The organism is Halobacteriovorax sp. DA5 (genome assembly GCF_002903145.1).
Taxonomy (GTDB): domain Bacteria; phylum Bdellovibrionota; class Bacteriovoracia; order Bacteriovoracales; family Bacteriovoracaceae; genus Halobacteriovorax_A.
On sequence record NZ_PPDJ01000007.1, the window covers coordinates 115,344 to 230,686 of the forward strand.

The 115,343-nt window shown below is 36.3% G+C and carries 119 protein-coding genes (2 of these 119 cut by a window edge); 36 read left to right on the forward strand and 83 right to left on the reverse strand.

The features are described from left to right. Positions 1-763: the 5' portion of a type III polyketide synthase gene (locus C0Z22_RS09780; protein ID WP_103218186.1), read on the reverse strand. 296 nt of this gene lie to the left of the window's left edge; only the first 763 of its 1,059 coding nucleotides appear in the window; its start codon is at positions 761-763; the stop codon falls past the left edge of the window. Positions 764-893: 130 nt separating this feature from the next. Here C0Z22_RS09780 and C0Z22_RS09785 point away from each other — a divergent pair, with 130 nt between their 5' ends. Continuing rightward, positions 894-1,409, forward strand: a complete 516-nt coding sequence (locus C0Z22_RS09785) for a LuxR C-terminal-related transcriptional regulator (protein WP_103218187.1) — start codon at positions 894-896, stop codon at positions 1,407-1,409. Positions 1,410-1,442: 33 nt separating this feature from the next. After that, positions 1,443-2,081 (forward strand): hypothetical protein, encoded by a 639-nt coding sequence (locus tag C0Z22_RS09790; RefSeq protein WP_103218188.1) that lies wholly within the window; start codon positions 1,443-1,445, stop codon positions 2,079-2,081. A gap of 15 nt (positions 2,082-2,096) precedes the next feature. Here C0Z22_RS09790 and C0Z22_RS09795 read toward each other — a convergent pair whose 3' ends face one another. The 4 genes from C0Z22_RS09795 to C0Z22_RS09810 form a co-directional block, all read right to left on the reverse strand. After that, positions 2,097-2,591 (reverse strand): Hsp20/alpha crystallin family protein, encoded by a 495-nt coding sequence (locus C0Z22_RS09795; protein WP_103218189.1) that lies wholly within the window; start codon positions 2,589-2,591, stop codon positions 2,097-2,099. Between the two features lie 78 nt (positions 2,592-2,669). Beyond that, positions 2,670-4,019, reverse strand: a complete 1,350-nt coding sequence (locus tag C0Z22_RS09800; RefSeq protein ID WP_103218190.1) for an NAD(P)H-binding protein — start codon at positions 4,017-4,019, stop codon at positions 2,670-2,672. Between the two features lie 15 nt (positions 4,020-4,034). After that, a complete protein-coding gene (locus tag C0Z22_RS09805; RefSeq protein WP_103218191.1) occupies positions 4,035-4,502 on the reverse strand; it encodes a DUF4442 domain-containing protein in 468 nt (155 codons plus the stop codon). A gap of 38 nt (positions 4,503-4,540) precedes the next feature. Next, a complete protein-coding gene (locus C0Z22_RS09810; RefSeq protein WP_103218192.1) occupies positions 4,541-5,836 on the reverse strand; it encodes a sensor histidine kinase KdpD in 1,296 nt (431 codons plus the stop codon). A gap of 225 nt (positions 5,837-6,061) precedes the next feature. Here C0Z22_RS09810 and C0Z22_RS09815 point away from each other — a divergent pair, with 225 nt between their 5' ends. Further along, on the forward strand, positions 6,062-7,075 hold the full coding sequence (locus tag C0Z22_RS09815; protein ID WP_103218193.1) for a hypothetical protein: 1,014 nt from the start codon (positions 6,062-6,064) through the stop codon (positions 7,073-7,075). Between the two features lie 71 nt (positions 7,076-7,146). Here C0Z22_RS09815 and C0Z22_RS09820 read toward each other — a convergent pair whose 3' ends face one another. Together C0Z22_RS09820 and C0Z22_RS09825 are read right to left on the reverse strand one after the other, a co-directional pair. Next, positions 7,147-8,193 carry a hypothetical protein gene (locus tag C0Z22_RS09820; protein ID WP_103218194.1) on the reverse strand — a complete coding sequence of 349 codons (1,047 nt, stop codon included), beginning with the start codon at positions 8,191-8,193 and terminating at the stop codon, positions 7,147-7,149. A gap of 138 nt (positions 8,194-8,331) precedes the next feature. Further along, on the reverse strand, positions 8,332-8,757 hold the full coding sequence (locus C0Z22_RS09825; protein WP_103218195.1) for an OsmC family protein: 426 nt from the start codon (positions 8,755-8,757) through the stop codon (positions 8,332-8,334). Between the two features lie 220 nt (positions 8,758-8,977). Between C0Z22_RS09825 and hemN the strand changes: the two genes are divergently transcribed. Continuing rightward, positions 8,978-10,312 (forward strand): oxygen-independent coproporphyrinogen III oxidase, encoded by a 1,335-nt coding sequence (gene hemN / locus C0Z22_RS09830; RefSeq protein ID WP_103218196.1) that lies wholly within the window; start codon positions 8,978-8,980, stop codon positions 10,310-10,312. Here hemN and C0Z22_RS09835 read toward each other — a convergent pair. Both C0Z22_RS09835 and C0Z22_RS15910 read right to left on the reverse strand, forming a co-directional pair. Beyond that, on the reverse strand, positions 10,307-10,540 hold the full coding sequence (locus C0Z22_RS09835) for a ZIP family metal transporter (RefSeq protein WP_103218197.1): 234 nt from the start codon (positions 10,538-10,540) through the stop codon (positions 10,307-10,309). The genes hemN and C0Z22_RS09835 overlap by 6 nt on opposite strands. Then, on the reverse strand, positions 10,479-10,862 hold the full coding sequence (locus C0Z22_RS15910) for a ZIP family metal transporter (RefSeq protein ID WP_146037860.1): 384 nt from the start codon (positions 10,860-10,862) through the stop codon (positions 10,479-10,481). The genes C0Z22_RS09835 and C0Z22_RS15910 overlap by 62 nt, the downstream gene beginning before the upstream one ends. A gap of 190 nt (positions 10,863-11,052) precedes the next feature. Between C0Z22_RS15910 and C0Z22_RS09840 the strand changes: the two genes are divergently transcribed. Next, the gene (locus tag C0Z22_RS09840) at positions 11,053-11,238 is read left to right on the forward strand and encodes a hypothetical protein (protein WP_021268045.1); all 186 of its coding nucleotides are present in this window, start codon (positions 11,053-11,055) and stop codon (positions 11,236-11,238) included. Positions 11,239-11,249: 11 nt separating this feature from the next. Here the strand turns inward: C0Z22_RS09840 and C0Z22_RS09845 are convergent, their stop codons facing one another. Further along, entirely contained in the window at positions 11,250-12,212 is a 963-nt protein-coding gene (locus C0Z22_RS09845; protein ID WP_103218198.1) for an alpha/beta hydrolase fold domain-containing protein, read from the reverse strand. Between the two features lie 236 nt (positions 12,213-12,448). Here C0Z22_RS09845 and C0Z22_RS09850 point away from each other — a divergent pair, with 236 nt between their 5' ends. After that, on the forward strand, positions 12,449-12,976 hold the full coding sequence (locus C0Z22_RS09850; protein ID WP_103218199.1) for a hypothetical protein: 528 nt from the start codon (positions 12,449-12,451) through the stop codon (positions 12,974-12,976). 100 nt (positions 12,977-13,076) lie between these two features. Here C0Z22_RS09850 and ahpF read toward each other — a convergent pair whose 3' ends face one another. From ahpF to C0Z22_RS09870, 4 genes are all read right to left on the reverse strand, one after another. Next, positions 13,077-14,627: an alkyl hydroperoxide reductase subunit F gene (ahpF, locus tag C0Z22_RS09855; RefSeq protein WP_103218200.1), complete on the reverse strand. Its 1,551-nt coding sequence runs from the start codon at positions 14,625-14,627 to the stop codon at positions 13,077-13,079. A gap of 73 nt (positions 14,628-14,700) precedes the next feature. Beyond that, complete coding sequence (ahpC, locus tag C0Z22_RS09860) at positions 14,701-15,267, reverse strand: alkyl hydroperoxide reductase subunit C (RefSeq protein WP_103218201.1); 567 nt, start codon at positions 15,265-15,267, stop codon at positions 14,701-14,703. A gap of 170 nt (positions 15,268-15,437) precedes the next feature. Next, entirely contained in the window at positions 15,438-16,064 is a 627-nt protein-coding gene (locus C0Z22_RS09865; RefSeq protein WP_103218202.1) for a carbonic anhydrase, read from the reverse strand. A gap of 57 nt (positions 16,065-16,121) precedes the next feature. Further along, positions 16,122-16,691 carry a manganese efflux pump gene (locus C0Z22_RS09870; protein ID WP_199177548.1) on the reverse strand — a complete coding sequence of 190 codons (570 nt, stop codon included), beginning with the start codon at positions 16,689-16,691 and terminating at the stop codon, positions 16,122-16,124. Positions 16,692-16,775: 84 nt separating this feature from the next. Here C0Z22_RS09870 and C0Z22_RS09875 point away from each other — a divergent pair, with 84 nt between their 5' ends. Further along, positions 16,776-17,762 carry a hypothetical protein gene (locus C0Z22_RS09875; RefSeq protein WP_103218203.1) on the forward strand — a complete coding sequence of 329 codons (987 nt, stop codon included), beginning with the start codon at positions 16,776-16,778 and terminating at the stop codon, positions 17,760-17,762. A 102-nt stretch (positions 17,763-17,864) separates the two neighbouring features. Here the strand turns inward: C0Z22_RS09875 and C0Z22_RS09880 are convergent, their stop codons facing one another. From C0Z22_RS09880 to C0Z22_RS09895, 4 genes are all read right to left on the reverse strand, one after another. Continuing rightward, positions 17,865-19,274, reverse strand: coding sequence for a PQQ-binding-like beta-propeller repeat protein (locus C0Z22_RS09880; RefSeq protein ID WP_103218204.1), 1,410 nt, complete (start codon positions 19,272-19,274; stop codon positions 17,865-17,867). After that, a complete protein-coding gene (locus C0Z22_RS09885) occupies positions 19,228-21,519 on the reverse strand; it encodes a PEP/pyruvate-binding domain-containing protein (protein ID WP_103218205.1) in 2,292 nt (763 codons plus the stop codon). The genes C0Z22_RS09880 and C0Z22_RS09885 overlap by 47 nt, the downstream gene beginning before the upstream one ends. A 91-nt stretch (positions 21,520-21,610) precedes the next feature. Next, positions 21,611-22,447 carry an S-methyl-5'-thioadenosine phosphorylase gene (gene mtnP, locus C0Z22_RS09890; protein WP_103218206.1) on the reverse strand — a complete coding sequence of 279 codons (837 nt, stop codon included), beginning with the start codon at positions 22,445-22,447 and terminating at the stop codon, positions 21,611-21,613. Positions 22,448-22,452: 5 nt separating this feature from the next. Next, positions 22,453-23,046, reverse strand: coding sequence for a class I SAM-dependent methyltransferase (locus C0Z22_RS09895; RefSeq protein ID WP_103218207.1), 594 nt, complete (start codon positions 23,044-23,046; stop codon positions 22,453-22,455). Positions 23,047-23,164: 118 nt separating this feature from the next. On the opposite strand from C0Z22_RS09895, the gene C0Z22_RS09900 reads away from it, so the two are divergent. Next, complete coding sequence (locus C0Z22_RS09900) at positions 23,165-26,149, forward strand: hypothetical protein (protein ID WP_233189717.1); 2,985 nt, start codon at positions 23,165-23,167, stop codon at positions 26,147-26,149. On the opposite strand, the gene C0Z22_RS09905 is transcribed toward C0Z22_RS09900, so the two are convergent. From C0Z22_RS09905 to C0Z22_RS09935, 7 genes are read right to left on the reverse strand one after another with little or no spacing between them, the layout of a single operon-like run. Beyond that, positions 26,150-26,617: a chalcone isomerase family protein gene (locus C0Z22_RS09905; RefSeq protein ID WP_103218209.1), complete on the reverse strand. Its 468-nt coding sequence runs from the start codon at positions 26,615-26,617 to the stop codon at positions 26,150-26,152. Further along, positions 26,610-27,302, reverse strand: coding sequence for a fatty acid desaturase (locus C0Z22_RS09910; RefSeq protein ID WP_103218210.1), 693 nt, complete (start codon positions 27,300-27,302; stop codon positions 26,610-26,612). The genes C0Z22_RS09905 and C0Z22_RS09910 overlap by 8 nt, the downstream gene beginning before the upstream one ends. A 21-nt stretch (positions 27,303-27,323) precedes the next feature. After that, positions 27,324-28,343, reverse strand: coding sequence for a cyclopropane-fatty-acyl-phospholipid synthase family protein (locus C0Z22_RS09915; RefSeq protein ID WP_103218211.1), 1,020 nt, complete (start codon positions 28,341-28,343; stop codon positions 27,324-27,326). Between the two features lie 9 nt (positions 28,344-28,352). After that, positions 28,353-29,609, reverse strand: coding sequence for a cyclopropane-fatty-acyl-phospholipid synthase family protein (locus C0Z22_RS09920; protein WP_103218212.1), 1,257 nt, complete (start codon positions 29,607-29,609; stop codon positions 28,353-28,355). A 2-nt stretch (positions 29,610-29,611) separates the two neighbouring features. Continuing rightward, on the reverse strand, positions 29,612-30,397 hold the full coding sequence (locus C0Z22_RS09925; RefSeq protein ID WP_103218213.1) for a DUF1365 domain-containing protein: 786 nt from the start codon (positions 30,395-30,397) through the stop codon (positions 29,612-29,614). Further along, positions 30,394-31,632, reverse strand: coding sequence for an NAD(P)/FAD-dependent oxidoreductase (locus C0Z22_RS09930; RefSeq protein WP_103218214.1), 1,239 nt, complete (start codon positions 31,630-31,632; stop codon positions 30,394-30,396). The genes C0Z22_RS09925 and C0Z22_RS09930 overlap by 4 nt, the downstream gene beginning before the upstream one ends. Beyond that, complete coding sequence (locus C0Z22_RS09935; RefSeq protein WP_103218215.1) at positions 31,632-32,915, reverse strand: DUF1295 domain-containing protein; 1,284 nt, start codon at positions 32,913-32,915, stop codon at positions 31,632-31,634. The genes C0Z22_RS09930 and C0Z22_RS09935 overlap by 1 nt, the downstream gene beginning before the upstream one ends. A 285-nt stretch (positions 32,916-33,200) precedes the next feature. Between C0Z22_RS09935 and C0Z22_RS09940 the strand changes: the two genes are divergently transcribed. The 3 genes from C0Z22_RS09940 (at position 33,201) to C0Z22_RS09950 (ending at position 35,122) form a co-directional block, all read left to right on the forward strand. After that, complete coding sequence (locus C0Z22_RS09940) at positions 33,201-33,731, forward strand: sigma-70 family RNA polymerase sigma factor (protein WP_158246884.1); 531 nt, start codon at positions 33,201-33,203, stop codon at positions 33,729-33,731. Continuing rightward, on the forward strand, positions 33,728-34,417 hold the full coding sequence (locus C0Z22_RS09945; RefSeq protein ID WP_103218217.1) for a cupin domain-containing protein: 690 nt from the start codon (positions 33,728-33,730) through the stop codon (positions 34,415-34,417). The genes C0Z22_RS09940 and C0Z22_RS09945 overlap by 4 nt, the downstream gene beginning before the upstream one ends. A 69-nt stretch (positions 34,418-34,486) precedes the next feature. Then, positions 34,487-35,122, forward strand: a complete 636-nt coding sequence (locus C0Z22_RS09950) for a TetR/AcrR family transcriptional regulator (RefSeq protein WP_103218218.1) — start codon at positions 34,487-34,489, stop codon at positions 35,120-35,122. Here the strand turns inward: C0Z22_RS09950 and C0Z22_RS09955 are convergent. The 6 genes from C0Z22_RS09955 to rimK all read right to left on the reverse strand — a co-directional run bounded on the left by C0Z22_RS09955 (position 35,119) and on the right by rimK (position 41,620). Next, positions 35,119-36,636 carry a chemotaxis protein CheW gene (locus C0Z22_RS09955; protein WP_103218219.1) on the reverse strand — a complete coding sequence of 506 codons (1,518 nt, stop codon included), beginning with the start codon at positions 36,634-36,636 and terminating at the stop codon, positions 35,119-35,121. The genes C0Z22_RS09950 and C0Z22_RS09955 overlap by 4 nt on opposite strands. Beyond that, complete coding sequence (locus C0Z22_RS09960; protein ID WP_103218220.1) at positions 36,633-37,130, reverse strand: chemotaxis protein CheD; 498 nt, start codon at positions 37,128-37,130, stop codon at positions 36,633-36,635. Before C0Z22_RS09960 ends, C0Z22_RS09955 begins: the two co-directional genes overlap by 4 nt. 3 nt (positions 37,131-37,133) lie before the next feature. After that, a complete protein-coding gene (locus C0Z22_RS09965; protein WP_103218221.1) occupies positions 37,134-37,946 on the reverse strand; it encodes a protein-glutamate O-methyltransferase CheR in 813 nt (270 codons plus the stop codon). A 16-nt stretch (positions 37,947-37,962) separates the two neighbouring features. Continuing rightward, positions 37,963-39,471 carry a methyl-accepting chemotaxis protein gene (locus C0Z22_RS09970; protein WP_103218222.1) on the reverse strand — a complete coding sequence of 503 codons (1,509 nt, stop codon included), beginning with the start codon at positions 39,469-39,471 and terminating at the stop codon, positions 37,963-37,965. Positions 39,472-39,700: 229 nt separating this feature from the next. Further along, complete coding sequence (locus tag C0Z22_RS09975; RefSeq protein WP_103218223.1) at positions 39,701-40,726, reverse strand: succinylglutamate desuccinylase/aspartoacylase family protein; 1,026 nt, start codon at positions 40,724-40,726, stop codon at positions 39,701-39,703. Beyond that, positions 40,727-41,620 (reverse strand): 30S ribosomal protein S6--L-glutamate ligase, encoded by an 894-nt coding sequence (rimK, locus tag C0Z22_RS09980; protein ID WP_103218224.1) that lies wholly within the window; start codon positions 41,618-41,620, stop codon positions 40,727-40,729. A gap of 178 nt (positions 41,621-41,798) precedes the next feature. Between rimK and C0Z22_RS09985 the strand changes: the two genes are divergently transcribed. Next, positions 41,799-42,143 carry a zinc ribbon domain-containing protein YjdM gene (locus tag C0Z22_RS09985; protein WP_103218225.1) on the forward strand — a complete coding sequence of 115 codons (345 nt, stop codon included), beginning with the start codon at positions 41,799-41,801 and terminating at the stop codon, positions 42,141-42,143. Positions 42,144-42,150: 7 nt separating this feature from the next. Here the strand turns inward: C0Z22_RS09985 and egtD are convergent, their stop codons facing one another. Together egtD and egtB are read right to left on the reverse strand one after the other, a co-directional pair. Continuing rightward, complete coding sequence (gene egtD / locus C0Z22_RS09990; protein ID WP_103218226.1) at positions 42,151-43,143, reverse strand: L-histidine N(alpha)-methyltransferase; 993 nt, start codon at positions 43,141-43,143, stop codon at positions 42,151-42,153. Beyond that, positions 43,143-44,309 (reverse strand): ergothioneine biosynthesis protein EgtB, encoded by a 1,167-nt coding sequence (gene egtB / locus C0Z22_RS09995; RefSeq protein ID WP_103218227.1) that lies wholly within the window; start codon positions 44,307-44,309, stop codon positions 43,143-43,145. Before egtB ends, egtD begins: the two co-directional genes overlap by 1 nt. Before the next feature lie 192 nt (positions 44,310-44,501). Between egtB and C0Z22_RS10000 the strand changes: the two genes are divergently transcribed. Then, positions 44,502-45,281, forward strand: a complete 780-nt coding sequence (locus tag C0Z22_RS10000) for a hypothetical protein (RefSeq protein ID WP_103218228.1) — start codon at positions 44,502-44,504, stop codon at positions 45,279-45,281. A gap of 16 nt (positions 45,282-45,297) precedes the next feature. Here the strand turns inward: C0Z22_RS10000 and C0Z22_RS10005 are convergent, their stop codons facing one another. Then, positions 45,298-48,507 carry a hypothetical protein gene (locus C0Z22_RS10005; protein ID WP_103218229.1) on the reverse strand — a complete coding sequence of 1,070 codons (3,210 nt, stop codon included), beginning with the start codon at positions 48,505-48,507 and terminating at the stop codon, positions 45,298-45,300. A 207-nt stretch (positions 48,508-48,714) separates the two neighbouring features. Here C0Z22_RS10005 and C0Z22_RS10010 point away from each other — a divergent pair, with 207 nt between their 5' ends. Further along, positions 48,715-49,773 carry a hypothetical protein gene (locus C0Z22_RS10010; protein ID WP_103218230.1) on the forward strand — a complete coding sequence of 353 codons (1,059 nt, stop codon included), beginning with the start codon at positions 48,715-48,717 and terminating at the stop codon, positions 49,771-49,773. Here the strand turns inward: C0Z22_RS10010 and yghU are convergent. Then, on the reverse strand, positions 49,770-50,627 hold the full coding sequence (gene yghU / locus C0Z22_RS10015) for a glutathione-dependent disulfide-bond oxidoreductase (protein WP_103218231.1): 858 nt from the start codon (positions 50,625-50,627) through the stop codon (positions 49,770-49,772). The genes C0Z22_RS10010 and yghU overlap by 4 nt on opposite strands. A 107-nt stretch (positions 50,628-50,734) precedes the next feature. Between yghU and C0Z22_RS10020 the strand changes: the two genes are divergently transcribed. Together C0Z22_RS10020 and C0Z22_RS10025 are read left to right on the forward strand one after the other, a co-directional pair. Beyond that, a complete protein-coding gene (locus C0Z22_RS10020; protein ID WP_103218232.1) occupies positions 50,735-51,247 on the forward strand; it encodes a DUF3365 domain-containing protein in 513 nt (170 codons plus the stop codon). A gap of 12 nt (positions 51,248-51,259) precedes the next feature. Next, the gene (locus C0Z22_RS10025) at positions 51,260-52,441 is read left to right on the forward strand and encodes an FAD/NAD(P)-binding oxidoreductase (RefSeq protein WP_103218233.1); all 1,182 of its coding nucleotides are present in this window, start codon (positions 51,260-51,262) and stop codon (positions 52,439-52,441) included. Position 52,442: 1 nt separating this feature from the next. Here the strand turns inward: C0Z22_RS10025 and C0Z22_RS10030 are convergent, their stop codons facing one another. From C0Z22_RS10030 to C0Z22_RS10060, 7 genes are all read right to left on the reverse strand, one after another. Beyond that, positions 52,443-52,877: an OsmC family protein gene (locus tag C0Z22_RS10030; RefSeq protein ID WP_103218234.1), complete on the reverse strand. Its 435-nt coding sequence runs from the start codon at positions 52,875-52,877 to the stop codon at positions 52,443-52,445. 12 nt (positions 52,878-52,889) lie between these two features. Further along, positions 52,890-54,545, reverse strand: a complete 1,656-nt coding sequence (locus C0Z22_RS10035; RefSeq protein WP_103218235.1) for a Na/Pi cotransporter family protein — start codon at positions 54,543-54,545, stop codon at positions 52,890-52,892. Between the two features lie 20 nt (positions 54,546-54,565). Then, complete coding sequence (locus tag C0Z22_RS10040; RefSeq protein WP_103218236.1) at positions 54,566-55,630, reverse strand: AI-2E family transporter; 1,065 nt, start codon at positions 55,628-55,630, stop codon at positions 54,566-54,568. Between the two features lie 46 nt (positions 55,631-55,676). Further along, positions 55,677-56,144, reverse strand: coding sequence for a hypothetical protein (locus C0Z22_RS10045; protein WP_103218237.1), 468 nt, complete (start codon positions 56,142-56,144; stop codon positions 55,677-55,679). A 131-nt stretch (positions 56,145-56,275) separates the two neighbouring features. Then, complete coding sequence (locus tag C0Z22_RS10050; protein WP_103218238.1) at positions 56,276-56,788, reverse strand: hypothetical protein; 513 nt, start codon at positions 56,786-56,788, stop codon at positions 56,276-56,278. An 80-nt stretch (positions 56,789-56,868) separates the two neighbouring features. After that, entirely contained in the window at positions 56,869-58,065 is a 1,197-nt protein-coding gene (locus C0Z22_RS10055) for a hypothetical protein (RefSeq protein ID WP_103218239.1), read from the reverse strand. Then, on the reverse strand, positions 58,046-59,236 hold the full coding sequence (locus C0Z22_RS10060) for a hypothetical protein (protein ID WP_103218240.1): 1,191 nt from the start codon (positions 59,234-59,236) through the stop codon (positions 58,046-58,048). The genes C0Z22_RS10055 and C0Z22_RS10060 overlap by 20 nt, the downstream gene beginning before the upstream one ends. A 207-nt stretch (positions 59,237-59,443) precedes the next feature. Between C0Z22_RS10060 and C0Z22_RS10065 the strand changes: the two genes are divergently transcribed. Beyond that, positions 59,444-60,652 (forward strand): PAS domain-containing protein, encoded by a 1,209-nt coding sequence (locus C0Z22_RS10065; protein WP_103218241.1) that lies wholly within the window; start codon positions 59,444-59,446, stop codon positions 60,650-60,652. Here C0Z22_RS10065 and C0Z22_RS10070 read toward each other — a convergent pair. The 3 genes from C0Z22_RS10070 to C0Z22_RS10080 are packed head-to-tail and all read right to left on the reverse strand — an operon-like array spanning position 60,649 to position 62,850. Next, complete coding sequence (locus tag C0Z22_RS10070) at positions 60,649-61,515, reverse strand: SDR family oxidoreductase (RefSeq protein ID WP_103218242.1); 867 nt, start codon at positions 61,513-61,515, stop codon at positions 60,649-60,651. The two genes, C0Z22_RS10065 and C0Z22_RS10070, sit on opposite strands and share 4 nt — an antisense overlap. A 13-nt stretch (positions 61,516-61,528) precedes the next feature. Continuing rightward, on the reverse strand, positions 61,529-62,308 hold the full coding sequence (gene ygiD, locus C0Z22_RS10075) for a 4,5-DOPA dioxygenase extradiol (RefSeq protein WP_103218243.1): 780 nt from the start codon (positions 62,306-62,308) through the stop codon (positions 61,529-61,531). A gap of 14 nt (positions 62,309-62,322) precedes the next feature. Then, positions 62,323-62,850 carry a YceI family protein gene (locus C0Z22_RS10080; protein WP_103218244.1) on the reverse strand — a complete coding sequence of 176 codons (528 nt, stop codon included), beginning with the start codon at positions 62,848-62,850 and terminating at the stop codon, positions 62,323-62,325. 105 nt (positions 62,851-62,955) lie between these two features. Between C0Z22_RS10080 and C0Z22_RS10085 the strand changes: the two genes are divergently transcribed. Then, positions 62,956-63,831, forward strand: coding sequence for a LysR family transcriptional regulator (locus C0Z22_RS10085; RefSeq protein WP_158246886.1), 876 nt, complete (start codon positions 62,956-62,958; stop codon positions 63,829-63,831). Here the strand turns inward: C0Z22_RS10085 and C0Z22_RS10090 are convergent. From C0Z22_RS10090 to C0Z22_RS10100, 3 genes are all read right to left on the reverse strand, one after another. Next, positions 63,828-64,187: a hypothetical protein gene (locus C0Z22_RS10090; protein WP_103218246.1), complete on the reverse strand. Its 360-nt coding sequence runs from the start codon at positions 64,185-64,187 to the stop codon at positions 63,828-63,830. The genes C0Z22_RS10085 and C0Z22_RS10090 overlap by 4 nt on opposite strands. Then, on the reverse strand, positions 64,184-65,761 hold the full coding sequence (locus C0Z22_RS10095; protein WP_103218247.1) for a Na/Pi cotransporter family protein: 1,578 nt from the start codon (positions 65,759-65,761) through the stop codon (positions 64,184-64,186). The genes C0Z22_RS10090 and C0Z22_RS10095 overlap by 4 nt, the downstream gene beginning before the upstream one ends. Positions 65,762-65,849: 88 nt before the next feature. Beyond that, positions 65,850-66,497, reverse strand: a complete 648-nt coding sequence (locus C0Z22_RS10100) for a hypothetical protein (RefSeq protein ID WP_103218248.1) — start codon at positions 66,495-66,497, stop codon at positions 65,850-65,852. 261 nt (positions 66,498-66,758) lie between these two features. On the opposite strand from C0Z22_RS10100, the gene C0Z22_RS10105 reads away from it, so the two are divergent. Next, positions 66,759-68,462, forward strand: coding sequence for a transglutaminase-like domain-containing protein (locus tag C0Z22_RS10105; RefSeq protein WP_158246887.1), 1,704 nt, complete (start codon positions 66,759-66,761; stop codon positions 68,460-68,462). 19 nt (positions 68,463-68,481) lie between these two features. On the opposite strand, the gene C0Z22_RS10110 is transcribed toward C0Z22_RS10105, so the two are convergent. The 11 genes from C0Z22_RS10110 to C0Z22_RS16265 form a co-directional block, all read right to left on the reverse strand. Next, positions 68,482-69,075 (reverse strand): hypothetical protein, encoded by a 594-nt coding sequence (locus C0Z22_RS10110; RefSeq protein ID WP_103218250.1) that lies wholly within the window; start codon positions 69,073-69,075, stop codon positions 68,482-68,484. A gap of 53 nt (positions 69,076-69,128) precedes the next feature. Further along, positions 69,129-69,854, reverse strand: a complete 726-nt coding sequence (locus C0Z22_RS10115) for a pirin family protein (RefSeq protein ID WP_103218251.1) — start codon at positions 69,852-69,854, stop codon at positions 69,129-69,131. Between the two features lie 56 nt (positions 69,855-69,910). Continuing rightward, positions 69,911-70,249: a hypothetical protein gene (locus tag C0Z22_RS10120; protein ID WP_146037861.1), complete on the reverse strand. Its 339-nt coding sequence runs from the start codon at positions 70,247-70,249 to the stop codon at positions 69,911-69,913. After that, positions 70,218-71,870 (reverse strand): AMP-binding protein, encoded by a 1,653-nt coding sequence (locus tag C0Z22_RS10125; RefSeq protein WP_103218253.1) that lies wholly within the window; start codon positions 71,868-71,870, stop codon positions 70,218-70,220. The genes C0Z22_RS10120 and C0Z22_RS10125 overlap by 32 nt, the downstream gene beginning before the upstream one ends. Before the next feature lie 17 nt (positions 71,871-71,887). Further along, positions 71,888-72,409, reverse strand: coding sequence for a GNAT family N-acetyltransferase (locus tag C0Z22_RS10130; RefSeq protein WP_146037862.1), 522 nt, complete (start codon positions 72,407-72,409; stop codon positions 71,888-71,890). Between the two features lie 20 nt (positions 72,410-72,429). After that, complete coding sequence (locus tag C0Z22_RS10135; RefSeq protein WP_103218255.1) at positions 72,430-73,017, reverse strand: TetR/AcrR family transcriptional regulator; 588 nt, start codon at positions 73,015-73,017, stop codon at positions 72,430-72,432. 125 nt (positions 73,018-73,142) lie between these two features. Continuing rightward, positions 73,143-73,343 (reverse strand): hypothetical protein, encoded by a 201-nt coding sequence (locus C0Z22_RS10140; RefSeq protein WP_103218256.1) that lies wholly within the window; start codon positions 73,341-73,343, stop codon positions 73,143-73,145. Then, complete coding sequence (locus C0Z22_RS10145) at positions 73,344-74,171, reverse strand: endonuclease (protein ID WP_158246888.1); 828 nt, start codon at positions 74,169-74,171, stop codon at positions 73,344-73,346. Between the two features lie 166 nt (positions 74,172-74,337). Then, a complete protein-coding gene (locus tag C0Z22_RS10150) occupies positions 74,338-74,535 on the reverse strand; it encodes a cold-shock protein (RefSeq protein ID WP_103218258.1) in 198 nt (65 codons plus the stop codon). 2 nt (positions 74,536-74,537) lie between these two features. Continuing rightward, positions 74,538-75,290 (reverse strand): class I SAM-dependent methyltransferase, encoded by a 753-nt coding sequence (locus tag C0Z22_RS10155; protein WP_103218259.1) that lies wholly within the window; start codon positions 75,288-75,290, stop codon positions 74,538-74,540. Positions 75,291-75,441: 151 nt separating this feature from the next. After that, on the reverse strand, positions 75,442-75,744 hold the full coding sequence (locus C0Z22_RS16265; protein WP_103218260.1) for a helix-turn-helix transcriptional regulator: 303 nt from the start codon (positions 75,742-75,744) through the stop codon (positions 75,442-75,444). An 85-nt stretch (positions 75,745-75,829) separates the two neighbouring features. Between C0Z22_RS16265 and C0Z22_RS10165 the strand changes: the two genes are divergently transcribed. Beyond that, positions 75,830-76,891 (forward strand): alkene reductase, encoded by a 1,062-nt coding sequence (locus tag C0Z22_RS10165; protein WP_103218261.1) that lies wholly within the window; start codon positions 75,830-75,832, stop codon positions 76,889-76,891. Beyond that, positions 76,891-77,877: an LLM class flavin-dependent oxidoreductase gene (locus tag C0Z22_RS10170; RefSeq protein ID WP_103218262.1), complete on the forward strand. Its 987-nt coding sequence runs from the start codon at positions 76,891-76,893 to the stop codon at positions 77,875-77,877. Before C0Z22_RS10165 ends, C0Z22_RS10170 begins: the two co-directional genes overlap by 1 nt. On the opposite strand, the gene sugE is transcribed toward C0Z22_RS10170, so the two are convergent. Both sugE and C0Z22_RS10180 read right to left on the reverse strand, forming a co-directional pair. Then, complete coding sequence (gene sugE / locus C0Z22_RS10175; protein ID WP_103218263.1) at positions 77,867-78,196, reverse strand: quaternary ammonium compound efflux SMR transporter SugE; 330 nt, start codon at positions 78,194-78,196, stop codon at positions 77,867-77,869. The genes C0Z22_RS10170 and sugE overlap by 11 nt on opposite strands. A gap of 8 nt (positions 78,197-78,204) precedes the next feature. Next, positions 78,205-78,840 (reverse strand): LysE/ArgO family amino acid transporter, encoded by a 636-nt coding sequence (locus C0Z22_RS10180; RefSeq protein ID WP_103218264.1) that lies wholly within the window; start codon positions 78,838-78,840, stop codon positions 78,205-78,207. 95 nt (positions 78,841-78,935) lie between these two features. Between C0Z22_RS10180 and C0Z22_RS10185 the strand changes: the two genes are divergently transcribed. After that, on the forward strand, positions 78,936-79,808 hold the full coding sequence (locus tag C0Z22_RS10185; RefSeq protein WP_103218265.1) for an ArgP/LysG family DNA-binding transcriptional regulator: 873 nt from the start codon (positions 78,936-78,938) through the stop codon (positions 79,806-79,808). A 4-nt stretch (positions 79,809-79,812) separates the two neighbouring features. Here C0Z22_RS10185 and C0Z22_RS10190 read toward each other — a convergent pair whose 3' ends face one another. Further along, positions 79,813-87,378, reverse strand: a complete 7,566-nt coding sequence (locus tag C0Z22_RS10190; RefSeq protein ID WP_103218266.1) for a BspA family leucine-rich repeat surface protein — start codon at positions 87,376-87,378, stop codon at positions 79,813-79,815. Positions 87,379-87,692: 314 nt separating this feature from the next. Then, the gene (locus C0Z22_RS10195; protein ID WP_158246890.1) at positions 87,693-88,958 is read right to left on the reverse strand and encodes an AarF/ABC1/UbiB kinase family protein; all 1,266 of its coding nucleotides are present in this window, start codon (positions 88,956-88,958) and stop codon (positions 87,693-87,695) included. A 37-nt stretch (positions 88,959-88,995) separates the two neighbouring features. Here C0Z22_RS10195 and C0Z22_RS10200 point away from each other — a divergent pair, with 37 nt between their 5' ends. From C0Z22_RS10200 to C0Z22_RS10210, 3 genes are all read left to right on the forward strand, one after another. Further along, positions 88,996-89,751, forward strand: a complete 756-nt coding sequence (locus C0Z22_RS10200) for an SDR family NAD(P)-dependent oxidoreductase (RefSeq protein WP_158246891.1) — start codon at positions 88,996-88,998, stop codon at positions 89,749-89,751. Continuing rightward, complete coding sequence (locus C0Z22_RS10205) at positions 89,745-90,383, forward strand: flavin reductase family protein (protein WP_103218269.1); 639 nt, start codon at positions 89,745-89,747, stop codon at positions 90,381-90,383. The genes C0Z22_RS10200 and C0Z22_RS10205 overlap by 7 nt, the downstream gene beginning before the upstream one ends. Positions 90,384-90,519: 136 nt before the next feature. After that, positions 90,520-90,873: a hypothetical protein gene (locus tag C0Z22_RS10210; RefSeq protein WP_103218270.1), complete on the forward strand. Its 354-nt coding sequence runs from the start codon at positions 90,520-90,522 to the stop codon at positions 90,871-90,873. A gap of 66 nt (positions 90,874-90,939) precedes the next feature. On the opposite strand, the gene C0Z22_RS10215 is transcribed toward C0Z22_RS10210, so the two are convergent. Further along, positions 90,940-91,233 carry a DUF6172 family protein gene (locus C0Z22_RS10215; protein WP_103218271.1) on the reverse strand — a complete coding sequence of 98 codons (294 nt, stop codon included), beginning with the start codon at positions 91,231-91,233 and terminating at the stop codon, positions 90,940-90,942. 118 nt (positions 91,234-91,351) lie between these two features. Between C0Z22_RS10215 and C0Z22_RS10220 the strand changes: the two genes are divergently transcribed. Beyond that, complete coding sequence (locus C0Z22_RS10220; RefSeq protein WP_103218272.1) at positions 91,352-91,792, forward strand: methylglyoxal synthase; 441 nt, start codon at positions 91,352-91,354, stop codon at positions 91,790-91,792. On the opposite strand, the gene C0Z22_RS10225 is transcribed toward C0Z22_RS10220, so the two are convergent. Both C0Z22_RS10225 and C0Z22_RS10230 read right to left on the reverse strand, forming a co-directional pair. Continuing rightward, complete coding sequence (locus C0Z22_RS10225) at positions 91,785-92,615, reverse strand: hypothetical protein (protein WP_103218273.1); 831 nt, start codon at positions 92,613-92,615, stop codon at positions 91,785-91,787. The two genes, C0Z22_RS10220 and C0Z22_RS10225, sit on opposite strands and share 8 nt — an antisense overlap. A gap of 13 nt (positions 92,616-92,628) precedes the next feature. After that, positions 92,629-93,087 carry a hypothetical protein gene (locus C0Z22_RS10230; RefSeq protein WP_103218274.1) on the reverse strand — a complete coding sequence of 153 codons (459 nt, stop codon included), beginning with the start codon at positions 93,085-93,087 and terminating at the stop codon, positions 92,629-92,631. An 81-nt stretch (positions 93,088-93,168) separates the two neighbouring features. Between C0Z22_RS10230 and C0Z22_RS10235 the strand changes: the two genes are divergently transcribed. Then, the gene (locus C0Z22_RS10235) at positions 93,169-93,954 is read left to right on the forward strand and encodes a TrkA C-terminal domain-containing protein (RefSeq protein WP_103218275.1); all 786 of its coding nucleotides are present in this window, start codon (positions 93,169-93,171) and stop codon (positions 93,952-93,954) included. On the opposite strand, the gene C0Z22_RS10240 is transcribed toward C0Z22_RS10235, so the two are convergent. Next, complete coding sequence (locus tag C0Z22_RS10240) at positions 93,951-95,111, reverse strand: NnrS family protein (RefSeq protein ID WP_103218276.1); 1,161 nt, start codon at positions 95,109-95,111, stop codon at positions 93,951-93,953. The two genes, C0Z22_RS10235 and C0Z22_RS10240, sit on opposite strands and share 4 nt — an antisense overlap. Before the next feature lie 12 nt (positions 95,112-95,123). Then, a complete protein-coding gene (locus tag C0Z22_RS10245) occupies positions 95,124-95,489 on the reverse strand; it encodes a group 1 truncated hemoglobin (RefSeq protein ID WP_103218277.1) in 366 nt (121 codons plus the stop codon). A 38-nt stretch (positions 95,490-95,527) separates the two neighbouring features. On the opposite strand from C0Z22_RS10245, the gene C0Z22_RS10250 reads away from it, so the two are divergent. Continuing rightward, on the forward strand, positions 95,528-96,004 hold the full coding sequence (locus C0Z22_RS10250; protein WP_199177549.1) for an Rrf2 family transcriptional regulator: 477 nt from the start codon (positions 95,528-95,530) through the stop codon (positions 96,002-96,004). On the opposite strand, the gene C0Z22_RS10255 is transcribed toward C0Z22_RS10250, so the two are convergent. Next, on the reverse strand, positions 95,988-96,329 hold the full coding sequence (locus C0Z22_RS10255; RefSeq protein ID WP_103218279.1) for a MerR family transcriptional regulator: 342 nt from the start codon (positions 96,327-96,329) through the stop codon (positions 95,988-95,990). The genes C0Z22_RS10250 and C0Z22_RS10255 overlap by 17 nt on opposite strands. A gap of 78 nt (positions 96,330-96,407) precedes the next feature. On the opposite strand from C0Z22_RS10255, the gene C0Z22_RS10260 reads away from it, so the two are divergent. Further along, entirely contained in the window at positions 96,408-97,250 is an 843-nt protein-coding gene (locus C0Z22_RS10260) for an MBL fold metallo-hydrolase (RefSeq protein WP_103218280.1), read from the forward strand. A gap of 1 nt (position 97,251) precedes the next feature. Here the strand turns inward: C0Z22_RS10260 and C0Z22_RS10265 are convergent, their stop codons facing one another. Further along, the gene (locus C0Z22_RS10265) at positions 97,252-97,857 is read right to left on the reverse strand and encodes a trimeric intracellular cation channel family protein (RefSeq protein ID WP_103218281.1); all 606 of its coding nucleotides are present in this window, start codon (positions 97,855-97,857) and stop codon (positions 97,252-97,254) included. Positions 97,858-97,977: 120 nt separating this feature from the next. On the opposite strand from C0Z22_RS10265, the gene C0Z22_RS10270 reads away from it, so the two are divergent. Further along, the gene (locus C0Z22_RS10270) at positions 97,978-99,450 is read left to right on the forward strand and encodes a carbon starvation protein A (protein ID WP_103218282.1); all 1,473 of its coding nucleotides are present in this window, start codon (positions 97,978-97,980) and stop codon (positions 99,448-99,450) included. Positions 99,451-99,480: 30 nt separating this feature from the next. Here the strand turns inward: C0Z22_RS10270 and C0Z22_RS10275 are convergent, their stop codons facing one another. The 3 genes from C0Z22_RS10275 to C0Z22_RS10280 form a co-directional block, all read right to left on the reverse strand. After that, positions 99,481-100,431 (reverse strand): carbon-nitrogen hydrolase family protein, encoded by a 951-nt coding sequence (locus C0Z22_RS10275; protein ID WP_103218283.1) that lies wholly within the window; start codon positions 100,429-100,431, stop codon positions 99,481-99,483. A gap of 98 nt (positions 100,432-100,529) precedes the next feature. Next, positions 100,530-100,703, reverse strand: coding sequence for a hypothetical protein (locus C0Z22_RS16030; protein WP_158246892.1), 174 nt, complete (start codon positions 100,701-100,703; stop codon positions 100,530-100,532). Between the two features lie 208 nt (positions 100,704-100,911). Then, positions 100,912-101,340, reverse strand: coding sequence for a host attachment protein (locus tag C0Z22_RS10280; RefSeq protein ID WP_103218284.1), 429 nt, complete (start codon positions 101,338-101,340; stop codon positions 100,912-100,914). Between the two features lie 163 nt (positions 101,341-101,503). On the opposite strand from C0Z22_RS10280, the gene rlmF reads away from it, so the two are divergent. Then, positions 101,504-102,418, forward strand: a complete 915-nt coding sequence (gene rlmF, locus C0Z22_RS10285) for a 23S rRNA (adenine(1618)-N(6))-methyltransferase RlmF (RefSeq protein WP_103218285.1) — start codon at positions 101,504-101,506, stop codon at positions 102,416-102,418. 46 nt (positions 102,419-102,464) lie between these two features. Here the strand turns inward: rlmF and C0Z22_RS10290 are convergent, their stop codons facing one another. Continuing rightward, a complete protein-coding gene (locus tag C0Z22_RS10290) occupies positions 102,465-102,956 on the reverse strand; it encodes a hypothetical protein (protein WP_103218286.1) in 492 nt (163 codons plus the stop codon). Positions 102,957-103,180: 224 nt separating this feature from the next. Between C0Z22_RS10290 and C0Z22_RS10295 the strand changes: the two genes are divergently transcribed. Beyond that, a complete protein-coding gene (locus C0Z22_RS10295) occupies positions 103,181-103,969 on the forward strand; it encodes a hypothetical protein (protein WP_103218287.1) in 789 nt (262 codons plus the stop codon). Beyond that, entirely contained in the window at positions 103,966-104,406 is a 441-nt protein-coding gene (locus C0Z22_RS10300; RefSeq protein ID WP_103218288.1) for a hypothetical protein, read from the forward strand. The genes C0Z22_RS10295 and C0Z22_RS10300 overlap by 4 nt, the downstream gene beginning before the upstream one ends. Before the next feature lie 8 nt (positions 104,407-104,414). Here C0Z22_RS10300 and C0Z22_RS10305 read toward each other — a convergent pair whose 3' ends face one another. Continuing rightward, positions 104,415-104,774 carry a nucleotide pyrophosphohydrolase gene (locus tag C0Z22_RS10305; protein ID WP_199177551.1) on the reverse strand — a complete coding sequence of 120 codons (360 nt, stop codon included), beginning with the start codon at positions 104,772-104,774 and terminating at the stop codon, positions 104,415-104,417. A 22-nt stretch (positions 104,775-104,796) separates the two neighbouring features. Further along, entirely contained in the window at positions 104,797-105,129 is a 333-nt protein-coding gene (locus C0Z22_RS10310; protein WP_103218289.1) for a hypothetical protein, read from the reverse strand. Positions 105,130-105,339: 210 nt separating this feature from the next. Between C0Z22_RS10310 and C0Z22_RS10315 the strand changes: the two genes are divergently transcribed. Further along, entirely contained in the window at positions 105,340-106,968 is a 1,629-nt protein-coding gene (locus tag C0Z22_RS10315; RefSeq protein ID WP_103218290.1) for an AMP-binding protein, read from the forward strand. Here C0Z22_RS10315 and C0Z22_RS10320 read toward each other — a convergent pair. After that, entirely contained in the window at positions 106,965-108,131 is a 1,167-nt protein-coding gene (locus C0Z22_RS10320; protein ID WP_103218291.1) for a hypothetical protein, read from the reverse strand. The genes C0Z22_RS10315 and C0Z22_RS10320 overlap by 4 nt on opposite strands. A 119-nt stretch (positions 108,132-108,250) precedes the next feature. On the opposite strand from C0Z22_RS10320, the gene rluF reads away from it, so the two are divergent. Further along, positions 108,251-109,138 (forward strand): 23S rRNA pseudouridine(2604) synthase RluF, encoded by an 888-nt coding sequence (rluF, locus tag C0Z22_RS10325; protein ID WP_103218292.1) that lies wholly within the window; start codon positions 108,251-108,253, stop codon positions 109,136-109,138. Positions 109,139-109,160: 22 nt separating this feature from the next. On the opposite strand, the gene C0Z22_RS10330 is transcribed toward rluF, so the two are convergent. The 5 genes from C0Z22_RS10330 to C0Z22_RS10350 all read right to left on the reverse strand — a co-directional run bounded on the left by C0Z22_RS10330 (position 109,161) and on the right by C0Z22_RS10350 (position 113,360). Then, positions 109,161-109,991, reverse strand: a complete 831-nt coding sequence (locus C0Z22_RS10330) for a hypothetical protein (RefSeq protein ID WP_103218293.1) — start codon at positions 109,989-109,991, stop codon at positions 109,161-109,163. Positions 109,992-110,186: 195 nt separating this feature from the next. Then, on the reverse strand, positions 110,187-110,726 hold the full coding sequence (locus C0Z22_RS10335) for a hypothetical protein (RefSeq protein WP_103218294.1): 540 nt from the start codon (positions 110,724-110,726) through the stop codon (positions 110,187-110,189). A gap of 31 nt (positions 110,727-110,757) precedes the next feature. Then, positions 110,758-111,444 carry a hypothetical protein gene (locus tag C0Z22_RS10340; RefSeq protein ID WP_233189719.1) on the reverse strand — a complete coding sequence of 229 codons (687 nt, stop codon included), beginning with the start codon at positions 111,442-111,444 and terminating at the stop codon, positions 110,758-110,760. 19 nt (positions 111,445-111,463) lie between these two features. Beyond that, on the reverse strand, positions 111,464-112,792 hold the full coding sequence (locus C0Z22_RS10345) for a M23 family metallopeptidase (RefSeq protein ID WP_146037865.1): 1,329 nt from the start codon (positions 112,790-112,792) through the stop codon (positions 111,464-111,466). 64 nt (positions 112,793-112,856) lie between these two features. Next, the gene (locus C0Z22_RS10350) at positions 112,857-113,360 is read right to left on the reverse strand and encodes a GrpB family protein (RefSeq protein ID WP_103218297.1); all 504 of its coding nucleotides are present in this window, start codon (positions 113,358-113,360) and stop codon (positions 112,857-112,859) included. Positions 113,361-113,405: 45 nt separating this feature from the next. Between C0Z22_RS10350 and C0Z22_RS10355 the strand changes: the two genes are divergently transcribed. Further along, the gene (locus C0Z22_RS10355) at positions 113,406-114,371 is read left to right on the forward strand and encodes a YeiH family protein (protein WP_103218298.1); all 966 of its coding nucleotides are present in this window, start codon (positions 113,406-113,408) and stop codon (positions 114,369-114,371) included. A gap of 10 nt (positions 114,372-114,381) precedes the next feature. On the opposite strand, the gene C0Z22_RS10360 is transcribed toward C0Z22_RS10355, so the two are convergent. After that, positions 114,382-115,343 carry the 3' portion of an SAM-dependent methyltransferase gene (locus C0Z22_RS10360; protein ID WP_103218299.1) on the reverse strand. 16 nt of this gene lie beyond the right edge of the window, so only the last 962 of its 978 coding nucleotides appear in the window; the start codon falls outside the window, past its right edge; its stop codon occupies positions 114,382-114,384.

Here is a 115,343-nt window from a genome sequence, read left to right on the forward strand (position 1 = left end):
AGAAAATATTTTCAAAATTTCCTTCAATTGCACTTGGTACATCTTTATCTAAAACAATTTTAAGTCCTGAGTTAATTAGCTCAAATCCCATCAGGTATTCACCATGAGAAAAGTTATACATATCTGTATCGATAATATGAGCACCTTTACCTTCGCCACCTTTTAAAACAGCACAAGCAAAACCGTCAGAGAAAATTGCTGTTGAAACAAGATTGGCAGCATCAAGATCATTAAGTTGGAAAGTGATACTTGGTATTTCCATTGTTAAAACAAGTGCTGTTTTATCAGGATTGGCCTTTAAGAATTCATCTGCATAAATTAATGCCGACGTTCCTCCTGCGCATCCCATCTCTGTTACTGGCAAACGAACGACATCTTTTCGTAAACCAAATTCATTGACGAGATAAGCATCAACTGAAGGAATCATAAAACCTGTACAACTAGTTGTGATGATATAGTCAACTTCACTTGGGTCGATATTAGACTTTTCAAACGTTTGCTTTAGTAACCTCTTACCGTACTCAACCATTTTGCCCTTGTAGATATTATTCTTCTCTTCAAAACTTAAGTCTGAAAATACAGTCTCAAGATCGACAACCGCACTACGCTGATCTATTTTGGAGCCCTTAAATATTTTCAGGGCCTTACGTTTTGTCATTTCATCAACATTCTTCAGCCACAGGCGTTGGGCAGCTTCAATGATCTCTTCTGTTTTGTAAGTGTAATCTGGTTTATAAGTTTCCATGTGAACAATACGAGTCATTTGTTCCTCCTTTCGTAGAGAAAGAATCGTTCAAAACCTTAAATTTTGTAACTGGACGAAAGTCCTAATTCCAAATAAAATGTGTATTATCAGATAGATACAATATTTATACGACTAAGGTCCTAGAACTATGCTTAATAAACGTGAACGCCTAATTACTGGATTACTCTTCCTCTTTATCTCTCTTTTTCTTATTTATGATATTTATGAGGACATCAGTGATGGCTCGACATATGAGCACGTTATCGAAGAAGGCATCATAATGTTCATAGGTCTCATCGGAACTGGTGTTCTATGGTTCAAGTGGCTATTTACAAAAAAAGAAAACTTAAGAATTAATTCAGACGTTACAAAGTTAAAATCTGACCTAGAAAGTTATAAACGAAAAACTCAAGATCTTTCACGCGGTCTCTCTGAAAAAATTAATGATCAATTAAATGAATGGGCATTAACAAAATCAGAGAAAGACATCTCACTTTTATTGTTAAAAGGCCTAACAATAAAAGAGATTGCTGATATTAGATCCACATCAGAGAAAACAATTAAGCAACACTGCACTAATATCTATAGTAAATCAAACCTCAGTGGACGTAGTGAATTATCGGCATTCTTTTTAGAGGATATTTTAGTCATTGATAGGTTATAATCTCTATAGAAAAATAATCAAGAACAAGTGATCATGAATCTTACAGAGTTTAATGAAGAATTAGCAAAAACGAATAAATTAGTAATTATTGGACCAATGGCCCTAACATTGCCCTATATTATTAATTCTCCAATCATTTACGTTGATGGTGGCCTAAATCATAGGCCAAGTGACGATCATCCTTACCTTTCAGTTGGTGATAATGATTCAAATACAACTAGCGATAATCTTGATATAACGTTGGATGAAAACAAAGACTTTTCAGATCTAACTTACGCATTAACTCTTATCCCTGATAATATTACCGAAATAAAGCTCTTTGGATTTTTAGGAGGAAGACTAGATCATCAAATGGTGACTTTAGGCTCGATCCACCACTTTCTAAAAGAAAGAAAACACCAAACAAGGTGCCATTTTGAAAAGAAAATTATCGCAAACTCAAGCGGTAACTTCTCTTTTACACATGAAGGTATTTTTTCAATTCTTAGTCTTGAAGAACAAGAAATAACAATAAGTGGTGCTTGTGATTATCCCCTCAATGGCGATAAAGGAGTAAAAACTCTTAGTTGCCTTACTCTTTCGAATAAAGCCTACGGTGAAATACATATAACATCTAAACACCCTATTTTTGTCTACTTACTAGATAAAGAAGTGCCAGACAACAATGCCTAGCACTTTCATTTTTTTTTAATGAGATGATTTCTCTTTTTCATCAGCAAATAGCTTAACAAAATTTTCTGTCGCATCGGAAACTTCAATTTTATGCGCCTTTTTCTCAGCACTTTTTGGTAGAGCGAGATAAAGAATTCCGTCTTGAAGTTGCGCCTGAACTTCACTTCGATTAATGAAATGAGGTACAGTTAAACTGCGCGAAATACGACGAGTCTCTCCACCACCATCTTCGAATAGTGTCTTACGTTCGGCTTCAATAGTAACTAGGCCATCATCGACTTGAATATTCAGGTCTTCTTTTTTTACACCAGGCATATCAATGCTGAGTAAGTAAGCACTTTCAGTTTCCTTCATCTCTCCAAAGGCATTAGAATTTCCATTTCCTCGACCTTGCCAAATATCTTCAAGGCCAGAGATGATATCTCTAAACTCATTGTCAAAATTAGCACTACCGAAGAAATCAGAATTAAATACTGAGTTTTTTCGTGGGACAATCGAACGTCTAATCATGGTAATCTCCTTTAAGTTTCGTGTGTATCTTCTCTTATAGATGAGCCAATTTTATCACTGTAAAGGAGTCGGATAAACTTAAGATATTTTTAAATGCTTCAAATGAGAACTAAAGGACTTCATAACAATAAGATGAATAGGAGCTTGTGTGTAACAATAAATATACCAAGGAAGAGACGGTCGGAAATCATTGATTGAGACAAGCGTAAACTTACCATTGGCCACACTTCTAAATTCAAGCCATCCTGTATTAGTAGATGCACTTAACAATCCCCCAATAATATGAAACTTGGCCCTTCTTAAATTAGATTTATTCTCAATGTATTTAAGTGTTAACAATGGGGCCCTAATGCAAATAATATTAAAAGTAATATTTCCCCTATCTTCGTGAACATAGATAATGAATCTAATAAAACGCGGAAGCCACTTTATATAGGTACTTGCTAACTCTTTCATTTCAAGGTGACTAGGATTATCAAGACGTTGAATTGAACGAACAGTCCTCTCTTCTTTACGTCGTGCTACACGAGGTTTTCTCTTTGTCTTTTCAATTCTTACTAGATCAAGCATTTGATCATATGTTCGAATCTTTATTAAATTATCGATGTCACTGTCAATTTCAACTTTAGGTAGATGACATTTTAAACTATCAACCAATGGAGAAACTAATTCAATTTCTGATTCACCAAAAACACTAACCCACCACTTAGATAATTTTAAGTAATTAATCGGTACAGGAATCATTGGACAGAATTTTCTGAAACGCTTTGAAGTTTTTCGAATTAATTGTTCATAGGTTACATCTTCACCATTAACAATATTTATAATACGATTATAAAATCTGTCATCGCCAATAAGCTGAGTGATAACTCTTAATAAGTCATCGATAAATACCACTTGGGTGCGACTCTTAGTCCACTTTGGTAAAATCATAGCAGGTAAATTAATCACAAGATTTTTTAGAATTTCAAATGATGAGCCACCATCGCCAACGATCATACCTGCTCGTAAGAGCGTATAGGGAATTCCTGTCGACTTGAAAACTTCTTCAACTTCAAGACGACTTTTAAGATGTTCACTACTCTCACCCGTAGGTACTAAACCACCGAGATAGATAATATGTTTCACATTATTATGTAGGCATGCCTTTGCAAAATTATCTGCCAAGAGCAGATCTGTATCTCGAAAGCTTCCTTGAAATAACCTTGAAGAAGGCAGCATTGAATGAACGAGATAAATGGCGATATCGATATCTTTTAAAGCTTCTTTTGTACTATGATAAGAGAATAGATCCGTCTTAGAGAATTCAACTTTATCATCAGAATAAACTTCACTACGGCCTAAGGCCCTTACGAGATGCTTATTTTTAATCTTTTGAATGAGATTCCTACCAATAAATCCATTGGCCCCGGCAATTGCTATTTTCATAATGAACAACTATTTTCAATCATTTCTCTTTCGTCGTACGTAGAGTGTTTTCTTTACTCTGGCCACTTTCTTATTATCTTTGTCGTAAATAAAAGTTTCAAAAACAGGAAGAACCTTTCTGGCTTCGCTTGCCTCTTGCTTAATCCTGTTCACTTCTTCCATCTTTATCTCGAACTCGGCCTTGACGATATCTTTGCCTGGACTTAAGAATTCGATTTCAGCAGCTTTATCCCAAATAATATGATCTTTACCAAGGTGAAAACTTAGTAAGAGCATATAGAATGGATCACACATAGAGTATAAGCTTCCGCCGAAGTGAACTCCAACATAATTAGTATTAAGAAATGTTTGTTTCATTTGAACACTGATCTTCGTGCGTTCATCGTTGATTGATAGAACTTTAATTCCTGCACCAAGGTAAGGAGGCCAGTAATTTAATAATTTAATGGCCTTTTCTGGAGGTATTTTTTGCCAAAAACTCATGCCACACCTTAAAATTCAACTAAATAATAAAGTACTTATTATATCATTGGAAATTTTAAAGTCACGCGTGAGCCACTATTTGGCATATTTTCGATAAAGAGAGCTGCGCCATGCTTTTTAAGAAAAGAATGAACAAGTTTTAAACCTACGCCTGTACCTTTCTCACCTTTTGTTCCAGTCTTTACATGAAATGTTTGGCCACTTTGAATTCCATCAATAACAATATCAGGAACCCCTTCTCCTTCGTCACAAATCTCGATAGCATAACCATCTTTAACTGCACCCTTAACAACAATCCTCTTTCCCTCAGGAGAGAACTTAATTGCATTTGAGATAATATTGCGCACACAAGTTTCAATCATATTACTATCGTGATCAAAGATATAATCCTCTAAATCAACCTCGATTACAAGATCCTTGGTCTGGGCCAATTCATAAGCAAATTCGACAGCACTTGTAATTGTATCTTTTATATTTAACTCTTTCGGACTATATCCCAGACTCTCATTACTTGTGAGTGCCCATGCCAGTAAATCTTTAAGTAGCGCATCTGTCTTTTTGGCCGACTTAATAATACGATCTTGATAGAGCTTAATTCTCTCAACAGATAACTCTTCATTTCTTTTAGAAACAAGAGATGCTGAAGAAAGAATTACTTGTAATGGACTTTTTAAATCATGAGCAATTGTTGAGATTACATCATCTTTTGTTTTATTAAGTTCTTCAAGACGACGATTCGAAATATAAAATAATCTCCAAGCTCTATTAAACATAGAGCGAAATGCGAAGAGAACGATATTAAGAGAAAGAAGAATAAAGATTTTGTAGAAATGTTTATTTAATTCAACTGATTCATTTAAAATAGGTACGATGACAAATAAAGCAAAGAGAATTACACAATTAATAATAATACCATTTAATCTTCCCGGTAGCATAACATAGAAAGAGGTTGTCATAATCATAATACCAGCAAGAAGTGTGGTACTTGTCCCCATAATCATAAAAGTCATTAAAGCGACAATCACTACAGAAGCTAATTTTATAAAGAATAAGTGTACTTCAATTTTGTCATTATAATCACTCTTTCTAAAAGCGATGAAGAACCCTAATCCGTATACAACAAGTAAGGCCCTAAAGAATGTGAGAATATTTGCTGATCCAAAAGTATAGATACGTTGATAGTCCGCAAGAATTCCTGCAAATAACAGCAGAATACAGCAAACTAAATACGACAATAACGTGTATGTTCTATCCTTGGGCCAAGACGTTTGAAGATAATTTCTCTCTTCAACACGAGACTTAAATTCCCCAAAGGAATTGATTAGGGTTTCCAATAGTTAATCCTTTAAATTTCAATACGTAAACAATTAGTCTTTACTACATTTATACAAGAGATTCGAGAAAAAAGATTGTGCTGTAAAAATTTACAGGCTTGTTATTCTCATAAAAACAGATACTTAGACTACATTAAACAAATGATTATTTTGTTCGACATTTAGTCGGCCAGGGAAATCTTTCAATTGGGATAAGAAGCTGAATTTAGCGTGTTATTCATAAATATGAAGAAAATTACACCTATAATCATTGCACCTCTATTAACCCTTAATGTCTTTGCAATTGATATTAAGTCAAAGCTACTAGACTTTCACCAAATACAAGAAGAGTTGAAATGCGAAAGTGACTTCACTTATATATCTTCTGCATTTAAGGTGAAAAAATCGGACTCCATCAACTGTTCAGATGTAGAGTGGGCCAATAATGCTATAGCTAAAGTCGCAAAACTTAGAGAAGACTCTCCTGTCGTAAACTTAGAACTTCTCTCCCGCGATAATGGAGCCTCATTTGATATAGGAGAAACAATTCGTATCCCACTTCATCTAACCTTTACTAACCAATGGGGACAAATCTTTAATTCTTATAGCATTGGTACTGATGCAATTTTATATCACGAGTATTCTCACGCAATCTTTGGCGAAAGAATTGGAAAAAAGTTTTATCCTAAACTAAAGGCACTAGCAGAAAGACTATCTCGCTTCAAAGTGAATCGCCATAAGGCATATGCTGAGGGAAATCCTCGAAATGTTGTCCAATACTATACAAAGCAAATTGAAGTCATTGAAGAGAGAATTAAAAATCATAGTGAACTTGAAAAATACCACCTTTCTTCTTCTTATAACGAGTTATTTGCTGATTTAGTGGCCGTGCTTGTAACAAATAATCGCAATGCAATTTTCAATGCTCTTTATTATGATGAAATGACAGACGATGCCTACCAACTAACAAAACTGAGATCTTTTGAAGACCAAAATACAAAGTATGATAACCGTGGACTATACGAAGAACACGGTGAATTAGCACTAGTTCGCCAGTATATTGGTGAAAAAATACTTCCAAATATTTTCAAGAAAGAAAATGAAGAACAACTAAAGAAAGATTTGCTAGAAATCGTTCTAGAATCTATTGAGTCACAAATGGATGAGCGAATTCGTAAGTCCGCCTACAAAATTTCACCGATGCAAAGTAATACCGCCTTAATTGAAGAAATTAAAGAGCGATACCAAACAACAAAATAGCTACCCATTTCATTTATTAAATTCAAAAGTACAGCTTTATCATAAAGCTGTACTTATCTTAATTATTTGTATTAGTTTTCAAGAATTGATGTGAGATAGATTAAATCATAATAAGTAGCTAAGAATAAGTCAGGATCACGATCTGCAAGACCTTTATAATATTCAAATGTGTCTTCTTTTCCATCCTCAAAGTACTTTACGAGAGCACGAAAGCTACGTGAATTAATTGAATGATGTCCTACAATCGTTGCCGATAACTTCAGAGTCTCATTAAGATCATATTTCAAAACATTTTTATTATAATTTTCAATCTCTCTTTGCGCAGCTATTAACACAGGTGAAAGCAGATAAACTCCACCTCCCTGTTTTACTATTTCACCAGCAAAAGGACTCACCTTATCACTTGCCAAGTAAGGCCCCATATACTGACTATATGTTTTTCTCAAAAGCGCTCTATTCATTCCAATTCGCTTTAATCCTTTCTTTTGGGCCAAAAGAAATAATGCATTAACCTCAGCAAAGGACTCAGACTCATGGACACCATGTCCACTTGGAGGCGATTGATAATTTATTGGAAGATAAATATCATCTAAGCAATGTGAAAGCTCATGATAGAGAGAAAAATAATATAGTTCTTCAAGGGAGAATAGTCGCTCAATTTTTGAGAAGTCAAAGTCTTTATAAACATCAACTCTGTCATCATGCCCAAGAGATCTTCTCACTTCACTTGGCAAATCATTAATTATTCCATTTGGAAGAACTGCACAAAATTTAAATTCCCTACTCCATCCTCCTTTCATAAAAGGTAGAGCTGAAGCAGAGCCATTTAATACGCCAAAATATGGGATGAGATTGATGGCCTCATTTCTTTCCAGTTCAATACCAAACTTTTGAATCATATATTCGCTAAGAAGCTTAATTTGTTGCTCCTCAGAATGACCCTTAAGAATTGGTACGACTTCACTCTTATCAAAAATAACGATTGGATAGTTTTTAACATTTCCATATTCCGCATTTAAAACTTTAATTTCATTTGAAAGAGTTAATTCGAGATTGGAGGCAAACACTCCGCTTGCCAGCAAGGTGACTGCTAGGAACTTATTAAATAATTTATTCATATTTTGGCCTTGTTATTTTTTTTGCATTTAACCATATTTCAATAACCTACTTAGGCTAAATGGCTTTATTTACATGGCCGTTCAAGATTTAGACATCCTATAAGTGGGGAATATTCCCCACTTATCGATACTGCGAGGTTAAGCTACTTTGATTTTTGGATTTAAAGTAAATTTACAATTCATTGAATTAGTTACCAAGCATTTGTGCTGAGTTTCTTCCAATAACTTTAAGTAATCATCTACATTTTCCTTACCGCGAACAACAAGGTGTGGTTGAATTTCAACTGTTGTGAATGTAAGCTTCCCATCTTTTCTTTCGAGCTTGGCATCTGCTTTTACATCGAGGGTATCCCAATCCATTTTTCGCGCCTGGGCCAGGGCCTTAAAGCTTAAGAGGTAGCAACTTGAAATACTTGCTGAAAATAAATCTTCAGGAGACCACTCTCCTTCTGGTCCTTTAAATTCAGGAGGAGCTGTCGCTTCCAAATTCTGTTTACCTTTAGAAGAAATCTTCATTCTTCCATCATTTCTCTCACCGTGGGTGTTGGTACTGTAAATACTCATATATACTCCAATGTTCTCGTTATCTTGCTATCTTAAAGTCTTTTGGGAAGCAGTGGCCTTAAAGAATTCCTTATTTTTGTTTAACAACTAAACAAGGCCATAATCTTTGAAGCTTGAAAGAATTGAAAACAGATTCAACTTGCACTACAAGCAAAAACCTAAGCTACATCATCTTTTTTTTGCTCATATTCTTCTAATATTGCCCTTAGGAGTAAAAAATATGATTAAAGACAGTCTTGTTCAAAAATATAATGTACCAGTTCCACGCTATACAAGCTTTCCAGCCGTGCCCTATTGGACGGGAGCACCATCTCAGGAGATGTGGTTTGAACACCTCAAAGAAGGTTACGATAAGTCTCAAGGAGTAGAACTCTATATCCATGTCCCATTTTGTGAAAAACTTTGTTACTACTGCGGTTGCCATCGAGTTATTTCTAAGAATAAAAATCGCGGTATTGAATATGTTGATTTTCTCTTAAGAGAATGGGAACTCTATCTCGAACAAATGGGTGATATTAATATCTCTTCAATTCATCTTGGTGGCGGAACACCTAATTTCTTAAATGAAGAAGCATTTTCTACTTTATTAGATAAATTAAAGGAGTCGATTGATGCTAAAGAGTTTAAAGGCTCAATTGAGATAGACCCACGTACTTGTTCAAAATCGCAACTAGACCTTTATAAGAAGCTTGGATTTAGTCGATTATCAATGGGAATACAAGATTTTGATCCAGTTGTTCAAGAGGCAATTGGGCGTATCCAACCTTTTGAAAAAGTAAAAGAGCTTGTGGACTATTGTCGTGAAATTGGAATTGATGACATAAACTTTGATTTAATCTACGGCCTTCCTTATCAGACACTCGATACAGTTGAAGCAACAATCGAGAAGGTCATTTCACTTAAGCCGTTACAAATTGCATTCTATAGCTATGCCCACCTTCCATCTAAGATTAAAAATCAAAAGTTAATCCCAGAGGAGGCTCTTCCAGAAGGAGCACTTAAGCGAGCTCTTTATGAACATGGCAAAGGTCTACTTGAAAATCATTCTTACAAAGAGATTGGGCTAGATCACTTTGCAAAATCAAATTCACAGCTTTATCAAGCAAAGCAGAAAGGAAAACTAAGAAGAAACTTTATGGGTCATACTCATAAAAGTTCACCAATAATTATTGGCCTTGGTTGCTCTTCAATATCTTCTTCAGCAAAAAGCTTTGTACAAAATGAGAAGAACGTAAAAACTTATTTCGAATCAATAAGTAAGAGAAGGCTTGCCATTTCCACAGGACATATCCACACGCAAGAAGATATCGTTGTAGAAGAGATCTTACAAAATTTCTTTGCGACAAATAGCGTTTCAAAGAAAGACTGGCAAAGCCTCAAGAATGCTTCACACATTAATAGTAAAATTTGCGAACTAGAAGAAGATGGCCTGATTACAAATAGTGATAAAATAATTGTCACTGATGATGGCAGACCATTTATGAGAAATATTGCGAGTATCTTTGATCATCATTTGATGAGATCAAAACAAAATAGTGGTTCACGTGCACTATAGATAGAAATCTATCGTAAGCATTGTCATCACACCAATAATTACGCCAAGAGTTGCATTTCTCTCATGCCCTTGCCTAAAAAGCTCGGGTAGCATCTCTTGGCAAATTACAAACAACATTGTCCCTGCAGCAAAACCTAGTGCAATCGGAAGACTTTGAGTTGATATACTAGTTGCTAAAAAACCAACACCTGCAGCAACTGGTTCTACAAGGCCAGAAAGTAAGGCCACCAAGCTCCATATCGCTTTTCTTATTAATATGTTTATGGGGTATTAGATCATGAACAAAAATGATGAAGACATAGCCTAAGAATAGGCTTAATAGAAAAATAGGCATTGCCATTGAAGCAGAATAGAGTTTCTTTGCCTCTTCCAAACCAGGGGTTATCAGTGAAACAAATGATGCAACTAGCATGACTCCTGCACTAAAGCCCATTGCGATATCAAGTATTTCTTTTGAATAATGCTTCTTCAAATAGATAGGTAATGCACCTATTCCTGTTGCAAGGCCCGCAACTAATACTCCAGAGATGGCCATATAATTTGCACTCATAAACTCTCCTCTTCCCCTCTGTTTAAAGGAGAATATATTAATTTTACGGAAATTCTGCGCCAGACAATATTCGATTAAACTAAAGCTTTGATAGTTATTAACTATCAACTATAAGCTCTTGATAATTTGCATATTTTAACAATCTAATGGATAATTTAAGTCACACAACACACATCGACAGGGAGCACACATGAGTCAATTGACGCCACAACAAAAAGAAGAATTACTAGCGGAAATCACACTTCTAGAAGGACAACTTACTGGAAATATGATGGAAGATATGGATATTCGTGGCAGAATTCACAATATTAAAATGAAGCTTGATGGCGTAAAACCACCAGAAAGTTTTATCGATTGTATCGGTTGTGGTTCATAAAAAAACTTAACCTAACGATCAAACTCACTTTTTAATAAAGATATAATCTGATTAATAGCGAATCTGGACTCCCTAAGATGAGGCATTTCAATAAATCCGTGCATCATCTTAGGGTATTCGAAATAGCGGTATGGCCTATTTTCTTCTTTTAGACGATTCTTTAATTCCTTGGCATCTGGGTAAAGAATATCGTGAGTACCTGTAAAAATATTTATCTCAGGCAGATCATCTAACTCCCCTCGAAGTGGACTAATACGATAATCATCCTCTGCAAGATCTTCAGCGAAGATATGACCTAATTCTCTTATCCCCTTTCGATCCAATACCATTTCATGCTCATTAATATCCTCAATTTCAGGATTACTCATACTAATATCAAGCCAAGGAGAAAGTAATATGATCGAAGATGGAAGAGGATTACCTTCATTTCTCATTTGCTCACAAAGTGCAAGTGCAAGACAGCCTCCTGCCGCATCTCCCATGACAATAATATTTTCGGCCCCTACTCTTTGTGCTGTTTTCTCAAAAGACTCCCTAATCATCGACAGAGCGTCTAAAACACTGCCATGAGGAACGAGCGGGTAATCAGGCACGATGATTTCGATATCAATATTTCTCATCAATTGAGTTAACAAATGAAATTGGCCGACATTCATATTGTAGATAAATGCTCCACCGTGAATATAGAAAACTGTTTTTAGGCATTCTTTTTTTATTGGACGAAATTGAAAGAGATTTCTATTTTGAATTTGCATACAATGAATATCAAACTCGTGATAAAAAGCACGAGGTATGCTTGCTTCATTTGGTATTGGGTCTTCTTTTTTCTTTTCAATAATTTTAGAAAAAATTTTTCTTAACTGTAGAATTCGAAGACTACCTTTTGAAACAAAGGAACCAAAACTTTCATCCTCTTGGTAACGAAACTCTGTATCGATTGGATAGTGATCTTTTTTTAATGCCTTATTTCCCATAAGTTTAATATCGGTGAGATACCCATGGGGCCACAGATAAGAATGGCCAAATTCTCTTTAACCCAGAATTAAGACTCGCTGCAACACGACTCACAGAACCTCACAAAACACTAATATTTCAAAAATATTGTCCTAAAACTAAGTAAATTGTATCTAGTGTCACAACTTACAAAACACAATGTTTTGTCAATTTTAACCCGCTGTACTATGTAGAGTAGTAACTTAGGAGCTTATCTATGAAAACTTTATCGCTAATTGTTTTATCAATGTTAATTCCTGCTTTTGCTAGCGCAAATGCTCCAGAGCTAAAGAGCTACTTTAATGATCTAAGAAATGACTACAAATTATTCAAAGACTGTAACCTATATGACATTTACAGTAATCAAGATCTAAGCGCTGGTGATGAAGCACAAAAATGTTATGAATTCAAAATCACGAAAATAACATTTAAAGTTGCTGAGATCCTAGGCGGAGAACTTGAGCTAATTAATATCCATGATGATACAAGCTTTGATATGAAGTTCACTTTGGCAAAGGCACTTCGCTCAAAAGACTATATGGGTGGACGCTATACTTCACCAGATGGTGAGTACGGATCGTCAACAGGTTTTAAAAATGCATATAAAGTTGGCGACCTCTACCTTTTTCAATACGAGTCGACAGGTGGAGAATGGGATAATATGCACATAACAACGAAGTACTTTCTACTTAATAAAGCGGGTGAATTACTTGGAAGATATAGCGTAAGTGCTTCAATCGATTAATGAATCTAAAATTTAAAAAGCCCCTCACGCATGAGTAGAAGATGAGGGGCCCCCTAGATTTCTCTAGATTATTTATGTAACGCAGAGAGAGTTATTGCGTTTACACAAGCATTAAATCTTCAAAGGCAGAAAGACCTGCTTTGGCCCCTTCTCCCATTGCGATAATAATTTGTTTATAAGGTACGATTGTTACATCTCCGGCCGCATAAATACCTTTCTGACTTGTACGACACTTATCAGTTACAACAATTTCCCCAAACTTATTCTTTTCAACAAGATCCCCAAGGAAGCTACTATTTGGCACAAGTCCGATCTGAACAAAGACACCATCAAGGTCAACTTTTTTCATCTCACCTGTTGCACGATCTTCATACTCTAGACCAATTACTTTTTCCCCGTCCCCTACAACTCTTTCTGTACGAGCATTTTTAACAATCGTAACATTTGATAGAGATTCTAATTTCTTTATAAGAACAGAGTCAGCTTTAAGCTCAGGTGCAAATTCAAAAAGAGTAACAGACTTTACAATACCAGCAAGATCAATGGCAGCTTCAACCCCTGAGTTACCACCACCGATAACGCTAATGTCTTTGCCTTTGTAGTAAGGCCCATCACAGTGTGGGCAATAAGCAACACCGCGACCGATATATTCTTTTTCACCGTCAACACCAAGCTCACGCCATTTAGCACCTGTTGCAATAATAAGTGCTTTAGTTTGAACAGTTTCTCCACTATTTAGAAATAATGTTTTCACATCACCATTTTCAATATTATCAACGCGGCGATGCTCAAGTGTTTTAATATCATACTGTGACATATGTTCATTAAGGGCCGCAGATAAGTGCGGACCTTCTGTATATGGAATTGAAATAAAGTTTTCGATACCTTTAGTATCTTGCATCTGACCACCAATGCGATCAGTAATAACGGCCGTTTTAAGCCCTTTACGAGATGAGTAGATTGCAGATGAAACTCCAGCAGGGCCTCCTCCAATAACGATAACATCGTATAGGCCAAGATCTTTCGCTTCACTTGAAATAGATGCTTCTTCTTTACCAAAGCGTGCTTCTAGCTTTTCAAGTAAATCAACAAGTGATGACTTTCCAGAGTGTACGAGATCATCGCCATCAATAACACTTGGAACACCTTGTATCTTAAGTCTTGCAATCTCATCTTGCTCAAACTCTCCATCAACCATTTCGTGAGAGAAGTCCTCTTTAAAGATGGCCATTAGATTTAGCGCCTGAACGATATCAGGACAATTTTCACAAGATAGTGAAATATATGTTTTAAGGCTTATCTCACCTTTAAGTGCTTTAATTCGATTAATAATCATCTCATCAGGAAGCTTTCCTTTAAGATCACTATTTAAGATAGCAAGGATAAGTGAAGTAAACTCATGCCCACCTGGAATTCCTGAAAACTTAATTCCATTTGCCTTGCCGTTCACATGAATTTCAAAATGTGGATAGTCGTAATTTTGTCCACTAGACTTTGCCACAACCTTTGGAGAAGTAGTCGCAATACTCTCTAGCATCTCAACAAGCTCTTGTTGTTTAGCATGTGCTGACTCATTGTAGACAAGACCAATCTCACTCTCTAGCTGAGCATAGACTGACTTTAATTGTTCAATGATTCCACTATCTAACATAATTACTCCAATCAAATTTTAGGACAGGCCCAAGCAATAAAGCCTGGGCCCAAAATATCGTTGAGAAAAAATCTTAGATTTTTCCTACAAGGTCTAAACCTGGCTTAAGTGTTTCAGCACCTGGCTTCCACTTAGCTGGACATACTTCATCAGGGTGAGCTGCGATGAACTGAGCAGCTTGCACCTTTCTCATTAGTTCGTCAGCATTACGTCCAATTCCATTGTCGTGAATTTCAGCAAGTTTGATTTCACCTGCTGGGTTGATTAGGAAAGTCCCTCTGTAAGCAAGACCTTCTTCTTCGATATGAACACCAAATGCTCTTGTAAGCTTACCTGTTGGGTCAGCTAGCATTGGATACTTAATTTTCTTGATTGTATCTGAAGTGTCATGCCAAGCTTTGTGTGTGAAGTGAGTATCAGTTGATACAGAGTAAACCTCTACACCCATTTTTTGGAATTCTTCATACTTATCTGCCATATCACCAAGTTCAGTTGGGCATACAAATGTAAAGTCTGCTGGATAGAAGAAAAGGATTGACCATTTTCCTTCTAAATCATTAGCAGTAACAGTTTTGAACTCTTCATTGTGGTAAGCTTGTACACTGAAATCTTGTACTTTTGTGTTAATTAAAGTTTGCACTATTCATCTCCTTTAGAAGTTTTAATAAGTGATAATCTACTTATAAGATTCTTCCATCAGAGGTGATTTTTATCTAATATTAATTATCTAATGCTTGATAGATGACACCTATGAAGCCATGCGGCATCACAGGTGCATATGTAATTGTAATCGTTTAAAACTTAATTAGTTTAATCTAGATGATAGATTTCCATGATATTTTCTAGAGTTTTTTCAAAGTCGATATTTAAATCTTTAAGCTCTCCCGAGTGAACATCAAAGACCCAGCCATAAACTTTTAGGCCTCTTTCACGGTTCGCTTTTTGTACGGCAGCCGTTTTAATAGCATTGATACATTGCTCTTGAACATTAAGCTCAACTAGACGCTCATAGCGCTTGTCTTCATCTTCAATTGCATTAAGTTCATTTTTATGAGTACGATAAACATCGCGAATATTTCTAAGCCATGGATTTAGAATTCCAAGGTCTTGGCTTTCCATTGCGGCCTTAACACCACCACAACCGTAGTGCCCACAAACAATGATATGATCAACTTTTAAGTGATCAACAGCATAGTTTAGAACACTCATTACATTTAAGTCGATACTAATAACCATATTGGCGATATTTCTGTGAACAAAAATTTCACCAGGCCCTGCACCCATAACTTCTTCTGCTGTTACACGAGAGTCTGAGCATCCGATATAAAGAAAATTAGGGTTTTGTCCTGCACCTAATTTATCGAAGTATTTTTCGTCTTGTTTTAATTTAGACTGAACCCATTCTTTGTTATTTTCAAAAATCTTTTTGATATCCATATAACTCACCTATTTCTTTTTTTGCAAAATCATAAGAGAATAAATTGGATTTGCCAATTATAGCCCTTCTAGCAGGAATTTCACTGCAAGGCTTTGTAAAATTATCGCTGCAATGATGCTAAAAACTGGCCCTAACTTATCAGAAGCACGTTTAGCAATGCTCATTCCCACGATTGTCGAACAAAATGCCCAAACTCCAATTGAAGTAATATACGGAGTTAAAACTTTACCCGATGCGCCAATTGTCACACCTACCGCAAATGCGTCAAGGCTTGTGGCAAATGAAACAAGGATCACTTTTAATAAGCTATGAAATTGTTTTGGCTTCTCTTCTTCATCATCATGCTTGCCGCTTAGTTCTTCATAGCCTTCATAGGCCATGTGAATGGCCACAGCTGTTAAGAGACCAAATGAAATCCAGTGATCGATATAGTCAAATTGGGCAATAACTTTCGCGCCAGCGATTGCGCCTAAAAATGCAACAAGCGCTTCTGCACCACCTGAAGAAAAGGCAAACTTAAGAGTATCACTAAATTTGTGAGGCCTGGCGCCCATTGCTACTGCAGCAGAAAATGAGTCAGCACACAAAACTAGTCCAATTACAACAACTTCAAAATAATTAATCATAAGACATTTATAATACGTAGAGCTATTACAGGCAATTATTAAAATACTATTCGATTTGTTAAATATTTACTATTGTCCTTATAGATGAAAATATTAATAGCACTGCTTATCTCAACCTTCTCGTTCGCAACAAATTCTTTTGTTGATGAAGTTGATACTTACTTTCAAAGTAATGAATTAACTAAAGTTCGAAATCAGTCTGAGTTTCAAATCGATAAGTGTCACACTCAATTAGAAAACCAAAACTCCTTTGGTGAGACTCTCCACTATTTCATAAAGGACTTATCATCAAAGAGAACAACGTTTCTTCACGTAAGCAGTATTTATAAGATGCCTACAAAGATGGAAGATCAAGAACGAGTCGGACTTTTAAGTCATCCACTATGTCCCGTAACAAAAGAATCTCTATCAAAGACAATTAAGAATATACCAGATGAGATGACGATTGAATTGGCCAATCGTTTTGCTCGTGAACATAATGAGCTTAGAGAGCAAGAAGAACACGAAGAGCTTCAACAGCTATGGGGAAAATTCTTTGGCTGCCTTGCTTACACTGAAAGTTTAACGACAGCGGACTTCGCTGCGAGTGAGAAACTCGCAAAGAAATATGCTCCAAAAAATTACAAAAGACCTCAAGGGGTAAAATTCTATTACGATAAATGGCAGCCAAAAGTGAGTCGTTTAAATATTGGCCTCTATCAATTCACGCCAAACTATGGTGGAAATATAAAACCTTGTGTAGATTCATGGAATCATTATTATTCAAATGAAAATTGTCAGATAAAGAATAAAAAGAAAGATGCGTTGATTAATGCTTTCGGTTCCACTACTCAGCATTTCAATGCTTATTGTGGAGTTCATAAAGTCATTGAAGCATTTTCAGTACAATTAAATACTTCAGAAAAAAGATTCACTCATCCACAAAATCAAGAAGGTGGAAAACTTAAGGGCGCAAGTGAAAGATGTGTCACTCCTCACTTCTATGCAGGTTGGTCATACAATCATTTTGGGCCACTACAGAACTCGACAAAGAATAATCTAAAGAAGCTTATGTCTTGTCTCTACAATTAAACACCAGTACAGAAAATCAATTTGCAATAAAGTATTTAGAATTTTCAAAAAATCGATTCCAAAATGTGAGATCAAATAAAAAAGGGCCTCTAAGGCCCTCTTCTAATTAACTGTATTCTTATAATATTTAATACTACCCTTCATTCCAAAGATTAAATGACCTTGGTCGAGAATCAGAGAATCCGCAAAAACACTTTCATCCCCAAACTCGATGGAATTAATCACTTTCCCGTCATTTAGGCCAAGATAAGAAATTTTACCCTTGCGATCAGAGAAAATAAGCTTTTCACCGTCATACTTAACTGACGAATAGTTGTAGCCAATTTTCTTCTCACGACTGGCGTACTTCCACTCTAGTTTAGAAGTAATGCTATTCCACGCATAGACTCTTCCATCAAAGTCATTAAAGACAATAAGGTCATCAAAAACAATTGGCTTACCAATGACAGGAGAATCGATACTGATAGAACTAACTTGTTGGCCAATAGAATTTAAACAGACAAGTCCACCTAGTTCAGACTTAACGTGAAGCTCCCCCTGAATAAAACAGATATTATCTCTTGTGGCCACTGGCCCATACCAACTTGAAAGTGGTAGTTCTTCTTTCCATAAAAGCTTTCCAGACTTTACATCTAGTTTGTAAGCATAAGGTCTTGCTTTACCAATATCCTCTTCAGGAACTCCACTTGCTACATAGACTGCATTATCCTTCACAAGAACAAAGGCATCCATGTGTCCACCTTTGTATTGCCAGATTAGCTCCATTGAATTTGGATCAATTGCATAAAGACCGTCACCACCAGCAGATTGAAAGAGGTAATCCTTCCCATCAATTTCTGTAATAACAGGAAAAATTTCAGTGTGACCTTTAGTTTGAAAAGAACCCACTACTTTCTTAGCAATAGGATCAAATTTATAAACCCTCATATGATGAGAAGCGTGAAGACCTTCTCCAAAATATAGGTATCCTTTATAATAGACTGGAGTTGGAGACAGAAACTTCCCAAAGAAAATCTTATTTTTAATAGCACCAGAATTAATATCAATGACAAAGAGATTTCCCTCTTTTGAGCCAACAAATAACTCATCACCAACCACAACACCAGAAGCAAAAATTCCTTCTTCGACACTTTGTTGCCAAATCATTCCTTCCTGTGCTTTTAAAGGAGCTTTTGAAAAACTAGTATCTTTATTCACCAACTCCTGCACAAAAAGAGGCACAGGGCCATGCTTTAAGTATTGATATGCTTCCATCCCACCATAAATAAGAACGTTAAAGATCATAGCAGAGATTAGAATCTTTGGTTTTAGTAAGACCTCAAGTAACTTCTTAGGGCCCTCGGCCTTTAACTTAATACCAAAAAGACCTGCAATAAATGTTGCAACGACAGTGATACCAGTACTTAGGAAAGCAAGAGGTAATAAAACAGTAGGAACAATTGAGTAACTAAAGTCGCTACATAAACTATTGCATGAGTTTAATTGATCCAGTATTTCCATCAACGAAAACATCTTCTCCACCTTTAAATTTTAAATGACACTGTTTAATTCCACTAACCGCAGGAATCCCCATCTCTCTGGCAACAATTGCACAATGAGATAAAACTCCTCCACGCTCAACTATTATTCCACTGGCCTTAGTAAAAACAGGAGTCCAGCCTGGGTCTGTTGACTGGGCCACAACAATTGCATTTTGAGGCCAATCAATTTCTTTCCAACTTGCAGGGTTACTAACCACCACGATCTTTCCTCTAACAACACCAGAAGAGAGCCCCTCACCAATGAGATCATTTGAGCTACTATCTTCTTTGCCATCAATGACGGCCTTAATTTCTTGCAAAGAAGTAACAGTTGAAAAATTAAAGTTCTTAAATAATGCTGCTCGCTCTTTTCTTTCTTTAATTAGCTCAAGCATTGATGATTCAAAACTTAATATTTCTTCTTTAGTAAGAAAGAAAATATCATTTTCATCTTCTAAATTAATCCTTCTTGCCTTTTCAAGAGCAAGAAAGCGTATATGAGCATAAGGTCTTAGAATGGCCATCTTCCACTTCTCTCTAAGCTCAAGTAATTGCTTTAAAATTTTCCATTCTTCTAAGATAAGTGTCTTCTTAAAAGACCTCATCCCCATAATTTCTTCTTCAACATCAATAAAGGAGTGAGAGTTTTTATCCTGTACATATTTTTCTAAGGGATAATCATAAAATGCATCATCACCTATTTCTGACCAGCGCTTAGCACTTAAATCTAATTCACCTGGTCCACGATGGCCGTAGCGAGCAAGAAAAAGGGGTCTGACATTAGGCTTTGCACAAGCTTTTTTGAAGTAAAGCCCCATATTGTATGTTTCAGAATTGATTCCCGCTCCAGACCACTTCTTAATCATTTGATCTGCTTCTTGCTCAGAATAAATACTTTTAAGAAGAGAAATCAATGTTTGAATTGTTGTTTCAGTTAGCGATATTAAAATGTACGGCCACTCTAAAGTTCGATTACTGAAAATTGTAATCTCTTTAGAAAGACGGCCATTAATATCTTCCTCACTCCAGTCTTTATAGATTGAAGGATCATTCGGTCGCTTTGAAATTGTTGTAATCTCCAGCAGCTCTTTTGAAGCTTGATCAATAACTTCCTGACGATGAGTATTAATCGAGAGTCCAACCTTAAGCATACGCCACATTGTTTGTGGTGTGCTAAAAAGAACCTTTGGAGTTATTTTTGAGAAATGAAACTTTAAGTGTGGCCTTGGCATTGGTTCAATCGAATAAGGAATAGGTCCAAAGTACATCTGCCCAAGTTTGCTCAGATTGATATAATTTCGTCCAAAGACTTCATCCATAATGGATTCATTACCTTTAAAGCCAACATAGCCTAATTTACGAAGGGCCTTATCAAAGGCTTGATCTTTTTTAAATGACTCTGACCATATCTGAGTAGTTAAAGTCGTAGGAGAAACAGTCCATTCTGCAAAAGTTTGTCCATCCCATACTGTATCATCAGAAAATGAGTGAGATAGTCTTTCAAGTTCATCATGGGCCAGTTTTTTAAGATTTGTAATTGAAGCCTTGGCAGTAATTGGCCTCGCTTGCAAAAGATAAACCTTACCTGCTTTATCAATTGCCCATTCAATATCAAAGTCATCTTGATATTTATCTTCCACAAGATTAGCGAAAGCAACAATCTCTTTTACTTGATCTTGAGTGATATGTTCACTCTGTGAATCTTCTTCACTTAGAATAATTGGAGTACGTTTACCAGAAACGAGGTCCTCACCGACTCCATCAATATATTCAAGCATCCAAGTTTTATACTTACCTCTTGGATCTTTAGAAAAGTAGACACCTGAATATGAAGGGTCAATCATACGCTGAACAACAACATTCATAGGAACTTCTTTATCAGATCCTAAAAAATGTTTTCGATAAGCTTTTGAGGACTCTTTATGAATAGAATTGAAACAATTTTCAATTGCGTGCTCAAGATCTGTATCGTTATTCACATATAAGAAAGTTGAGTTTTGACCTGCAAAACTATTCTCTTTTGAATCTTCACCTGTTGCTGAACTTCTGACAGCAAGTGAGTATTCTCCATCGCGAGCAAAGCTAAAAATTTCAGCTAATTCTTCTTTAGTTGGTAGAGCGTCTAAGATAATCCCATTAGGAACAACAATCCCCATTTGGGCCATCATTGCTAGCATATAGGCCTTGCCGCCAACTTCTTTCTTCTCTTCAGGGAGATCCTTAAAATAATACAACATAAACGCCTTCCTCTTCTTGATAAATTTATATCGTTTACGAGACAGTCATTACATGACAATCGTCACCTTTTGTCACATAAAATGCCAAAAATCAGGAAATTAGCGTCTTAATTATATCTGTTGAATCCTTAGGCCAAAAAGACGGTTCAGTTACGATGGCATTCTCATTGGATCTCTCAAACTTAACTTCATCATTAACTAAGCTCGGTATTAAATGAATTAACAATTCTTTAACATTCGAGACATTCTTATTAATGACATTTGTGATCTCCTCAAGAGAACATGCCTCATCTTTCCAGCAATCATAGTCCGTCACAAGAGCAACTGTTGCGTACGCCATCCCTGCTTCCTTTGCAAGATAGCTTTCAGGAACATTCGTCATGCCGATAACACTTGCACCAAAGCTGCGAAAAAGCTCAGACTCTGCTCGTGATGAATATTGTGGCCCTTCAATACAAATATAGCTTCCACCAAAGTGAAATTTTGTTTCGATCTTATCTGCTAATGTTTTAATTCGCTCAACAAGCCCCATTTCAATTGGCCCAGCAACAGAAACATGCCCCACAATACCATTTTCAAAGAAAGACCTTTTACGTAGTCCTTTAGTCCAATCAATGAATTGATCAGGAAGAAAGAAGTCACCAGGAGCAACTTCTTCTTTTAAAGAACCTACTGCAGATATAGAAATAACATGTGTAACGCCAAGTGATTTTAGCGCGTAAATATTTGCACGATAATTAATATCAGAAGGACTAATATGATGTCCTTTCCCATGGCGTGTAATAAAGTAGAATTCACTCCCATTGATTCTCAAATGATCAACATGACTACTTGGCATGCCAAAAGGAGTTTCAATATTTAATGATTCGACTTGTTCCATAAGGTCAAGATCATAAACACCACTTCCACCAATTACACCTATTTTCATATTACCTACTTATAAAACACTGCTAAGAATTGATTGTACTCACGACCGTTCTTTGTACGTGAATTAATTGTTTCGATCTTTACATTTAGATTTGCTTTATCTGCCCATGAAACGATTTCATCATTAGAAAATCCGAAATGTTTGACACCCATCCCTTTAGGGTCTGGATGAAAGCTTCCATCTTCTGATTCAAGATCAACGATGGCCATCTGACCACCTTCATTTAACATGGCAGCAAGTTTTGCAGTCATTTTTGCTGGCGAATCGAGATGATGAAATGTCATTGAGCTAATAATTAGATCAAATTTTTTATCAAGCTCTTGATTTTCTAAATCAATATTAATCGAATTAATATGATCAAAGTCACTCGATTTTTTATCAAATACCTCTAACATTCCTGTCGAAGTATCAACACCTGTAATACTTTTTGCATCATCAATGAACTCAAGACCAAAGAGACCAGTTCCACAACCAAAGTCAAGAAGGTCAACTTTTTGAGTCAGTTTCAGACGTTCTCTAGTTTTCTCTGCAAGTGTTTGCATTAGGGCAATCTTATCTTCAGAGTCCCAAGTGTTGGCCGCATGATTAAAATGTGACATATTTTTTCTCCATAAATGACTAATTTCTAAACGTTATAATATCTAATCAAAAAACATGTTAAAAGTCATATTTTTTCATCCTGTTCACCTTAAGATAAAGCTAAGAAAAAAAACATAAATGGTCGATAATATGGACATGAGGATGAGGCTCTTACTGCTATTTACAGGTATTATTTCAATAAATACTTCAGTGCAAAGTAGCTCGTCCATAGAGTCTCACCAAGAATATGAAATAGCGGCCTGCCAAAGAATCACTTCAAATAATCATAACGATGAATACTATATTGGATGCGAAAATGGACGTATCAATTACTTTGATAATTTAACCTCACTGTCTAAGACTGCAAGTGCAATAGAAAGAAGTATTTATGAAGACAACATTCTAAGTGAACTTAAAGAATATACCATTAGTGAGCTAAAGAGAAACAAATCATACTTAGAGAAACTAAGAGAATGCTTACATAATTCTCGTCCGGAATGTCTTAAAATTAGAGAGACAATACTTAAGACAATTAGAACGGAAATTCCAAAACTAAGAGCAACCATGTCCATGATGGTTCCACCACCTAATTATCAAGGGATGATGCCAACACTTTATAATGCTTCAATAAAGCATAAGTTTCAAAATAAAGATTTGAAATCTCTTACTAAAGACGAGAAATTAAAAATTGAAGAAGAAGCAAACGCGATAAAATATCACTTTACACAAAGCTGGTTCAAAGAAAATGCTGATAAGAATAAGTGTATTGAACAAATATCTCCTACTTCATATCGCTTTATCCCCTCAAAGGGGCGATACACTTGTGAGTCCTTTCATCAAAATAAACTCACTAAAGCAGTGAAAAATAAAATGTCAAAGTACCGTGATCAGTTAAAAAGTGAATATCACGAAAAATTAGCAAAAAACCCAATACTCGCACATATCGATCTTAGAGGTAACGAAGACAACAAAGAGATACTTAATGAAGTTACAAAAGTAATTTCAAAGTTGAGTGAGCAAACGAAACAATCAATTGATAAGCTTACACAACAAGATAAAGAGGATGATGTAACGTTAATTCGAAATGATAATATCCTAAACTCATTTATAAAAAATCGTGGTGCGACGAAAGTTTTGTGCGATATTTCGCAAGACTTGAAGGATCAAGAAGACTTCAATGAGATAAAAACAGACCTTGCTCTTGCTGGTGCTGCCTTAATAGGCGGTGGAATTTGTGCCTTCACGGCCGGTGTTGGATGTATTATTGGAGTTGGTATTGCTTCCGAAACGATTGGGATAAGTATTGCGCAAAATCGTTATGAAGATGCGGCATTAGCATTCAATTCAGGTTTAACAACCGCCAGACAATATGAAGATCGAAAATTTGAAAGAGATTTCACCCTTCTACTTGCCCCTCTTTCAGTAACAGGAGAACTCGTAGGTAGCGGCGTAAAAGTTGCAACAAAAGCAATTCGCTACACTCCTTCAGGCACAGGTATCGATTATGACTTAAATGGAATAAGGAAAAGAGACCTCTATCGTCAGTCTGTATTTAATGACCCAAGTTATAAAATAACATCTAAGACAGACTTTATCACAAAGTATGAAAACTATGTCCTTACAGGAGTAGAGCTGAACGGACGTTGGATTAAAAATGCCAGCGCAACAAATGCATCTCTCTATTTAGATATTGAAAATTCAGCACTTAAAAGACTTAATGATACGATTGGAGATAAAAGTCTTGTCACAGCTCTAACAAATGCACATAAAACTATTGTTGCAACTAAAATAAATGAGCTTTTAAAGAAGTACCCAAATATTGATATTGAAGTATATTCGGACTTCAAGTCGATGCGTTTTGCATTTGCACCAAAAGAACTATCAAGTGATATTAAAGCACAACTAACTAAAGAATTAAATAGCGTCTACCAAGAAGCAAATAGTGAATTTGCCAACATGGTAAAGACAATGGAAGGAATACCAGCAAATGAAAATATAAGGGGTTGGTTTCAGGCCGGCATTGGAGAAACTGCAGACGAAGCAGGACAGGCAGCAAAGAGAAGTCGCTCAATAGATCGTTCAGGACAGATTGCAAATTTTCAAAAAGTAAAATTCACAATAGAGGAAGAAGTTAAGAATATCACTAAGTACAATACTAAACTCAATACAAACCATCCACTATCTAGAGTAGGACTTATTGAGAAGGTTGGGCAATCACAAAACTATATTCCAACACTTGAAGTATTTGAGGTTGCAAGAAAAATAACTGGTCCACTAAATGGCCATGGCGAAACACTGGCAAATGAACTCAATCGTCGCTTTGGAAGCAAGCTATCAATCCAAGATGGCCAAGATCTTATGAATTACATCAGAAATCTCGATTCTTTAACTCCTGGACTTTGGTTAAAGCAACGAGTAAACGCAAACCTTAACACAGCAAATTTTGGTGGCATGTCAGGTGATATCACAGGAATGGGTGCAAGAAATATACGTCAAGTTGCACTTGATATATTGAGAACTGAAAACCAATCCCCTAGGGATATCATTAAAGCAACGAGAGCAGGTGAACAACAGGTTACAGCTACATTTGATCAGATTAAAACTAAATTTAACCAAATCGTAAAAGATGTCTTAGATGAAAGACAAATTGAATATTTTGACGCTTGCAGTGGTGACGATTGTGTCATGATACCTTCAAAACAACTAACAGCTAAGGATGAGATTGCACTTGTTAGTCGGTTTTCTGCCCAAGAAAATCCATCGCAATATCGACTAAGCTTTATTCCATCAGGTGTAAAACAAAGTGAACGTACAAATTTGGCCGTCCACGGTGAATTAGTTGAAAAGCATCTTAGAAAGATTTTAACAGGTATTGGAGATGGAAAAATTCCTCACTCAAAGCTTAAGAACCTTACGATAGCTACTAAAATGCCATCTCAAATCAATAAGGGAAAAATAGATCTTATTATAGGTGTAAAAGAGCGACTTGAATTTACAAGACAAGAACAACTCCTCATCCAAAAAGCATTGAACGACTCTGTTGAGAAGGTAAATAAAGACCTAGATAGAGAAACACAGAAGAATACGAGTAACTATAGTGCAGGTGCCTTGGCCTGGATATAATTACTTTAGGAGGTCTCTCTTTAAATCTGAATCCACAGGATATTCACCAATCCATGGAGCGTGGGCCAATGAATAAAGTTTCTTATCATCTTTTTTCTCTAGAATAACTTTTTCATTTTTTTTAATAATTACATCGTCACCATTAATCTTATAGATAGATATAATATCCCCTTCTGTTACATCGACACTACTTTCGACAAGATCCTTAAGTTGCTTATCAACATCTTTGTAGTTCTTTAAAGATTCTCTCCACCCCTTTTGAGATAAAGACTTATCAATGTCTCGCAAATACTTAATCTTTATTAGCTCTACCTTTTTATCAACACTTGTTAAATAAGACACCTCATAGACATCCCAAACAAAATAGGAAAGTACGCCTTTCCCAACTAAGCGTAAATCATTACTGACAGCACTTGCATACAAGGAAAGAGCTCCAAGCAATAAAAGTTTACTAATTAATCTATTCATAGCTCACCACCTTTGCCTTTTTCAAAAACTTAAGAGCAATAAAAGTGAAATCAAACTCAAATTTCTTATCTGCAAAATTCAAGCTATGCTCGTTTGCATGATGATTATTTTGATACAGCTCCCCCATCATAAGAAAATCAATTATAAGTGTATTCTTTGAATGATCATCGAGATCATGATTACGATACCCATATTTATGACCACACCAGTTCACAATAGCACCATGAATAGGACCTAAAAAGCTATGGATAGGAACAAGTAATAGATACCAATATGAATCAGTGAATAATAAATACATGAGCGCATATAACACGACAAAGAGCAACCTGACGAATACGGAATCGGCAATAGCAACAACACTAGGATACCTCTCTTCTTGTGTCTCTGCGCTCATGTACTCTCTATAAGTTTGTAACATCATAGAGATAATATTTTTACTAACAACAGGAGAATGCGGGTCTCCAACTACATCTGAATGCTTGTGATGATTTAAATGCAATGTACGGTAATGCTGTGGACGAAGAAAGCTTGGACCTTGCGAGAGAATCGTCAAGATTAAGAAAAACTTATCCCATGCAGGAGTTAGCTTACAAAGGCCATGCGAAATATAGCGATGTAAATAGAAAGACTGACAAAACAGCGATAAGTACCAATGTATAACTAAAAAGCTTATTGCAAAAACCATTACTTTCTCCGTCGAATTCGACTACTTCTTTTCAAATAGGAAGTGTCCTACAAACCACTCTTCACCATTGTCATAACCAAAAAGCTCCGCGCATGAAGCAAAGAAAATTTTCCAACGATGAAACCAAATATTTGCCTGATCTTCACCGTATGTATTGGCCATGACTTTCATAATTTCACTGCGCTTTTTTTCCATATTCAGAAACCACTGCTCAGAAGTTTCTTGATAATTAGCGCCATTAACTTTCCATTTTTCAACTAATTTAAAGCTATCCTGAACCTTTTCAAAAAGATCAAAACTTGGCATAACACCACCAGTAAAGAAGTAGCGGCCCATCCAATTGTCTTCACCTTGTGTTTCAAAGAAATAAGAAGCATCTTTATGACAGAAGATATGGATAAATAATCTTCCGTCATCTTTTAGCCAAGACGCGACTTTCTTAAATAACGAATTATAATTTCTCATATGTTCGAACATTTCAATTGAGACAATTCGATCAAACTTATTTTCGATATTAAAATCATTTATGTCGCAAGTTTTAATCTCTAAATTATTTAATGAACGCTCTTTAATACGCTCTTCAATAAACTCTCTTTGTCCATTTGAATTTGAGATAGCTGTAATTTTTGAGTTTGGGAATTTTCTTGCAAGAAAAAGACTCAGAGAACCCCACCCACAACCAAGCTCCAGAATGTCCATTCCATCGACAATTTGCGCTCTTTCACAATACTTTTCAAGCATCGCACTCTCTGCCTCATCAAGTGATGTTATTCCATTATCAAATAATGCACTTGAGTACTTAAGATTAGCACCTAGAACTAATTTAAAAAATTCAGGAGGTAGCTCATAATGTTGTTCATTTGCTTTATCAACGTCCTCGGCAATTAGTGATTTATTAAAGTCATTTATAATTCCAGACTTGTGAAATTCTAAATTTTTATTAATCTCATCCTTTCTTTGCTTAATGAGCTTTCTAATCCCCATTCTAATTAATGGATCAGGTATATAACCTCTTTCTGCGGCATTCATTAATATAGACATCTTATCCTCCTAAGATCTGTATAGTGGTTTTCCAAATACTAAGTGAGAAACACCAATGGCCCTTTCACTAAATCCGCCAATGCAATATGAAAAATAAAAGTTCCAAAGTCTTTTAAATTGTTCATCCTCACCGAGCTTTGGAATTTTATAAGTTTCGTGATTAAAACGATTTTGCCATTCTTCAAGTGTTCGTACATAATCCTGAGCAAAGTCAATTTGAGAGTATAAACGTAAATCAGTTACTTTCTTTGCAGAACCTAAGACCGCATGAATTGAAGGTATAAAGCTTCCAGGAAAAATAAATTTCTTAATAAAATCTAATTCTTTCACTGCACGATCATATTCTTGGTCATTAATCGTAATAATTTGTAAAAGGGCAAGACCATCTTCCTTTAATACATCTGATATTTTTTGAATATAAGTGTTCAAGAACTTCTCACCAACTGCTTCAATCATCTCAATAGAAACAACTCGATCATACTTACCTTCTAAGAGACGATAATCCTTTTTTAATAGTGTAATTCGATCCTCAAGACCTGCTGCTTTAATCCTTCTTTCTGCTTCAATATATTGATTTTCCGAAATCGTTGTTGTTGTTACATGGCAGTCATATGCTTGGGCCAGATGAATGGCAAGTGCACCCCAACCCGTACCAATTTCAAGAATATGATCACCTGCTCTAATATTGAGTCTTTCACCGATAGTTTTAAGCTTATACTGCTGGGCCTCTTCTAGCGTTGAATTTTCATTTGCAAAAATTGCACTTGAATACATCATCGAGTCATCGAGAAAGTGCTTAAATAATTCGTCAGGTAAATCATAATGGGCCTCAATATTCTTTTTTGAACCATCAATTGTATTTCTGTTTTGCCAATACTCAATAAAACGAGCAGGCTTTAAAAGGTTTACAAACCCTGCATCCATTTCACTTAAAAGTGTCTTATTAATAGCAAAAGCTCTCATGACATTACTTAAATTCGGTGTATCCCACTTCTTTAAGATATAGGATTCTGCTGCTCCAATTGAGCCTTTGATAAAAATATCTGTGAAGAAAGTTTGGTCATGAATGATCATTTCAGCACTAATTCGTTGCTCTCCTCGACCTAGGATATGTTTTTCATCGCCAACATATATCGTTAGACGAACATTTTCTAGTAAGGCCAATTTCTTTATAATCCCATCTCGAAGAGTTCTAAGAAGAATACCTGGCCTTTGATCCTTATTGAGCAATTGTGATTTCTCTATTGTTTTTATATCTGGTTTCATAACTACTCCTTTATATTCGCTTGTGAAAATAGACTTCTTCGACTATCTGGATTTGGGTGATCATAAAAAGGAATTCCTTTTACCCACAACTTGAATGCTTGAAAATATATTCCTAAAACTACCTTCACTGTCATAAATGGAAATTTTAGTAACATTCTATTGAGAGATTTTTTTGATGCCTGTACTTTCTTAAGATTCATGCTTGCGAAGAAAACACTTTCATCCTTATCAAATGTATCCATTTTGATTTTCAAAACTTCACTAGGAAGAGAAAAACTCCACTGATATGCAAGAGACATTGGAAAAAATGGTGAGACATGAAATTCTTTCTTGAAAGCAGCTTCAATGTCATTTACGGAAAGACTTTTTCTTGCATCCACAACATAGCAAAACCTTTCACCCCATGGAGTATTTTCAATCTCGGCCATGATCGCTTCAATCTCATTGTTCTTATTAAAGCAGTAGTAGAATGTTACAGGATTAAAGCAATGGCCAAAGTACCTTAGGCTAGTCAACATTCTAACTGGGCCATCAGTGTTGCGCCCTAGATGTTTTGCAACAGTATTTAATACTTCGTCCTTAAGGTCCTTACTTGTATCACCGTGATAGTCACTTCTTTTAAAATAGCAAAGGTTACGTTTAAGATATGACCAAAAGCGTGACATAGAAAAAAAGTTTTCAATCTCATCTAGATCTAAATAAACGAGAAAAAGATTATATTTAAAGTAATGTTTCTTTGGTAAGGAGCGAGAATGCACGACACTGCCTTGATAAAGACATGAGTTCATAACTCCTCCAATTTCTCGATAACTCTTAATGCACTAAAGACACCATCTTCATGGAATCCATTTCTCCAATAGGCACCACAATAATATGTGCGATTATGCCCACTAATCTCGTGCCATTTGGCCTGCGCCCTCATCCCGTCGAGAGTAAATAAGGGGTGCATATAATTTAGTTCTTTTAGAATTGCTTCATTCTTAATTGGTCGATATGGATTTAAGGTAACATTGAAATTCTTATGAAAATTTATTCCTTGTAGAATATTCATATTGTAAGTCACAGTGGAGCCAACAGACTTTTCAACAGGTAATTGATAGTTCCATGCCGCTACTGCAAGAGATCTCTTAGGTAGAAAACTGTCGTCAGTATGCAAGAATGTTGGATTCGCAACATAAGGAATTGCAGAAAGTAACTCAGCTTCTTTCTCTGAAGGATCAGCTAATAACTTTAATGCTGTATCAGAATGTGTTGCAATGATAACTTGATCGAAGCTTTCACGTCCTATATTGGTTTCAATAATTACTTGACCTTGCTCACGAGTAATACTTTTCACTGGAGTGTTTAGCCTTACTGAATCCTTAAAATGGGCCAGCATTTTCTTTATATAAGAATTTGAGCCACCATCAATGACATACCATTGAGGTCTATCATCAACTTCTAAAAAACCATGGTTTTCAAAGAAACGTAAAACAAATTTTGCAGGAAAGCGCCAAACATCAATAGGGTCAGTCGACCACACGGCGGCCATCATTGGTACGATATAATATTCAATGACACTCTTCTTTACACCTCTTGTTTCAAAGAAATGAGAAAGGGAAATATCGCCAGAATCATTAGACAAGAATTCCTTGGCCTTCTTATTAAAGTCAATAATTCCATTAATCATCGAATAAAACCAAGGTCTGAAGAGATTTCTTCTTTGAGCAAATAAAGTATTTAGTGTCGTTCCATTATATTCCAGCCCAGTCCTGTCGCAATGAACACTAAAGCTCATGGTTGTAGGCTTATAAGCGACATCAAGCTCTTCCATTAGGCGCAAGAAATTAGGATAAGTCTTCTTATTAAAAACAATAAAGCCGGTATCTATTCTAAACTCTTCTCCTTCATAATCAATTTCATGTGTATGAGTGTGACCACCAAGATAATCATTGGCCTCAAATAGCGTAATATCGTGCTTTTTCGAAAGTTTATAGGCACATGTAAGCCCAGAGATACCAGAGCCAATAATTGCAATTCTCATTACTGCCCCTTTAGCCTATTTTTGATGTACTTTATAAGTGAACCTAGTACTGGTATATGCTGATAGATAAATTCACCCATATCAAAATAGTCTCGATGATAACTAACTAGTCCATCATCATTAAATTTAATAACAGAGTTTCCATGTAAGATAACTGGTTTACCAGAATTCAAATTAGGAGTAGTTAGAATCATCTTCCAAACTGCAACATGATGATTACCATTTGAAATAATTTCAGAAAATTCGAAACGAATGTCTTCAACTCCCTGATAAATTCCCTGATAGTAGGCCTTTACCTCTTTAAGCCCTCTATGTTCTCCTATTGGGTCAATGAAGAGAGTTTTTTGGTCATAAAAGCCATCAAGAATATCAATATTATCTGCTCTTAGCTCATTAAATACCTTTTCAATTCTCTGTGCTTGTTGATTTTGAGTATTTAGATATTGTGCTCTTAATTCCTTCACTGTAACTCCTCCAATTAAACAAACGATTAAGGCTACTTTTACGACTTTCTTTGGAAACCATATTAAGAAGCGATTTGTTCTTAATTGATAATCTCGATAACGTTCACCTTTAGTCTTTAATGACGACTCCTCCGCTGGAGGAACCCCTGTTACACAAGTAATTAGGTAGAGCATGATAATATATGGGACGAAGCCGACAAGAGAGATGGGGCGGCTCAGATCTAGTCCATAAATCCCATACGATAACCAGATTAATGTTTCAAAGAAGTAATTCGGATGACGAGAGTACTTCCATAATCCGATATCACAAACTTTACCTTTATTATCCTTATTGGATACAAAACGTTTAAGTTGGCCATCTGCTATTAGCTCTCCAATAAGAGCGCCAGCAAAAAGAAGTATTGCCACAAGATTAAAAATTGTAATCTCCCCTGGCCCTAAAAGAAACAGAGGAGCCGATAAGATCACTGTTAAAATGCCCTCTGCGACAAAGAGTCCATAGAGATAGACACCATACATGACCTTCCACTTTTTCTTTAAATTTGAATAGCGACTATCTTCCCCCGTTTTTCTAATTCTTTGAAATAAATGTGAACTTAAGCGAAGAGACCAAAATGTATAAAGTAGACATAGTATTAGAGCATTGGCCGATTCTGCTAATTGCGGTCGAGAAAATAATAGTGTGCCAACAACGATCAGAAAACTTGAGCTCCAGTAAAAGTCTAAATATGAGAATATTTTAATATTCAAAGAAATGAACCACCCTATCGTGAAATATAGAAGCACTAAAAATAGAATAAGCATGATTAGTTCAAACACGGTCGATCCTTTATTTGTCTTATGCTTATAGGTACGGCGGATCAAAGAGAATGGATCACTTCCTGAAAAAAAAAGTCATTTCTGCCACTATTATTAGCTACTTATAATTATTTTTTTTTTGCTGTGATCCAAATATGAGAGTTTGACGTATCAAGTAATATGAAGGCATTTAGTGCAGCAAATGACTTACTAAGTAACACGTGCATAAATTATGCTACAATAATTCCTATTATTGGGAGAGCAGAAAAAGTGCAGTTAAGTCTTATCGATATAGAGCATTTGCTTATGCAAATTGCGAATGAGAAATCAAAGGAAGCTTTTAAAAAGCTTTTTGATTTCTATTATCCAAAAATAATTGGATATGGAATTAAGGGAGGACTTTCTAAGGAGCAAGCTGCCGACATGGCCCAAGAGGTCATGCTTAAAATATGGAAGAATGCCCAACTTTACAATAATGAAAAAGGAAATATTAATACTTGGGTTTATGCGATTGTGAGAAATCAAAAGTACGATATGCTCAGAAAACAAAGTCGTGACCCCTTAAGTATTATTGGTGCTGATGATATTTTTGATGATGAACATCTTCTGCAGCAAGAAGATGAAGACTACAATAGTGAAGATATCTATCACCTAGCATATACAAAAGAAATGATAACTAAACTTTCAAGTGAACAACAGGAAGTCCTTAATGGAGTTTACCAACAAGGATTAACGCAAAAAGAATATGCCGATCAAGAGAAGCTCCCTCTAGGAACCGTTAAGTCCCGTATTCGCTTGGCCATTAAAAACTTAAAGATTATTTTGGAGGAAAAGTGAGAAAACTTTATCATCCAGGCATTGATTTAATAAAAAAATATGAATCTGGTGAACTAGATGCCGGACTAGGTCTTCTAGTAAAGACTCATTTAAATGGATGTGAAGCATGTCGTATGCAAGCAGCCTCTGAGCTTGAAAAACAAGCAGATGAATTCTTTCACTCAAGTTCACATGTCAAATTAACTCAAGAAGATAGTGATGACATTTTCAATAATTTATTTAACAGTATTGAAGCCTCTGAACCGAAGCTTAAGAAACCTGCACCAGGGCCTTCGAAGATAAGCTTTCACAATAAGGTCTTCACATTACCAGACACTCTCTCTTTTATTTCCGATAAGGAAATTCACTGGAAAGAGTTCGGACAAAATAGCGCCGTTGCACAAGTTACTTCAGGCAAGGCCGGTGGTCTATTCTTTATCTACCTTGGGCCAGGGGAAACAATTCCTAAACACGGTCACCATGGCAGAGAGTATAGCTATGTTCTTGACGGTTACTATAGCAGTGATGGCCACAAGCTTGATACTGGAGATTTCTCTACATTTGAAGAATCTGATACTCATGAACCATCGACAACAAGTGAAGATGGCTGCTTGGTAATATCTTGGGTTGAAAATCGTTTGAACTTTCTCCACGGAGTTTTTGCGCCGCTAAATCGACTTCTCTGGTGGTACTTAAAGCGTTCATAGTTGAACTAAACTAAAAATCACTAAACAGTTTTTATTTCAATATTGTTTTAGATAAAGTAGAATACTCTTATGACGAGTATGGAAGATAGACTAAATTCACAATATAAGCATGAGCAAGTTCGCACGGCCAATACCCATAACTGTATACTACAGGCTACAGACCTATTTTTGCAGCATAACCCAGCATGTAAGTTAACGACAAATAAGATTGCACGCATGGCCGGAGTTAGTATTGGAAGTGTCTACAATCACTTTAAAAATAAAGATGAAATCATTGTTGAGCTAATCAACAATCAGCTCGATCAAGACCTTCTTACCTATGGAAATTTCTTTAATGACGACTCAATAAGAGAGAATATTGAAGCAGAGTTTCATAAATTTTTAAAGCTTGTTTTAGATAATTATCGACGAAATCTTGAGCTAAGGAAACTTATCCTATTCTATAAAAGACATCCTAAAGTTGAGAAAAAATTCATATATGTAACTCGTGAAACTCAAACCCTTATTGAGAATCACTTTTATAAAAGCTCTGAGATTAAATCAGAAGTCCCCATCGATATCATCATTAGCTCTTTGAGAGGAGTGATAAGAAGCTATCTTGAGTTTAGCCCAGATAAGTTTCATAATTTTGAACTTGATAGAGAACTAGATATTCTTATCACATCATATATTAGAAATTCACTCCTTATTGAAAGACGCTACTAAACAGATGTTTCAATTCTTCTAATAATTGCTTCATGGTTTAAAATCACAACACCTGATCCGTTAGTATCACGGATAATTTCAGAAACATCCTGATCAAGTTGACCTGAGATTTTAGATAATATACTTGGCATCTTCATTTTGTTAAGCATATCGATTTTTACAATACTATCAATTTCATCTACTAAAAGAGCGTAATTCTCACCTCTCTCATCGGCCTCTAAAATAATAACCTTTTTAGACTTACTAACCTGCTCTTCACGATCTTCCTTAATTCCATACATACGACGAGCATCAATAATAGTAATTAGTTGATCACGTAAGTTATAGACTCCAATAACATGTGAAGGAGCACCTGGAGTTGTGAGAATATCTTGTGGTTTTTCAATAATTTCACGCACCTCACTTACGGCAAGTCCGAAATGATAACCAAAATCAAATGTAACAAATGATTCTAACTTCATTTCAACCTTCTTCATTTCTTCTTCCTCATGTGAGGCCTTATAAATCTCAGAATGGCTTTTTGTAATCTCTTTAATTTCACTGTTATTTAAAATTTCCATATGATCGATTAAGAAAGTCATTCCATTTTCACTAGTCTCAATTCCCCCAAGAAACATATTGGAGCGCTTTGACGAAAAAACAGGAACAGGCATGACTCCCTCATCATCATAGAAAGTAATCGCATCAAGAGAATCAACGACAAGACCAAAGTATTCACTATCGATTTTGATTATTAGGATTTTTTGATCAATTCCTTCTTTATCTGTCGACTCTAGACCTAGAATGCGAGAAAAACTTAACACAGGAATCGTCGTTCCTCTCAAATTTACTAATCCTAAACAGAGCTTCGATGCAAATGCCGAATGTTCAATATCTTGCATATTGATAATTTCATTAATAGAAGTAATTTCTATTGCCAAAGGAACTTCATTAACTCGAAATGAAATACATTTTTTATGTTGGCTTTGAACCTTAAGTCGTCGATCTACTTCTTGTCTGAATGAATCGTAGCTCCCAAGTCTGGCCAAATTTCTAATCTTAATAATCTGAGATGGTTCAAGAATTTGATAAATACGCTTTCCCATATCTCTTTTAATTGCACCTTTAACAACTTGAGTAATATCACTACTATCAGTAATTTCAAACATACTGATTTCTGACTTCTCAGCTCTTAAGATCTCTCCTGTCGAATCGAAAGAAACTCCAACACTAATGCCGTGGACATTAACAATTGCTACTTTAGAAGCTGTTAAGTCTTGCTGATTATCACCTGAAAGATTTAATAACTTGGATAAGCTTAAAATCGGGATAATCATCCCTCTTAAGTTAAATATCCCCTCTAGATAGTCTGGAGCAAGAGGCATTGGAAATAGAGACTCTGGATAATTGACAACTTCTTGAACTGCGGTAATATCAAGAACAAACTCATTACCCATTAAAGTAAATGAAGCAAATATATTTGATTCATATTTTTCAATTGTATCTAAAACTTCAACTTCTTTTAATTCATTCATATCTTCTTTTCCAACTTCTCGTTAATACGAATCATTTTTATTTCTAAGCTATCACAATCAATTATAATTTTACTGGCTAGCTCTTCCCCATCCATAATTTTTCGAATTGGAAGGTTTCTTTCTTTTAATACTTCGAGGGCCTTGGCCTTATTCAACTTTCCAATATGATCGACATTTCTTTGTTTAAGTTGGGCCATCATATTTCCACCACCCGCAAGATAGATATCAAAATCTGTTTCAGCTCTTTCATTTAGATGTAATCTATCTAAAAGGTATGGAATTGCATCTACAACGTACTTTCCAGGCTGGTGTTCAGGAGATGATTCTTCTCCTTGTGGCAAGAAACAATGAGCTAGACCACATGTTCTTTTAACCTTATCGATGATAGCGATCCCTAAACATGAACCCAAAGTAGCCTGTAAGATAGCTCCAGCTTTACCGAATTTTATTTCGCCGATACGTACATGAATATACTCTCGCTCATTTCTTCTCATACCCTACTTCTTTTTATAAGTTTGAGGATGCACATACTCAAATTCACTAGAAAGTCCGTTCAAGCTTTCTGATTCTCCAAGAATTAGAATTGCTCCAGGCTTCATTGCTCTTGAAATATTATTAATTACTTGTTTTTGATCTTCTTGCTTAAAATAAATCAAAACATTTCTTAAAAAGACAATATCAAATTGAGCAATATTACCTTTAGGAATTGAAAATAAATTGTGACTTGAGAAAGACGTATTCTTCTTCAACTCGGGAACAACTTCTGCAAACTCATCATCTTCATTGAAGTAAGTTTGAAAGAGTTTTGTATGTCGTTCCTTAAAATTATTAATATTTCGACCACTATATCTTGCATCTTGGGCATATTTTAAAACTTTTGTCGAAATATCTGTCCCAACGATTTCATATTGAAAGCTAGACTTAATCTTTTTATGCTCTTCACAAGACATCGCAATAGAATAAGCTTCTTCACCCGTAGAAGCTGCTGCTGACCAAATTTTTACTGGTAAAGAATTTTTCCAATTAATCAAAAATTCTTCTTGAAAGTATTTCCATACTTTCTCAGTTCTAAAAAATGTTGTCTCATTAGTCGTTATAATATTGATGAATTCTTGCTTTTCATTAATATCAGTTTGTAGATAAGCAATATAATCATCATAACTTTCTAACTCCAGTGCCTTAAGCCTCTGTCTAATTCGACCTTGCAGCATACTTTTTTTTGATGGAGAAATAGTAATTCCTGTATGGAAGTGAACGAGGTCAATAATCTTTTCCATTTGATTACTATTTAGCTCCATTAAGTAAATCATTCGCAAAACCTTTCTCTTAATCTTGGATTAAGTCACTAAGTCTTTTTGCACCATCAGCTAGACTGCGAGTGGCCATGGCAATTGACTCAGATGCCGCAGCTGAGTTTTCTGTTTCAGATGCAACTTGTTGTACGGCCTCACTTACCTCTTTTGCTGCAAGAAGTTGTTCTTGCGTGGCACTAGAAATTTCAGCAATTGAGTGATTCGTATTATTAACCCCGTCGACAATTTTTGAAAATGCCTCACCGGCCTTCTTAGAGATTTGACTCCCCTCAGAAATTTTCTTAACAGAATCATTAATAAGCTTTGAGATTTCTTTCGTTGCTTGTGAAGAGCGCTCTGCTAACTTTCTAACCTCATCTGCAACAACAGAGAAGCCAGCACCATGCTCTCCAGCTCTTGCCGCTTCAATAGCAGCATTGAATGCTAAAAGATTTGTTTGACTTGCGATTTCACGAATAACTTCTACAATCTCACTAATCTCTTCCGATGATCTTGTTATAATTTCCATTGCTTCAACAGCTTCATGTATTGACTTCGCTCCCTCTTGTGCTTCTGTAGAAGTAAGCTCGGCAATTTCATTAGCAGATTTAGCGTTTTGAGCGATCGAATTAATCGATGCAGTTAACTCTTCAACTGAAGCGTTCATCTCCTCAGTTGTTGCACCAAGAGATACAGCACCTTCAGCAACATTCGATGATTTTGTCGAAATATCCTCTGTGCTATCTTTCATTTCCTTGGCCAGTTCATTGATGGCCTTTTTAATTCTTTCATCTTCTGTAATAACATCCCAAGTAACCATTGCTCCCTGGTAAGTATTATTCATATCCATTACTGGACTTACTAATAAGTTTAATATTTCATCTCCAACATGAATTTTTGTTTCATGAGGAAGATTAGATGGATCAGATAACATTTTTCTTTGGTGTGCAGGATTCTTATGAAAAACATCGATACTACTTCCAACAATCTCAGAAACCTTAATTGGCAATAGTCCTTCAATTGAAGTAAGTGTTTGTCTCGATTTTGGATTAATATATGTGATATTAAAGTCTCGATCTGAAAGCATTACGTTGATTGGCATATTATCAAGCATTGAGCTGTATTGAGCATTGCGATTATCAGCAACTAACTTATCTGTAATGATATCCCATGTAACCATCGCACCTATGTAGTCATTACCATCCATAACAGCAACAACATTTAGTTCAAGTGATTCATCACCAATTCTAATTTGAGTCTTAATTGGTAAATTTTTAGGATTTGCTAAAAGCTTTTGTTGATGAATAGGATTCTCATGGAAGACATCGATTTTTGAACCAATAATTTCTGCAACAGGAATAGGCAGAAGAGATTCAATGGCCCTTAAACTCTCAAAACTTTTTGGATTAATGTATTTGATTACTAAATCAGTTCCGCAATACATAACATTAAACGGTAGCTTATCTAGCATATCGTAAATAGCTCCACTTCCTTCAAATACATTTCGACAATCAAGTTCTTGGTTTATTTTTGCCATGGTCATATAAGTCTCCTACATCCTCATAGAGAAAGTTATTTCTATTAAAGAAATTATATGACTCCATATATTTTAAACTACTCAGTTTTATCGAAATGTAAGTTGTTTATGTGACATGTGTAAAAACAATAAGTTAAGTATCTAAACTATAGAATTGCATAAGAAAATTATACCTGAGCAATTCACTTACTCATTTTCACATTTAATGGGAATTAAGAACGACGACTAATAATTTTTAAACTTCAAAATCAAAGTAGTCTGAAAGCTCACCATCACCTTCTTGAAGGTCGTCGATTTCTTCATGCGATTCTTCACCAAGGAAGCCAATATTGTAGAGAGCATCTCCGGCCATAACAACAGATGACTTGCTTATACCCAAAATAACTCCATCGTGCTCCATTGTGATTCGACTAATAAGCTCACCTGTAAGTTGGCGCAACTCCCCAACGATCTCGCCTTCTTTTACAATTTTTCCATGATGGGCCTTATTAATTAATAGTCCACCTTTGACCGCTCTCATCCACTTCGTTTTTCTGATAATGAATTTTTCTTCTTTAAAACTCATTTTAGTTCTAATCATGCCATAGTGACTAAGAATACTCTTAACGAGATTGACACCATACTTTGCAATTGTTTCATCAATGCGTAAGCCTTCTCCACCTTCAAAGACAATACAAGGCCTACCTAAATCATTAATGGCCTCTCTTAGAGAACCATCCCTAAGCGTGCTATTAACGACCAATGGAATACTAATATTGTTAACAAGCTCTAGCATTCCCTTTGTTTCTAAATCACAACGGATTTGTGGAATATTGAAACGGCCAGGACCTCCAGAATGGAGATCGACAAAGACATCACCATACTTCGTTATTTGCTTAAAGATAAAATTTGCAAAGCGAGCACCAAAGCTCCCCTTTGCTTTACCAGGAAAACAACGATTAAGATCCTTACGATCAGGAAGGTATCGTTGCTTATTCAAAAAGCCGTAAATATTTACAGCTGGAATGATTATTAAAGTCCCTTTTAAAAGTTTCAATTTACCTTTCATTAAAAGTTGGGCTGCTCTTAATCCATTGATTTCATCACCGTGCATACATGCAGTGACTACAACACAGGGAGAGATCTCCTTTGTTGCACGATAGATATAAATAGGAGCTTTTACTTTTTGAAGCCCGTAAAAAGAAGGGAAATTGACAAACTCAACGATTGGTCTGCCAATTTCAACTTCTTCAACTTTTAATTTAAATAATTGATCCGTCAATTAGTTATCCTTTATGACTTTTGTATAATTCTTCTCTACGTAATCGATGATTTGAACGGCAATATTCTTATTCGTACAACCTTCAATTCCCTCAAGCCCCGGAGAAGAATTAACCTCTAATATTTTAGGACCTGTACCAGAACGAATTATATCAACCCCGGCCATATTAAGCTTCATTGCCTTTGCGGCAGCAATAGCAACTTTTCTTTCTTCCGGTGTAATCTTCACAGGTGATCCAATTCCACCTCTATGAATATTTGAGCGGAACTCACCTTCTTTCGCTTGTCTCATCATTGTGCCAATAACCTTGCCTCCAACAACAAAACAACGAATATCTGCGCCATTTGCATCTTTAATAAATTCTTGAACAAGAAAATTTGCCTTTAAAATTCTAAAAGCATCAATCAAACTCTCTGCAGCTTTCTTCGTTTCGGCCAAAATAACACCTTTACCTTGAGAGCCTTCAATAAGTTTAACAACCATTGGCGCTCCACCAACAAGCTTGATTAAGCTCTCAGTTTGTTGAGTATTATTTGCCATTCCTGTCTTTGGAAGGGGTAGATGCTTTTGAGATAGGATTTGGAGTGAGCGTAATTTATCTCTTGAGCGTCCAATTGCATTGGACGAGTTCAAGCAGTACACTCCCATCATCTCAAACTGACGAACAATCGCCATACCATAGGCACTTACGCTGGCCCCAATTCTTGGAATAACAATATCAACCTTGTCTAATTTTCTCTTGCGGTAGTAAACCATTGGAGAACCAGTTGCCACATCCATATAACATTTGTCTGGACGAGCGACTTCGACATGGTGACCTCTAAGTTTGGCTTCTTCTACTAGTCTCTTTGTAGAGTAAAGATTCTTATTAGAAGATAAAATCAAAATATTCATTTATGCTCCATAAAAATAGCAAACTAATCTTGCACCTATATAATATAGTCCAGAATCACTGAACAGTGAGGATAAAAGTCAACATAATTCATAAATTTTTAATTAAATTTTAATAACTTTTTTATTGATGGGGATAAGTCATATTTACAATAAACATTCTAAGTATTACTCTTATGCCATGACAGAAGAAAATCAAACATGCCCAAAATGTAGCTCACCTTACGCCTATAGCGATGGCCAATTATGGATTTGCCCAGAATGCTTCAATGAATGGAGCCTGGATGCTAGCTCTGAAGAAGATAGTACTCCTCAATTTGTTGATGTTAACGGTGCACAATTACAAAATGGTGACTCAGTAACAGTTGTTAAAGACCTAAAGGCCGGAAAAGGTACGATTAAGTCAGGAACAAAAGTAAAAAATATCCGCCTACTAGAAGAGCCAGTAAATGGACACGACATTTCTTGTAAAGTCGATGGCCATGGTTCGATGTATCTTAAGTGCTCAGTTGTAAAAAAAGCTTAATATAAGACTATCTTTTTACAACTTGCCAAAGAGAATCGATAAATAACTCTTCTTTATCAATAAAGTGTTCTTTTAATTTGAAGCCCGTGTGCTGACACGTTCTTTCTATATCTTCTTTCGAGTACTTAAATGAGTATTCGAGATGTAGTGGCTCATAGGCTTCGAATTCAAAGAGGTGCTCTAACTCTTCGATATAAACTTCCTGCTTCTCTTTTGGAAGTAAGTAACTCTCCATTGCTCCTAACTTCGGATTAAAAACTCCGACATGCTGAAATTTCTCTTTATTGAAATTTCCACCTAGCTCACGATTAATTCTATCTAATAGATTTAAATTAAAGTCACGAGTATATCCACTTGAGTCATTATAAGCAGCATGTAGCTTTTCAACATCTTTCTTTAGATCAAAACCAATTAATAAATAGTCATCATTATCGAGGTGCTTCCAAAGTTGTCTAAGAAAGCTTTCACTCTGGGCCCTATCAAAGTTTCCGATATTAGAGCCGAGAAATAAGACAAGCTTACGTCGCTTTGACTTCTGCTTCAAAAATTTTAACCCCTCTAAATAATCTGCAACAATACCATGTACAGATAAATTAGACTTATGAGTTATATGGGCCTGCATTTGCTTTAAGGCTTGTACTGAGATGTCGATTGGAAAATAATTAACTTTCCTATCTTCTTTTAAAAAGGCATCGATAACTAACTCACTCTTGTGGCCGTCACCTGCTCCTAATTCAATAATGTCGATTTCTTCATGACTTATTAAACTAGCTAGTTTAGAACCTGATTGAAGTAAAATTTCAAATTCTGTTCTAGTTAAATAATAATCACCATGTTGAGTAATCTTTTGAAAAAGGTCACTTCCTCGATCATCATAGAAGTATTTAGTTGATAGCTTTTTTTCAGTCTTAGATAAGCCTGTTAAAACATCAATGGCAAACTCTTCTAAGAATTCTGATACTTGGTTCTCACTTACTTCTCTCAGTATAGACACTTCCATTATATATCCTTTGCAATCCTAATTCCCGCAAACATCCATCTCTGATGAGCGCGATAGAAATTACGATAAGTTTTACGATAATGCTCTTCAGGGGTTGCAAAACATCCTCCACGAAGAACAAATTGATTACACATAAATTTACTATTGTACTCACCTAGCTCCCCTTTATAGGACTCATAGGCTGGATACGGTGAGTAATGAGATGAGCTCCAACACCAAAGAGGTAATTTCTTATCCCCAAGGGCCAACTCTAACTCAAATTCAGTTGGTAGACGATGACCCGCCCATTTTGCAAATGCCTGAGCTTCATACAAACTAATATGAGAAACAGGTGCATACATATCTAATGGCACTAAGCCGTGTAAGGAAAACTCATACCACTGTCCATCAATAAGTCGCCAATAAAGAGGCGTAATTATTCTTTGCTCATTTATCCAATCCCATCCGTCACTAAGCCAGTATTGAAAGTTTTGATAGCCACCTGAATTAATAAATTCTAAGTACTCTCCATTTGAAATATAACTTTCACGAATCGCAAAAGAAGTAAGATACCTTTTATGAGCTGGACCTTCATTATCGTATGAAAATTCACTTTCATCTTGACCAAAAGTATAGAGCCCTTCTTTAAAGTGCCGCCATTTTAATGAGCCTGCGGAAAAGTTCTCAAGTCGCTTTTGGGAGTAGACTGAATCAATTGGCCCCAAACTTAAGATATGCTTTATATCCATTAGCAGAAGCTCTTGATGCTGTTGTTCATGATTAAGTCCAACCTCTAATAACGATTCGACTTCATCAATACTTTCCGTCAGCTCTAATAATGACAGCATTGCTCTATCGACGTAATTTCGATAGCTCAGAATTTCTTGAACAGTAGGTCGGGAAAGAAGTCCTCTGCTCTCCTGCTTCCAATGGGTGCCTACAGACTTATAATATGAATTAAATAAGAGACTATATTCGGCATTAAATCTTTTATAATTTGATAAATACTTAACGAGAATAAATTCCTCAAAAAACCAAGTAGTATGAGCAAGATGCCACTTAGGAGGACTTACCTCAGGAGCAGACTGCACTGTGAAGTCCTCGATCCTAAGACCAACACAAGTCTTTAAAGTGGCATCTCTTGTGAGTCGATACTTTTCGACACACCAAGACTTACGCTCAATCATATCTAATAATTTATCGCTAAATGCTTCGATACTTACTCCACAACATCATAAAATTTTAAAACTATAAATTTTTACCTTCTGCACTATTGGATAAAAACTTAAGAATATTAAAATTTTTTAAAGAATAATTTGGCATGCGTAACGAACTCAGCAATAATAATTGTTATTTAGAAAAGAAATAAAGGAATTGATATGAAACGTATTTTATCACTTGCAATTAGTTCACTACTTCTATGCTCATCGGCCGTAGCAAAGGAAGTTCAAGATATGTCTGATCCTTTAGCGGTCTATACTCAAGCAGGTCTTGGCGCAACAAATAAAGGCTTAAATGCTAAGATTGGAATTTCTTATGATACAGGCATTAAAAATGTAGCAGCGATGAATGTTATCGAATTCAAGGGTTTTCTTGGAGAAGAACTTGGATGGGATGGTACATCTAAAAGATCTAATCGACTTGATAGTTTTCGCTTCAGAAATTTTAGCGCAAATATAAAAACAGGTAGTGGCTCACAATTAGATATAAACTATAGTCTTAAAGAATCATTTCTAGCAGAAAGAACAGGAAATGCTTCCTACTCTATCCTACAAGCACTTCCAAAGTTTTGGATTGTTAACCTCTATCCTCTAGCAGGAGTTGGTGTTGAATTTGGAAAGAATACTCTAGAAGACGATAACTCAATTGATAGTGGCTTCTCTGTTATTGGTATCAATAGTGTCGTTGGCTTCTACGGAAAATTTACGATCACTGATAAAATTTGGTTTAACTACAATCCTATCTGGGCAGCGGCCCTTGCGGGTTCTGACCTTTATGAGTCATCAGCATATGGTGGAAAAGATAATATTCTTCTTCACGAATTTGCAGCAAGCTACCAGTTCACTCCACGCTTTAACCTTCGCTACTTTGCGAATTGGAGTAACCTAGTAGACATTGCTGACGGTGACCACAGAATCGAATTTAATTATCAATTCTAATTAATCACTTTATCTTTTAAGGGGCGGCGATTCCAAATGTCGCTGACCCTCCTAAGAAAATCTCTGAAAATTTAATTCCTCGATCATAAAGTAGTGGTGTTTCAATTGAGCCCCAGAATGTATCTGGAAAGTTTCCAATCTCACCACCTTCACCGTAACCAAAACAGTACATATAACCAGTTACATTTTCGATTCCACAAGTGTGCCACATGCCAGAAACGAGCTTATTCCATGAGCGTCCTGCTATGATTGCTGGCTCAGCTCGATTTGAATAATCCCCCTGTCCAAGAGCTCCGTTATTCCCACTTCCCCAGCAGTATCCATCTCCACTGGCCTGAAGCGCGCAAGAGTGAGATTCTCCAACAGATAAACTCGTCCAAACGGCACCGCCAACAACTTCAACAGGAACAGAAGAATTTGTAAAAACCGCATCATTACCTAACTGCCCTCGATTATCATAACCCCAGCAGTATATTTTGCTATCAGTAGCTAGGCCACAAGCGAAGTGATCACCTGTTCCAATATCAGTAAAAGTAAGTCCACCGTTAACTGCTGTTGGTGTTGTCGTAAGGGTTGTCGTGTTCCCAGTGGCCACTCCATTTCCTAGACCACCGAAACGATTCGTCCCCCAGCAGTAAGCTGCACCATCGGTACGTATTCCACAAACGTGATAATATCCAACAGAAATCTTACTCCAGCTATGACCACCAACAATTAAATTAGGATCATGAAAGGACGCTGTTGTATCCCCACTTCCTATTTGCCCGTAGTTATTTCTTCCCCAACAATAACCAACATTAGTGGTTGTTACACCACAAACAGAATCATAATTAGCACTAAGAGACGCCCACTTATGGCCACCTGTAACTATTGTCGATGGGTGTGAATAGTTGGCCGTATCGGCAGCTCCATTTCCAAGTTCACCATATTGGTCTCGTCCCATACAATACGCATCGTCGGAGTCATCAATACCGCAAAAAAGCATATAACCAGCGGCCATAGACTTCCAAGTTTTTGCCAAAGGAACTTTCTTAGGCATAAAAAGACCAGCGTTCCCCATTCCAGTTCCGGCCTGTCCCCAGTTCCAGTATTGTCCCCAGCAATAGCCGTCACCGCTTGTTGTGACACCACAACTTAAATAGTCAGAAGCTGAAGCAGATGCCCAATTATGGCCACCAATAACAAGCGTTGGTGTCAGGCGGTTTTGAATATCACCGTCTCCGATCTCTCCTTCTTCCCCCTCACCCCAACAGTACATTTGATTTAGATTATCGATACCACATGAGTGTCTTCCCCTAACCGAAACATCAACCCAGTCTTGAGAACCAGTCACTTGTACCGGGACATTAGAAGTTGTTCCTAGGCCATCACCTAAGTTTCCTTCCCCACTAAAGTCAGTTCCCCAGCAATAAATATCACTTGTATTTGTTAGCCCACAAGCGTGAAACCAATGAACTTCAATTTTATCAAATGTTAGGCCACCACTGACAGGACTAGGAGAATACGTATCAGCACTTAGCCCATCTCCTAAAACATGGTTAGACCCCATTCCCCAACAGTATCCAACTCCCGCGACTGTAACTGCACATGTGGAATATTCACCGACTGCAACATTTTTCCACTTCGTTCCTGAACTTATATGCTCAGGTGCCGTAATAACTGTTGTATTATCTCCCATTCCGATTTGACCATAATTATTTCTCCCCCAACAATAAAGGTCATCAAGGGAGTTAATAGCGCAAACGTGATAGTTTCGAGTTGAAACCATTTTCCACTTCATTCCTCCCGGAACAAGTTTTGGAACAAATGAATCAGTTGCTGTTCCATCACCAAACCGATAATAACTATTATCTCCCCAACAATAGAGATCATCACTACCATCAATTCCGCATGTTAAACGATAACCAGTTGAGACATCCTTCCAGGTTTTCTCACCATCAACGATATGAGGAATATACTTAGGTTCATCAACTCCATAACCAATCTCACCATACCAACCTTCACCCCAGCAATAGAGCTTAGACTGAGTTGTGATTCCACAAGAGTGTTGATCTCCACCAACAATTTTTGACCAAGTTAAATTTCCAACTACTTTGTTGAGATCATTTGGATAAAGAGATTGAAATTTTTGTGGATCATAAACATCAATAGGCGCACCAACATCCCAAGAACCAAAGTAATATAAATTTCCAGCACTATAGCCTGTGGCCATTCCCTGCACACGATGTTCAGAGGAAACAATCGCTCCATCTGTAATATAAATATTGGCAAAATAATATCCATCCGCAGAAGCATTAATCGTCATATCAATAGTACAAGTCTCACCAGGATTTAAAGTTGTTCCAGTACAAGTATCGTTTGTAACTTGAAAATTCCCTGAACTTCCATAAATAAGGGGCGCCTGTAATAGACCAGTAGTTATTCCGCCTGAGTTTGTTAGTGTAATCGACTCAGTCTCACCAGGCCCTGCTCCTCCTGGTTGATATAACAGAGAGAACTCTGTTGCTCCTAATGTAAGCCCACCTGCGACATTTAAAGTTGTAAATGTATCAGAGACCACAACACTTGTATTTCCAGCTTCATCTATGGCACGAATTTCGATTCGATAATCTTCTGCTCCATCTAAAGATAAACCACTGACAGAATCTCCTTTTGTGAAAGAAGTCCAATCCTGCTCAACAGAAGAGTCTGAAACTTTAATGACTCTTACCTGATAACCCACAAGAACTAAGTTATCAGTTGAGTCCGTTGTCCATGTCACCGTAGGAGTCATTGATAAACTGGCAGGAACTGCTCCAAGTGTTAATGCGGAAACAGCAGTCGGATCAGTCGTATCGAGGGTAATTGATTTTGTCACGGATTCAGAAGAAATTGCATTTGAATCATCTGCTCCAAAAATATAGACAGTCTTTAGTCCATCACCACCTGATAAAGCAAATGAAGCTGGAAATCCTGTGACCCAATTTCCTCCTCCACATGATCCTGCACTTGTATCGACTGGAGGAGTTGTTTGCGTTTCACTAATACAGTACTGAGTTAGATCGTCTCCACCACTTTTTGTCATATCAATGCTATTAATATTTGAATGGGTTGTTGAACCAGAACTACTGTCACTTAAAATAACTTCTAGTGCCGCTACTTCAATTCCAAAATTAAAGCTAACCTCCGACTCTTTTAAACAACTGGTCAATAAAACAATAACCGACAATAATAGAATGTTTTGCATTCTCCCCCACTTTTTAAACTCAATATTTTTACTATCGGTAAATACTTTTAACTTATTTAAACAAAATCATATGAGGGATAAAAAAAGTTTAGAAAAAACGAGCTTTTACATCAGATATCTTTTTATAGACTGCAGAAATCGCTCTATAGGATGAAGGATTATCTTCAACTAAAATAATTTAACTAAAGTAAATAAAAGTGAGAATTAATGAAACAAAAATTTTTAAAACTAACCTGCCTTTTCTTTTTATCATTTAATTATTTATATGCTGATTCAATAAACTTAGAGGAATCAAAGAGAAATTCTAAGCATCAATATCTTAGACTTTCATATCAATCAGTGAATAGTGAAAAACTTCAAACAATCTATGAACAACTTCTAATTGATTCTTATAACTATGAAGAAGAAGATTTCATGGCCAAGAAAACAAGACGTGAAAATGGGCATATCAAAGACTGGAATAATTTAAAAGATAAAAGCTTTAGACTCTATGTCGAGATTGAACTCATTGATATAAATAAGTTCATGAATATTCTAAACTTAACTGATGAGCAAATTAAGGCGTTATTTGGAGTCGTTAAATCAGATAGACCAACACCTAAAAAACAAAACGATTCTGGCCCACTAAAATTTTCAGTTTTTTACATGACTTCTCTTGGAGAATTTAACCAGAAAAGTGCACCAGGATCTGTTGAGTTCAAGCAAAACTCTTCCGTTTCCCTGGGCCTTACGTCAGTATATCAAGTGAATGCCAAGTATGGTGCTCAAGCAAGTCTTTACTACTCTCACCTAAATACTGCTTCTGCAAATCAGTATCTTGATAATGTTTCAGTTGATCCAGAGATTGGTTTTAACCTATACGGTACGTATAAATTTGCAGACTATGGACTAGAAGCATATGCTGGTCTAGATTTCGAGCGTTTTAATACTTTCAATTTTGATGGATTAACAGAAGCCGATCAAGTTAAATTTGATAAGAACCAAATCTTCTTTTTAACTGTTGGTGTACAAAAAAACTTTAAGTTATACAGAAGAAACTTCTTAGCAAAATTTAGCTACTCTCACTCACTACTTTCAAGTCGAGACATAGGTTACGCTAACACAAGTGATAAACAAGAGTTTACTGGAGGCAAGATTATGGCCTATGTAATGGGCGATATCACAAAGAAAATTTTTGCTCATGCAATTTTCAAAATGCACTTTATGGATGGCCCAACCGATTTATCAGTAAATCGACTGGGCCTTGGATTTGGTTATAAATTCTAACGATATGTAATATCCTTAGCGTCAAAGTCACTTTGGCCATGGCGCTCAAGGATTTGTTGATCTTCATCTCCCCAAGCTCGATTAACTAGCCTTCCTCTTAATACCGCCGGCCTCTTAATCAATTCATCTGCCCAACGAATAACATTCTTATATTCATGTACTGACAAGAACTCTGCTGCATCATAGAGCTTGCCTTTAACAAGTGCCCCATACCATGGAAAGATCGCTATATCTGCAATCGAGTATTCATCTCCTGCAATGTATTTATTATTTTCTAATTGCTTATCAAGTACATCTAGCTGTCTTTTTGTTTCCATCGCAAATCGATCAATCGGATACTCAAATTTCTCAGGAGCATAGGCATAGAAATGACCAAAGCCTCCCCCTAAATAAGGAGCACTTCCCATTTGCCAAAAAAGCCAATTAAATACCTCAGCTCTCTTGGCCGGATCCTTTGGTAAGAAGTGTCCAAACTTTTCTGCCAAGTGAACAAGAATTGATGCTGATTCGAATACTCGAATTGGTTGACCATTATTCTTATCAAGTAAAGCTGGAATCTTAGAGTTTGGATTAATAGCAACAAAGTCAGAACCAAACTGGTCTGCTTCTCCAATATTAATTAAGTAAGCATCATACTCGGCTTCTTTAATTCCAAGCTCTAATAGCTCCTCAAACATAATCGTAACCTTAACTCCATTTGGTGTACCTAGAGAGTACAGTTGAAACGGATGCTCTCCTTGAGGAAGTTCCTTTTCAAAGCGCGCTCCTGCAGTTGGGCGATTAATACTTGCAAACTGTCCCCCATTTCCTTCTGTAAATGTCCAAACCTTTGGTGGTGTATATTTTTGATTCATAATCTTCTCCTAGTAATTTCTAGATTATAACAAGCATGAAGGTTAAAAAAAATCTAAACTTGATGAGGATCAAACTTACTCAATAGAGTTTATGGTAGGATATATATATGAAAAAGATAATCATTTCCCTACTAATTACATCAAGTTTATTTGCCTCTGAGCAGCAGGCCGTCCAAGCAATACAGAAAACAGCAATGGCACTTAAGAAAGAGCTTCAAGCAGCAATGAAAGTCTCTCCAGTTAACGCTGTATCGGTTTGTAATACAAAGGCCATGCCGATCACTAAGAAGTTTCATGAAGACGGAGTCGAAGTCGGCCGTGTCAGTCTTAAGAATAGAAATCCAAACAATACTGTAAAGGGTTGGATGAATGACACAATTATGAGTTATGAGTCAGGAAAAAATAAGAAGAAATATTCCGTCGTAAGAATCGACTCAGATAAGAATGGTATTATCATGCCAATCAAAACAATGCCTCTTTGTCTTAACTGCCATGGAGATAACCTAAAACCTGAAGTACAGTCAAAGATCACTCAGCTTTATCCGAGTGATAAGGCCACTGGATATAAGAGCGGTGATATTCGTGGATACTTTTGGGCAACATTTAAAGCAAATAAATAAGAGAAAATAATTATGAAAATTATTATTGTTGGTGGTGGAACGGCCGGTATTACAATGGCGGCACGCTTAAGAAATGAATTAAGCCCTTCATATACTATTTCTGTCATTGAACCTTCTGAGTATCATTACTACCAACCTTATTGGACTCTTAATGGCGCTGGTATCGGAAAAAAAGAAGATACAAGACGTACAACTGCTTCAGTCATGCCAAATGGTGTTGAATGGATCAAGGATCGTTGTCAACAAATCCGACCAGATAAGAAGGAAGTTGAAACTCTTGAGCATGGAACACTAAACTACGATATCCTGGTAGTTGCACCAGGAATTCAAATTAATTGGAATGAAATTGAAGGCCTAAAAGACTCCATCGGAAAGAAAGGTGTTTGTTCAAATTATAGCTATGACTATGTGGATTATACTTGGAAATTTCTCCAAGAGCTTAAAAATGGCAACGCGCTATTTACCTTTCCAAACTCCCCACTAAAATGTGGTGGTGCTCCTCAAAAGATCATGTACCTTGTTGAAGACTATGTACGTAAACATGGCAATAGAGACAATGTAACGATTGAGTTTGCAAGTCCAGGTCAGGCAATTTTTGGAATTCCAAAATATAAAGCTGCACTTGAAAAGATTATAAAAGAAAGAGATATCAAAACACACTTTCACATCAATTTAGAAAAACTAGATGGTGAAAATAACAAGGCCTATTTTAGAGATCTCCAAACAAATGAACTGATAGAAAAAGATTATTCTTTTATTCATGTTGTTCCGCCGATGTCAGCGCCAGACTTCTTAAAGGATAGTGATCTACTTGATAGCACGGGCTGGATTGATGTTGATAAGCATACGCTTCAACATAAGAAATATTCCAATGTTTTTGCGATTGGCGATGCGACAAATGTCCCAACGGCCAAAACAGGTGCGGCAGTAAGAAAGCAGGCTCCAGTTCTTGTCGAAAATATTGTGAAATTCATTAATAATAAAACTAATTTCAATACAAGCTATAATGGTTATACCTCATGTCCGATTGTAACTGGCTACGGACAACTAATTCTTGCAGAATTTGATTACGACGGAAATCCATGTGAGACTTTCCCATTTGATCAAGCAAAGCCTCGCTGGAGTATGTACTTTCTAAAAGCACATATTTTGCCAATTGTTTACTGGCATGGAATGCTTAAAGGAAGAATGTAAGTTACTTCTTTGCAAGGTTTTTAATTTTAGGATGTAGAGTAAACTCACACTTCATTGACTTTGTAACAAGACAATTATCCTTGGCCTTGTAAAGAAGATCTAAATAAGGATCAACATCTGACTCACAACAAATTTCTAAATGAACGTGAATATCACATTTCGTAAATTCATAGCCCTTGGCCACTTTTTCGAGATGAGCATCTGCCTTTACTTCAATATTATTAAAAGCAAGTTTTTTAAAAGAAGCAAAAGACTTGAATGTTAGAATATAGCAACTAGAGATACTTGCACTAAAAAGATCTTCAGGGCTCCACTCACTCTCGACACCATTAAATTCAGGCGGCGGAGTAATCGTAATGGCCTGTTTTTTATCTGCCGTAAGGCTTAACTCGATACTTTCAGAGTTTCCCTTAGTAATCGTTGTATACGTACCCATAAATACTCCTAATTAAACATGTGCTTGAGCAGCATTTTCAGTATGACTTCTAATTTTTCGAAGTGCCACAATCATATCGGAATAAGTAAGTGCACCAAGTGCATCATACTCTCCACTTGAAACACGATCTAAGTGCTTCTTTCTTATTTGCTCGGCCTGGTCTCTTAATTCCTTAGACTTTCTTTCAGCAACACTATAATCAACCTTATCAAGAGAAATTTGATTTGAGACTGAATCATAGAATGCCTTTACATTAACAAATAAGTCATCAAAGTCTTTCTTTGCCTCATCTCTCATAAGTTTTGATATATCACCTCGATCACTATAAGCAATCAGCCTTTCGATATAATCAGCAATACTCTCTAACTCATCGACTTCCTTAATCATCGACTGAGAACGGCGTGACTCATCTTCACTTAAAGGATTAACCATAAGTTTAACGATAAAAATGGTAACTTCTTTTTGTATATTGTCTGTAATTCTCTCATAATCCTTGGCCTTAAGAGCAATCTTCTCCCTTTCGCCAAAATTCTGTTTAATATAAATCTCTTCTGCTAAAGCATAAAGTCTAGAAACGATATCTTTCATTTTATTAACCTCGGCCTGTGCTTGTGCAAGCGCAGCCGCAGTTACCATTTGGCTTGGATCACCTAACATGACAAGGTGGTGTTGCTCCTTCTCTCCGGTAGCAGGAGTAATCCTTGTCACAAAATTTGCTAACTGAGTTAAGAAAGGAATAAAAATAATCGTGGCCGCGACATTGAAGATAGTATGTCCTGTAGCAATATGAACAGCAACATTGATAAAGTCACCATCTGCATTGACAGCATTTGCAGCACCTGGAACTAAGTAATCGATAAATTCAACATAGAATGGAAAGAATAAAAAGATAACAAGTACACCCAAGAGATTAAATATAGCGTGAGCTCGAGCTGCCCTTTTGGCGGTTATATTAGCTCCAACACTCGCTAAAAGAGCGGTAATGGTTGTTCCAATATTTTCCCCTAATACCAGAGCAGCGGCCGTATGAAATTGAATAACACCTGATCCAGCTAGGGCTATTGTAATACCCAACATTGCAGAAGAAGATTGAATTACGACAGTTAATATACAGCCGACAATAATACACGCAAAGTATGCTCCGTAATTCTGTTCAGAGAAATATGAAATCATACTTAAAAATTCAGGCATTGTTCTAAGTGGTTTAAATGCATTGGACATAATACTTAAACCAAAGAAGATCATACCAACTGAAAAAAGGATACGCCCAATTTGGCGATAGCGATTAGTTTTAGCAAATAGCAAAGGAAAGATTCCAAGACCGATAAAGAGAAGTCCATACTTCCCTACTTTTATTGAAATGATCCAACCAGTAACTGTTGTCCCGATATTGGCCCCTAGAATAACTCCAATGGCCTGTCCTAAATTCATTAAACCAGCATTAACGAAACCAACAGTCATAACAGTAGTTACAGATGAACTTTGAACAAAGATGGTAACAAGAGTTCCAACGATGACAGCAGAGAAGCGATTTGTTGTAATTTTATTAATCGTATTTTTAACGACGTCGCCAGCGACTGATTGTAGTGCCTCTGACATATTCTTCATTCCATAGAAGAAAATACCAAGCCCACCAAGGACAGAATAAATAAGTTTAAAAACTTCCACTGCTCTCCACTTCCTTTCGCCTATGAAACGACGTTATATTGATCGTGATAAATTTCAACAATCGTTAGAAATAGTATTCCAATAATTGGTCCATAGAAGATTCCTCCCATACCAAAAACACCCATTCCTCCTATAATCGAAAGAAGAACGAAAGTTGAATTAATTTGAATACGGTTACCAATGAATTTTGGCTTAAACCAATTTTCCACAACAAGACCAACTAGCGCTGTGAAAATAAAAAGGATGACACCTGAAGTAGGACTTCCTGTAAGGACTAGATAAAGACTTGCAGGAATCGTAACAACAGAGATACCAACTAAAGGAACGAAGGCCAAGAAAATCATAAGAACAGTCCAAAGAACAACTGACTCAATTCCTGCCAACCAAAGAGCGAGTCCTCCAAGGACTCCTTGAATCACTCCACCAACACCATTACAAACCAGTGTTACATAATTCATTTGATTAAACTTATCGAGGATTTTTTGTTCTTGGTCTGATGGAAGTGGCGAAAGATCAAATATATATGTCTTTAACCTCTTTCCTTCAACAAAAACACCAAAAACCACAATCATCATAATTGCGAGATCAAAAATGAATGTGATGATATTTCCTACAATTGAATTGATACTCGAAATAACAGTTCCCGATATTCCTTTAAGAGTACCAAATACTGTCGTCTTAACTTGTTCCATATCAATATCAACTCCAGTGATATCTGAAACACTTTTAATAAGAGCAGCTACTGGCCCATCACCAAATAAAAAGTCGTTAACTTCATGATGAGACATTGCCTTCATTATCGTTTGATAAAGGCTTAGAGCTTCTTTACTAAGAGCAATTGATAAGAAGATTAGAGGAATAAGAACAAGTAGAATAATTAAACAACTTGTTATCGATGCGGCCATATTGTCAGAGACTTTAAATTTTTCAATTATCTTAGTATTTAGAGGATTAAATACTCCAGCGAGAACAAAGCCAAAGATGATTGGAGCAATCATTTGCTTGGCCATCATCCATACAAGATAACAGACTAAAAGAAAGATAAAACCGAAGAATACGTACGTTACATTATATTTATTTTGCATATAAATATTGTATGTTTGAATTGGTTAATAGGCAATTTTAATTCCCCTACTTTATTAGTGCTCGACACTGCCTGAGTTCAATAAATAGTTTTAATAACTTCGTAAGATAATAGGCCCCAGGCATAACACCTATGATGGCAGCATAAGTTAATGCCATTTTGAAATCTTTTAGAAAGTACATAATTACAATAAAAGTAATAATGAAAGATAAAATACCAAAGCAAAAGAAGATAGAAATGAAATTAACGATCATACTTACGAGAATTGGCGTAGTTGTCGCGACCTTAACATCCTTTGCTACCTTTGCCCTCGCGATATAGTAGTACTGTCCGACTTTGAAATATGCTAACTCTATCTCTTCATCACTATCGAAGAATTCCGCAATAGAAGATGAAGTAATCACATTTTCAATTCTAGTTCCATCGCTGAACTCAACAAAACTAAATACGCGATCATTTCCACTTTGTGTTGAAGTTCCACAACCAATAACTGTCGATTTCAAATTCAAAACCATATTTGGGCCCTTAAAATTATTAGGCTATTATCGGTAATATACTGGACAACTTTACTTAGAGATTATTTGTTTGGAAGAGCTTAAAAATGAAAAGGCTCCGAAAGGAGCCTTTATTATATTAGAATTTGATTCTAGTAACAGTAGTAGTTACCCCAGTAATCACGGTAACAATCATAGTAGTAAGTATAGTGAAATGCATACCAGTAGTAATAAAATGCAACACCACCAAACACTACAAAGTATAGTCCATAGTCGTAGCTATAGTAACCAGAGTAGTTAGCACCTGTATTTTTCATACCATCAACATAGTCTTGAATTAGTGACTTTGATTCTTCAAGAGTCATATTTTCTACGTTGATTGAACCAACAAGATTAGAAAGTTCAGTAGCAACTTTCTTATCTTTAATATTTGCTTGTAGGTAATTTAAAACTTCAGATGGCTTAACACCTTCTTGAGCTAGATCACCTAATTGTTTTTCAAATGATTTAACAGTTTCATTGTAGAAGTTTTGATCTTTTTGATCCCATTCTACAGATAATTTAAACTCAACTTCTTCAAAGATTGGTGCGATTTTAGCTTCAACATTTGCAAGAGCCGAGAACGAAAAGCATACAAGTGCTACAGCAGCTAATTTTCTTAACATGAACATCTCCCTATTAATAACGTTATGGGTAACTACCCTATCTAAACATATTTTGTCAATTTAATAAAAGCCTACTTACTTTATAAACCCATCTCGTGATAGGCATTTAGAAGGTTTATACGATCCCTCAAAGGTGACTTACATGATTTACGACACTCTTTGAGAATCGACTTCAATAAATCTCCTCTAATATTTGAACTGCTCGTGATATTCTTACGAACATCATAAACAAGACCATGACTTGATTCTTTATCAAGTTCGCGTACTTGCCATAATACGCCCAAGACAAAATCAATATTGGCGTAAGCATTTGTTTCAAATCCTGCATTATAAACTTCATCGCGAAAGGCATCTTTTTCACGGACTCTTTTCGCATAATCTTTCACATTATCAGCAATCGTTGCGCTATCAGCGATTGATGCCGCAAAGAAGTCTGCCATACCTTCATTAACAGGAGAAGAATGACTAAGGCCAAGATGATCACTCAAAGCAACATGAGCAAACTCATGATAAACAACTTCTGGGATAAAGCTTGTATCTAAAAAGAACTTCTTTCCTTGAAGAAGTCCGTAAAGATTTTTCATTGCATAAAAAGAAGCTTCAATAATTGCAGTCGATCCAAGAATATTTAAACCACTCTGCGCAAGAGCATCCCCAGAAAGTAAAAATAAGTCACTTATAAATTTTTGAAAACTTGCTAATCTTGATTGATTCCTAAACTCACTAAAAATAGCAGCAGTTTGTTCAAAGTCATTCTTTAACCCTTCCTGTGGAAGGTTGATTTCTTTTGCCGGACGAAACCAAATTTCATAATTCCAAGGCTTAATCCCAAACCTTTCTCTACCCTCTCCAGGTGGAATTGAAAGAGCATTATTATATTCAGGTGATAAATTATCGTGAGCGAAGTGACCAATTGAATTAAATTGATTTGTTATATTTAAGCGAACGATAAGTTGAGGTAACTCTTTTACGTAATCAGACTTAACGACATTAAGAAAATAACGTTTTGCCTTTGTTAAGTGATAAAAGACACTTGCGGCCCTTAGCTTTTCAACTTCGTCCGTTAAACTCTCAAGATTGATTGCTTCATTTGATTTCCCATAAACAATTTTAAAACTTTTGTTTTCTAGGATTGGAGCATTAACTAGATCAAGCTCAACTTCTTTCTTAATCAGATCCATGTCATTATCTCGCGTAATAACCTGGGCCTTGTGACTTGCAAAAGTAGTTACTGTAAGAAATGAAACAAGAAACAACTTAGAAAATTGAGTGATCACGTGCTGGCTCCTGTTTTGTCTCTGTTAACATCTCAATTCCCACTAAAGATAAAACCTTCACAAAGTAGAAAGTAGTAGGAATTGCTGCAACAAAAATTGTTCCATATCTTCTAATAAATCTTTTTCTCTTTTCTGCTTTGGTTAGCTCTGGATTCCAAACATCATCGACAAGTGCAAGAGTAGTTAAATCATCTCCTGACACAAGTCCTGTTTCATAAGAAGCAGAGAGAACATCCTCAAAGGAAACATTAACACCTTCAAATAAATTCATCATTTGAAGATCTCCAAGTTCTTTTCTAACCATCTTTGCAGCAAATCGATACTGCTCCATTGGATCAAGAATAATCTCTTCAACACTTTCATCATCAATTATCACATTGATAATAACTTCATCTGCATTAAGTCGATTTAACAATCTTTGAGTCATTCCTCGAAGATAGATAATTTGAAATTGATTGTACTTTGCAAGTAATGCCTCTCTTCGAGAAACCTTACTCTTGTCACGTCGACTTGAAATGAAGTTTGTACCTTTTATATCTAGTCGTTCGGGAAATTGTTTTGTTAAAAATGCCTGTTCTTTCAAATACTCGGCCAACGTCTGTGGCTCAAGATGATAGTCTTCTTGAGCTAGTCTTTTTAGCATCCAATATGTACGCTTACTTATAAGCTCCTCATGATATGCCTTCTTTAAAAATTTGATTGGCTTCTTTTGTGCAAGTTCTTTAAAAAGACTCATCGCTGCGAGATTAAAGCACAGTCCTCTCTCTTGTGCCCTTTGGAAGTTATCAAAAGGTTGTGATCTAAAATCTTTAACAGTAGGATTAAGAGGTACTAGAAATTTTTCTTTCTTCGACTTCTCAAATGACTTCATCGTTCTTAGCAATAGACGATATTGTGTATCATCCATTTTCGAAGACGAGCGCAAGTATATTAACGCCTCATAAAGTTTATGATTCGCTACTTGATTAATCTCTTCTAGCACATCGTACTCGCAACTCTGCTTAGAAAGATCAACTTCTCCTAACAGAGACATTTCCTGAGAACTCAGACCTGCTTGGGCCTTTGCTATATCTTCCTTATCAAAGTACGCACTTTGCCCTGCGAGATTTAACCCACATGCTTGAAAGCTCATATTCAAAGACAGAATAAGGATAAGTAGACGATTTTGCATATGCCTATCTACCCTGAACACTCAACAAAGAAAATAAGTGGTGAAATTTATACACTAATTATTTAGTTGTAAATTTAATCCAACTAGTTAAGATAACTCCGTTAAGAAATCAATAATTTCAACAATTTATGATATAGATCATGTTTTGTTTAGTTTTTGTATTCTAAACAGAAAATATTCATCATTTTTTCAGAAAAGGGAGGACGCATGTCGAAGGAGAGAGAGAGTAACTTCGATTTTGATGAACTATTCTTTTCCAGGACCGATAAGCGAGGAGTTATCGCGTCTGGAAATTCAGTATTTCAACGAGTCAGTCAGTACGAGTGGGAGGAAATGCTTGGCAAGCCCCACAAGGTTGTAAGACATCCAGAGATGCCCCGAGGGGTTTTCTCACTTCTTTGGGACACTATTGCCAAAGATAAGATGATCGGCGCCTACGTAAACAATCAGGCCAAGGATGGAAGTAATTATTGGGTCTATGCCCTCGTCTCACCTATTGACGATGGCTATCTATCAGTAAGACTAAAGCCTAGTAGTCATTTCTTTGAGATCGTAAAAGAGAAGTACATTGAGCTAACTCTACTAGAGAAGCGCAAGAAGCTTACACCAGCACAATCTCAGGAGAAGCTTCTTGAAATTATTGGCGAATTAGGGTTTGAGTCTTACGAAAACTTTATGATTGAGGCGCTTATGCAAGAGCTTGAATCGAGACAGAAAGCACTTGGAGAAGAACCAATTGAGGAACTGAATCTTTTACGCAAGGCCTTAAAGTCAGGATCGTTTTTACAAGAGCAGTCAGAAGGTATTTTTGAGGAGTATCAAAAGACTTCGCTTGTCCCTATGAACTTAGAACTTCAGGCGGCAAAGATTGGAGAAGATGCAGCTTCGATCGCAACTATCTCAACACAATACGATAATCTTGCAAAAGAGATTCAAGAGGAAATTAATAAGTTTATGGTTTCGGGAAAGCTCGTTCAAGACAAAGTTAAAGACTGCCAGTTCTTCGTTTGTAACTCAATTTTGCAAAGAGAAATTTACAGCTTCTTTGAAAAGGAGACTAAACCCTCGCCTATTCAAAAAGAAAACGAAATGAGAATCTTAGCACACTTACAAAATCAACAGAATATGAACGCTAAATCGAGCCTAATTGATATTCAAAAAGAATTTAGTGAATTCAAAAGAGTCTGTAATGATGTGAAGAAGCTATCAATTGGACTAGAGATGGTAAGCATAAGTGGTAAGATTGAAGCGGCAAAGTTAAACCGAAATTCAGGAGAACTTTCAAGTCTACTCGATCAACTAACAAATTTTAAAGACTCACTCAAGCAATCACTAAAAGAGATAAACGATATCGGAAGCGATCTAGTTCATCAGGTGTCTCGCATGAATGAGTCCTTAGCTAGTCAAAATAATTAAGACTGATAACTTTCTTTAAAATCTCTAATTGATTTTGAGATTGTTGTCGTTGGGCGTCGAATGAGCTTTGATAATTGTCTTTGATTATCAAATAAGCCTCCATTGGATGCACCTTTTTCAGAGTCGGCCAAGAGCTGTGCAAAACCTTCAGGTAGTCCGGCCTGCATTAGAGCGGACTTAAACTCTACTTCACTTAAATTTTGATATTTAATCTCACGCTCAAATTCTTTTCCTACGACCTCTGCAAATTCAGAAAGTGTAAAGGCCTCATCTCCTGCTAGCTCATAAACCTTTCCAGAATGTCCTTCACTCGTTAATACCTTTGCTGCCGCTAAAGCATAGTCCTCTCGTGCAGCAGTTGATAGTTTTCCATCTCCAGCACAACCGATTACAGTAGAGTGCTCAATGATATTAGGTAGGCCCATTGTATAGTTTTCAGAATACCAACCATTACGAAGAATAGTTGTTGCAATATTGAGCTCATTAATAAGTTGTTCAGTTTCAACATGCTCCTTTGCAAGTCCCAAAGGCGACTTATCAGCGTGGAGTATACTTGTATAAGTAAGATGCTTAACTGAAGATCTTTTTACTGCTTCAATTACATTCTTATGTTGAGGTAATCGCTTCCCTACTTCACTAGCTGATATTAATAGTAATTTATCAACTCCTGCGAGTGCCTTATCAAGAGTATCTGGTTTTTCATAATCCCCAAATCTTACTTGTACACCTTGTTTTTCATAATCACTTAACTTATCTGTCGATCTTGCAATTGCAACAATCTCATTGGCCTTAACACCTTCATCTAATAACGCCTTAATTACTAACTGGCCGAGTTGTCCAGATGCTCCTGTTAATGCAATCATATAATTCTCCTTTTTATCTATAGCTAAAGCTTCTCATCGAAATGGAAGCGTTTTGAATCCCTTCAAAATCAAATTTCAACTGATCATCATTACTTGATGCTCCGATGATATATAAGAGCGGTAAGTAGTGTTCAATCGAAGGTACACTCATTTTACCAATGTCTGTTTTTTGAAATTTGTTTATTAAATAATCAAAATCTTTTTCAATAATTTTTTCTTTAATAAGCTCATCATATTCTTTTGCCCAATTTGAAACTTGGGCGTCTTGACTCCAGCTTATTGCTCTTAAGTTATGAACAATATTTCCACTTCCTATGATCAGAACACCTTTTTCTCTTAAAACGCTAAGCTTCTTACCTAAATCAAAATGATACTGAGGTGGCTTTCTCATATCCAGACTCAACTGAACAACTGGAATATCCGCCTTAGGGTACATAAATTTCAATAATGACCATGTGCCATGATCAAGGCCCCAATTTTCATTATCAAGCTTGATACTTTCACCAATAAGATCAACTATTTCTCTGGCAAGTTCTTGAGAGCCAGGTGCAGGATATTCGATCTCATATAATTCTTTTGGAAAACCGTAGAAATCATGAATTGTTTTTGGTTTATCCATCGCCGTGACCCAAGTACCTTGAGTTTCCCAATGCGCAGATATCATGAGTATTGCTCTTGGTTTCGGAAGTTCCTCTCCTATGCTTCTAAGCTGCTCAGTAAAGTCATTACTTGCAACAGCATTCATAGGAGAGCCATGTCCTAAAAATAGTGTTGGTATTCTCTTTTTAGTCATGACTATCCCCTCAATTACTTTGTTACGACTTTAAATGTGAGAGTTACTGTATCTGAAATTACCTTATCACCAAGGTTCTTAAAAAAACTTCCAGAACCATAGACCATATCAAACTCTGTACGATCAAAAGCTAATACACCAGAGTAAACCTTACCTTTTTTAGTTACAGGAACTGTAACGGCATTAGTCTTACCTTTTATTGTTAACTTCCCGTATAAATGGCCATTATCAATTTTATCAATCTTCAACTTTGCTGTTGGATACTTTTCAACATCAAAGAAATCACTACTCTTAATATGCGATAAGAACTTAGACTTCCATTCCCCTTTAAGAGTTGTATCGTCAATTGAACTCATATCTGCGACAAAAGAACCTCTTCCATTATCTAAACTTGCACTTTTCATTTTAATTGGGCCAGAGTGAAAATCACCTGTGATCTTTGTTCCTTTCCACACAAAAGAGCTTCTAGCTAAGTCAATATTATCGGCCATTGCCGTAAAAGAAGTTAAAATTAGTCCTAGAATTATAAATTTAGCTTTCATTATTTTCTCCTGATTGGCTTTGTTATGTATTCTATTATGGAGAAAAAGGGAGTGTTGCAAAAGACCACAATATTGCAATATAATGTTCCATATAAGGAACACTCTATGGATCTAAATTTACTTAAGATATTTGAAAAAGTTGCAGAAGTTGGAAGTTTAACAAAGGCGTCAACAGTACTAGGACACCCCAAGTCTAAAATAAGTCGTGATCTCGTTAAGTTAGAGGATGAACTTGAACAGACTTTATTAATTCGCGGGCCAAGAGGAATTGTGCTTACAGAAAAAGGCTTAAGTCTTTTACAATTAATAAGAACACCACTTGAGTCATTAGATGCTTCCGTTTTAAAAATTAAAAATCAAACTAATGAAATGAAAGGACTCATAAAAATCACAGCGCCAGAAGACCTTTCCCAACTCATACTTACAGATATCGTCTGCGAATTTATGGATAAGTATCCAGGAATAAGAATTGAGTTGTACTCCACTAATATACTCATGGATTTCAAAGAACATAAACTTGATATGGCCCTTCGAATTGGAAAACTGAAGGATTCATCGTTAATACAAAAGAAAGTATGTGATATTGAAGTCGGACTCGTTGCCTCAGCACAATATTTAAAAACTTCGACAAAGGTTAATGAAGTAAATGATCTTCAAAAACATCCTGTAGCAATTTTAACTGATCTTTATGGTAATCCTTTAAATAAGTCATGTTTTAAAGAGGTTGTTCCACAATTTGCTAGTAACTCATTCCCTATATTAAAAGATTACGTTGCAAAGAATAAAGGCCCAGCGATGATTCCTAGTTTCTATTGTAAGAGGGAGCTTGTGGAAAATAGCTTCATCAAAGTTTTACCAGATTTAAAGTACCTTGCAAGAACTCTATTTCTACTATCTAAGCCTTCAAAGCATACGCCAAAGCATGTAAGAATATTTAAAGACTATCTTTATGAGAATCTAAAGCGTAGCTTAGAGAGCTAATCTTTAGATCGAAAGGAAGAAGGAATAATATCAACCCCTAGCCTTTGTCCAAGTTTTACAACAAAGGGAATAGTTAACGGAGCAAAAGGAAGAACAAGCAATGCACCGACTCCTAAGCCTTTGATAATTTCGAGAAATTGCTTATTTGCTTCTTTCATTTCTTCATTAGAAGCCCGCCCCTGAGTATATCGTCCATATATGACAAACATTTCTCTTGTTTCAGCACCTTCTTTTTCTAGGCCATCACGTAGAACGATCAAAGACTTCCTGATCTTTAAGAGCATCCCTTTCTTCTTTGAAGCAAAGTATACAAGAGAATCAAGATATAAATCTTCTAGTTTCCTTAGTAGACTCATGGAGCAATATGTCCTTCTTTAAGATGATGATAATTCATTAACTTATCTTTAAGACGCTGAGAATAAGTTAAAAGATGCATAATTGCGCCAGCATCATTACGTTCCGGTTTGGCCATTAAAATAAAAACCTTCTTTCCAAAACCCTCAAGATCTCTTTGAAACTCTTGTGAGATCTTCTTTAAATCTTTATCCTTTTGGTCTTCACTAGTGATATTCTCAAAAACAGAAAGTGTCGTACTTGCTATTTCTCGGACAATCATAAGCACATCACTTTTAAGCTCAATATAATTATTGTCCATAGACTCTTTTACACCTGCAATATCTTTAACTGAGTCATGCATTTGGAAGATATACTCATACATTGCCATTACATTCACAATACGATCAATCTCGTCTTCATTGTTACATTTTGAAATAAACTTAGAAAAGAATCCTAAAAGTTCTGCTTTAAGAAAGTCCATATACTCGATACGCTTCTTTGCGGCTTCATAGATTCCTCGATAATTTGTTTCGATACTCAATGTTACTAAATTGTAATTTTCTTGAACAAATCGAAAAGTTTTTTCAAGATCCACCATCAGATTTTTTTCAATTTCATCAAATTGTGTTTCTTCTTTTAATCCCAGCTCAATACGTTCAAAGTCCATTTGCCCTTCTCCTAACATACGATCAATAAGACTCGAAAAAGGATTTAAGAAGACAATAAAGATTAAGCTCGTCGTCACATTGAAAATTAAATGAAAATTTGCAAGAGCAATAGCTGGTATATTTGACATTAATGGCAATCGATCTCCCCAAAAGATAATAATCGGAAGAAAGATTAAGACGCCCCCTAAATTGAAAAGGAAGTGCGCCAGGGCCGTCTTTTTTGCAGAAATATCCATATTGATAATTGAAATAAGCGCAGTAACAGTTGTTCCTAGATTTGAACCCATTAAAATGGGAATCGCATTATCGAGACTCATCAAACCTTGCTGAGTGAAGATGATTGCCAAACCAGTTGTCACCGAACTAGATTGAACAATTGCCGTAATAACGGCCCCTACCAATACTCCAAGTAAAGGATTATGGGCCTGTGTTAAAAACTCGATTAATCGAGAATCTGATTGAAGTGGAGCAAGTGCAGAAGAAATCAAATTTAAACTAAAGAATACAAAACCAAAGTAAAAGAATGTTTTACCAAAAATAGCGTAACGTGATCTCGTAAATGAAAGTAGAAATCCCAAAATAATGAAGATCGGTGCAAAGGCAGTCAATTTAAACGCTACAAGCTGTGCCGTTACCGTCGTTCCGACATTAGCTCCAAAAATAATTCCAACACTATTTTTAAAAGACATGACCCCAGCGTTTACAAGACTGATTGCAATGACAGAGGTTGCAGAACTCGATTGAATTAAGGCAGTAATAATGGCACCAATTAATACCCCCACGACAGGATACATTGTTGCACTACCTAGAAATTTTCTAAATTTTTCACCAGTAATATTTTGAACTTCTTTGGAAAAGTTCTCAAGGCCAAAGACAAAGAGTATTACACTCGATGTCGCGGCCAAGATAATTTGAAAATCCTTCATTAACTAACTCTCTACTAAGTATTATTTACGCTAACGTAAAGTGATATTTTTAAATGATAACAGTAAATAAGTTACCTAGCCCATCAAATTACTTATTAAGTTTGATGATTTTTGTTGCCGTACTTGCGGGCATTCTATTTTTCTTAGGATACTTAAGCGATTTAAAGACAGTCTTCATAGGTCTGGCCTTTAAAATTGTTGCTTTAAATTGCATCTCATCAGCTTCAATATCATTTTGAATATCGAATCTAACTTTCTTAGCATTCTCTTTTGCCTCATCTGCTATAATCGCCCCAGCAAATAGTCCACCAACAACATATTTGGCCGGATTACTATATTCTTCAGCAGAGGAAAAGAAAGTTGAGATATTTCCAACATAAGTTTTCTTTCCATTTCCAACATTTGAAAACTTCACTGTATTACTCTCTTCAAACATATAAATCTTTGTCGTCATTCCCGAAGTACAACCAATCTGACTTAGATAAGTATCTCCTTTTTGAAATTTACCGACAAAGAATCCAGACTCATCAGTTGTTAAGACAGTATCCTCATTCTTCGCCTTATCTGTAAAAATCAAGTTACAAGTGTTTGCAAATTTCGCACCATCAAAGTACAGGGAGAATTTTCCGAAAAATACTCCTTCATTATCTCCTAGTGCATCGGCCTTAAAGTCTTTTGGTGAGTTTGCACAACCAATAAATAGTGCAAAAAGGGCAAGTACTGAAATCTTTCTCATTTGATATTCCTCCATCTTGAATAAGTTCATTGAAGATTTATCGACTAATTCTCTTTAGAACATTAAGGAATTTCAACTACTTAGAGTCACTACAGATACCTCTTCTATATATCTAGAATTACTATGAATATATGAATGAACATTGTACGGCCGCTTAATTTCTCGACATCGAAATTAGGCCAACTAAATGAATATACGAGAAAAATAATGGCACCCTCCTTGCAGATTATACATTTGAACTAAACTATGGAGTTGTTTGTAATGAAGAAATTCTTTTTTCTAGGCTTACTATTATCTTTTAATACTCAAGCAGATTTTAGCATTGGCTATCAAGGCTCGGGTGTTGAAGTAAATAAACGAAAGTATGAGACGAGACCGCTCATTCAAACAGACGAATTCAATACCAAATCGTACTGGACCGATACCGTGCGAAGAACAGCTGTTGTAAAATCCATCGTAGGCTGCCTTAGAGAAAACTGTGCCTATTTTAATGAAATGGACATGTCAGATATCTTTAAAGAGTCTGTGGCACAATTTGGTAAAGAAGAAGGTGAAATGTACTTTACCAATGTAGTTGCCGGATTAATTATTGGCTCTCCTGAGGTAAGAAGGGATAATATCTATTCTTCAGCAAAGCTACTTTTAAGCTTCAACCAAAAGATCTACCTCGCCCATATCCTTGGTACCATTATGAACAATCACTACGATTTTCAACGTGATAAGGAAGGTGTTGTAACCACTGAAGATCTTTTCCAAGCAATTAGAGAAGGAAGCAAAGCGGGAGTTTGTCGTGACATTGCGGTAGCTCAAGCAAATGTTCTTAAAAAGCTTAATATAGATGACGTCTATGTTGTTGCATATAATACAAGAGATGTTGGTCACGCTACTGTTGTCGTACAAGACCCTGGTAATAAAGATCGTATTATCAATTTTAATTACGGTGAAACAAGAATCAACGAAAGCCAAAGTGCTCAGGGGTTAGCACAAGATACAACCCTAGCAGATTTTGGAATAAATTATAGAATCTTTAACGCTGATGGTGAGCCTGTTGATCGTGTACCAAGTGAAGTTGGTTACCTATTAAATCAAGCAGTAGGTCTGGACGTTGAAATGATTGCCCCAGGTGTAGAGTTTGATAATATCGATGTTATCTCAATGAATTATGAGAATGGCGCAATTCATGCAAAAAGCTACTATGCTGAATCATCAAGCGGCTTAACAGCATCTGGTGTTGCTGCAACGTTAAAAAACCAAGGTAATCGAATTAAGTTTGATGCGGGAATTGCTATTCAAAGAGAACAGAAGAAACTTGAACACAGAGATTTTATAAAGGATAGTACGAGTATTTATTTTGGAATGGATGCTCGCCTTAAGTCAGGAAAAGTAGACTTAGGAATTCTTCGAAATGTTTATGCTGACGTAAAGTCCCACGTTAGTATCACTGTGGGGAATGGAAAGATAAAAGCAGATAATTTCCAAACAGAAGGTGATTTTAGTGACAGTCAAAATATGTTCTCATCTTCACTTTATGCCGATTCAGACTATCTGGGATTTGATTGGAAAGGAATTGTTACGGCCCATGCTTCAATTATGAAAGCAGATGTTAGAGAAGAAGGTAAATACACGATGGCCGTAATTGGTGGAACAATTAAAAACGAAATCAAAAAACAAATTATGAAAGAGTATGGAGTTGGAATTCAAAATATTATCTATATTCGACAAGAAGGTGCAACTGCAGACTATAGTATTACACTATACTCAGAGGATGGACGCCACTCTTTTGAAATAGGAATGAAAGCTCCTCTATATGGTCGAACAGGATTTTGGGTAAAAGGAAATCAAAAATCGACATACATTTCTGCTCAAACAAAAGTTTTAAAAGATAGTTTAAGTTTAGGTATTAAATATATAAAAAAGGATAATCAAGAAGCGACTTACAAATTTGAAGGTGAATACATTTTTTAATAAATATAATAGTCACCTCTTAGAGGTGACTATTACTATCTATATAATCAATAATCTCATCTAAATGAATATAAATATTACGCTTAGCCTTGTTTAAATTACCTTCTTTAAAATGAAAACCAGCAAGTCCAAGTTGTCTTGCCGCATCCACCTCTTTTAAAGACTCCGATATATAAAGACTTGGGTAGCGGCCAGTCTCATCGAGGGCCTTATTAAAAATATAAGGCGCAGGCTTTAATTCTTCATTACTCATAGGAATATAGATTTTTTCAAACACACTCCAATCAAACTCAACAGAATCATTCCAGTGTGCTCTTACATATTCCTTCAAAGTCGTAATTTTTTGTTCGTAAGTTTCACCAAACGACTCTGGAATATTTGAGATAATGGCAACATGAATCCCCATATCCTTTAGTGATTTAATATACTCAAGAGAGCCTTCGTAATAGTGATAATTACCACTTTTTTTAGTATTGATGATGGTATCTCCCAAATCAAAGAACACCCACCTTTCAACTTGTGTATCTTCATTTAGGTTATTTGCGTAATACGCAACACCTGCAAATGAAATTAAAGTGATAAGAACTAGAAGTACGATATTTTCTTTTTTCATACTTTATTTTAGCAAACAATTTTATTAGTTTAACCTGATTAAAATCAGTATTTTCAGTTATATTTTTCCACATCCATTGGAACTTCCATAACAAGAAATTCTGAGTCATTAAATGACCTTATCCCAATATTATTACCTGGATCGATACCAAGTCCATCTCGAGCAGAAAGAGTTAGATCATTTACTCTAACTTCACCACTAATCACAAAAATATAAACACCATTTGATTCCATAAACTTTTTATAGGTTAAGTTTTGACCTTCCTCTAAACTAGCTAATGAGAAAAAAGCATTTTGATTAATACTAACTGAATTACTTCGGCCATCAGGAGAGACAATTAATTGAAACTCTCCTCTACGATCTGATTCTTTGAAGTACTTTTGAGAATAAGTGGGTGTTATATTATGCTCTTTAGGCAATACCCAAATTTGTAGGAAGTGTACTTCTTCCCTGTCAGAGTTATTATACTCGCTATGAGAAATTCCTGAACCGGCCGACATAACCTGTATCTCACCTTTCTTAATGATAAAGTCATTTCCAATAGTATCTTTATGATGAAGGGAGCCTTTTAAAGGCACTGAGATAATTTCCATATTACGGTGAGGATGAGTTCCAAAGCCTTTTCCAGGTGCAACAACATCATCATTAATAACCCTTAGCGCTCCAAAATGGATTCTTTCAGGATCATAGTAATCGGCAAAACTAAAAGTATGATTGCTTTTAAGCCAACCGTGTTCTGCATGACCACGTGAATCAGCACGATGAAGTACGTTTGTCATCTTTCCTCCTACATTTTGATTATTATAGCGATCTTCAATACTTCAATGTAGGTAAATTAAATTAAAATTTTAGTTGGGGGATCAAGTAAGAACTCTAAAAGTAATTCGATTTCTTTTACTAAATCAGGTTCTATATTAGTCCAATTTTTTTGACTAACCTGAATTCGATCATAAAGCTCATTTGCTTTCTTTTTAATTTTGAAGGTTGAGCCCTCTGAAATCGACTCAACCATTCTCCATTTTAATTCATCAAAAATATAGTAGTAAGTTTGTGGGCCATCATCTCTCCCCAGTTCTTGGTCAATGACGGCCACCAGATCCCACCAATCGTTTTTTCGGTATCTTCTTGAGCTTGAGTACATCTTAGCGAAGCTCTCGGCGAAGAACTTTTCCAACATTATTCTTCGGTAAATCGTCCACAAAAGCAATTTGCTTTGGAACTTTATAGCCAGCAAGATTTTTCTTCGCATAAGCCTTAATATCTTCTTCTGTTAAATTTGCTTTTGATTTAACAATAAAGACTTTTACAACTTGTCCTGACTTTTCACTTTCAATTCCAATAGCAGCAACATCCTGTACACCATCTAGCTCTAATAAAACTCCTTCAACTTCATTCGGATAAACATTAAATCCAGAAACAACAATCATGTCTTTCTTACGATCTAAAATTCTTAGGAAACCTTTTTCATCAACCGTGGCATAGTCTCCTGTTTTAAGCCAACCATCTTTAGTAAAGGTCTTACTTGTTTCCTCTGGTTGATTCCAATACCCTTTCATAACCTGAGGCCCTTTTACACAAAGCTCTCCTTCTTCATTAAAGCCTAACTCATTCTCATCAGCATCAATGATTTTAATATCAGTTGAAGGAAGAGGAAGCCCAATAGAACCTATTTCATCCGTCCCATCTGTTGGGTTACAACTGACAACAGGAGATGCTTCAGTAAGGCCATATCCTTCAATAACTCTTGTCTTTGTAATTTTCTCCCAGTCTTGCTTAACAGCTGGCTTAAGGGCCATTCCACCTGCAACACTAAACTCAATAAAGCTCAAATTCTGTTTTCTGAAATTTTCATTTGCAAGTAGCGCTTGCAGTAGAGTGTTGACAACAATTAGAACTTTCGGCTTGTGTGTATACACATCTTTGATAAGTGAATTTAAATCACGAGGATTTGTTACAAGAACGTTAGTCATCCCCATCTTAAAGAAACCAAAGATATTAACTGATAAAGTAAAGACATGATAGATAGGTAGTGGAGCGAGGATATTTGCTGGCTCTGTTCCAAGTCCTGCCTTAATCCAAACATCCATTTGTAGCATATTCGCAATAATATTTCGGTGAGTTAGGATAGCCGCTTTTGTTTTCCCCGTTGTTCCACCAGTATATTGAAAGAGCGCAGTATCCTCTCTTTCCACTGTTGGATAAGTTACACTCAGTCCTTGTCCTTTTTCAATTGCTTCATTAAGAGTTAAGTAACTACCTTTATAAGTAGGAATCATTTTCTTTACATGCTTAATAACAAAATTTGTTAGCTTCCTTTTTACTAATGGAAAAAAATCACCAATTTCTGTCGTAATAATATGCTCGATCTGACTTCCTTCAATGGCCTCTTCAAGATTAGCAACAAAGTTTGTACAGATAACAATTGCTTTTGCCCCACTATCTTCAAGTACCTTTTTTACTTCTCTGGTAGTGTAGAGAGGGTTTGTATTAACAACAATTAGCCCTGCTTTAAAAGCACCAAAAAGAGCAACCGGGTATTGCAGAAGGTTTGGCATCTGAATCATGATGACATCACCTTTTTTAAGTTTCAAATCATTGATAAGGTAATTAGCAAAGGCTTCTGACTTCTCTTTGACTTCACTATAAGTCATGCTTGCATTCATATTGATAAAAGCTTTTCTCGTCGAAAACTTTCCACAAGTTTCATCAATCATTTCAACAATATTATTATATTGATCAGGGTTAATTTCTGTGGCGGCGTTCTTTGGATAATTATCCAACCATACTCTATTCATTTATATATCCTTTTTTCTTATAGCTTTAATCTAATATTCACAATTCCCATTGTTTCAGTTTCAACGACAACGTCACCGCGACTCTTTAGCAGTCCAAGCACAGCATGATTTCCAGTGCTAGCAGTTCCATATATTTCTTTTATATCACGCTCTTTAGCTGCCTTGATTAAATGATCTATCAAGATCCCACCAAAGCCTTTTCGGTGATACTTATCTATTACTGTTACGGCAAACTCGGCCGTCGGAGAATTATCCGAGTCACGATAAAATCTTGTAGAACCTACAGGCTTTTCGCCGTCCTCACTTTCCTGCATTACAGTCAAGGCAACGTGATTAATATAATCAGGGCAAGTAAATAGCTCTAAGTCCTTCTTAGATAAGCTTTTCTTGGCCGCAAGAAAACGACTATTAAGTGTTCGGTGAGAGGCCATTTTAAATGCTTCAATCAACTTCTCTTGATCATTTTCACTGACACTTCTAATGACGTACTTTTCACCAAGATGCTCAAATTTTTCAAAGAACTTTTCGTTATACTTCACAGTTTCGCTCACAGTCTTTTTCAAGATCTTTCAATGACACATGCTCTATACAGCGTCTTTATAAATTGTTCTTTAATGACTTCAAATTCTTTCTTATCTCTACCTCGTCTTATCCAAGAATAAACAAGCTCTCTAGCAGCGCCAAATAACATGGCATCTAGTATTCGACGATCAACAATTCTAATATTTTCGACTTCAGCTTGCGTGGTAAGAACGTCATAAATTTTTGTCGATAAAATCTCATACTCACTAATTAGAAGTTCTCTAATTTCTTGATAGCCAGACATTGAAGCCTTCCAAAAAAAGTCGCTTTCTTTCACTTTCGACTCATGCCAGTCAAAATAAACACTAACTAAATCAATTAGAGTTTCTTCTACTGTCTTGGCCGCACTGGCCGCAATAAAAGCTTTATTTCTAATCTTAGTAGATAGTTTAATGAATAAGGATTTATAGATATCTTCTATTCCATTTGGAAAATGATAATAGAAAGTTCCAGTTGAAAGGCCGGTCTGTTTTTTAAGTTTTGATACGGAAATATCTAAGATGGCCTCTTCTTTCAGAAGCTCTAACACACCTTCAAAAATGGCCTCTTTTGAGTCCTGTTTCACCGCCACTCCATTTATAGACAACGTGTCTAGACGTAGACTCTAAAATATGCCACAAGACACGAGTAGACTCAAGTTAAATGATATAACTTATTGAAATTACATTTTAGTTTTTTGATTTTATAGACTTATTTTAGCAGTTGGCACTTTACAGCAAACTTAATTTTATCAAAACCTTCAGCACCAAACCACTCAACATATTGGCAATAGATTGATCTGTAGAGTTCCGTATCTTGATATTCTAGATACAGTTCTTCTCCAACTGGTGTGGAGAAGAACGGAACGAGAAAAATAAATGTTAGAATAACTGTAATTAGAATTCGAAACATCTATTGAACTTCCCAAATGGCCATTGCCCACTCAGGGTGATCAATGAAAGGATTACGATTCTTTTGATATTCGCATGCGATATCATTTCTTCTTCTTTCGTGCTCACTTACAGGATCTTGCTTGTGCCACTTCAAAAGAAGCTTAATAAACCAAGAGCTATAAGTTTGTTCACGAGAGCCATTTGTCATTGGATTATCTTTAAACCTAGGAATCTCAGCTTCATAACGAACAGCAAAGTAAAGCATTGCTCTAGCGATATCACCTTTAAATTCATCAATAGGTTCGAAAACTCTTCCACGATATCCACTTGTCGAGCTTGTACCAATCTTAGAACCATTTTTAGAAACCCATGAAGCTTTTCCAACTTCTCCAAATGGGTAAGAACCACGGTGGCCATTTACCTTTCCATCTGTTGGATAAACATGAAAGATATCTGTCTTCATTGGGCGTCTCTTGTTAAAAAGCCCTTGTGGAAATAGGTGTTCACGATTGTAGCAATCCCCTTCACCTTTATACTGGCCACAAGTACGACGGCCAGGTTGGTAGCGATATGGATCTTTTCCGTTTGGGTTCTCAGAATACATATCCATTATCGTGCGATCACCATCGTAAGTAGTATCGAGATCAGTGCTACGATACGCCTTAAGAAGGTCATCATACGAGATACCACGATGAGTTCTTCTTAAAAGAGAAGAAAGCTGTGACTTAAATACATATCCAGATGAAGCAGTTGAAAGTCCTGAGTAAAAAAATTCTTGATCACAAGATGAGCCGAAGGCCGCGCTTGAGATTAAAATAAGTAGTGTTGCGATGTGTGTGATTTTCATGCCAAGAGAGTATCTACTAAAATACATGAACACAATGAAAAATTTACTAAATCTTATAGGAAGTATTAGGGTTTCTTATAAACAAATGGACTTTATAAGAAGGTGTACCTTCTAAGAAGCTGAAATTCTTCGCTTTCTTAAAAGGTACGACGAGTCATTCTTAAGATTAAGAAAGAACGCTTACTGAAACAGCACAAGGACCTTTTTGTCCTTCACCTACTTCAAATTCAACAGCGTCATTTTCACTTAGAGTGTTACCGTTTACTGCTGAAATGTGTACGAAAAGATCTTTGCTTCCATCGTCTGGAACGATAAATCCAAAACCTTTCTCATCATTAAAAAACTTAACTTTACCTGTTTTCATACTTACTCCTTATGTTTAAGCTTCTTTAGGTCTACGTTAGAACTATATATTTTTAATTCGCCAGAGCTTAAGCGCCCATTGGCATTCCATAATTTTTTATATTTTCTCTCTAGTAAGAAATCGATTCGATCGCCTCTCGTTACCAGAAAAAAGCTGTAATCATCAACACGGGCCACAAGCTCGTCTAAAATCTTAGAAATATCCTCAATTTCACTAAAGTCATAGATAAAATAGATCTGTGCCTTTGGCAAAATAAAGTCATCTTCTAAAACATCTTCTAAGAGAATCTCACAATTGAGCAATTCTAATCTCTCAAAGAGGCGATTTCCCTCACTCTCTCTTTGTTTAAGAATCTCATATCCAATGAAGCGGGCCTCAGGAAAGACAGAGTTCATCACAATGCCTACGCGTCCATAACCTGCACCAATATCCACCACTTTATTTACTTCAAAGTCTTTTAAAAGATAAAGGGCCTCAAAGATATCATTATACGGTGTTTGTAAAACCTGTGGATGCAGTCCAATCCAAGTCTGTGTCCCCTGAAAGTGCTGCTTTCCCTTTGTTCCATCATTTTGCTTATAATAAGCTTTGTATTTTTGTAGAAGTTTCCCCTCTATTCTTGGAATACGAAAACCAAGTGTTCGGTCTAAATCCTTTGCATGCTCCAGAGGATGATTATTGCTTCTCATAAATGTACGCGGATTTTTAATAAGATCTTTCAATGGTACTGAGTCTGCATTAAGCACTTCGTTCACTAAGGTATTCCCTGCAATTCTGTCGTTTCTAAATAATAAAAGATTAAAAATAGACAGAACCGAAATAAGGAAGTGAACTATAGGAAACCTAATTTGACACAAGATACTATGTCCAAAGCTCTAATACAAGCGAGATTCTTCTTACTGTATTTTATTCGCATGTTTTTTTAATTGTTTCGATCAAGCCAGGGTAATACTTTTTGATATTAGGGTTGAGAAATAGGTACTTCTTCACCCCTTCTGTTCTTTGGCAAATGATATGGGCCTCAATAAGAATCTTAATATGATGAGAAAAAGTGGCCTTATTTACGCAATAATCGAAGCCTCCACAAGTAATCTCCTTGTGACCATGCTCTTCTTCATATGCAATTAACTGCTTTATCACACTCATGCGAATGGGATCGCCTAGTGATTTAAAGATCTTATCTAATGGTATTTGTGTGCAATCATTCATAGTTAGATAAAATTCTAACAAAGGACTTGATTTTTATCAAGGGCAGGCCTATTGTTTGATAAACATCAAACTAAAGGAGTCTCAATTGAGTACGAATTTATTTACACCGATAAAGCTTGGAAGTGTTGAGCTAAAAAATAGAATTATTATGGCCCCTCTAACTCGTGCCAGAGCAGGAGCTGAACGAATTCCTAATGACCTCATGGTGAAATACTATGAACAACGAGCTGATGCAGGAATGATCCTTACAGAAGCAACGGCAATTACACCCTCTGCCGTTGGTTACGCAAATACACCAGGAATTTGGTCGAAGGATCAAATCGATGGCTGGCGTAAAGTAACAGATGCAGTTCACGCAAAAGGTTCAAAAATTTATATGCAACTTTGGCATGTGGGAAGGATCTCTCACTCAAGTTTTTTAAATGGGCAAAAGCCTGTTGCACCAAGTGCTATCCAGCCTACGGGACATGTATCACTAGTACGACCAATTACTAACTACGAAGTACCTCGTGCACTTGAAACTGAAGAAGTGAAAGCAATTGTAAAAGACTATCGTCAAGCGGCCATCAATGCGATGGAAGCTGGCTTTGACGGAGTTGAAGTACACGCTGCCAATGGCTACCTAATTGACCAATTCTTACAAGACTCAACTAATAAGAGAGACGATATCTACGGAGGGACGATTGAAAACCGTACAAGATTCTTGCTTGAAATTACAGACCAACTCATTGAAGTATGGGGCGCTGATCGCGTCGGCGTTCATCTTGCTCCTCGCTGCGATAGCCACGACATGGGTGACTCTAATCCCCTGGAACTTTTTGGCCATGTGGTAGAAGAATTAAATAAGAGCAAGATTGCTTTCATATTTACTCGCGACCCACTAGATGAGCAAAGTCTCTTCCCAAAATTAAAAGAAAAATTTGATGGTGTTCTAATTGCCAATCAAAAATTTACAAAGATAACAGCTGAAAAAGCATTGGAAGATAAAATTGCTGATGCCATCTCTTTTGGTGTTCCATTTATTGCAAACCCAGACTTAGTTGAAAGACTAAGAATTGATGCACCATTAAATGAGCCAATCTTTGATACATTCTATGGACCTGATCATGTTGGTTATACAGATTACCCGACATTAAAGGAGCTGTGATGACACCAAAACTATCGATACTAGACTTGGTCTTCGTTAATGAAGGCCAGCACGTAAAAGATGCTTTTGATAATTCAGTTCGTAGCGCGCAAGCAGCAGAAGAATATGGCTACAATCGTATTTGGGTGGCCGAGCACCACAATATGCCTGCCATCGCAAGTGCAGCAACTTCAGTAGTTATTGGATTACTAGCAAGTCAAACAAAAACAATTCGTATTGGAGCTGGTGGAATAATGCTTCCAAATCACTCTCCTCTTGTTATTGCTGAGCAGTTTGGAACACTAGAAGCACTTTATCCTGGACGTATTGATTTAGGTCTTGGCCGCGCTCCAGGAACTGATCAAATGACCGTGCAGGCTTTAAGAACAACAGCTCAAAGTTCAAATAATTTCCCACAAGATATTGTTGAGCTTCAGCGTCTACTCTCAATGGAAAGTGCAAACGATCCAATAGTCGCCACTCCTGGGCTAGGATCACAAGTTCCCTTATGGATTCTAGGATCAAGTACTTTTGGAGCACAGCTTGCTGCACACCTTGGATTACCATATGCCTTTGCTTCGCACTTTGCCCCTGATGCAATTCAAGAAGCACTATCTCTTTATCATGCGGGCTTTGAACCATCGGCTCAACAAGACAAACCCTATGTTATGTTGGGTGTGAATATCATCATTGCAGATACTGATGAGGAAGCACAATTTCTCTCAACAAGCCAGAAACAATCATTTGCCAATCTTCGTCGTGGATTAAAGAAGAAATTCCAAGCTCCTATTGAAGATATGGATACCTATTGGGATATGCACGAGAAGATGATGGCCCAACATATGCTTCACTTCTCTTTTGTTGGTTCCAAAGAAACTGTTAAAAGAGGCCTTGATCAGTTTATCGAACGTTACCGTCCAGATGAGTTAATGGTTGTGACCTCAATTTTCGATAATGAGAAAAAGATAAAATCTCTAAAGCTTCTGTCTGAAATTTTTAAGCAGTAAGTTTTAGACCAATAATTGAAATAAGCAGTAGCGCTAGAAAAGCTGTACGTGCAAGAGTAATTGGCTCATTGAAGAGAACTATTCCTAAGATTGCAGCACCTAGCGCTCCTATTCCAACCCATACACCGTAGGCCGTTCCAATAGGAAGAGTTTGACTGGCCTTAGCAAGTAAGAACATGCTTGCAGCTAGAGTTACAAGAGTGAATATACTTGGAATCAGTTTCGTAAAGCCTTCAGTATATTTAAGTCCAATTGCCCAACATACTTCAAGAAGACCTGCAATAACAAGAATAACCCATGCAGTAGTTGTCGAGGCCATAAGAACTCCTATGAGAGTAGTTGAATAAACTCTGTTACAGATTCACTTCCAAGCTTATGAGCAAGATAACCTAGTACAATAGCGGTAGCAAGTGACGAGATTCTTAAGTTCTTCTCTTTAGTTAAAATATGAGAGAACTTAGAAGAAAAAGTCACTAGAAAGTAAAACCATATAATTGAAAACACACCGGCACCAAGTCCAAAAAGAAAACGATCTTGAACTAAATTAAAGCGTGTTGAGTATCCACCAATTAAGAAAAAGGCATCAATATAGACGTGAGGATTAAGCAGGGTAAAACTAAGCGTCGTTAAAATCACAAGACGACGCGAAAGAGCAAACTTCTTACTCTCTTCAACTTCCTTAACACCCTTCACAGAGTCAATAAATTTCATTACCGCATAGTAAAGCAGAAAAGAAGCTCCAAGAAGTCCGATACCGACTTTAAACTCAACAGTTTTTACAAGAACACCAGAAACACCGAGAACGGCCAATAGAATTAGCGCCATATCACACACTGAACAAATAGCTGCTGCTAGGTAGTGATTCTTTTTCTTAGTGCCAATATCAATAAGAAAAAGGTTCTGTGCACCCAGTGCTAGAATAAGACTTGCCTGCAATAAAAAACCTTGAGTAAAAAATTCCATAATACCTGCTCCTGAGGCGTAATTTAATGCAAATCATGATATAAGTTAAATTAATCTTTTTAATTATTAATTAGTAAAACTTATGAGAGTAAATAATGATTGATTACCATGCACTCAGGGCCTTACAGGCCGTCATCGAATATCAAAGTTTTGAACTTGCTTCTAAGGCCATAGGTATTTCCCAGTCTGCAGTAACTCAAAGAATACAAAACTTTGAGTCCTTTCTTGGGACAAAATTATTAATTAGAAAGACACCCTACCGTGCAACTGAAAAAGGAAAGTCGTACCTGAATCTTTTGCGAAAAGTAACAAGCCTAGAAAATGAAATTCTAGAAGATGATGATATCAAAAAAGCAAAGCCTACTTTAAAGATTGCCATGAACCGAGATAGCCTCGACTTGTTTTTTCTCGATGTCCTTACTGATACAAAAGTATCTCAAGTTTTGACATTACAAATTATAGCTGACGACCAAGACAATACTTTAAAATATTTAAAAAGCGGTCAAGTTGATATGTGTATAAGTTCTGAGAAGAAGCCTCTTCCTAACCACACCTCGACTCATCTAGGAGATATGGTCTACTCGCTAGTTTGTTCTAAGAAGTTTTATAAGGAATATTTCAATGAAGGTGTGAATAAAAAAACTCTCTCAGAGGCTCCTCTTGTCGTCTTTGATAAATATGACAAGGCCCAACACACTTATTTGAAAGAAAATTTTAAAGTCGATAAGCTTACTAAAATCAATCTTATGCCATCAGTCCAAAGTTTTAAAAAAGCAATCCTAGGAGGGTACGGCTATGGACTCCTTCCCTTCATTGATATGGAAAAAGAGATGAAGAAGAGAAAATTCGTTCAATTAAATCCATCTAAGAATTTTAGTGTTTCACTCTTTCTGCACCAATGGGAATATCAAAGAGAACACATTAAGCTCTTTAATGAGAAACTAATCAAGGCCGCACAAAAATTATAGAAAATTAATTACAAGGTTCTCCGAAGATATCACCTGTACCAGGCGAGCCTCCTTGGTCACATGTTAAAACAAGAAAAGCATTTGAAGACGTCCACATATCAGTACTACTTGCTACACTTGTAAGATCCCACCCTGTCGCATCAACGGCCAAGACATCCGCATATCTAAACATCCAAGTCATCGATGTTACACTTGATGTATTAAGTCCTGCCATATTAATTGATGAAACTCCATTAGCGAAATAGAACATCCCTACGAAGCTAGTTGCACTTGAAGTATTAAAATGCGTTAGATCAATAACTGATAAAATAGTATCTCTAAACATATAAGCAAAATTTGTCACAGATGAAGTGTCAAATGTTGAAATATCAAGACTTGTTAAAGAGTCCATACCAGAAAACATATACGTCATTGTTGTAACGAGAGAAGTATCAAAACTTGTCAAATCAAGAGTTGCTAAAGAAGAGGTGCCATCAAACATCCTCTCCATTCTCGTCACACTATTAGTTTCGAAGCCTGTAAGATTTAAAGAAGTTAATGCAGTCATATTTGAAAAAGTAGCCGTCATATTCGTAACATTCGATGTATCAAGCATACTTAGGTCTAAAGTTGTAATAGTACTCATCCCACTAAACATTCGATCCATATTTTCAACAATGGCAGTATCAAAGTGGGCCACACTTAAACTTGGTAAAGAATTAAGATTGCTAAATAGATACTGCATATACCTAACCTTAGAAGTATTAAAGCTTGAAATATTTAGCGAAGTTAAACTAATGCCCGATGAAAACATATAAGACATATCAGTAACATTGGCAGTATTGAAACTTGAAAGATCTAATGTTGTTAGTGTATCAAGACCAGAGAACATACTCTTCATTGTCGTAACTTTTGTCGTGTCAAAATTAGAAACATTAAGACTAGATAAAAGAGTATTACTTGCAAACATTCTCTCCATCGTAGTGACATTTGCAGTATTAAATGAAGAGAGATTCATTGAAAGCATATTAGTGTTCCAGTAAAACATATCTCTCATATTAGTAACTTTACTCGTATCAAAACTTGATAAGTCTAATGTTGTGAGAGAATCCACATGGAAGAACATCCCCTCCATATTCGTTACATTTCCTGTATTAAAATTTGATAGGTTTAAAGTCGTTAAACTTTGAACATACTTAAACATCTCCTTCATATTCGTCACACTTGCAGTGTTAAAATTTGAGATATTAAGAGACGTAAGATTTCTCATGTCTTTAAACATCGCAGTCATATAAAGAGCACTAGAAGTATCAAAGTGAGACAGATCAAGAGAAGTCAGATTAGTAACTCCCTGAAACATACTAATGAAACTTAAAACATTACTTGTATCGAAATTAGAAATATTTAAACTAGTCAGACTCCCCATATTAGAAAAAACCTGTGTCATCGAATCAACATTTGAAGTATTAAATCCAGATAAATCAAGTGTTGTCAAAGCTGTCGCCCCATTAAACATATAGGACATTGTTACAACACTACTTGTATCAAGCCCGGTCATATCAACTGAAGTTAAAGACGTATTATTCATAAAAGTATATTCAAGCGACGTAATACCAGTTGACGCCGTACCTGCAACAAAAGTCGTAAGTTGATTACAATTGTAAAATGCTCGAGATAAACTTACCCAACCAACTTCTCCAAGAGATTCGACTGAAATTAATTGATGTTGATTAGTATAAGCACCATTGAGAAAATCCATTCCCTCAAATGTACCAACAATCTTCACTTGATAGTCACCAGCACTTGCATAAGTATGGGCCTTATTTGCATCAGTATCTGATGTAATTGTCTGAACAGGTGTTCCGTCACCCCAATCAACTGTAAAATTATAATTATAAGTTGCTACAAGTGGTAAAGTGACAACTTCATTCACAGCCGTCGTTCTCCAAGTCGTCTTAAACGGATTAATTTGTTTACCAGATAATGAAACAGTAGGTGTTGTATATGTTCCATCTGAAACAGTTAGACTACCTGTGTATGTTGTTGCGGCCGTTTCAACACCACGAACACTGATTGTACAACTTGCTCCTGCTCCTAAAGAGATTCCCGTACAATTATCAACAACGACTTCAAAATTACTTGTGTCTCCAGTAATAACTGGAGATTGAATTGTACCTGTTGAAATCGTTCCATTATTCGTCACAGTTAAAATAGACTCATCTCCAATTTCTCCGGGTTCAATATCAAGACTACTTAAAACCTCTGGAGAAATGTCAAATTGCTCAACCGTCTGATAATTAAATATTTCATAAACGGTCGAGTTTCCATCTGTAAGAGCAAGTGTAACAACGCTCGTATCTTTAACACCAGCATTTGGAGTTAGCGTAACTGTACAGTTAGGGGCCGTTCCACCAATAACAATATTTGCATTACTAAGTAGAGCAGTATTACTAGAACTTCCAGTTACTGAACCAGAACAAGTTATCGTCGAATCAGCATCACCAATAGTAAATGGAATCGGAGTTGTTGCTGTACTAATTAACGAATTTTGATCGGCAACTGAAGAAATAACAGGAGGGATATCACATGGATGTCCTGCAGTAAGTCGAATATTATCTAAGGCCATATCTGAGGTATAGGTACTACCTGTCACTCCTCTAAAGCGAACCATTGTAGTTGTTGAACCGGGGAAAGATTCACATAAGTTAATACTTTCAGAGAACCATGAATTTCCTTGATCTCCAGATTGGCCCCAAAGAATGCTTGGCTCCCATGTACTTCCACCATCAAGAGAATACTCTAAATTTAACTCTCCCATCGCGGCACCATACATATGCCAATCAAATTCAATCACATACTTATCAGTAACCGTATTGAAAACCGGACTTTCTATCACATGAGTATTATTATAATTACTCGATGACTCAATGAAAGCATAATAAGTACCATCTGTTGGAGAACTAGGACCAGTTCCAGAGCTTGGAGTAGTATCAGGATCGACAGACCAATTTCCATCATCAGTTGCAGATTGAGACCACGTCGTAACCCCTGTCGAAGCAAATGTTTCATTATAAGAAGGCCCTGGAAGGTCGGCTACAACGATTGCAAATATTTCGTTATCCGTTAAACTACCGTCTGTTGCCGTAATCATAAACTCATACTCACCATCTTGGGTTAAGTCAGGAGTCCAGTCCATAACACCTGTCGAGATATTAAAGCTGACTCCTGTTAAGCTCGTACAGCTTGAGCCTGAAACACTACCATCAATATTGATATCGTATGTACATGAATAAGTTAGCGCCTGACCATCGAGATCAAGATCGTCTCCCCCATCTGATGCATTAACAGTTGTGATAGGAGTATTTTCAATTGCACTATTTTGATCAGCGATTGCATCAAGAACAGGAGGAGCATTTACATTATTAACTGTTACACTAAAGATTTCATCATCACTTAAGCTTCCATCACTAGCGACAATTTTAAATTCATAATTACCAGATTGAGTATAATCAGGTGTCCAATCCATTACCCCGGTCGTCGCGGAGAATGAAACCCCTGACAACGATGTACAAGAAGTAGCACTTGCAACAGCACCATCAACAACTGTGTCATATGTACATGAATATGAAATAGAATCTAAATCAGCATCTAAATCATCTCCCCCATCTGCAGCATTCACACTCGACATCGCAGAGTTTTCAGAAACAACGATATCTGCGATAGAATCTAGTACAGGAGCACGATTTGTATTTGTAACCGTAACGCTAAAAATCTCAGAGTCACTTAAACTTCCATCTGATCCAGTTATTTGAAACTCATATGAACCAGACTGATCATAATTAGGAGTCCAATTTAAAACTCCTGTCGTACCATTAAAGCTAGCTCCAGTAAGAGACGCACAATTTGCACCACTGACACTACCATTTACGACAGTATCATAGATACATGTATAAGAGATCGCATCATTGTCATTATCTAAGTCGTCTCCACCATCACCGGCATTAATTGGAGTCATCACAGAGTTTTCCGCGACAGATTGATTTGAAATACTATCTAGGACTGGAGGCTGGTTGACATTATTAACAGTGACGACAAATATTTCATTATCACTTAAGCTTCCATCACTACCATTAACTTGAAACTCATAGCTTCCGGCTTGACTATAATTTGGCGTCCAATCAAGCTCCCCTGTTGAGGTATTAAATGTAACACCTGATAGAGTCGAACAATTGGCACCTGCGACACTTCCATCAACAGTAGTATCGAAAGTACATGAATAAGTAATTGTATCTAAATCAATATCTAAATCATCAGCACCGTCAGCTGCATTAATCGTAGTTAAAGCTGAATTCTCATTTACTGATGCATCGGAAATACTATCTAATACAGGGGCACGATTGACATTATTTACAGTGATTGAAAATATCTCATCATCACTTAGGCTTCCATCACTCCCAACAATCTTAAACTCATAAGTTCCTGCCTGAGAGAAATTAGGAGTCCAATTTAGAACCCCTGTTGCGATTACAAAAGATGCTCCTGGAAGTAGAGAACAATCAGTTCCACTCGTCACTGCCCCATCAATGACAGAATCGTATTCACAGTTATAAGTAATGGTATCTAGATCAACATCTAAGTCGTCTGCTCCATCAGCAGCATTGATAGTTGATAGCGAAGAATTTTCTGCAACTGTTTGATCACCAATTGGATCTAAGACTGGTGCACGATTAGTATTTGTTACGTTAATAACAAATATTTCGTCATCATCTAACGTACCATCACTACCTATAATTCTAAATTCATAATTTCCAGATTGATCATAATCAGGAGTCCAATCGAGCTCACCTGTTGCGGTATTTAAACTGACTCCCGTTAGTGTCGTACAATTTGAACCTATTGATACCACCCCATCAATAACGGTGTCATATAAACACGAATATGTTATGGCCTCAAAATCACCATCTAAATCGTCACCTGAATCATTTGCATTAACAGTTGTTATTGAAGCATTCTCAGCAATACTAAAGTCAGAAATAGCATCAAGGACAGGAGCTTGATTAACATTATTGACTGTAATGACAAAAATCTCATCATCACTTAAACTTGCGTCGCTACCATTGATTCTAAACTCATATAATCCACTCTGAGTAAAATCAGTCGTCCAATCAAGCTCTCCTGTTGTCGTATTAAATGATACTCCTGAAAGACTTAGACAACTAGTTGAACCAACACTACCATCAACTGTTGTATCATAAAAGCAAGTGTATGAAATTGTATCTAAATCAATATCACTATCATCGCCTCCATCACCTGCATCAACTGTAGTTATGGCAGAGTTTTCAGTGACACTAAAATCGGCAATAGCATCAAGCACAGGAGCACGATTAGTATTTGTAACAGTAACCACAAAGATTTCATCATCACTTAAGCTGCCATCACCTCCCGTGATCTTAAATTCGTAAGTTCCTTCTTGATCAAAATCAGGAGTCCAATCTAATTCACCATTAACAGAATTAAACGATACTCCTGTTAACGTTGAACAGTCAGCTCCAATAACACTTCCATCAATTGTAGTATCAAATGAACACGAATAAGAAATCGTATTTAAATCAAAATCGAGATCGTCCCCACCATCTCCCGCATCAACAGTTGTGATAGCATTATTTTCACTTACGATAATGTCTGAAATAGCATCTAATACTGGAGCAACATTTACATCATTTACAACAATCGAAAAGATTTCATCGTCACTAAGGCCACCATCTGCTCCCGTAATCTTAAATTCATAATCACCTGATTGAGAGTAACTTGGTGTCCAGTCAAACTCTCCAGAGTTAATATCAAACGAAATCCCTGTTAATGTTGAACAGTCAGCTCCAGTAACACTCCCATCAATTGTAGTATCAAATGAACAAGAATAAGTAATTGTTTCGAGATCAATATCAAAATCATCACCACCATCACCAGCATTAACTGTTGCTATGGCACTATTTTCAGCAACTATGATATTTGAGATAGGATCCAATACTGGTGCACGATTCACATTGTTAACAGTGACTGTAAATATCTCTTCATCACTAAGACTTCCATCACTCGCAATGATCTTAAATTCATAACCACCGGCCTGGATAAAACTAGGCGTCCAGTTAACAATTCCAGTCGCTGGATCGAGATTAAACCCAGAAAGTGTTGAACAACTTGTCCCTGAAACACTTCCATCCACAACAGTATCAAATTCACACGAATAAGTGATGGCCTCAAGATCAATATCAAGATCATCCCCACCATCAGCTACGTCAATAGTTGTCATTGCCGAATTTTCATTTACAGTTAGGTTTGCAATACTATCAATGACAGGTGCACGATTATTATTGGCAACATTTATAACGAAAATCTCATCATCTACAAGGTTTCCATCTGAGGCGACAACCATAAACTCGTAACTTCCACTTTGAAAGTAATTTGGCGTCCAATCGATAACACCAGAAGAAGGATTTAATGAAACTCCGGCTATCGTAGTACAATCAATTCCCGAATTCACATTTCCGTCAGCAATCATGTCATAAGTACATGTATAAGTAAGAGGCTCACCTCCACTATCAAAATCGTCTCCACCATCACCGGCATCAATAGTTGCAATTGGACTTCCTTCCGCAATTGGCCCTTGATCAGCAATAACATCAACAACAGGAGGAACAAAGCCTGAAAGCGTACCACTTACTGTGGCAATATCAGAACTCTCCTTAGAGTCACTTGTATACATTGAAACACTATAACTTCCATTATTTGAGGCAACAGGCCTTATATCGAAAGTACATGTATCATTAGGAGCTAAGACAACTCCCTCACAATTATCATTGATAACTTCAATATGCTCAGCATCCGCACCAACGATAACTGGTGCCATCAGCGCAGCACTCTTAACAGTTCCTGAATTTTTTAACGTTAGCGTTTCACTAGGTCCAGGAGAAGCTCCTCCTGAAATATTTAAGTTACTAATAGAGTTCGTTGAAAGAGTTAGATTCACTCTTCCGATAAAAGTATTTGAGCTTCCAGAAGAATTACTTGAACTTTCTTCACTATTGTCTGCTACAGAATCTTCAGAAGGATTGAAGACACTTGTCACTTTAATCCCAAGTTCTTTCTCTTCTTTATTTTTATTACTTGGAGCAAAACTTGGCGAATCAAAATCTTGCGGCGGAGTTTCAAAAAAACGTTCATCCAATGAAGAGACTTTTTTTACAGGATCACTACTTAATGCAGAACTATAGCCGCCCTGCTTTTGTCCAATCGAATAGTATCCGATATTTTCCTCTTCGTTATACTGCTCGGCCACTAATGTACTGGCCACATTACGATCTTGCTCTTTCTTGAATTCATCCTGTGAAGATTGAGAGATATCCTTGAATGGATAGCTTTGATTTTTTTGCTCGTTCTTTAAGGAAAGCTTTGAGTTATTTGTTACTTCTTGATTAACTTCTTCTTTAGATTTTACAGATTGATTTTCGTTGAATGAAAATGAGAAATAATAAACTAAGAAAATAGCCGATGCGATAAATGAGAATTTGAATAATCTTGAATTATTCCTCAATTTAAAGATCCCCCACCTACTGCACTAAATTTTCTATGCTAAAGAAAATTTAATGTGCACTACAAAAATAATAACTTAAGGCTAAAAATCAAACTAATTTTGTAGCTAAGTAATTAAAATCATTCGCTCTCTTTAAAAAAAGCGCGCCTAAAATTTAGGCCAAGTGCAATGATGAAAACCCCTAAATTAATCAACATCTACCAACTCACCCTAAGGCAAATTAATTAAATAACTTATCGGTAGTCTCTATAGAATTATGAACAAATTCTCTTTGCTTTGATAAATTTTTTTAAAATGAGCCTAACTATCTGAAACTAAAGAAGACACTCATCAAGCAGGGCACGTACATCAAATTGAGCACCTAGTTTGTGAAGAACAAAGAAAACACCACCTATCTTTCGATCTAGAAAAACGGTATGTCTTGAAGGATTTCCTACGGCGACCTCCTTCATTAGCTGAGGGGCCATTTCCATAACCTTATCTGCAACGTTGGAGCGACCCCAATCATAGACCCCACCCTGAAAAGGTGCAGCTATAATTTTGGCATACTCCCAGAAGAAGTCTTCATTTGTTTTTTTATTCTTAGATAGGTATTCCATCTCATAGAGGTTTGAGAAGAATAACTCGCGATCAAGATTAGCGCAGGCGATGATTAGAGTTTGATAGCCCTTCAAGAAATTGTCTGGTGGAGTTTTTGAAGCACCAAAATCAATTAAACCCCAGCGGTTATTTGGTAATAAAATATAATTACCCATATGAACATCTGTCTGAACTTTTTTAAACTGGAAAAGCTCTAAGAACATAAGTCTCATGAAATCTCTACCAAGCTCGTTTCGATCTTCTTGAGATAGATTTAATTGGTCAAGATCTCTTAGGCTATGGCCATCAAGATATTCCATCGTTAAAACCTGCTCATTACTAAAATCCTCTAAGACTTCAGGTATTTTGTATTGCGGGTATTCACTTAATAATTTTCGAAACTCATTTATAGACTTAGCCTCTGCTTGATAATCAGTTTCAAGAAAGAGCATCTCTTCAATTTCACTATAGATTTCTTTTAAGTCTACTTCTTTTGGTATGACATTGAGTAACTTCATTAAGATTTTTAGGGCCTTCACATCATTCTTGATTGCCTTTCTGACACCCTTGTACTGAATCTTCATGGCGTAATCAACACCGTTATAGTGAGCAAGATGAACTTGGCCAAGACTTGCAGCCGCGATTGGTTTCTCTTCTATCTCAAGTTGTTCTAAAAAACTTTTAGGAACTTGATCTTTAATTTGTTCCCACTCTAGATAGTAAGACTGACTCTCTAACTGCTTTAATACTTTTTGCGCTTCAGGCGGTAGAAACGCACTTGCATAAGTCGATAGTAATTGACCAGCTTTCATGAGAGAGCCCTTCATCACACCGAGCTCATTTACAATGAGTTCCACGTGAGGACCAATACCACCACTCAATTTATTTTTTAAATCTTCATTACGTTTAGACCAAACGTCTTTTCCCATTTTTAAAGCGAGTTTTGCAACCCCTACTTGTCTTGAGATGAACTTATTTTTTATTTTATTTATTTTCTTCATTAGCATTCTTATTCTAACATTAACTAAAGGAGAATGGATGTATTTTCGACTCAATAACTGTAAGCATGCCCTAATAATTGGTGCCGGTCATGGAATTGGACTTGGGATAGTGCAAAATTTATTAGAGAACTACTCAGGTATGCACGTCACAGCAACCTATCGAAAAAGAGAAAGTGCCTTAGATTTATTAAGCCTAGAAAAGTTATTTCCTAATAACTTACATGTATACCAGTTAGATCCTACTAAAGAAGAGCAGATAAAAAACATGGCCCTAGAACTTGTTGATAGCTCTTTTGATCTGATAATTAATAGCGTCGGAATGCTTCATGACATAGAACTTAATCCAGAAAAATCTCTTAAAGAATTTGATCCTGAGAATTTTATTAGAATTATTCAAGTGAACGCAATGGTTACACCACTCATTGGAAAGTATTTTGAAAAGAATCTAAGTAATACTCCTAGCCTTTTTGCAAGTATTTCAGCAAAAGTAGGAAGTATCGAAGATAATAAGATTGGTGGTTGGTACAGCTACCGAACTTCAAAAGCGGCACTGAATATGCTTATAAAAAATATCTCTATCGAATTCGAAAGAAAGAGAAAAAAATGTGTAGTTCTTGCTATTCATCCAGGAACGACTAAAACAATATTATCCGAACCATTTATAGGTAGAACTTCCTACATAATTCACGAGACACACGAAACAGCTTCTAATATACTTAATACCATTAATAATAGAGAACTTAGTGAAACTGGAAAGTTTCTATCTTGGGACGGCGGAGAAATTCCATGGTAACGACAACAATTAATGATACTGATTTTAAAAACTTTGATGAGAGAAAGAGAATAAAATTCATAAATGCTTTATCAGGATTTAAGTCAGCAAATCTTGTCGGTACAATCAATAATGAAGGACAAACTAATCTTTCAATTATCAGTTCTGTCGTTCATCTAGGTGCGTCTCCAGCTCTTATTGGCCTCGTGATTAGACCTGATACGGCCAGAAGAGATACACTAGAAAATATTCGTGAAAATGGCTTTTTTACGATTAACCATGTTAATGAAACAATTGTAGAAAAGGCCCATCAAACAAGTGCCCGCTATCCTCAAGATCAAAGTGAATTTGATGCCTGTGGCCTAACTGAAGAGTACAAAGATAAATTTCTTGCACCATTTGTTTTAGAAGCAAATATTAAAATGGCGATAAAATTTGTGCGTGAAATTAAAATCGAGGAAAATGGTACACATTTTTTAATTGGTGAAATTAAAAGTGTTCACTTACCACAAGATTGCCTTGAGGAAGATGGCCATATCGATATTCATAAAGCCTCTACAATCTGTGTGTCAGGTCTAGATGCTTACTTTACGACGAGTGCTCTAGGTCGCCTCAGCTATGCAAAGGCCGATCGCCCACCAAGTTGGCTTTAGAGAAAAATACAAAAATTTTCCTAGCTAGCATTGACACTATTTTTTTTGCTACCATTTTTTTATTACGAGAGGTAAATAACTAATTTTTCGACCTCTAAAGAATCTTTTTTACTACAAACCGTATCAAGGAGACTTTATGTTAAAGAAAACTAATTTATGTGATTTTTCAAAACCTTTATTTTCTGACTTCGGTATTGAGCTGACATATGAACAGCATCAGAAAATAAAAGCACGACTCGATAGGCTTATGGACCGATGCCCTAATCATGGCCACTATCAGCTTGAATTTAAGAAGCATGAGTCTAATTATATAGCTCAGCTCAGTATTAAGTCCTATTCGAAAAACTTCTATGCAAAAAAAGTTGCACATACCCCATATCAGGCATTTCTCCTTTTAGAGGAGGAAATCGATGAGCAATTATTAAAATGGAAAAGAGAAAGATTTAGTAATAGCTTAGCAAGTAATTTACGTGGACCGCAAGTCGCGTAATTTATCCCTTGGCAAAACTCCTGACATCTCCAGGAACCAATTATGGTTCCTGGAACTTAATTAGATCTATTCTTTTGAACGAGGATTACGGCGAGCTTGTTTTGCCATAATTTCTAAATAGAATGACTCAGCTTTTTCACTCACGAGTAAATCAATCTTTTTGTTGATTTCTTTTTCATGAATCGCTTGAGCAGATTCTGCACTTTCACCAATACGACAGTCGAAATCCCAAAAGTCAGAACCTTCAGGCAACTCTTTTCGACGCTCTCTTTTAATATACTTCTTTACTTCAAATTTAATTTTATCTGCGACTCTTTCAGCTGAGCGCTTTTCATCCACTAATTTAAATGTTTTCTTCACTTTAATCTCACTATTTATATGTAATAGAAGCTTTTAGCATGGAAAATCTCGGAACACACCCTATTAATCACAACCTAGTTCACTTTACTTAAATTAAGGACAGGAATAGAATAAGACTATGAAGAAAAAAACTATTGCCCTCGTGGCACACGATAGTAGAAAGAATGACCTAATCCAATGGACTTTAGATCACAAAGATAAACTAACTAATCATAATCTTTGTGCAACGGGAACAACTGGAAGACTTTTAGAAGAAAAATTAGGCATTAATATTCATAAGTACCTAAGTGGGCCTATTGGCGGAGACTTTCAAATTGGAAGTGCAATTGTTGAAGATCAAGTTGATATGCTTATTTTCTTTTGGGACCCATTAGAGTCAATGGCACACGATCCAGATATCAAGGCCTTGCTAAGAATTGCTACACTTTACAATATCCCAATGGCCTGCAATCAAACAAGCGCTGACTATTTCATCAACTCAAGTTTAATGGACTCTGAATATGAGAGAAAACTTTCTGTGCTCAATAATTACAATCAAGCACGAAAAGGAATTAATTAAAAAAGTCCATATACACCTTAAACCAAGGAGTATCTCCAAAGCGCTCAACTACTTTATCAAAGAAGACTTCAACACCTTCTTCAGTTAGGCCCATTTGGTCATATGAAAGCTGCTCATAAAGATTCATGATAAGACTTGGTGTAAATGAATCCATAAGTTTTTCTAGATAAGCTAAGCCTTGTTGAGGATTGCGTGTAAGAAGATAATCATAGATTGATAATCTTTTAATATCACATGCCTCTGCAGAGCGTTTTTGAATACTAAGTCCATTATCAAAGTGATGCCATTGAGGAGTTTTATCATTTACTGTTCGAATACAAAGGGTAACGGTTGGGTTTTGCTCGTGAAGTACACGATGTGAGAACTCCAGCCCTCTTTTAATCTCACGGATATCACCCTTAACCAAAGTTTCATCGATTACACATTCGATTTCACTTGTGTAGATATCAGGAAAGAATTCTTCTTTCATATGAACCTTAAATACTTCATGTCTTGACTCTCCGGCCACAACTTGAAAAGCTCCACAAAAAGAATGTGAATGGATTGAAGTATCTAAAGTCTGCCAGAAATATAGATCAACAACAAAGTGTCCATTATTGAAGATTGTAACAGGTGGCTGACCAAATCCGTTATAAACATTAACTTGCTCAGGAAGAGTCTCTTGCTCTAAACTCCACTGCGCAATAAATGATTCAATCTCTTCAAGTTCAAAATCAAACTTAGACTTCAAAAGATAATCAGTACATACTCTTGAAAAGTCTTCTTCACTTGGCCTCAAGGCTTCTATTTCTTTTCCAATATTCAAAAGGTCTTTTATATTCATTTAATTCTCATTTTTAAATTCGTGTAAAATTACACATTCTTGTTTTCTTAAAATACTGGCCATCACGATTTCTTCCACTATAGATTCTTGAATAGCTCATTTCCTCACCATCGACTTTAAGAAATCCCACTCCCTGTGCATTGGAAGTTTGATTACGATCTTTCATCCATTGAACACGATCGACATTAAAGTAAAGACTCTGCCCATCTCTGCCCCAGTATAGGTTGTGAACATTAAATGTCTTTTCATATTTATTCTCATATTGTTCACTATAAGGCTTACCTATCTTATAATCCATCCCATAAAAATTTATGTGCTCACAGCTCTCCTGCTTAATGTAGAGTTTTTCAACTTTAACTGATCCATCTCGATCACAAAGCCCTTCCCATGTACCAGTAAGTGCTGGGCAATTGGCAAACGAGCTAAGAGAAATTAGGCTTAAAATTGAGAATTTTAAATTGCGATGATTCATTAGTCTTCCTTAAGTATATTTAACTTCATTTATAGATAAGTTTAGCTGTTTTTTCTCTATAATGAAAAGTGGAGTTTTATCATGCTGGCCTTACTTACGTTAACGATCATTTTATTTACTTCAATAACCATTGTGAAAGTTGCCACAAAAATACTGGTATTGACGGGATTAAGTGATGAGGTGGCAAGATTTCAGGCAAAGTCAGCTCTTACTGGAACAGGATACACGACCAGTGAGTCTGAAAGTCTTGTTAATCATCCTTTGAGAAGGCGCGTTCTCAGTTTTCTAATGACTATTAGTAATGTAGGTATAATCTCTGTTATATCAACCGCTATTTTATCATTTGTTAATATCGATACAACAGTTGAAGGACTTAGTCGTTTTGCAGTTGCGATCACTCTTTTTTCAATAATTATATACATCACACAAAGCAATTTCTTTAATAAGTGGCTTAATAAGAAACTTAAAGTTTACTTAGGAAAACTATCAAATGTGGAACTCGTGGATTACGCAAATCTCCTACATCTTGGAGATAGTTTTGGTATTGGAGAAGTGTATGTTTCAGATAATCACTGGTTTGCTAATAAAACTGTAAGAGAGCTCTCACTTCCGAGAGAGGGACTTATTGTCCTCGGAGTGCAAGTTGCTAACGGAGAATACTTAGGACTTCCCTCAAAAGACTATGTCATAACGACTGGTGATACGGCCATTTTATACGGAAGAGCAGATATGCTTAGTGAGATAAGTACGAGAACAGTTGATATTGGTGATACAGAACGAAAAGAGGCCATCGAAAAATTAGCAGAAATTCGAAAAGAAGAAAAAGTTAGAGAAGAGGAAATTGTTGAAACCCGTGAAGCAAGCTAATACTCTCTTCCATCTGGTCTTGGTGCTATTAGAATTTTAAAGTACTTAAGAAGAAAAATAGCAAACCCACCACACCAAAATAATACGGCCACATACAAACTAGTAAAATAATACTGTAACGATATGATTGGAATTAACGAACGTGTTAGTGCACCAATTATGATTAGTAGATAAGATAACTTCGTCCAAGTATCTGCTTGAATTGATCGACCAGTATGTCCTAGCGAAACACGTGTCATTATCCCTATTGCAACGACTGCTAGCCCCCCAGCAAGAAGTAGATGTAAGGCTGCATTTGTCTCATTAACACGCATATTAAAAATACCTACAAATCGTAGAATTAACTCAAGATTAATTAGTGCAATTCCTATGTGCAGAATAAAGAGGATCGGAATGCTTATAGTTGCTAAAGGACGCCATAAATATTGTCTAAAGCAATTTGAGACAATAGCAATAATAAGAATTGCGAGGTTAATAGCTGAAAGATTGTCTTGATTCCATAAAACGGCCAGCATCAAAACAGAAGCTAAGCTAAGAAGGTTTAGCCAATTAGGAACATCAATACTAATATTTGATATTTTACTTCTGGAAAAGAAAGGTATTACCCTTCCAGCGATCAACAAAATAATAAAACGTATTAGCCCAATCGCAAGGTCTCTTCCATAATCTGCCACGACAGCTTCTTGAAATAAATTTCCCCACGTGTGCAAAAAACTACTCAAAGAAAAGCCTAATAGTAGAGGAATAAAAACAAATTTCTGCTTTGGAAAATGCCAAAGTTTAACTAAAAGCATTATTAATAATATAGGGAAAAAAAGATTTAAGTTAATAAGCAAGCTAGAGGGCCCAAGAGGAATAAAATAGGCCAACCTTTCAAGGCCCCAAATGAGAAGTAAGAAAGCCAACCACTTTCCTTGATAAGGCCTAGAACCAGTCCAATTAGCACTTGCTGTTAACAAAAATCCAGCGATCAAGGCACCACAAAAACCAAAGAGCATTTCATGCGAGTGCCAAAATATCGTATCAAGCGAGTTCAGTGGTACATCGATGTGCCCAAGATAAGAAAGAACCCAAATAATGGGATTAAGGGCCGCCATTAATCCGGCCATAAGAAAAAATGGCCTAAAACTGATTGAAAATAGTGCTCTTAATCCCATCACTCTCTCTGCTTACTTAAGAAGAACGTCGGCCCTAGTCGACTCAGCAATTGCTGCAGCTTCTTTAATTAGCTCATCTGCCACACCCAGCTCTTGTAAAGTAGCGCCAAGATTTTCAACAACGGCATTGAAATGCTCATCATTTAATCCTTGAGCAACAAGGGCCTCGTGAGCTTCTCTCATTCCCTTTCCATCATATGTATTTGGACCACCAAAGGCATAAGTTAAAAACATAATTTGCTTTCTTCTTTGAGCGGCCATATCGATTCCTTCAAAAAAGTGCCTAATGCGCTCATCAGCTAGAACCTTATTATAAAAAACATCGACAGCTGCGTTAACTGCTTCTCTACCACCAATTCTTTCAAATAACTTTGTCATTTCATCTCCTTAATATATATCTGAAATACATATTATGTATGCTAGACTTAAATGGTATTAAAGTAAACAGGAAAATTAATATGCGTTTGGCCAGTTTTACAGATTATAGTTTACGAGTACTTATATATATCGCTCTAAAGGGCGATGAACGCTCTACTGTAGCAGAGATAGCCGACAAGTATAAAATCTCAAGAAATCATCTTGTGAAAGTCGTTCACAATCTTTCCTCAATGGGAATCATTGACTCCTATAAAGGAAAAGGTGGAGGCATCACGCTTTCTACTGCACCTGGCCAAATAGTAATTGGAAACTTAGTACGCCAATTAGAAGAGGACTCTCCACTTGTTGAGTGCTTTGGTAATTCAGGAAATTGTATAATTAATCCAACTTGTAAGTTAAAGAGTGCACTGATAATTGCTCAAAATAAATTCTATGAAGCACTCAATGAATACACATTGGACGATCTTATTTCTAATAAAGCAAAATTAGTCGAAATCTTTACAGCGGACAATTAGACTCTAACAGTCCCCTAATATTCTTTTGAAATTTTCTGATAACTTTTATTTGCTCATCTAGTTGAGTTAATTTTTCTTCAAGTTGTTTTCGAAGTCTACCATTTGGATTTTTAGAGGCGAGTACTTTTGCCATTGACTTAATTTCAGAAAGTGAAAAACCAAGCTCTTTTGCCTGCACAATTAGTTTTAAAAGTTCGACAGCTTCAACAGGATAAACTCGATAGCCATTATCACCTCTTTTAGGAACAAGAAGCTCCATCTTTTCATAATAACGAATGGCCGATGAAGGTATTCCCGTCTGCTTAGATAAATCACCTATTTTCATTTTTTTACTCCAGAGCTTGACCTTAAAGTATGGTTTAAGGTTTATACTAATCTAAACTAATCATAAAAAGGAAAACAAGTGAAATATTTTTTTACAGTACTATTAGCATTTAATATTCTAGCGGCAAGTGAAGCTCCTCGCTTTTCAATTATTCAAACAGGCACAGCAAAGACATTAGAGGCCCTAATTTATGAAGAAGGTAGTCTTTTTAAAACAATGATGGTGAATCATGCCGGTTTTCTCATAGAGAATAAAGGTAAGTATATTCTTTTTGAAACTGGCCTAGGCGATGATGTGCATGATCAATTTGCACTCGATATGTCTTGGTGGGCAAAGCCTATATTTGCTTACCATAAGCTTGATTCAATTAAAGATCAAATCAAGGATCACTATAAGATTGAAAATATTATTCTTTCTCATGCTCATTGGGACCATGCTAGTGGCCTTATCGATTATCCAGAAATTACAACACTTGTAAGCGAAGAAGAAATGCATGAAGTAATTCACCCTACTCCAAATCGTACATTTCCTTCTCAATTTAAAAATATCAAAACAAAAGCTTTTAAATGGAAAGAAGAAGAATACCTTAGTTTTCACAAATACTATGATGTATTTGGGGACAGGAATGTCATAATTGTACCTCTTTTTGGACATACCCATGGCTCACTTGGAATTATTCTCAATAATGCTAAAGATGGTAAGAAGTATTTCTTTGTCGGCGATGCTATTTGGACAACAAGACAACTTAGTCCACTTCAAAACAAGCCCTATCTTTCTTCTAAGTTAGTTGATACAGACAAGGCGATGGCACGTAAGAAAATTGAGATCGTAAAACTAATGCAACAAAAAGGCTACATCATTGTACCAACACACGACTTCTACGTGCATGAATCACTTGGCTATTATCCAAAATGGAATTGAGCTATTCTTTCATCGTTGGGAGCTTCAAGCCAAATTTAATAGCACCATACCTTAGAACAAATGTTGTGATCATTACTGCCAGCGCTGGGTATAGAGGATCAAAATCAATTTGAGAAAGAATGATGAAGACGACAGACGAAATCGCAGCTACTGTCGCATATAGTTCCTTCTGATAGAGAATTGATAATTCTCCGCTGAATGCCGATCGTAAGATCCCTCCTAGCACTGCAGTCACAACTCCCATCAATAATGACGTTTCATTATTAAATCCCAAAAGCAAAGTCTTTTGAGTTCCAATTACAACGAAGAAACCAAGTCCTAGTGTATCCAGAAATAATAGTAATGAACTTTGGCGCTCATAAAACTTTCTCATGAAAAAAGTCGAGAGAGTTGCAATGATAATGATATAAAGATAAATTGGGTTCTTAGTCCAAAAAACAGGCTCAGCTATAATAAGGTCTCTTACCGTACCTCCCCCAACAGCAGTTAGGAAGGCCAAGAATAGCATTCCAAATAGATCAAGCTTTGATTTTCCACCAACTGAAGCACCTGTAACAGCGAAGGCAAAGGTACCAAGGTAGTCAATATAGATAAATTCATTTGTCATATTTTCCTCTATAAAGAGTTTAGCATATATTTCAATAAAATTTACTTTTAGAATTTACCAAATAATTACTATTATCCAGTTATAATGAATAAAGAAAACTTTTAACCATGGATGTGTTAAGTGCTTATTTTTATCATTTGTCTTTTGATGCTTGCTTTTGCTTATAAATTCTATAGCCCATTTGTTGAAAAACAAGCAGGTATCGACTCTCAGAATCTAACACCAGTTAAAAAATTTGAAGATGGTGTTGATTATGTTGAAGTATCACCTACAAAGGCGTTCCTAATTCAATTTCTAAATATCGCGGGAGTTGGCCCTATTTTTGGACCAATTCTAGGTGCTATTTATGGACCTATCGCACTCGTTTGGATTGTATTGGGAAATATCATTGGAGGCTCTGTCCATGACTTCTACTCGGGAGTACTTAGTATTAAGGAGGATGGAAAAAGTTTACCTGAAATAGCAGGTCACTATTTAAACACATACTTCAAAGCGATCATGCTACTTTTTACAGCAATGCTCCTCTTCTTTGTTGGTGTTGTATTTATCATGAGCCCCGCCGGCCTAATCAGCAATCTCGATGCCTTTAAAGACACGATGTTTGCCAGTAATAACTTCTGGGTACTAGTCATTCTCGCTTACTATCTACTAGCGACACTACTTCCTATCGATAAAATTATTACAAAATTTTATCCATTATTTGGTCTATTAATGGTTGTAATGACCGTCTTGATAGCAATTTCATTAATTCTTCACGCACCAATGTTACCAAAAATAGAGAATATCTTTGCATACATATCGCATTCACATATTAACTATGAATTATTAAACAGAGATCCTAATGGACCCCCTGTATGGCCACTCTTATTCGTGACAATTACTTGTGGTGCAATTAGTGGATTTCATTCAACACAAGCTCCAATCATTGCAAGATGTCTTGGAAATGAAAAATATGTAAGGCCAGTTTACTATGGAGCGATGTTAGCTGAAGGTGTTGTGGCATGTGTTTGGGCCCTTGCCGGAATATCTGCGTTTCCAGAAGGTTACGTACAACTAAAGGCCGTTATTGCACAAGGTGGTCCAGGGCTAGTCGTGAAACAGATCTCCTCAACATACCTAGGTGCTCTTGGTGGTGTTATGGCCGTTTTGGCGGTTGCAGTCTTCCCTATAACTTCAGGAGATACTGCATTTCGCTCATTAAGATTAACGATTATTGATGCATTTAATATTCATCAAAGCATAAGGAATCGACTATTGGTTTCAATACCAATTCTAACTGTCGCCTACTTTATGACAAAAATCGACTTCTCTCTTATTTGGCGCTACTTTGCCTTTTCAAATATGCTCTTATCAACAAGTGTTCTCTGGCTTGCAACGAAGTATTTATTTGATCGCAAAGCAATACACTGGATAGTTAGCTTACCAGCAATTGTTGGAACGGCAGTTACAATTTCATATATTCTGACTGCTCCTATAGGAGTTAATCTTTCAAAAGAGCAGGCCCAGCCAATTGGAGTTATAGTTGGAATCATTTGCTTAATTATCCTTATCGTTTTTCATCGTAAGAAATACTCACTTAAGGCCCAAGTATGATCACGTAGGTCCTTTAATAAAGGACCTATACTAACTTGCTTTTTTCAAATGAAATGAATCCATTTTGCTTTTATCTACTGTTAAATTAAAAATGTCTGGTCGAGAATAATGACCTCCAATATCAAGAGATCTTCTTGCATCAATAACTTCCTCTAAATCATATTCTGCATAAAGAATTCCTTTTTCCCGTGACATTGGACCAGCAACGGCACCTCCAAAAGGTTTAAATAAAACAGCATCACCATCAGATAACCAATCATCAGGCTCTGGGAAAACATCATCTTTAAAAGGTACATCATCAGGAATATCACAACATTGAATAGCTGTAGAACATCCTGCGACCCAGCAGCCTCCCTCTCTAGCTATATGCTTAAGAGTTCCAAGCCAAGATTCCCCACAGTCCCAAGTTGGGGCCAAGTAAACCTCGACCCCTTGGGCATATAAACTAAAGCGAGAAAGTGGCATATAATTTTCCCAACATATGAGGCTTCCAATTTTTCCGGCCGGAGTATCCACAACATTTAGGCCACGAGCATCTCCCCAGCCCCAAACCATGCGTTCAGGGTTAGTTGGAATTAACTTTCGATGTAGATTTAGAATTTCACCATCTGGGCCAATAATGGCATATGAATTAAATAGTGTTGAGCCACTTGCTTCAGAGTTAATTTCATTAAAGCCAATTGCAACGGTTACGTTTTTCTTCTTAGCTGTTTCTTGAATATCTGATAGTTGATTTTTAGAGAGATCAATTGAGTTTTTAAAAAGAACATGGTGAAGTTCTTTAAACATCAGCATATCTCCACCAGGTCGAAGCCGCCATACCCAAGAAGGATAACCTGGTAAATATGCCTCAGGGAACATGACTAGCTGAGCGCCTTCTCTAGCTGCTTCAGTGATAGAATCACAAGCTATTTCGATTGATTTCGTTAAATTTAAAAATACAGGTGGAAGCTGAACGATTGCAAGTTTTTTCACTTTCATCTCCTTAAGTCAGCACCTCTCCGAGTATTTTAATTTAAACATATAATTGAATAGAAAGATATTTAACCTCTCTTAAATTTGGATGTTAAACCTCCAAATTATTTTCCAAAAAACTCACTTCGATATTCTTTAATTCCAGCTTTATTGTGACTTTTACAATCTTTTGATGAATCTTTGTTAACCTTTTCTTTTTTTACTTCTTTTACCTTCTCCTGCGAAGCAATAGAAGTCATTGATAAAAGTACAGCACAACACAGTATAAGTTTCTTCATATCTATTCCCTTGTTAAGTCTCTTTCAAAAAGATAACACTTGAAACCACTTATATATAGGGACCTTACGAAGATTTCACACTACGATAAAAGATTTAACAAAAATAACTAAAGTCAATAAATAGAGATAAGACGAGGTAATCAGAGAATAAAAAGAAGGGCCATTACCTGACCCTTTTGTTTTACAATTTTATAACCATTACGCTGCACTAAGCGGCCATAATTTTTTCAATTTCACTATCAGGCAAGTTTCCGAGGTCCTTATTTAAATAATTGCTAACCTGCTTATTCAACTTGCTATTCAAGTTATTTCTTATCACTCCTAAAAAAGAGTTCTCCGCTACTATCACAAGCTCATCAAAATTATGCTTATCATGATTTTGATTTAAGAACTGATTAATCTCTTTTGCAAATAATTCTTCACGATGCTGCTTATTTGTTTTCTTAGGTGTAAAAGATTGATAACCGTGAGCACTACTATTGGCCATTGAGCCATGGCGGTCCGAATTCACCTCTCCCTCTTTTAATTTAATCCTAGGATTTTCAAGGGATTTAATAAGCTTTAAGGTATTTCTTTTTTTTCGCTCATAAATACGTGCATTAGACTTGCTTGCAACAACAACCCATGATCGATGCATATCTACCTCCACGAGATATTTTTTTTATCATCGCCCTAATTCAAAAATAATTCCAACAAATAAATAGTAAATATTTCTTATCACAACTCCATGTGAACTGTTCCTAATTTCAGAGCAGGTTCTTTTTTCTTATAAACTGTTAAAAGTATGTTAAAAATATTGAATGAAAACAGATAACAAAGAACTACATCCAAGAAATCTTCACAACAAGAGCTATGATTTTAATGCTTTAATAAAGAGCTTTCCGACTCTTGAAAGTTATGTAAAAGCAAATCAATACGGAAATCAAAGTGTAAACTTCTCTGATGCTGGAGCACTTTTATGTCTTAATCAGGCACTTTTAGCTCATTACTATAAAGTGACTAATTGGAGTGTTCCCCAAGGAAATCTTGTACCGCCTATTCCAGGACGAGTCGACTATATTCATTATATTGCCGACCTTTTAGCAGAGGACAATAATGGAAAAGTTCCAGTTGGTCCAAAAATAAAAGGACTAGATATTGGAACTGGAACGAGTTGTATCTACCCTATTCTTGGTAATAGTATCTATGGTTGGAAATTTGTTGGAAGTGATATTAGCTCTGAAGCAATAAATCATGCCAATACAATTCTTAAAGCAAATTCATCTTTAAAAAAGAATATTAAGGCACGCTTTCAAAAATCACCTCAACATATCTTTAAAGAACTAATTAAAAGTGATGAGAAGTTTGATTTTACGATGTGTAATCCACCTTTTTATTCATCACAAGAAGAAGCCGATAAAGAGAGAGCTAAGAAGCTTAAAAATCTGAATGCAAACAAAATCAAGAAAGGACATAACCCCACGGCAAAATCGAATTTTGGTGGAGTAAAAAATGAGCTCTGGTGTGAAGGTGGAGAGAAAGCATTTGTCACAAATATGATTCAAGAAAGTGTTGAATTTAAGCAACAATGTCACTGGTTTACGACTCTTATTTCTCAAAAAGAGAATCTAGTTGATTTAAATAAAGAGCTTAAGAGACAAGGTGTAAGCGATAGTCGAGTTATTGAAATGATTCATGGACACAAGATTGCTCATATTCTTGCTTGGAAATTTTAGAAGTCCATACCTTGACCTTAGGGAAATCAAGGTATGGACATATGTATTAAAGAAGGATGATTGTGTGAACAGCACCTTCTCTAACAACTTCAAATTCAAACATTTCAAGAGCAAGAGCTTTACGATCAGATCTCTTAGCATTTGATAGGATTTCTAAGTCAGAGCTTGATAGCTTATCTAGAGAGATATTGAAAGCTACAAATTCAGTTCTTTTTCCGTTATTTACTTCACCGTGACGATCAGCTGTACCAAATGGCTTGAAGCTAAGAATAACTTGAGCAACTTGAACTTTTGAAAGAGTTACTTCGCTACAAAGACCAGTTTGAGCTCTATCTCTAACTGGACCATTTGAGTTACAGTTAGTAACAACAACATTCTTTGATTCAACAACTTCAGTTAGTTTGAAGTCAAATACGTTTACGTTTACTTTTCTAGAAGATTCAACAGTTTTCTCAGTTGCGAATACATCGTATGAGATTGTTTTTGCTTGAGTTGAAAGTCCAGCGATTAGTGTAAGTGCGATTAATAAGTTTTTCATAAATCCTCCAAGAATTGGTTAGCAATGTTTTCTATGGGGGTAATTTGAACTAAGCACGACAAAAAATATATATTCTTCAAATTTTGTCCAAATTTTCAAAGACATTTGTCCAATATTGTAATTTCAAGGCCCTAGAACGGACAAATCCTATGTTTTTGTCCAAAATTTTCATAGTTTCACAACAATTATTGATTAAATGAATAGTGAACGATAGTTATATATCCATGCAAAATAGCATTTCTACTTCCCATTCAAAGCTTGGCCTTAGGGCACAAGTACAAGCCGATATCAATCGCTACCTTGTGAACTTCAAGGATGCTAAGATTGGGCAAAGAAAGCTTGCTGAAAGTGCTGATATTCATCCAAAGACGATCCAAAGAATCTGTCGCCAAGAGAATACTCCAGGGCATATTACAATTCTAAAAATTTACCGCGTCCTTCTTGGAGAAAGTAATACTTCAAAACTACTTCCCCTACTTCCAACTGCAATCAAAGAAGTTGTACTTAAAGATGGAATCGATCTACCTGAAACTGACGTTGATTACTCAGCAGTGATTAAAAGTGAAATCCTAAAGAATGATGTCTTTTGCGAGATTTACTTTTTAATTGATACAGCACCTGTTACTCGTGATCTCATTATGTTCAAATACGGAGAGCATGGACTACATATTCTTGATAATATGTTTTCTCTTAATGCTATTAAATACCTCGATGATGGAGCGATCGCTCTTGGAACATCTAGGGTGCAGCTAGATGCTGAAATAATTAAGAAGGCCGGCTTAACTCTATCGCAGAAGTATTCTAAACACCAAAACTGTGAAATTACTGGTGATAACTTCATCGGACTTTATGTTGATTCGCTACCAGAGGAAGCTTATCAGAAATGGCTTGAGATCGATAAAGAAGCATTTATAAAAAAAGCTGAAATAGCGAAGCAGTATCGCACTAATGTAAAAGGCAAGAGGGTCTTTACTTATATGACGACTGATACATTTACAAAGAGTGAATTATGAAAGTTTTAAAATGGATAATCCTAGCAAGTTTAGCAACGACTATATTAGCTGGTGGAGACTATGGTGGTGGCCCTAAAGTTGTAGCACTAAACAAACTCGACCACTCTGTTCAGCTCGGAGACATCAAGCTCTCTAGGAATAAAGATAAGATTGAACTGACAGTTATCTATCAAAAACGAGTTACAAAATTTGATCCTTTCTTAAGTGAAAAGGATGCTAATAAACTGATGTATGGAAAATACGCTGAAGTTAGAGTTAATTACGACAAAGAATTATTCAATCAAGACTTAATTGATGAATTAAAAGGTCGTGGTCCAATTACCATCTTTAAGTCTAAGTATAAAAAGCTTGTGAATGAATACTTCACAATTGATGAAGTTACAGATCAAGTAAATATTGATCCAGATAAAAAGTACTTTGAAGTAAACTTAAAATAAAAATAGGCTTAGAGCTCAGTATATTTCTTTGCTGAGCCCTTCGCTTTTTCAATTGGATATTTCTTCGCATTCTTTTGTATTTTTCTAAGAGTCACCTCTTCAATATCAATATCGGCCTTAATTGCAATTCTCATCAGGTAAACAAAGATATCAGCAATCTCATCCTCTAGCTTTTCTTTGAGAATTGAATTAGAAGCAATATCATTGGATTCGCATTCCTTTAGCCATTGAAAGATTTCCACAAGTTCAGAAGTCTCCACACTAAGTGCCATTGCTAAATTTTTAATTGAGTGAAATTGATCCCAATCTCTCTCACTTATAAATTTACTTACTTCAGAGTTTATCTTTTCAACATTAATCGATTTCATATAGGCCTTTTCTTCAAGTCTTCTATTCGATTATAGTAATTTTCCCATTAGCAAAGCAAGTAAATGTCGATTTCACAGTAACATCACCACTACATCCACCAGGAAATGGCGATTCATTGTGAACAACGACCTCTAGATCATTACTATTCAGGCGGCTTAGCTCTCCATTTAAGCTATCACACCATTTCTGAGCATCATGTAGAATCATATCCACAGCACCGCTTAGCGCCCCGATACTATCTGTGTAACAAGCATAGTTTTGAACCTTAAAATCTTTGCGAGCGATACTCCCATCACTTGCGAGCAGACTTGCAGACGTAAAAACTGTAAGTGTGATTAGTAGAAAATTCTTCATCTCTCCTCCCTTCGGTTAAGAGTAAGATAGAGAATCATACTTAATAAATACAATAAATTTATGAGTAATATTTAATAAGATAATTTTATAACAAGGAGAAATCTTCACTAACCACTAATAATACAGTTTAAAGTTAACCATCTTAACCATATTAAGTTTTACACAGATCAATTTCCCCTTATAATTAAACTAATACCTTAAGGAGAAGTTATGAAAAGAAAATACGTAGATCACTATAGTAGTTTCAACATTAATGAGTTTAATAAGTTCTTCGATGGAGATATCAATAACTCAATCAATGCTGCTGTCGAGTGTTGTGATCGCTATGCGGCTACAGATAAGGTTGCTCTCTACTGGGAGGGAGTTAATGGTGAGGAAGAAGTCATCACATTTAAGAAGTTAAAAGAAGAAACTTCCAGACTTGCAAACTTTCTTGTGGCCCAAGGAGTAAAACCAGGAGACGTCATTTCAGGACTTCTGCCACGAACTCCAGAGCTTCTTTATACAATCCTAGGTGCGTGGAAAGCTGGTGTTGTCTATCAACCACTCTTTACAGCTTTTGGTCCGAAGGCTATTGAGCAAAGACTAAATTCAAGTCAGGCCAATATCGTTTTTACCGATGATACCAATCGTGCAAAATTAGATGAACTACCGATGAATCCTAAGAAGTGTGTGCTTGTTCGATCTGATGATTACCAATTGGCACAAGACGATATTAATTTTAAGAAGGCCATGGATGAGCAAAGTACAAATTTTGCACCAGTCATGAGAAAGGGCGAAGATACTTTCTGTCTTCTTTCAACTTCTGGAACCACAGGACTGCCAAAGGCTGTACCTGTTCCACTATTTGCCCTCTCTTCGTTTAAGCAATATATGGATCTTGCAGTTGACCTAAAACCAACTGATCGCTTTTGGAACCTGGCCGATCCAGGCTGGGCCTATGGACTTTATTATTCAGTTATTGGTCCACTTGTAAATGGAAATGCACTGCTTTTTTATGAAGGTGGGTTTAGTGCTGAAAGTACAGTTAGAGTAATTCAAAAATATAAGATAACAAATTTAGCAGGCTCTCCAACGGCCTTTAGGTTATTAATCGGAAATGGAGAAGAAGTATCAAAGGCGATAAAGGGACAGTTAAGAGCTGTCAGTAGTGCTGGAGAACCTCTTAACCCAGAAGTTATAAACTGGTTTAAAGATAAGCTTGATGTTGTTATTAACGATCACTACGGCCAAACTGAAACCGGAATGACGGTAAATAATCACCATGAACTCGAGCATGAAATTAAGCCAGGAAGTATGGGCTATGCTATGCCTGGCTATACCGTTGTCATCCTTGATGAGAACGGAAAAGTTGCACCACCAAATACTCCAGGAGTCATTGCTGTTGATATCGCAAACTCTCCCATTATGTGGTTTAAAGGTTATCTAAAGGCCGACACACCGGCCATCGCAAATGGTTTTTACACAACTGGTGATACGGCAGAACAAACAGAAGATGGACGTATAACTTATGTCGGTCGAAACGATGATGTTATCACTTCATCAGGTTATCGAATTGGGCCATTTGATGTTGAAAGTGTTCTTCTTGAGCATCCTTGTGTTTTAGAGACGGCCGTCATTGGAAAGCCTGATCCAAAAAGAACTGAAATCGTTAAAGCATTTGTTGTCTTAAACAAAGGCTTTGTGGCGTCAAAAGAATTAGAAGATGAATTAAGTCAATTTGTAAAAAAAGGACTAGCTGCCCATGCCTACCCACGTGAAATAGAGTTCATTGACGAACTTCCAAAAACTCCAAGTGGGAAGATTCAGCGCTTTCTTTTAAAAAGACGTGAAGATTAAAACTTTAAATTAGTTACGGGGCAGATGAATTCTTCAAGACGCTTCTTGTAGTCTGCCTCAAACTCTTCACGAGATAATTTAGCGAGTTCGCTAAACTCTGACTTCTTCATTTCTGCCACAAGATCAAATGGAAGATACATCTCTAAAGCAGCAAGTCCTCCATCGATAGAATCAACAAGATTCTTATACCCGCGAATATAACCAAAGGCTTCATCTTGTCTCTTATAACCATCATAGAAAGCCGTTACAATCTCGGCCTTCTCTTCCATCGAAAGAAGATCACTCTCCCCAAGAATTCTTCCCCAGTCATCCATAAATGGCCCAACTGGAATTAAAAACTTAGAAGATTTTCTTAAACACTTAGGCTGTCTCATTGCCATGTGACGGTGGTTTTCTTTTGAAGAAAACTCTTTATTCACCTTTCCTGTATACACAAGAATTGGATCGTAATTTTCATTTAGTTGATGACCTAATTTAAAGATACGCTTATAGAAAGCATCTTCAGGGTTCATATTCCACTGAACCATCACTCGGTCCAGATCCCCAAAATTATGGGCCATTAGAGGAGCAGCTCTTAGAAAATTGATATGATCTCTTTCCTCACGAAGCTTTTGCATAATTAGCTCTTCTTTTTTAATCTCTTCTAAGATGACATCGGCCATCTCCTGAGCAAGCTCAGTCTTACGATTTTTAACAAGAGCACAGTAAGCACCAATAGCAACACTTAACCATGTTCCTTCGTGGGTACTCATGACAGTATTATTATCGTTATTATAGGCCTTGCGACTCGTTACCTGAGAGTAGTCCCAAGTCCAAGACTCAATTGTAAGCCTGGCCATCTTATCAATATGCTTTGAGATGTGCCCATGCTTCCACAAAGACTCTCTAATCTGATTGTCCACATCTGTAGGAACAAATGTTCCCGCCGTTGCCCAGTGAGCACTGATACAAATATGAAAGTATTCTGCTAGATTGATATTATTTAGCTGTTTAAGGTTCTTCTTATAAAACCTTAGCTTCTCAAGGAATGCACGTTTGTCCCCTGTCGTATCGAGCTCTCCCTGGAATAAGAAAGGAGCTGTATTTTCAACATGTTGGAGAAGAATATTTGGTGCAATACCTACACCTTGTAATGCCATTGTTGTCTTTTTCTTTTTACTCATAAGCTCTTGATAACATATTGATCACAAAAAGAGAGAATTATTTCAAGATGCTATATTTATGACATAAAAATGTGATAGATTGGCCCACAATTATTTACTTAGATAAGGTTTATTCAGCAATGAGAATCAATAAATACATTAGCCAAAGTGGTATCTGCTCTCGTCGTGAAGTTGACGAATTAATTGAACAGCAAGTTGTTAAGATCAACGGTGTTCTTGCAGACATCGGTGCCACAGTTAATGAAGGAGATATTGTTGAAGTTCGTGGCCAGGTCGTTAAACCAAAGGTTGCTGAAAAAGAAATTATTATTGCTCTAAATAAGCCTCGCGGTATTGTCTCAACAACTGAAAGTAGTGAGAAAGACAATATTGTCGACTACGTTAATCACGTGGAAAGAATCTTTCCTATTGGACGCCTAGACAAGGACTCACAAGGACTCATCTTTCTAACAAATAACGGTGACATCGTTAACAAAATCTTACGTGCTGGAAATAATCACGAAAAAGAGTATGTCGTCACAGTTGATAAACCAATCAATGATAACTTCATTAATGGTATGGGCGCAGGTGTTCCAATTCTAGGAACGATGACGAAGAAATGTAAAGTTGAACAAATGAGTTTAATGGTTTTTAAAATTACTCTTGTTCAGGGGCTAAATCGTCAGATTCGTCGTATGTGTGAATACTTTGGCTACAATGTCACTAAGCTTGATCGTGTTCGTATCATGAATGTAAGTCTTGATGGCCTTGGAGTTGGAGACTGGCGTGAGTTAAATGAGAGAGAAATTGCGACTCTCTACAAATTAATTGAGGGTTCTTCATCAGAAGATGCAAAAGCTATTAAAAAAGCTCCTGCTAAGAAACCGCAACAGCCACAGAAAAAGAAAAAAAGTAAGTATGACAAACTCTTTAAAGATTTAGATAAGGAGTTTAACTTCAGTGGTAAGACAACAAAACGTGAAGAGAAGCGCAAGCAAAATGCTAAAGGCAAACACCGTCGTCGTTAAACCAAGTGCTTGCCCGCATAAATTACTTAGTAATTCCGCACTCTGCTAAAATTGTATTCTTTAGGTAACGATAAATATCAGACTTCTTTGCAAGTCTCTTTCTAAGAGGTGCTCCAAACTTCTTTGCACTCTTTGACCTTCTAAGCTCTCCAGTACAAAACAATGATTTTTGATCTGCTTCAATAAGTAGATCAGAGATTCTTTCTGGTGCAATCTCAATTTCTTCAAGTCCTTCTTTTTTTAGAACGCGATTTACTCTTCTATTAACCTTAGCAACAAGTTTATCAAACTTCTTTCCACCGCCAATATAACCAGTAAATGACATTTTAGCGGCATTCTTAGCAGCAATAATTTTAGAGCTAATAACACCAAACTTTACAACGTTATATACAAGAACAATACCAATAGCACCAATCCCTGCACCAGCTCCAGTTTGAATTGCTTCAATTGGCTTAATTCCAAAATCATCCATAATCTTTTGGGCCGTTTCAGCGTCAATCGTCTCTGTTAAATCAATATCAAGTAGTTCTAGAATTTTTTCACCGAACTCAGTAATTGGACCACCATCTGCAATACCACCAAGAACAAATCCACCGATTGTCGCAACAATTGGAAGTTGAACTAGCCCCAGTGTAAGCTTCACTGGTTGCATAAGTAGATCTTTTCTAAGCTTCCTAACTCTTTGATGATATTCATCCATACACGTTGTATTTGCGGCGAAGTTATTTTGCGCATAATTCTTCATTTCTCTGTAAGTGTTAATCTTTTCAAACTCAGCTGGTACTTGAGTTTGTGCAACAACAGATGATGCAAAGGCAATAGTAATCATAATCGTTAATAAGCTACGAAACATTTTTCTCTCCGATAAATTTCTCTGTAAATAAATATAGATGACACCAATACTGGCCGGTAAGAAGCTTTGTCAACCGTCTAAAAATGCATAAGAGACAGAATAAGACGTGATTCTTTAGGTTATCTAAAGATTAAAATGATGAATGTGCATGAATACTTATAAGAACTAATAAAACTTAAAAAGAAAAAAAATATATTAAAATGCAGCGTCGAGAAGAAGATCGGCTGTTCCATCCAATAACCTCTCAAGAGCATTAGGTTTCGTCTCTTTGTGAAGAAATGGTCCATCGGAATAAACTGCAGACTCTAGAACAAGGCCAGAAGAAACAAGTTTTGATTCGCCGTTAATAGTTGTTCCACCAATAAAATTGAATCCAACTGCTTCCCCATTCGTAATATCACAAGTAATCCTAGGATTCCTGCGATTTAAAAACATTTGAGTATAATAATTTTCGACCTCAGCATCATCGGCAAAGCAATGTGTACAGCCTTCATAATTTGGTCGTGGAGTATTCACAACCTTATCCAAGGGAATAACACATTTATCTTTTCCATAGGTTTCTATAACGATGACACGCCCACTATCTGCTGAAAGCCTAGTCTTAACAATTTTTTTAATCTTATAAGTCTTACTCTTTTCGCTAGAGGTGCGAATTGTTAATGTATTCATTTCGGTCTCATCAGCAAGACCAAAGAATACAAATTGAAATATGAGAAGTGTTTTAATTAATCTCATACCTACTTATCGTAATAATTTTTGCTAAGCTTTAATCAACAATTGCATCAGGAACTGTAACATAACGAATTCTATGTTGTAGATCTTGAGAGATATTATTTTTAATCCATTTCTTTAGGTCACTTACATTTCTCTGTCTCATATAAGAGAGATCCACAAGAATGTGGATATTGCCTACGGCCTCAAGCTTATGCTTAATACTGTTGCCAGCATTTTCAATATTAAAGCGCCATGAATGAGTTAGAAGTGGAGAAATTGGAGTTTTGACATCCCAGAAGATGCCATTACCATCAACAAACTCCGTTCCCTCAGGACCTCTTTCAATTCCTGCAGCAATAATTCCCCTCTCTTGAGCATAAAGACCACTTACGGCCTCTAGCTGACTCGTCTGAGTTTGCTTAAAGTTATGGTCCGGATCTGATGCGAGAGAATCAAAGTCTTCATGTGAAAGATACTTTGGGTTCACAGATGCTCCCTGCTCTTTAAAGATATGCCATAGCATAATATTCTCTTCAATATTTAAGGGAGAAAGAAAAGTTCGAAGAGCACTTGAACAACTTATTTCAGAAACTGATCTTGAAGTTGAGTAAGAGCTTATTGATCGTTGGCCTTCTTTAATATTAGAAGAATAAAAACCTAGGCCAACAAGGCAAAAAAGAACTATAGATTGAATTGATAGTACAAAGAGCTTTAAACGCATATGAACGTTTATCGACAATCTTTAATAATAGTTGAGCTTATTCTTTAGGTAAAAAGCTAAAATTATCAAGAGCACTCGGGAAACGCTTGATCTTATCTAAATTAGCGACAAGATATTTTGATTCTTTACTAATTTGTAAATCAGCAACCACACCTATAATTTTACTCACTTGATTTTGTAAATTAGCAAGGCGCTCTCCAGTAAGCTTAGGAGTTGCGATCATTCTTTTATTTAAAGGATTCAGCCATCTACCTCTCGAATCTTTAAATCCAAAATGTAGGTGTGGCCCAGTAACTCTTCCAGTAGCTCCTACTGTTCCAATCACTTCATGAGACCTAACCCATGCACCTACTTTCACATTACGGCGGTGAAGGTGATAGTAAAGAGAAGTTGATCCATCTCTATGTCTAATCCCAATCTTATTTCCCGCAAATTCATTGTAAGTAGACATGATTACTTTTCCAGCTGCAACGGCATGAACCCTCTCTCCAGTTCTTCCTCTTAAATCAATTCCTCTGTGCATAGCTCGCTTACCCGTTACAGGGTGCATACGCCAGCCATAGCTTGAACGAATGTGAAGTCTTGGAAGTGGATAGCGAAGCCCAGAATTAATTAGGGCCTGACCATTTGGTGTATAGTGTGCTGTATAAGTCGAACTTTTCTCTTGGTCTTCATAGAAATAAGCTTCATGACTGCCAGCTTTTACTCCACTATAAGAAGTAAAAAGAACTTTCGTTTGAACTGTTTTTTTAGAATGTTTTCTTTCACTAAGAAGAACTCTGTAGTTGTCTCCCGCACGAGCATTCATTCTAAAGTTAACCTTGCAAAGTAAAACGTTAACAACTTCATTAACAACTGATCTTTCTAGCCCCATGGCCAAAAGATCATCTTGTAGTGTCGAGCCAGAGTTTAGTTGTCCCTCGATCATACGAGGTTGCCAATACGTATCTAACTCACTTAATGAGTAATCCCACTTACCAGTATCTTCATTTAAAGAAACGACATGTGTTTCATAATCATTTTGAGCAAAAGAAAATTTAATAAGTTTGTTGTATTCGTCGAATGTTGCTTCTAATCGATCCCCTACTTTCAGCTTTGAAAACTCAACTTCATCTCTAAGTTGATTGATTAGATTAAGGGCCTGCTTATTATCGATATTAATATTTTGTAGTGCCTGATATAGACCTTGGCCTCTTTTGATCTCACCCTTCTTAACAATAGTTGTATGAATAAGAGGACTCTTAGGAATCATAGTAGTAGAGCTAGATGCTTCTACATTTTGAGACACATAAACTTGTTGGCAGCCAGTAAGGCCACTTAATAGAATTAAGCTAATAAATAATTTCGACATCTTACTAATAAGCATAGCAAACTTATCGGATTTTACCAAAAAATCTTAACCAACTCTTAACTTAAAAACTCAATAATTTCTAACTGATCTTAGATAATACGGCCTCAATAAATCTTGTCTTCATTTCTTCATAAAGAGCAATATCATTTGAGTGATTTTGTATGAGATTCAACTTTGCATTCTTATACTCAGTCGCAATCATAGGCTCTGCATTTAAATAATCTCTAAAGTCTAAGATATCACTGATACTTTCATCACCTTTTTTAAGAATACGCACACTTGTCAGCACTCTATTGCCTTCAGGTGCTTTACGCTCAAATAAGAAGTGTTTTGAATCATTTGAAGTTAGGGAAAATCCTTGGGCCTTGAATTCATTTCGAAACATTTCAATGCCATCAAGAGTATGGACAATACATAGAATATCAAGGGTTGGACGAGCAACAACTTTTGGCATAGCAGTCGAGCCAATATGCTCACAACCCATTAAATTATTTCTCAAAAGCTTTGCCAGAGACTGACTCTCTTTTTCAAATACTTTTAACCAAAAATCATTATATTCTACTAATTCTATCTTATTTTCCATGAAGCGAACTTAGCATAATCATAAAAAGAGTGCGATAGTAAAGTTATGAAAAATCAAAGCGTAAAGAAATTACTATTCATCGTCCTCTCTATCCTATGTTTAAGTCCGTGGGTGTCTTCAGCGACGGCCCTTTTTGCAGGAATCATATTCTCACTATTTATAGGAAATCCATTTCAAGAATGGACTACTAAAGCAGTAAAGAAGTTATTGGCCCTAGCTGTAATTGGTCTAGGAGCGGGAATGGATTTGAATGTAGTGACAAAAGTTGGATTGCAGTCAGTTGGGTTTACGGCACTTAGTATACTGGCAGTATTTGTTGTAGGAACTTTACTAGGAAAACTTTTTAAAACACCGCTAAATACAACACTTTTAATAAACTCCGGAACGGCCATATGTGGAGGTAGTGCAATTGCAGCTGTCGCTCCTGTTATCAAAGCAAAGAATCATGAGGTAACAGTCTCATTGGCCGTGGTATTTACATTAAACGCCGTTGCTCTCTTTGTTTTTCCATGGGTTGGTCACTTATTAAAAATAGATCAGACATCATTTGGACTTTGGTCGGCTTTGGCGATTCACGATACAAGCTCTGTTGTTGGAGCATCACTGAGTTATGGACCGCAGGCACTTGAGGTTGGAACAATTGTCAAATTAGTTCGTGCACTATGGATTATTCCATTAGCACTTATCTTTAGTGTTACAACTGCCATGCAACTTAAAAAGCAAGGTGCATCTGTTCAAACAAAAACAAAGAAGCCTTGGTTTATTTTAGGATTCATCACGGCAGCAGCACTTGTCACTTTTATCCCAGAATTAAAGTCGCCAGGACTAATGATTTACGCCGGAGCAAAAAAGCTTATGGTTTTAACTCTCTTTTATATCGGTTCGAGTATTACATTAGATCATATTAAAGAGGCAGGAATTAAGCCTATGCTTCAAGGTGTGATACTTTGGTGTTTCACAGCAATCTCAACACTTACTTTAATCATGACTAATATTATAAATTTCAAATAAGAAAGGAGATCTATCTTGTAGCTAAGATAATATACTCTTTCTTATGTGATGGAACTTGGCGGCTAATAATATTGTTAAATCCCCAATCATAGAATTGATCTTCAAATGATTCGATATTCTCAATATATTCCATCTTCACAACCTGAACGGTGAAAATAACACCTTTTAGTGTGCGGTTATACTTCTTAGCAAGACGTAAAACCTCTTTAATGGATTGCTTCGGATTAATATTAATATCTGCATGAATCCAGCGAACCTCTTCTGGCAGGTCTTCATGAGAAAGGTCTTGAACCGATCTTTTGATGTGTGAGAAGTTTTTATTATTAGCTAAACTTGGATCATTTTTTGCAGGATCAATTCCCACAACCTTGCAGCCTTCATTCAAAAGAAACTGTGACGCTCCACCAGGGGCACAACCAAAGTCTAGCCATAAATCACCTTTGAATAATTTAACGGCATAGAGTTTTACAATTTGAGCAAGTTTTAAATATCCTTTAGAAACTGCATTCTCAGGAACATCAACTTCCACCATTGAATTAGGATAGCGAGTACAACCACTTGCAACAGAGTGGGCACCAAACCAAATTTCATCAGGGCCAAGACTAATTAAATCAATAACAGTCTTTCCTTCAGCACTGTAAGCATTCACTTCTCGTCCAAAAACCGCCTCGGCATCAAAGTCAGTTTCGCAGCCAATTGCAAAGCTATGAATCATAAAATTTTCGATATCAAGGCCGCTACTCTTTACATCTTCAACGATCGTCTCCGGTTTCGACTTTCCATAAAAAATCCCACAACGTGTAGCAAAAGTAAGCTGTAGTTGAGAGATGGTTTTTAAGTCATAAACGACACCAGTATTTTTAAATGTAACAAAGCCCTTCTTTGAAAAGCTAAAGGTAAATTCTGGATAGAAGTTTTTAACTTCTTCTTTTAAAAGAATTTCATTACCTGGGTTCGTACAAATAAAAATAA

What these genes read in the sequence shown, in the direction of transcription:
- C0Z22_RS09785 (WP_103218187.1), top strand. Translation starts at nt 894, where the DNA reads ATGCTTAATAAACGTGAACGCCTAATTACTGGATTACTCTTCCTCTTT.
- C0Z22_RS09790 (WP_103218188.1), top strand. Translation starts at nt 1,443, where the DNA reads ATGAATCTTACAGAGTTTAATGAAGAATTAGCAAAAACGAATAAATTA.
- C0Z22_RS09795 (WP_103218189.1), bottom strand. Translation starts at nt 2,591, where the DNA reads ATGATTAGACGTTCGATTGTCCCACGAAAAAACTCAGTATTTAATTCT.
- C0Z22_RS09800 (WP_103218190.1), bottom strand. Translation starts at nt 4,019, where the DNA reads ATGAAAATAGCAATTGCCGGGGCCAATGGATTTATTGGTAGGAATCTC.
- C0Z22_RS09805 (WP_103218191.1), bottom strand. Translation starts at nt 4,502, where the DNA reads ATGAGTTTTTGGCAAAAAATACCTCCAGAAAAGGCCATTAAATTATTA.
- C0Z22_RS09815 (WP_103218193.1), top strand. Translation starts at nt 6,062, where the DNA reads ATGAAGAAAATTACACCTATAATCATTGCACCTCTATTAACCCTTAAT.
- C0Z22_RS09820 (WP_103218194.1), bottom strand. Translation starts at nt 8,193, where the DNA reads ATGAATAAATTATTTAATAAGTTCCTAGCAGTCACCTTGCTGGCAAGC.
- C0Z22_RS09825 (WP_103218195.1), bottom strand. Translation starts at nt 8,757, where the DNA reads ATGAGTATTTACAGTACCAACACCCACGGTGAGAGAAATGATGGAAGA.
- hemN (WP_103218196.1), top strand. Translation starts at nt 8,978, where the DNA reads ATGATTAAAGACAGTCTTGTTCAAAAATATAATGTACCAGTTCCACGC.
- C0Z22_RS15910 (WP_146037860.1), bottom strand. Translation starts at nt 10,862, where the DNA reads ATGAGTGCAAATTATATGGCCATCTCTGGAGTATTAGTTGCGGGCCTT.
- C0Z22_RS09840 (WP_021268045.1), top strand. Translation starts at nt 11,053, where the DNA reads ATGAGTCAATTGACGCCACAACAAAAAGAAGAATTACTAGCGGAAATC.
- C0Z22_RS09845 (WP_103218198.1), bottom strand. Translation starts at nt 12,212, where the DNA reads ATGGGAAATAAGGCATTAAAAAAAGATCACTATCCAATCGATACAGAG.
- C0Z22_RS09850 (WP_103218199.1), top strand. Translation starts at nt 12,449, where the DNA reads ATGAAAACTTTATCGCTAATTGTTTTATCAATGTTAATTCCTGCTTTT.
- ahpF (WP_103218200.1), bottom strand. Translation starts at nt 14,627, where the DNA reads ATGTTAGATAGTGGAATCATTGAACAATTAAAGTCAGTCTATGCTCAG.
- C0Z22_RS09865 (WP_103218202.1), bottom strand. Translation starts at nt 16,064, where the DNA reads ATGGATATCAAAAAGATTTTTGAAAATAACAAAGAATGGGTTCAGTCT.
- C0Z22_RS09870 (WP_199177548.1), bottom strand. Translation starts at nt 16,691, where the DNA reads ATGATTAATTATTTTGAAGTTGTTGTAATTGGACTAGTTTTGTGTGCT.
- C0Z22_RS09875 (WP_103218203.1), top strand. Translation starts at nt 16,776, where the DNA reads ATGAAAATATTAATAGCACTGCTTATCTCAACCTTCTCGTTCGCAACA.
- C0Z22_RS09880 (WP_103218204.1), bottom strand. Translation starts at nt 19,274, where the DNA reads ATGTTTTCGTTGATGGAAATACTGGATCAATTAAACTCATGCAATAGT.
- C0Z22_RS09885 (WP_103218205.1), bottom strand. Translation starts at nt 21,519, where the DNA reads ATGTTGTATTATTTTAAGGATCTCCCTGAAGAGAAGAAAGAAGTTGGC.
- mtnP (WP_103218206.1), bottom strand. Translation starts at nt 22,447, where the DNA reads ATGAAAATAGGTGTAATTGGTGGAAGTGGTGTTTATGATCTTGACCTT.
- C0Z22_RS09895 (WP_103218207.1), bottom strand. Translation starts at nt 23,046, where the DNA reads ATGTCACATTTTAATCATGCGGCCAACACTTGGGACTCTGAAGATAAG.
- C0Z22_RS09900 (WP_233189717.1), top strand. Translation starts at nt 23,165, where the DNA reads ATGGTCGATAATATGGACATGAGGATGAGGCTCTTACTGCTATTTACA.
- C0Z22_RS09905 (WP_103218209.1), bottom strand. Translation starts at nt 26,617, where the DNA reads ATGAATAGATTAATTAGTAAACTTTTATTGCTTGGAGCTCTTTCCTTG.
- C0Z22_RS09910 (WP_103218210.1), bottom strand. Translation starts at nt 27,302, where the DNA reads ATGGTTTTTGCAATAAGCTTTTTAGTTATACATTGGTACTTATCGCTG.
- C0Z22_RS09915 (WP_103218211.1), bottom strand. Translation starts at nt 28,343, where the DNA reads ATGTCTATATTAATGAATGCCGCAGAAAGAGGTTATATACCTGATCCA.
- C0Z22_RS09920 (WP_103218212.1), bottom strand. Translation starts at nt 29,609, where the DNA reads ATGAAACCAGATATAAAAACAATAGAGAAATCACAATTGCTCAATAAG.
- C0Z22_RS09925 (WP_103218213.1), bottom strand. Translation starts at nt 30,397, where the DNA reads ATGAACTCATGTCTTTATCAAGGCAGTGTCGTGCATTCTCGCTCCTTA.
- C0Z22_RS09930 (WP_103218214.1), bottom strand. Translation starts at nt 31,632, where the DNA reads ATGAGAATTGCAATTATTGGCTCTGGTATCTCTGGGCTTACATGTGCC.
- C0Z22_RS09940 (WP_158246884.1), top strand. Translation starts at nt 33,201, where the DNA reads ATGCAAATTGCGAATGAGAAATCAAAGGAAGCTTTTAAAAAGCTTTTT.
- C0Z22_RS09950 (WP_103218218.1), top strand. Translation starts at nt 34,487, where the DNA reads ATGACGAGTATGGAAGATAGACTAAATTCACAATATAAGCATGAGCAA.
- C0Z22_RS09955 (WP_103218219.1), bottom strand. Translation starts at nt 36,636, where the DNA reads ATGAATGAATTAAAAGAAGTTGAAGTTTTAGATACAATTGAAAAATAT.
- C0Z22_RS09960 (WP_103218220.1), bottom strand. Translation starts at nt 37,130, where the DNA reads ATGAGAAGAAATGAGCGAGAGTATATTCATGTACGTATCGGCGAAATA.
- C0Z22_RS09965 (WP_103218221.1), bottom strand. Translation starts at nt 37,946, where the DNA reads ATGATTTACTTAATGGAGCTAAATAGTAATCAAATGGAAAAGATTATT.
- C0Z22_RS09970 (WP_103218222.1), bottom strand. Translation starts at nt 39,471, where the DNA reads ATGACCATGGCAAAAATAAACCAAGAACTTGATTGTCGAAATGTATTT.
- rimK (WP_103218224.1), bottom strand. Translation starts at nt 41,620, where the DNA reads ATGAATATTTTGATTTTATCTTCTAATAAGAATCTTTACTCTACAAAG.
- C0Z22_RS09985 (WP_103218225.1), top strand. Translation starts at nt 41,799, where the DNA reads ATGACAGAAGAAAATCAAACATGCCCAAAATGTAGCTCACCTTACGCC.
- egtD (WP_103218226.1), bottom strand. Translation starts at nt 43,143, where the DNA reads ATGGAAGTGTCTATACTGAGAGAAGTAAGTGAGAACCAAGTATCAGAA.
- egtB (WP_103218227.1), bottom strand. Translation starts at nt 44,309, where the DNA reads ATGATTGAGCGTAAGTCTTGGTGTGTCGAAAAGTATCGACTCACAAGA.
- C0Z22_RS10000 (WP_103218228.1), top strand. Translation starts at nt 44,502, where the DNA reads ATGAAACGTATTTTATCACTTGCAATTAGTTCACTACTTCTATGCTCA.
- C0Z22_RS10005 (WP_103218229.1), bottom strand. Translation starts at nt 48,507, where the DNA reads ATGCAAAACATTCTATTATTGTCGGTTATTGTTTTATTGACCAGTTGT.
- C0Z22_RS10010 (WP_103218230.1), top strand. Translation starts at nt 48,715, where the DNA reads ATGAAACAAAAATTTTTAAAACTAACCTGCCTTTTCTTTTTATCATTT.
- yghU (WP_103218231.1), bottom strand. Translation starts at nt 50,627, where the DNA reads ATGAATCAAAAATATACACCACCAAAGGTTTGGACATTTACAGAAGGA.
- C0Z22_RS10020 (WP_103218232.1), top strand. Translation starts at nt 50,735, where the DNA reads ATGAAAAAGATAATCATTTCCCTACTAATTACATCAAGTTTATTTGCC.
- C0Z22_RS10025 (WP_103218233.1), top strand. Translation starts at nt 51,260, where the DNA reads ATGAAAATTATTATTGTTGGTGGTGGAACGGCCGGTATTACAATGGCG.
- C0Z22_RS10030 (WP_103218234.1), bottom strand. Translation starts at nt 52,877, where the DNA reads ATGGGTACGTATACAACGATTACTAAGGGAAACTCTGAAAGTATCGAG.
- C0Z22_RS10040 (WP_103218236.1), bottom strand. Translation starts at nt 55,630, where the DNA reads ATGCAAAATAAATATAATGTAACGTACGTATTCTTCGGTTTTATCTTT.
- C0Z22_RS10045 (WP_103218237.1), bottom strand. Translation starts at nt 56,144, where the DNA reads ATGGTTTTGAATTTGAAATCGACAGTTATTGGTTGTGGAACTTCAACA.
- C0Z22_RS10050 (WP_103218238.1), bottom strand. Translation starts at nt 56,788, where the DNA reads ATGTTAAGAAAATTAGCTGCTGTAGCACTTGTATGCTTTTCGTTCTCG.
- C0Z22_RS10060 (WP_103218240.1), bottom strand. Translation starts at nt 59,236, where the DNA reads ATGCAAAATCGTCTACTTATCCTTATTCTGTCTTTGAATATGAGCTTT.
- C0Z22_RS10065 (WP_103218241.1), top strand. Translation starts at nt 59,444, where the DNA reads ATGTCGAAGGAGAGAGAGAGTAACTTCGATTTTGATGAACTATTCTTT.
- C0Z22_RS10070 (WP_103218242.1), bottom strand. Translation starts at nt 61,515, where the DNA reads ATGATTGCATTAACAGGAGCATCTGGACAACTCGGCCAGTTAGTAATT.
- ygiD (WP_103218243.1), bottom strand. Translation starts at nt 62,308, where the DNA reads ATGACTAAAAAGAGAATACCAACACTATTTTTAGGACATGGCTCTCCT.
- C0Z22_RS10080 (WP_103218244.1), bottom strand. Translation starts at nt 62,850, where the DNA reads ATGAAAGCTAAATTTATAATTCTAGGACTAATTTTAACTTCTTTTACG.
- C0Z22_RS10085 (WP_158246886.1), top strand. Translation starts at nt 62,956, where the DNA reads ATGGATCTAAATTTACTTAAGATATTTGAAAAAGTTGCAGAAGTTGGA.
- C0Z22_RS10090 (WP_103218246.1), bottom strand. Translation starts at nt 64,187, where the DNA reads ATGAGTCTACTAAGGAAACTAGAAGATTTATATCTTGATTCTCTTGTA.
- C0Z22_RS10095 (WP_103218247.1), bottom strand. Translation starts at nt 65,761, where the DNA reads ATGAAGGATTTTCAAATTATCTTGGCCGCGACATCGAGTGTAATACTC.
- C0Z22_RS10100 (WP_103218248.1), bottom strand. Translation starts at nt 66,497, where the DNA reads ATGAGAAAGATTTCAGTACTTGCCCTTTTTGCACTATTTATTGGTTGT.
- C0Z22_RS10105 (WP_158246887.1), top strand. Translation starts at nt 66,759, where the DNA reads ATGAAGAAATTCTTTTTTCTAGGCTTACTATTATCTTTTAATACTCAA.
- C0Z22_RS10110 (WP_103218250.1), bottom strand. Translation starts at nt 69,075, where the DNA reads ATGAAAAAAGAAAATATCGTACTTCTAGTTCTTATCACTTTAATTTCA.
- C0Z22_RS10115 (WP_103218251.1), bottom strand. Translation starts at nt 69,854, where the DNA reads ATGACAAACGTACTTCATCGTGCTGATTCACGTGGTCATGCAGAACAC.
- C0Z22_RS10125 (WP_103218253.1), bottom strand. Translation starts at nt 71,870, where the DNA reads ATGAATAGAGTATGGTTGGATAATTATCCAAAGAACGCCGCCACAGAA.
- C0Z22_RS10140 (WP_103218256.1), bottom strand. Translation starts at nt 73,343, where the DNA reads ATGTTTCGAATTCTAATTACAGTTATTCTAACATTTATTTTTCTCGTT.
- C0Z22_RS10145 (WP_158246888.1), bottom strand. Translation starts at nt 74,171, where the DNA reads ATGAAAATCACACACATCGCAACACTACTTATTTTAATCTCAAGCGCG.
- C0Z22_RS10150 (WP_103218258.1), bottom strand. Translation starts at nt 74,535, where the DNA reads ATGAAAACAGGTAAAGTTAAGTTTTTTAATGATGAGAAAGGTTTTGGA.
- C0Z22_RS16265 (WP_103218260.1), bottom strand. Translation starts at nt 75,744, where the DNA reads ATGAATGATTGCACACAAATACCATTAGATAAGATCTTTAAATCACTA.
- C0Z22_RS10170 (WP_103218262.1), top strand. Translation starts at nt 76,891, where the DNA reads ATGACACCAAAACTATCGATACTAGACTTGGTCTTCGTTAATGAAGGC.
- sugE (WP_103218263.1), bottom strand. Translation starts at nt 78,196, where the DNA reads ATGGCCTCGACAACTACTGCATGGGTTATTCTTGTTATTGCAGGTCTT.
- C0Z22_RS10180 (WP_103218264.1), bottom strand. Translation starts at nt 78,840, where the DNA reads ATGGAATTTTTTACTCAAGGTTTTTTATTGCAGGCAAGTCTTATTCTA.
- C0Z22_RS10185 (WP_103218265.1), top strand. Translation starts at nt 78,936, where the DNA reads ATGATTGATTACCATGCACTCAGGGCCTTACAGGCCGTCATCGAATAT.
- C0Z22_RS10195 (WP_158246890.1), bottom strand. Translation starts at nt 88,958, where the DNA reads ATGAAGAAAATAAATAAAATAAAAAATAAGTTCATCTCAAGACAAGTA.
- C0Z22_RS10200 (WP_158246891.1), top strand. Translation starts at nt 88,996, where the DNA reads ATGTATTTTCGACTCAATAACTGTAAGCATGCCCTAATAATTGGTGCC.
- C0Z22_RS10205 (WP_103218269.1), top strand. Translation starts at nt 89,745, where the DNA reads ATGGTAACGACAACAATTAATGATACTGATTTTAAAAACTTTGATGAG.
- C0Z22_RS10210 (WP_103218270.1), top strand. Translation starts at nt 90,520, where the DNA reads ATGTTAAAGAAAACTAATTTATGTGATTTTTCAAAACCTTTATTTTCT.
- C0Z22_RS10220 (WP_103218272.1), top strand. Translation starts at nt 91,352, where the DNA reads ATGAAGAAAAAAACTATTGCCCTCGTGGCACACGATAGTAGAAAGAAT.
- C0Z22_RS10225 (WP_103218273.1), bottom strand. Translation starts at nt 92,615, where the DNA reads ATGAATATAAAAGACCTTTTGAATATTGGAAAAGAAATAGAAGCCTTG.
- C0Z22_RS10230 (WP_103218274.1), bottom strand. Translation starts at nt 93,087, where the DNA reads ATGAATCATCGCAATTTAAAATTCTCAATTTTAAGCCTAATTTCTCTT.
- C0Z22_RS10235 (WP_103218275.1), top strand. Translation starts at nt 93,169, where the DNA reads ATGCTGGCCTTACTTACGTTAACGATCATTTTATTTACTTCAATAACC.
- C0Z22_RS10240 (WP_103218276.1), bottom strand. Translation starts at nt 95,111, where the DNA reads ATGGGATTAAGAGCACTATTTTCAATCAGTTTTAGGCCATTTTTTCTT.
- C0Z22_RS10245 (WP_103218277.1), bottom strand. Translation starts at nt 95,489, where the DNA reads ATGACAAAGTTATTTGAAAGAATTGGTGGTAGAGAAGCAGTTAACGCA.
- C0Z22_RS10250 (WP_199177549.1), top strand. Translation starts at nt 95,528, where the DNA reads ATGCTAGACTTAAATGGTATTAAAGTAAACAGGAAAATTAATATGCGT.
- C0Z22_RS10255 (WP_103218279.1), bottom strand. Translation starts at nt 96,329, where the DNA reads ATGAAAATAGGTGATTTATCTAAGCAGACGGGAATACCTTCATCGGCC.
- C0Z22_RS10265 (WP_103218281.1), bottom strand. Translation starts at nt 97,857, where the DNA reads ATGACAAATGAATTTATCTATATTGACTACCTTGGTACCTTTGCCTTC.
- C0Z22_RS10275 (WP_103218283.1), bottom strand. Translation starts at nt 100,431, where the DNA reads ATGAAAGTGAAAAAACTTGCAATCGTTCAGCTTCCACCTGTATTTTTA.
- C0Z22_RS16030 (WP_158246892.1), bottom strand. Translation starts at nt 100,703, where the DNA reads ATGAAGAAACTTATACTGTGTTGTGCTGTACTTTTATCAATGACTTCT.
- C0Z22_RS10280 (WP_103218284.1), bottom strand. Translation starts at nt 101,340, where the DNA reads ATGCATCGATCATGGGTTGTTGTTGCAAGCAAGTCTAATGCACGTATT.
- rlmF (WP_103218285.1), top strand. Translation starts at nt 101,504, where the DNA reads ATGAAAACAGATAACAAAGAACTACATCCAAGAAATCTTCACAACAAG.
- C0Z22_RS10290 (WP_103218286.1), bottom strand. Translation starts at nt 102,956, where the DNA reads ATGAAAAACTTATTAATCGCACTTACACTAATCGCTGGACTTTCAACT.
- C0Z22_RS10295 (WP_103218287.1), top strand. Translation starts at nt 103,181, where the DNA reads ATGCAAAATAGCATTTCTACTTCCCATTCAAAGCTTGGCCTTAGGGCA.
- C0Z22_RS10300 (WP_103218288.1), top strand. Translation starts at nt 103,966, where the DNA reads ATGAAAGTTTTAAAATGGATAATCCTAGCAAGTTTAGCAACGACTATA.
- C0Z22_RS10305 (WP_199177551.1), bottom strand. Translation starts at nt 104,774, where the DNA reads ATGAAATCGATTAATGTTGAAAAGATAAACTCTGAAGTAAGTAAATTT.
- C0Z22_RS10310 (WP_103218289.1), bottom strand. Translation starts at nt 105,129, where the DNA reads ATGAAGAATTTTCTACTAATCACACTTACAGTTTTTACGTCTGCAAGT.
- C0Z22_RS10315 (WP_103218290.1), top strand. Translation starts at nt 105,340, where the DNA reads ATGAAAAGAAAATACGTAGATCACTATAGTAGTTTCAACATTAATGAG.
- C0Z22_RS10320 (WP_103218291.1), bottom strand. Translation starts at nt 108,131, where the DNA reads ATGAGTAAAAAGAAAAAGACAACAATGGCATTACAAGGTGTAGGTATT.
- rluF (WP_103218292.1), top strand. Translation starts at nt 108,251, where the DNA reads ATGAGAATCAATAAATACATTAGCCAAAGTGGTATCTGCTCTCGTCGT.
- C0Z22_RS10330 (WP_103218293.1), bottom strand. Translation starts at nt 109,991, where the DNA reads ATGTTTCGTAGCTTATTAACGATTATGATTACTATTGCCTTTGCATCA.
- C0Z22_RS10335 (WP_103218294.1), bottom strand. Translation starts at nt 110,726, where the DNA reads ATGAGATTAATTAAAACACTTCTCATATTTCAATTTGTATTCTTTGGT.
- C0Z22_RS10345 (WP_146037865.1), bottom strand. Translation starts at nt 112,792, where the DNA reads ATGCTTATTAGTAAGATGTCGAAATTATTTATTAGCTTAATTCTATTA.
- C0Z22_RS10350 (WP_103218297.1), bottom strand. Translation starts at nt 113,360, where the DNA reads ATGGAAAATAAGATAGAATTAGTAGAATATAATGATTTTTGGTTAAAA.
- C0Z22_RS10355 (WP_103218298.1), top strand. Translation starts at nt 113,406, where the DNA reads ATGAAAAATCAAAGCGTAAAGAAATTACTATTCATCGTCCTCTCTATC.